The organism is Notoacmeibacter sp. MSK16QG-6, assembly GCF_024158145.1.
Taxonomy (GTDB): Bacteria; Pseudomonadota; Alphaproteobacteria; order Rhizobiales; family Rhizobiaceae; genus Notoacmeibacter.
Genome location: NZ_JAMYXM010000003.1, coordinates 220665 through 303729, shown reverse-complemented (window position 1 = coordinate 303729; position 83065 = coordinate 220665). Strand labels below are relative to the sequence as shown.

General features: G+C 59.8%; 72 protein-coding genes, 2 pseudogenes and 1 riboswitch (1 of these 75 running past the window's edge). Of the genes and pseudogenes, 48 read left to right on the top strand and 26 right to left on the bottom strand.

The annotated features are described in order from the left end of the window. Positions 1-289: 289 nt before the first annotated feature. From NIM86_RS12515 to NIM86_RS12495, 5 genes and pseudogenes are all read right to left on the bottom strand, one after another. Positions 290-1489 carry a hypothetical protein gene (locus tag NIM86_RS12515; RefSeq protein WP_253382613.1) on the bottom strand — a complete coding sequence of 400 codons (1200 nt, stop codon included), beginning with the start codon at positions 1487-1489 and terminating at the stop codon, positions 290-292. Continuing rightward, positions 1489-1977 (bottom strand): hypothetical protein, encoded by a 489-nt coding sequence (locus NIM86_RS12510; protein ID WP_253382611.1) that lies wholly within the window; start codon positions 1975-1977, stop codon positions 1489-1491. Before NIM86_RS12510 ends, NIM86_RS12515 begins: the two co-directional genes overlap by 1 nt. A gap of 400 nt (positions 1978-2377) precedes the next feature. Continuing rightward, a complete protein-coding gene (locus NIM86_RS17270) occupies positions 2378-2512 on the bottom strand; it encodes a hypothetical protein (protein ID WP_371872892.1) in 135 nt (44 codons plus the stop codon). A gap of 311 nt (positions 2513-2823) precedes the next feature. Continuing rightward, a pseudogene (locus NIM86_RS12500) lies at positions 2824-3036 on the bottom strand (transposase); the annotation flags it as partial. Positions 3037-3050: 14 nt separating this feature from the next. After that, a complete protein-coding gene (locus NIM86_RS12495; RefSeq protein WP_256478470.1) occupies positions 3051-4334 on the bottom strand; it encodes a TIR domain-containing protein in 1284 nt (427 codons plus the stop codon). Between the two features lie 956 nt (positions 4335-5290). Between NIM86_RS12495 and NIM86_RS12490 the strand changes: the two genes are divergently transcribed. From NIM86_RS12490 to NIM86_RS12460, 7 genes are all read left to right on the top strand, one after another. Beyond that, positions 5291-5611 carry a hypothetical protein gene (locus NIM86_RS12490; RefSeq protein WP_253382607.1) on the top strand — a complete coding sequence of 107 codons (321 nt, stop codon included), beginning with the start codon at positions 5291-5293 and terminating at the stop codon, positions 5609-5611. A gap of 233 nt (positions 5612-5844) precedes the next feature. Continuing rightward, positions 5845-6081 (top strand): hypothetical protein, encoded by a 237-nt coding sequence (locus NIM86_RS12485; protein ID WP_253382605.1) that lies wholly within the window; start codon positions 5845-5847, stop codon positions 6079-6081. A gap of 149 nt (positions 6082-6230) precedes the next feature. Next, positions 6231-6382: riboswitch (TPP riboswitch) on the top strand. A 93-nt stretch (positions 6383-6475) separates the two neighbouring features. Then, positions 6476-8320, top strand: a complete 1845-nt coding sequence (gene thiC / locus NIM86_RS12480) for a phosphomethylpyrimidine synthase ThiC (RefSeq protein ID WP_253382603.1) — start codon at positions 6476-6478, stop codon at positions 8318-8320. Continuing rightward, positions 8317-9321: a glycine oxidase ThiO gene (gene thiO, locus NIM86_RS12475; protein WP_253382601.1), complete on the top strand. Its 1005-nt coding sequence runs from the start codon at positions 8317-8319 to the stop codon at positions 9319-9321. Before thiC ends, thiO begins: the two co-directional genes overlap by 4 nt. Then, positions 9290-9487 (top strand): sulfur carrier protein ThiS, encoded by a 198-nt coding sequence (gene thiS, locus NIM86_RS12470; RefSeq protein ID WP_253382599.1) that lies wholly within the window; start codon positions 9290-9292, stop codon positions 9485-9487. Before thiO ends, thiS begins: the two co-directional genes overlap by 32 nt. Before the next feature lie 11 nt (positions 9488-9498). Then, positions 9499-10266: a thiazole synthase gene (locus tag NIM86_RS12465; protein WP_253382597.1), complete on the top strand. Its 768-nt coding sequence runs from the start codon at positions 9499-9501 to the stop codon at positions 10264-10266. Positions 10267-10277: 11 nt separating this feature from the next. Next, positions 10278-10883, top strand: coding sequence for a thiamine phosphate synthase (locus tag NIM86_RS12460; protein WP_253382648.1), 606 nt, complete (start codon positions 10278-10280; stop codon positions 10881-10883). A 245-nt stretch (positions 10884-11128) separates the two neighbouring features. Here the strand turns inward: NIM86_RS12460 and NIM86_RS12455 are convergent, their stop codons facing one another. Further along, complete coding sequence (locus tag NIM86_RS12455) at positions 11129-12034, bottom strand: LysR family transcriptional regulator (protein WP_253382595.1); 906 nt, start codon at positions 12032-12034, stop codon at positions 11129-11131. Positions 12035-12146: 112 nt separating this feature from the next. Here NIM86_RS12455 and NIM86_RS12450 point away from each other — a divergent pair, with 112 nt between their 5' ends. After that, the gene (locus NIM86_RS12450) at positions 12147-13649 is read left to right on the top strand and encodes a CoA-acylating methylmalonate-semialdehyde dehydrogenase (RefSeq protein WP_253382593.1); all 1503 of its coding nucleotides are present in this window, start codon (positions 12147-12149) and stop codon (positions 13647-13649) included. 183 nt (positions 13650-13832) lie between these two features. Next, a complete protein-coding gene (purU, locus tag NIM86_RS12445; protein WP_253382592.1) occupies positions 13833-14681 on the top strand; it encodes a formyltetrahydrofolate deformylase in 849 nt (282 codons plus the stop codon). Positions 14682-14766: 85 nt separating this feature from the next. On the opposite strand, the gene NIM86_RS12440 is transcribed toward purU, so the two are convergent. Then, positions 14767-17055: a methyl-accepting chemotaxis protein gene (locus tag NIM86_RS12440; protein WP_253382590.1), complete on the bottom strand. Its 2289-nt coding sequence runs from the start codon at positions 17053-17055 to the stop codon at positions 14767-14769. Between the two features lie 191 nt (positions 17056-17246). On the opposite strand from NIM86_RS12440, the gene NIM86_RS12435 reads away from it, so the two are divergent. Further along, positions 17247-18008: an SDR family NAD(P)-dependent oxidoreductase gene (locus NIM86_RS12435; RefSeq protein ID WP_253382587.1), complete on the top strand. Its 762-nt coding sequence runs from the start codon at positions 17247-17249 to the stop codon at positions 18006-18008. A gap of 18 nt (positions 18009-18026) precedes the next feature. Here NIM86_RS12435 and NIM86_RS12430 read toward each other — a convergent pair whose 3' ends face one another. Further along, on the bottom strand, positions 18027-18380 hold the full coding sequence (locus tag NIM86_RS12430) for a hypothetical protein (protein ID WP_253382585.1): 354 nt from the start codon (positions 18378-18380) through the stop codon (positions 18027-18029). A gap of 137 nt (positions 18381-18517) precedes the next feature. Between NIM86_RS12430 and NIM86_RS12425 the strand changes: the two genes are divergently transcribed. Further along, on the top strand, positions 18518-18763 hold the full coding sequence (locus NIM86_RS12425) for a DUF6455 family protein (RefSeq protein ID WP_253382583.1): 246 nt from the start codon (positions 18518-18520) through the stop codon (positions 18761-18763). Between the two features lie 130 nt (positions 18764-18893). On the opposite strand, the pseudogene metH reads toward NIM86_RS12425, so the two are convergent. After that, positions 18894-22600 (bottom strand): annotated as a pseudogene (metH, locus tag NIM86_RS12420) (methionine synthase). Positions 22601-22605: 5 nt separating this feature from the next. Beyond that, positions 22606-23547: a methylenetetrahydrofolate reductase [NAD(P)H] gene (gene metF, locus NIM86_RS12415; RefSeq protein ID WP_253382581.1), complete on the bottom strand. Its 942-nt coding sequence runs from the start codon at positions 23545-23547 to the stop codon at positions 22606-22608. A gap of 250 nt (positions 23548-23797) precedes the next feature. On the opposite strand from metF, the gene NIM86_RS12410 reads away from it, so the two are divergent. From NIM86_RS12410 to NIM86_RS12395, 4 genes are all read left to right on the top strand, one after another. Further along, positions 23798-25828: an EAL domain-containing protein gene (locus NIM86_RS12410; RefSeq protein WP_253382579.1), complete on the top strand. Its 2031-nt coding sequence runs from the start codon at positions 23798-23800 to the stop codon at positions 25826-25828. 135 nt (positions 25829-25963) lie between these two features. Continuing rightward, positions 25964-28618, top strand: coding sequence for an HWE histidine kinase domain-containing protein (locus tag NIM86_RS12405; protein WP_253382577.1), 2655 nt, complete (start codon positions 25964-25966; stop codon positions 28616-28618). 156 nt (positions 28619-28774) lie between these two features. Continuing rightward, positions 28775-29134, top strand: coding sequence for a response regulator (locus NIM86_RS12400; protein ID WP_253382575.1), 360 nt, complete (start codon positions 28775-28777; stop codon positions 29132-29134). A 76-nt stretch (positions 29135-29210) separates the two neighbouring features. Continuing rightward, positions 29211-29741 (top strand): superoxide dismutase family protein, encoded by a 531-nt coding sequence (locus tag NIM86_RS12395; RefSeq protein WP_253382573.1) that lies wholly within the window; start codon positions 29211-29213, stop codon positions 29739-29741. A gap of 55 nt (positions 29742-29796) precedes the next feature. Here the strand turns inward: NIM86_RS12395 and NIM86_RS12390 are convergent, their stop codons facing one another. Continuing rightward, entirely contained in the window at positions 29797-31320 is a 1524-nt protein-coding gene (locus NIM86_RS12390; RefSeq protein WP_253382571.1) for a cryptochrome/photolyase family protein, read from the bottom strand. A gap of 191 nt (positions 31321-31511) precedes the next feature. Here NIM86_RS12390 and NIM86_RS12385 point away from each other — a divergent pair, with 191 nt between their 5' ends. From NIM86_RS12385 to NIM86_RS12350, 8 genes are all read left to right on the top strand, one after another. After that, on the top strand, positions 31512-32444 hold the full coding sequence (locus NIM86_RS12385) for a branched-chain amino acid ABC transporter permease LivH (RefSeq protein ID WP_253382569.1): 933 nt from the start codon (positions 31512-31514) through the stop codon (positions 32442-32444). Continuing rightward, positions 32444-34105 carry a high-affinity branched-chain amino acid ABC transporter permease LivM gene (gene livM, locus NIM86_RS12380; protein ID WP_253382568.1) on the top strand — a complete coding sequence of 554 codons (1662 nt, stop codon included), beginning with the start codon at positions 32444-32446 and terminating at the stop codon, positions 34103-34105. The genes NIM86_RS12385 and livM overlap by 1 nt, the downstream gene beginning before the upstream one ends. 4 nt (positions 34106-34109) lie before the next feature. After that, positions 34110-35087, top strand: coding sequence for an ABC transporter ATP-binding protein (locus NIM86_RS12375; protein WP_253382566.1), 978 nt, complete (start codon positions 34110-34112; stop codon positions 35085-35087). Continuing rightward, entirely contained in the window at positions 35084-35812 is a 729-nt protein-coding gene (locus tag NIM86_RS12370; protein WP_253382564.1) for an ABC transporter ATP-binding protein, read from the top strand. The genes NIM86_RS12375 and NIM86_RS12370 overlap by 4 nt, the downstream gene beginning before the upstream one ends. Before the next feature lie 6 nt (positions 35813-35818). Continuing rightward, positions 35819-36163, top strand: coding sequence for a DUF6867 family protein (locus tag NIM86_RS12365; RefSeq protein ID WP_253382562.1), 345 nt, complete (start codon positions 35819-35821; stop codon positions 36161-36163). A gap of 134 nt (positions 36164-36297) precedes the next feature. Then, positions 36298-37524 carry a branched-chain amino acid ABC transporter substrate-binding protein gene (locus NIM86_RS12360; RefSeq protein ID WP_253382560.1) on the top strand — a complete coding sequence of 409 codons (1227 nt, stop codon included), beginning with the start codon at positions 36298-36300 and terminating at the stop codon, positions 37522-37524. A 216-nt stretch (positions 37525-37740) separates the two neighbouring features. Beyond that, on the top strand, positions 37741-41205 hold the full coding sequence (pyc, locus tag NIM86_RS12355) for a pyruvate carboxylase (protein ID WP_253382558.1): 3465 nt from the start codon (positions 37741-37743) through the stop codon (positions 41203-41205). A 36-nt stretch (positions 41206-41241) separates the two neighbouring features. After that, positions 41242-42423 (top strand): MFS transporter, encoded by a 1182-nt coding sequence (locus tag NIM86_RS12350; protein ID WP_253382555.1) that lies wholly within the window; start codon positions 41242-41244, stop codon positions 42421-42423. Positions 42424-42479: 56 nt separating this feature from the next. Here the strand turns inward: NIM86_RS12350 and NIM86_RS12345 are convergent, their stop codons facing one another. The 5 genes from NIM86_RS12345 to NIM86_RS12325 form a co-directional block, all read right to left on the bottom strand. Further along, positions 42480-42632 (bottom strand): DUF3309 family protein, encoded by a 153-nt coding sequence (locus NIM86_RS12345; RefSeq protein ID WP_094076486.1) that lies wholly within the window; start codon positions 42630-42632, stop codon positions 42480-42482. Between the two features lie 144 nt (positions 42633-42776). Continuing rightward, positions 42777-45050: a molybdopterin cofactor-binding domain-containing protein gene (locus NIM86_RS12340; protein WP_253382553.1), complete on the bottom strand. Its 2274-nt coding sequence runs from the start codon at positions 45048-45050 to the stop codon at positions 42777-42779. Continuing rightward, on the bottom strand, positions 45043-45543 hold the full coding sequence (locus tag NIM86_RS12335) for a (2Fe-2S)-binding protein (protein WP_256478469.1): 501 nt from the start codon (positions 45541-45543) through the stop codon (positions 45043-45045). The genes NIM86_RS12340 and NIM86_RS12335 overlap by 8 nt, the downstream gene beginning before the upstream one ends. Before the next feature lie 108 nt (positions 45544-45651). Further along, positions 45652-46785: a patatin-like phospholipase family protein gene (locus NIM86_RS12330; protein WP_253382551.1), complete on the bottom strand. Its 1134-nt coding sequence runs from the start codon at positions 46783-46785 to the stop codon at positions 45652-45654. A 189-nt stretch (positions 46786-46974) separates the two neighbouring features. Further along, positions 46975-47334 carry a hypothetical protein gene (locus NIM86_RS12325; RefSeq protein WP_253382549.1) on the bottom strand — a complete coding sequence of 120 codons (360 nt, stop codon included), beginning with the start codon at positions 47332-47334 and terminating at the stop codon, positions 46975-46977. Between the two features lie 189 nt (positions 47335-47523). On the opposite strand from NIM86_RS12325, the gene ispG reads away from it, so the two are divergent. Then, a complete protein-coding gene (gene ispG / locus NIM86_RS12320) occupies positions 47524-48774 on the top strand; it encodes a flavodoxin-dependent (E)-4-hydroxy-3-methylbut-2-enyl-diphosphate synthase (RefSeq protein ID WP_253382547.1) in 1251 nt (416 codons plus the stop codon). A gap of 4 nt (positions 48775-48778) precedes the next feature. Then, on the top strand, positions 48779-49621 hold the full coding sequence (locus NIM86_RS12315; protein ID WP_253382545.1) for a lytic transglycosylase domain-containing protein: 843 nt from the start codon (positions 48779-48781) through the stop codon (positions 49619-49621). A 21-nt stretch (positions 49622-49642) separates the two neighbouring features. On the opposite strand, the gene NIM86_RS12310 is transcribed toward NIM86_RS12315, so the two are convergent. Beyond that, entirely contained in the window at positions 49643-50566 is a 924-nt protein-coding gene (locus NIM86_RS12310) for a polyprenyl synthetase family protein (protein WP_253382644.1), read from the bottom strand. 169 nt (positions 50567-50735) lie between these two features. On the opposite strand from NIM86_RS12310, the gene mtgA reads away from it, so the two are divergent. Next, complete coding sequence (gene mtgA / locus NIM86_RS12305) at positions 50736-51560, top strand: monofunctional biosynthetic peptidoglycan transglycosylase (RefSeq protein WP_253382543.1); 825 nt, start codon at positions 50736-50738, stop codon at positions 51558-51560. A 157-nt stretch (positions 51561-51717) separates the two neighbouring features. Next, complete coding sequence (gene rpmF / locus NIM86_RS12300) at positions 51718-51897, top strand: 50S ribosomal protein L32 (protein WP_253382541.1); 180 nt, start codon at positions 51718-51720, stop codon at positions 51895-51897. An 81-nt stretch (positions 51898-51978) separates the two neighbouring features. On the opposite strand, the gene NIM86_RS12295 is transcribed toward rpmF, so the two are convergent. Then, positions 51979-53199, bottom strand: coding sequence for an AGE family epimerase/isomerase (locus tag NIM86_RS12295; protein WP_253382539.1), 1221 nt, complete (start codon positions 53197-53199; stop codon positions 51979-51981). Positions 53200-53268: 69 nt separating this feature from the next. Beyond that, positions 53269-53874, bottom strand: coding sequence for a polyhydroxyalkanoate synthesis repressor PhaR (phaR, locus tag NIM86_RS12290; RefSeq protein WP_253382537.1), 606 nt, complete (start codon positions 53872-53874; stop codon positions 53269-53271). Positions 53875-54154: 280 nt separating this feature from the next. On the opposite strand from phaR, the gene NIM86_RS12285 reads away from it, so the two are divergent. The 9 genes from NIM86_RS12285 to NIM86_RS12245 all read left to right on the top strand — a co-directional run bounded on the left by NIM86_RS12285 (position 54155) and on the right by NIM86_RS12245 (position 63822). Further along, positions 54155-55336 carry an acetyl-CoA C-acetyltransferase gene (locus NIM86_RS12285; protein ID WP_253382535.1) on the top strand — a complete coding sequence of 394 codons (1182 nt, stop codon included), beginning with the start codon at positions 54155-54157 and terminating at the stop codon, positions 55334-55336. 104 nt (positions 55337-55440) lie between these two features. After that, complete coding sequence (locus NIM86_RS12280; RefSeq protein WP_253382533.1) at positions 55441-56190, top strand: hypothetical protein; 750 nt, start codon at positions 55441-55443, stop codon at positions 56188-56190. 124 nt (positions 56191-56314) lie between these two features. Further along, on the top strand, positions 56315-57043 hold the full coding sequence (phbB, locus tag NIM86_RS12275) for an acetoacetyl-CoA reductase (protein ID WP_253382531.1): 729 nt from the start codon (positions 56315-56317) through the stop codon (positions 57041-57043). 518 nt (positions 57044-57561) lie between these two features. Continuing rightward, positions 57562-60909, top strand: coding sequence for a helicase-related protein (locus NIM86_RS12270; protein ID WP_253382529.1), 3348 nt, complete (start codon positions 57562-57564; stop codon positions 60907-60909). Continuing rightward, the gene (locus NIM86_RS12265) at positions 60899-61264 is read left to right on the top strand and encodes an RNA-binding S4 domain-containing protein (RefSeq protein ID WP_253382527.1); all 366 of its coding nucleotides are present in this window, start codon (positions 60899-60901) and stop codon (positions 61262-61264) included. The genes NIM86_RS12270 and NIM86_RS12265 overlap by 11 nt, the downstream gene beginning before the upstream one ends. A gap of 120 nt (positions 61265-61384) precedes the next feature. Continuing rightward, a complete protein-coding gene (gene fdxA, locus NIM86_RS12260; RefSeq protein WP_253382525.1) occupies positions 61385-61723 on the top strand; it encodes a ferredoxin FdxA in 339 nt (112 codons plus the stop codon). Positions 61724-61781: 58 nt separating this feature from the next. Beyond that, positions 61782-61994 (top strand): hypothetical protein, encoded by a 213-nt coding sequence (locus tag NIM86_RS12255; RefSeq protein ID WP_253382523.1) that lies wholly within the window; start codon positions 61782-61784, stop codon positions 61992-61994. An 80-nt stretch (positions 61995-62074) separates the two neighbouring features. Beyond that, a complete protein-coding gene (locus NIM86_RS12250) occupies positions 62075-62644 on the top strand; it encodes a CarD family transcriptional regulator (RefSeq protein WP_253382520.1) in 570 nt (189 codons plus the stop codon). Between the two features lie 290 nt (positions 62645-62934). After that, the gene (locus NIM86_RS12245; protein WP_371872888.1) at positions 62935-63822 is read left to right on the top strand and encodes an RNA polymerase factor sigma-32; all 888 of its coding nucleotides are present in this window, start codon (positions 62935-62937) and stop codon (positions 63820-63822) included. A 66-nt stretch (positions 63823-63888) separates the two neighbouring features. On the opposite strand, the gene NIM86_RS12240 is transcribed toward NIM86_RS12245, so the two are convergent. Continuing rightward, positions 63889-65307 carry a M48 family metalloprotease gene (locus NIM86_RS12240; protein ID WP_253382518.1) on the bottom strand — a complete coding sequence of 473 codons (1419 nt, stop codon included), beginning with the start codon at positions 65305-65307 and terminating at the stop codon, positions 63889-63891. A gap of 329 nt (positions 65308-65636) precedes the next feature. Here NIM86_RS12240 and NIM86_RS12235 point away from each other — a divergent pair, with 329 nt between their 5' ends. Both NIM86_RS12235 and NIM86_RS12230 read left to right on the top strand, forming a co-directional pair. Further along, complete coding sequence (locus NIM86_RS12235; protein WP_253382517.1) at positions 65637-66347, top strand: thiamine diphosphokinase; 711 nt, start codon at positions 65637-65639, stop codon at positions 66345-66347. Between the two features lie 3 nt (positions 66348-66350). Next, a complete protein-coding gene (locus tag NIM86_RS12230) occupies positions 66351-68168 on the top strand; it encodes an ABC-F family ATP-binding cassette domain-containing protein (RefSeq protein WP_253382515.1) in 1818 nt (605 codons plus the stop codon). Here the strand turns inward: NIM86_RS12230 and NIM86_RS12225 are convergent, their stop codons facing one another. Together NIM86_RS12225 and NIM86_RS12220 are read right to left on the bottom strand one after the other, a co-directional pair. Further along, positions 68169-68525 carry a cell division protein ZapA gene (locus NIM86_RS12225; RefSeq protein ID WP_253382513.1) on the bottom strand — a complete coding sequence of 119 codons (357 nt, stop codon included), beginning with the start codon at positions 68523-68525 and terminating at the stop codon, positions 68169-68171. It abuts the gene before it with no gap. 11 nt (positions 68526-68536) lie between these two features. Continuing rightward, positions 68537-68809: a DUF4164 domain-containing protein gene (locus tag NIM86_RS12220; protein ID WP_253382511.1), complete on the bottom strand. Its 273-nt coding sequence runs from the start codon at positions 68807-68809 to the stop codon at positions 68537-68539. A gap of 210 nt (positions 68810-69019) precedes the next feature. Between NIM86_RS12220 and NIM86_RS12215 the strand changes: the two genes are divergently transcribed. The 3 genes from NIM86_RS12215 to tkt all read left to right on the top strand — a co-directional run bounded on the left by NIM86_RS12215 (position 69020) and on the right by tkt (position 73030). Continuing rightward, positions 69020-69934: a hypothetical protein gene (locus NIM86_RS12215; protein WP_253382510.1), complete on the top strand. Its 915-nt coding sequence runs from the start codon at positions 69020-69022 to the stop codon at positions 69932-69934. Between the two features lie 3 nt (positions 69935-69937). Then, a complete protein-coding gene (locus NIM86_RS12210) occupies positions 69938-70876 on the top strand; it encodes a RimK family alpha-L-glutamate ligase (protein ID WP_253382508.1) in 939 nt (312 codons plus the stop codon). A gap of 153 nt (positions 70877-71029) precedes the next feature. Continuing rightward, a complete protein-coding gene (tkt, locus tag NIM86_RS12205; RefSeq protein WP_253382506.1) occupies positions 71030-73030 on the top strand; it encodes a transketolase in 2001 nt (666 codons plus the stop codon). A 4-nt stretch (positions 73031-73034) separates the two neighbouring features. Here tkt and NIM86_RS12200 read toward each other — a convergent pair whose 3' ends face one another. Next, positions 73035-73520 carry a hypothetical protein gene (locus tag NIM86_RS12200; protein WP_253382504.1) on the bottom strand — a complete coding sequence of 162 codons (486 nt, stop codon included), beginning with the start codon at positions 73518-73520 and terminating at the stop codon, positions 73035-73037. Positions 73521-73698: 178 nt separating this feature from the next. On the opposite strand from NIM86_RS12200, the gene gap reads away from it, so the two are divergent. The 5 genes from gap to NIM86_RS12175 all read left to right on the top strand — a co-directional run bounded on the left by gap (position 73699) and on the right by NIM86_RS12175 (position 78528). After that, complete coding sequence (gene gap, locus NIM86_RS12195) at positions 73699-74709, top strand: type I glyceraldehyde-3-phosphate dehydrogenase (protein ID WP_253382502.1); 1011 nt, start codon at positions 73699-73701, stop codon at positions 74707-74709. A 122-nt stretch (positions 74710-74831) separates the two neighbouring features. After that, entirely contained in the window at positions 74832-75461 is a 630-nt protein-coding gene (locus NIM86_RS12190) for a LysE family transporter (protein ID WP_253382500.1), read from the top strand. A 91-nt stretch (positions 75462-75552) separates the two neighbouring features. Further along, positions 75553-76749: a phosphoglycerate kinase gene (gene pgk, locus NIM86_RS12185; protein WP_253382498.1), complete on the top strand. Its 1197-nt coding sequence runs from the start codon at positions 75553-75555 to the stop codon at positions 76747-76749. Positions 76750-76758: 9 nt separating this feature from the next. Then, positions 76759-77565, top strand: coding sequence for a GDSL-type esterase/lipase family protein (locus NIM86_RS12180; protein ID WP_253382496.1), 807 nt, complete (start codon positions 76759-76761; stop codon positions 77563-77565). A 93-nt stretch (positions 77566-77658) separates the two neighbouring features. Next, positions 77659-78528 (top strand): SGNH/GDSL hydrolase family protein, encoded by an 870-nt coding sequence (locus NIM86_RS12175; RefSeq protein ID WP_253382494.1) that lies wholly within the window; start codon positions 77659-77661, stop codon positions 78526-78528. 9 nt (positions 78529-78537) lie between these two features. Here NIM86_RS12175 and NIM86_RS12170 read toward each other — a convergent pair whose 3' ends face one another. After that, positions 78538-78693, bottom strand: a complete 156-nt coding sequence (locus NIM86_RS12170; RefSeq protein ID WP_253382492.1) for a hypothetical protein — start codon at positions 78691-78693, stop codon at positions 78538-78540. A gap of 206 nt (positions 78694-78899) precedes the next feature. On the opposite strand from NIM86_RS12170, the gene NIM86_RS12165 reads away from it, so the two are divergent. Then, positions 78900-79523, top strand: coding sequence for a hypothetical protein (locus NIM86_RS12165; protein ID WP_253382490.1), 624 nt, complete (start codon positions 78900-78902; stop codon positions 79521-79523). A 159-nt stretch (positions 79524-79682) separates the two neighbouring features. Continuing rightward, entirely contained in the window at positions 79683-81611 is a 1929-nt protein-coding gene (locus NIM86_RS12160) for a propionyl-CoA synthetase (protein ID WP_253382488.1), read from the top strand. A 73-nt stretch (positions 81612-81684) separates the two neighbouring features. Here the strand turns inward: NIM86_RS12160 and NIM86_RS12155 are convergent, their stop codons facing one another. Further along, the gene (locus tag NIM86_RS12155) at positions 81685-82866 is read right to left on the bottom strand and encodes a DUF3618 domain-containing protein (RefSeq protein ID WP_253382486.1); all 1182 of its coding nucleotides are present in this window, start codon (positions 82864-82866) and stop codon (positions 81685-81687) included. Continuing rightward, positions 82863-83065, bottom strand: partial view of a phage holin family protein gene (locus NIM86_RS12150; protein WP_253382484.1) — the 3' end only. It continues 259 nt past the right edge of the window; only the last 203 of its 462 coding nucleotides appear in the window; the start codon falls outside the window, past its right edge; it ends in the stop codon at positions 82863-82865. Before NIM86_RS12150 ends, NIM86_RS12155 begins: the two co-directional genes overlap by 4 nt.

The following is an 83065-nucleotide window of genomic DNA, read 5'->3' as shown; positions in this document are numbered from 1 at the left end:
GAGGATGCCCTCGAATTGGCTGAGCACACCGAAATCTAGCCCTGTGCGGTTCCGTTAAGGCGGAGCCGCACTTTATCCAACTGCTGCTGTGTTTCGCGTTGAGGCAGTGCAGCTTCGCGCCCGCATTTTTGCCATTTCGGAACCTGCCGTGATCTCCCGAAAGCTGCCGGTCAGCCGATCCTTTGCAGCGTCTCGGCTGGCGTGGCAGTGCGGCGAGCGACGAACGCCCGGATTTCAGCGAAGCCTCAAACGAAGCGAGCGCAGGATAGCGTGCGTGTTAGAGAAGAAATTAGATGAAGGAATGGAAGACCGTCTCAAGCCACGGGCCGATTGTTCCGAGCGCCTGAACCAGTGACTCATAAAGCCCAGCAACAAGAACAGTCACGCCGCCGACTGCAGCTATCCCTATACCGGTCCCGAAGGATTTCGCCATTGCATCCACCGCCATATCGGCCTTCGGGCCAACGTATTTTGCGATGCGAACCAGGATTACGCTTGCTTTCGAAACAGCGACGACGTCCGGCTCCTCTTTCTCGAGTTCAACGAGTACAGCTTTGGCGGCTTCTCGGGTCTCGTCCAACTCCTCCTGCGTGAAACGTTCGTCCGGCGGCGGATTGTTGTCGCCTATGCCACCTCGAACCCTTTCTTCTGGGGGAAAGTGCGCTGCTAATTCGGCAAACGCCGATCGCATGTTGGAGCGAGCCTCACGCTCCCCTGACGTGCCGAACTGGGGAACCTCGCCTGCTTCTACCACTCTGACCGACCGCCGAAGATCAATCTCCAATTCATCGAGCGGTGAAAGGGGCTCGTAGTCTGAGCCCTCATCTCGTCGATCGGGGTGCGCCGAGGTTGGTGCCCAGTCGTAAATGCCGTCCGCTTGAATTTTCTCGACGGCAAGTTCGATAGCCTTATCAGATGCGAAGCCGCCGAACTCGGTGGCTAGCTCATCATCGGCGCTATATGGCCCACCGTGCACGTATAGATAGCCACCCTCACGGCCGTTGTATGGGGTCTCGTGCGCCGGATCCTCGTGATAGCCCAAGAACCAAAACGTCAGGTACGGCACCTGCCTGTCGGCTGGCAGGTTGGCGAGTTCGACAGCAGTAATGCCAAGGTCATCGTCTTCGGCATAATATCGTTGAATGCTGCCAAGTAGGTCGTCCGATGCCGGCGGAGGTGTGAGTTCGAAAGGCTCTTCCGCATCCTCTGCATCCAGGATCACAGCTATGTCGAAATCCTCAAGAAGCTCATGGCCGCCGAAGTTGTGTGTGATATGGTTTGTCACGCCGACCGGATATTCGGACAATTCCCATCGAAGGTCGCCGAGATCAGGGTGAGCGATTTCGGCCGTGTAGATCGTCTCCGGCCCCATTTGACGATCGCCGTCACCGCCGGATGCCTCCCACTCGAGTTCGTCACGCTCGATTTCGAATTCTTCGCCCGTATCCCGATGGCGAATACGAGCAACACCCGTGGTTTCGACGTGCATCAGCGACCACCTTTCGGTCGAGCAAATGTCTCGATGTCGGTGCTAGCGTCTTCCAGACGCCGTTTAGCAGCCGCAGTGGCTTCGGGTTCGAATTCGCTCTGATGGCGCAGGATGATCGCTGCGCCGGTCAACTCCGGCATGCCCCATTCGAGCAGTTGCTCGAACCCGGCCGTTGGTTTTGGGTCCGTCGCGAAATCGGCGAGCGTCTGATGAATACCGACCTGAGCGACTTCGTCCCGCGTACGATGCATCGGCGCCTTTTTATCCTGATCGAGGCGCCGGTGCTCTTCGAACGCGGCGACCATCGACCAGAAATCGTGCTCTAGCGTGCCAGGAGTCTCGGAGGGCACGATCTCGATTAGGACTCGGAAGGCGCAGTCGGCAACCTCATCGACGCCGTTCTTCTGCGCGTTTTCTCGGAACTTCCGAAGGCGATCGGCGTCATCGGTGGCCGCGATGGCAGAGAGTATTTTCGAACGGTCTGGCAAAACTGGCTCCGGCAACCCGACGTTGCGATCGGCAGGAGCCTAACGTGTTAGTGATCTAGTTCAAGCGCAGACATAACCGTCCATGCACTCAAATCAGGCAGATCACGATTTCCGCTCTATGACCTGCTGCCACTCAGGCGACTGCTTGGGAACAGCAAGAATAGGGTCATCAACCGACATTGCGGAGAACGAAATCCGCTCGGTCTTCGCCGCTGATCTTCGGCAAGATGCAGGTTTCATATCCAAGCTCGCCGTAAGCGCGATGGCCTTGATCAGATCATGCTGCCGATCCTCGTCAGTCACAAAGATCTCGGGCCAAGGAGGCGACAGGAAGACGGTTTCATCATAGCGGTCGTAGGAAGCTAGTCTAGGACATCCCGGTCGGGCATCCTATTGCATTTTAGAGCGCCATCGCCGCATCGACCAATCCGTGGTCGGAGAACACCAAGCCATTTCTGTCGGCCATGTGGCTCCGGTCTTCAGCCGCGAGGTCGATTGCTCGGTTGGCGAAGGCACAAAGGTTTACCCAGAGCAGGGCAAGACCGGCACTGCGTTGATCATCCTCTACGATCCGCCGGCCCGGCTCGGGCTACGGTGGCATATCCTCTATGGCTAAACTCGGCGAGAAGGGTCGAGTTTCCGCCTCCGGAACAACCGGAAAGCAAGGTGTACCGAAGGCTCATGGCAACTCTCGTCCGTTGTCTGGATAGAGGTAAAGTTAGGGAAGGCTGCAATGACCTAAAAGAGTGTCGGCAGCGGCCCAAATGCTTCGCGCCCCACACCGGTCGTTCGAAATAACTTGGCGCGATCTGTGAAGCTGCCATTTGTTGCGCAATGTTCGAAGGTCTATTGAGGGCTGATTACGTGAAAAAAGTCGGTCTGAGGCCGTAGCTTCGCGAGTTTTCTCAGGTTCTGGGCTATGGCGGCGAGCAGGAATTCGTCCTTGGCGCCATTGGGCTCTCGCAGGCGCAGACGCGTCAGGCCGAGAATGCGCTTCAGATGTGCGAAGAGCATCTCCACCTTCTTCCGCTTGTCTCGGGATACCTTGTAAGCCCTGGTTTTACTGTCAAAGATTAATCGCCGTAGAACAATGGAATCCCTTCAATGGCTCTTTTCAGAACGTTTGGCGGTATAGATAGAAAGTCTTGGGTCATTTCATCGAAATAATTGGCATTCTCGTAAAAATTCCAAGAGTTCTCCCGGTCTTGAAGAAATGAAAGCGTGTCAACAAGTTTCGTGTCTATGTTATGATCTCTCAAAAGACTAGCGACATCCGGGTTCTCATAAAAGTCCTTCATTTTGGTATTGAATAACTTCGGCGTATTTCCAAGCTTTCCTCTGTAGTGATGTAGATATCTCCAAACTGCAATAATGGGATCCATCTTGTCCAGCGCCTGAAAAATTCTATACACCTTAGATTGCGCATCGTCCAAAAGGTCCATGACAGCACGAAAGGCTTGGCGATGCTGTTCCGACAAAAATAGCCATACGAAATCATTCGCAATCCTCTCCAACTCATTCGGTGGAACGGTTTTGAATCTTTGTTCCGCGTAGACGCGAATGCTCACCCTCTTGCTTCGAGACAAGCTTGTATATGCCGGTATGTCGCCCAAGATAACTTCATTAATATCATGATACGCGATTAGCAGTAGGAGGTCTCGCCTATCTCCTGCAGAAAAATCAAGTTCCAAACAAGGTATGAAGCACTCCGATATATGCGCAAGAGAAATGACGTGGTCATATACGCTTCTCACTTTGACTTCCGGCCTGAATCCTTGAAGTCTAATTAATTTTCCAGATCTCTTTACACCCTTTAGGGTCTTTACGATGGGAATCCTACGAACCTGCGGGAGCTGAATTGCCTCCCCTTCAAGGTCCTCCAATATCTCCGCAACGTGAGATTTTATCCCTAAGGTGCTGTCGAAGCTCTTTTTGGGGCCATATCGTTCAGCCTTCAGCGATTGCAAGAAGTCCAGCGCCGATGCCAAACTCTTTCCGTATTCACTCTTTTTCGTAAAGTCTATATATTTTCTGTCCACGAGGAACTCAGGTATTTCACAGTCATCCAAAAGGACAGGCACCACCATAGTTTTGCCGCCGGACACCTGCTTAAAGAATTGAGATTGCCATTCCGTCGAGACCCACGTAGACCTCACGGCCGCCTCGCTGAGAAATAGGAATATTACATCCGCTCTCTTCAATCCATTTTGGATCTCCTCCGAAATTGATGCAGCATAAGGAATATTATCTTCGTCTATCCAAGTATCGAAACCGCCGCTTTTCAAATCAGAATTTATTCGTCGTACGAATTCTTTGTCCCTCGATGAATGGCTTAGAAAAATTGAGAGGCGTTGCATTCTGTATGGCTCAAGGTTCTATGACATTACGAGGTTAGGCTCGCCTGCTCAGAGAAATAAGTCAACGTTCTCAGTTGCAGAAAATTTGCGTCATAGCGCCTTGCGTGACGAGATTGCCAAGTGTTCAGGCACCGAAAGCATGACCTTCTTGGCCAACGTGTGGTGCTTCTCCAAAGGTGTCGCGTCCCCTTAGACGGGCCGCTTCCGGATCAGCTTGACGCTGTGCTCCATAATCTCGCCGCTGACATCCACTCGCTTCGTTTCCGCGAGGATCCTGCTCTCCTACGTTCCCCGAACGCCTCCGATTGTGTGATTTGATGACGGTATCCGTTCAAGGGTCGGTCGACGAAGGGGACTCACATTTCTCGCCACAAGGAAGTCGGAGAGCTTGAAGCGCACGTCTGAACGAAAAAAATCTTCAACCTCGAGCACTGCGCGAAAATGACTGCTTGGTCCGCGATGTGTAAGATCGAGGGCAGATAGATCATGCAGCCGCAGCGAAAGTCCGGTCTGGTGAAGCTGCATCGCAGCGCTTGACGTGGTCGGCAATGGCCGGTTTGGGCAGAAATCGATTACAAGCCCGATAAGCGCGATTGTCCGCTTGCCGGGCTCGTTTCCGAAAGCCGCCATTCAACTCCCGGCCCCTCATCAGCCCCTTCCCCCATTCGCTTCTTTCCCCTATAACCATCACGGGCCGGAAAATATTCCGGTCTGGGGCGTAGAAACCCCGCACTAGTGGGCCGGTATCGACCAGTTCGAACCGGTGCGATACCTTTCTCAGACAGCTATGGCCGGGGAGGCCTCGACGTATGTCCAGAGCTTCGGCTTAAAGGTCGGGGCGGCCGTGCTAGTGCGGTTTTCTAACTCCCCGGTCACCAGCTCGTCTGGTGACCGTTTCCAAAAATGATTTCATTGGCTTGTCTTTACTTGGACAAGCGTGAAACGGGGAGTTGCCGATGAGTGACTACAATTTCCGCGCCGATCTGCTCGATACGTTCCAGTCTGCGCCGGATTGGATCAAGGCGCTGATGCTAATCCTGCCGCTGGCCTTCGTGCTGGGCCTGATTGTGGTGCTGCTGCATCACCGCCGCGCCGCGCGCCGCCATGAGCGGCTCGATGCGATTGAGCGCGACGACCGCCATGCCGAACGCGAGCAGTTGCTGGAGGCCGCGCTGGCCGATCTGCGCTGGCGGGATGGACAGATTGCCGGGCGCGCGCCCCGCCCTTTGCGACAGGATGAGCGGTTCAATGAGACGCTGATGCTGGGCCGGAATTAGGGGGCCGGCGCTTTCCTTCGCCCCCGCGGGGCGAGGAATGCGCTGCGGAGCCGTCCCACCCCCTCAAGGGAGAAGTGGGCGGTTCCTGCTCCGCCGTGCCTGCCTATTCAGGCTCTCGCCACGCGTCGCCCCGTCCTGCGGGCACTCAATGGGGAGAGGGGCGTTTGCCCCCTGGAACCATTTCCTCCCCGCCCGGATTGCTCCTTCAAGCCAATCCAACAGGGAGATGATCCATGGCGCAGTGCGAACAATGCGGAAACGATTACAGCCGGGCCTTTCAGGTGACGATGGATGGCAAGACCCACACATTCGACAGTTTCGAATGCGCGATCACAGCCTTGGCCCCGACCTGCCCGCAATGCGATGCGCGGGTAATCGGTCATGGCGTGGAAAAGGGCGACACCGTCTATTGCTGCGCCCATTGCGCCGAGATGGACGGCGTGACGGGCCTGAACGACAGCGTCTCCTGACGTCGTTCGGAATTTTCTCGTCGCTCCCCCTCACCCAAGTCCGGCATCGGCCCGGCTGGGCGTCGCCGTGCCTGCCTATCCCTCTCCCCCATGGGGCGAGGAAGACGGAGCACCCCTTGCGCCATACCCGCAAGGCGCGTATCTCTAGGTCACGAAGCCAGGGGGGCTCCACCGGCGCGTTTCGCGCCAAGGAGCTGAGAGGCCGATAAGCGTAGTGTCTCGATGGCGGTGCGCGGCGCGGCGACCCTTCGAACCTGATCCGGGGTGAAAACCGGCGTAGGGAGCGCGAAGCGGACGGCCCAAAGCTACAAGACCGAAATCCGGCCCGCCATTCCGCCCTCCCGTTCAACGCCACCTCTCCGGATCGCGAATGTGCGAAACGAGGAGCGCGTCCATGAACGTCGTCAAGCCTGTCACCCCCGAAGTCACGCAAGGGTCGCTGCCCGCCTCCTGCAAGGTGTTCGCCCGGGGCGAGCACCACCCGCAGATCGCCGTGCCGATGCGCCAGATCGCCGTGCACCCGACGGCAGGCGAGCCGCCGGTGACGGTCTATGATTCCTCCGGCCCCTATACGGACCCCGAAGCGCTGATCGACATTCAGGCCGGGCTGCCGCGTCACCGCGAAGCATGGATCGAGGCGCGGGGCGATTGCGAGCGGGGCGAGGGGCGCGAAGTGAAGCCGGAGGATAACGGCTTTGCCAAGGGCGACAAGCTGACACCGGAGTTTCCTGTCCGCAACAAGCCTTTCAAGGCGAAAGGCAGCAAGGCCGTCACGCAGATGGCCTATGCGAAGGCCGGCATCATCACGCCTGAGATGGAATATGTCGCGATCCGCGAAAATCTCGGCCGCGAAGCCGCAAAGGCCAAGCTGGAGCGGGACGGCGAGGATTTCGGCGCGGCGATTCCGGATTTCGTGACGGCGGAGTTCGTGCGCGAAGAGATCGCGCGGGGGCGGGCGATCATCCCCTCCAACGTCAACCATCCGGAACTGGAGCCGATGATCATCGGCCGCAACTTCCTGACCAAGATCAACGCCAATATCGGCAATAGCGCCGTCACCTCCTCCATGGCGGAAGAGGTGGAGAAGATGGTGTGGGCGATCCGCTGGGGCGGTGACACGGTGATGGACCTGTCGACGGGCCGCAACATCCACAATATCCGCGAATGGATCATCAGGAATTCGCCGGTGCCGATCGGCACGGTGCCGCTCTATCAGGCGCTGGAGAAGGTGAACGGCATTGCCGAGGATCTGTCGTGGGAGGTGTTCCGCGATACGCTGATCGAACAGGCCGAGCAGGGCGTCGATTATTTCACCATCCATGCGGGCGTGCGCCTGCATTACGTGCCGCTGACGGCCAATCGCGTGACGGGCATCGTCTCGCGCGGCGGCTCGATCATGGCGAAGTGGTGCCTGCATCACCACAAGGAGAGCTTCCTCTACGAGCATTTCGACGATATCTGCGATATCTGCCGCGCCTATGACGTCTCCTTCTCGCTGGGCGACGGTCTGCGCCCCGGCTCCATCGCCGACGCTAACGATGCGGCGCAGTTCGCCGAACTGGAGACGCTGGGCGAGTTGACGAAGATCGCCTGGGCGAAGGACTGCCAGGTGATGATCGAAGGCCCCGGCCACGTGCCGATGCACAAGATCAAGGAGAACATGGACAAGCAGCTCGAAGTGTGTGGCGAGGCGCCGTTCTATACGCTCGGGCCGCTGACGACCGATATCGCGCCGGGCTACGACCACATCACCTCGGCGATCGGTGCGGCAATGATCGGCTGGTTCGGTACGGCGATGCTCTGCTACGTCACGCCGAAGGAACATCTCGGCCTGCCGGACCGCGATGACGTCAAGACCGGCGTCATCACCTACAAGATCGCGGCGCATGCGGCGGACCTCGCCAAGGGCCATCCGGCGGCGAAGATCCGCGACGATGCGCTTTCCCGCGCGCGGTTCGAGTTCCGCTGGGAGGACCAGTTCAATCTCGGCGTCGACCCCGATACCGCGCGGCAGTTCCACGACGAGACGCTGCCGAAGGAAGCGCATAAGGTCGCGCATTTCTGCTCCATGTGCGGGCCGAAATTCTGCTCCATGCGGATCAGCCACGACATCCGCGCCGAGGCGCAGAAGGAGGGCATGGAGAAGATGGCCGAGAAATACCGGCAGGGCGGCGATCTCTATATGACTCCCGACGAAGTGGCCGAACTGGATGAAAAATCGGAGACGCCTGCCGAATGACCGTCCTCGTCGCCGGGGCCGGTGTGGCCGGCCTCGTCACAGCGCTGACTTTGGCCGAAGCCGGCCATTCGGTTCGCATCGTCGACAAGGCGGCGGGTTTCGGCCCGTCCGCCTGCTCCTGGTATGCGGGCGGCATGCTCGCACCGTGGATCGAGGCGGCGACTCAGGACGCGGTGGTGAAGCGGCGCGGCGTGACCGCCATCGACTGGTGGGCGGAGCGCGTGCCGGTCACGCGCAACGGTTCACTGGTGGTCGCGCCCGGTCGTGACAGCAGCGAACTGGCTCGGTTCGCGCGGCGCGCCGAGGCGTTTGAATGGCTGGATGGCGAAGCCATCGCGGCGCTGGAGCCGGACCTTGCGGGCCGTTTCTCCAAAGCGCTGTTCTTCGCCGATGAAGCGCATCTCGATCCGCGTCAGGCGCTGGTCGCCTTGCAGGCCCGCCTGGCGGTGCGTGGGGTCACGGTTGAATACGGGGCCGATCTCGCTGCTGAGATGAAGCGCCACGGGGGCACGGTGATCGACTGCCGTGGCATGGCCGCGAAACCCGAGCTGCCGGCGCTGCGCGGCGTGCGCGGCGAAATGCTGATCGTGCGCTGCGCCGACATTTCGCTGTCGCGTCCGGTGCGGCTCATCCACCCGCGCTTCCCCTGCTATGTCGTGCCGCGCGGCGATGGACACTTCATGATCGGCGCAACGCAATATGAGAGCGAGCGGCGCGGGCCGGTCACGGTGCGTGGAACGGTCGATCTCCTCAACGCGCTCTACGCGCTGCATCCGGGTTTTGCCGAAGCGGAAGTGATCGAGACCGGCGCCGATCTGCGGCCGGCCTTTCCGGACAATCTGCCGCGCGTGGTCAGCGATGGCCGGGTGATCCACGCCAACGGTCTTTTCCGGCACGGTTTTCTGCTCTCGCCTGCGGTGGCAAGGGATGTGTGCGAGGTTATGGATGGGCGACAAGCGGAGTTCTCACATGTACCTGACCGTCAACGGCAAAGCGCTTGATGCGCATGCGGGCAATCTCGCCGCGCTGCTCGATGAGCTCGATTATGCCGACCGGCTGGTAGCGACGGCGCTGAACGGCGAGTTCGTGCCGAAGGACGAGCGGGACGCGGCCATGTTGAGCGAGGGCGACAAGGTCGAGATCCTCGCGCCTATGAAAGGCGGCTGAGAAATCGTGTCATGACTAGCTTCTATGGCTATGAGCCGAAATCGCGCCTGTTCCTGGGCACTGCGCAATATCCGTCACCGAAGGTGCTGGAGGACGCCGTACGCGCCGCCGAGGTCGATATCGTCACCGTCTCGCTGCGGCGCGAGGGCGCCGACGGGGCAGGGCAGGCCTTCTTCGACCTGATCAACCATCTTGGCGTCCGCGTCCTGCCGAACACGGCCGGCTGCCATGGCGTGAAGGAAGCGGTGACGACAGCGCAAATGGCGCGCGAAGTGTTCCGCACGCCATGGATCAAGCTGGAGGTGATCGGCGAGAACGACACGCTCTGTCCCGATGTGGTCGCTCTGGTGGAAGCGGCCCGCATCCTTATCGAAGACGGGTTCGAGGTGTTTCCCTATTGCACGGAAGATCTCGTCATCGCCGAGAAGCTGCTGGCGGCGGGCTGCAACGTGTTGATGCCCTGGGGTGCGCCAATCGGCACCGCGCGCGGGCTGAACAATGAATACGGCCTGCGGTCGCTACGTGGCCATTTTCCGGATGTGCCACTGGTTGTCGACGCTGGAATTGGCCTGCCGAGCCATGCGGCGCGGGCGATGGAACTCGGTTATGATGCGGTGCTGCTCAACAGCGCAGTGGCGGGCGCAGGCGATCCGTCCAAGATGGCAAAGGCCATGGCGCTTGCGGTGGAAGCCGGCTCGCTCGGACGGGAGGCAGACCCGCTCGATCCGCGCGACATGGCCGTGCCATCGACCCCGGTCTTCGGAAAGGCGATGCTGTGAGCAAAACGGAAATGCGAACCGCGCTCGATCCCTTCTATCTGATCGTCGACGATGCCGATTGGATCGAGCGGCTCGTGCCTGTCGGCGCGAAGCTGGTGCAGCTTCGATGCAAGGGAATGGGTGAAGACGAGCTTCGCGACAATATCCGCCGCGCGAAAGCCTGCTGCATCGCTCATGACTGCACGCTCGTTATCAATGACTACTGGCGTCTCGCCATTGAGGAGAAATGCGCCTGGGTCCATCTCGGCCAAGAGGACCTAGCGGAAGCGAACCTGCCAGAAATCCGGGCTGCTGGCCTTAAGCTCGGCATCTCGACCCACGACAAAGCGGAGCTGGCGGCGGCGCTTGCGGCCAAGCCGGATTATGTCGCGCTCGGACCGGTCTGGGAAACGAAACTGAAAAAGATGCCGTGGGACCCACAGGGTCTCGAACGCGTCAGGCGCTGGAAAGACCGGATCGGCGATTTGCCGCTTGTCGGTATTGGCGGCGTGACGGCAGAGCGCGTGCCGGAGCTCATGGCTGCCGGTGCCGATATCGCGGCGGTGGTGACAGACATCACCCGCCACGACGATCCCGAAGCGCGAATGCGAGACTGGATCAGTGCGACCCGCCCCTAAGGCTTTAAACGGTTCTATCGAAGCCTTTGTCGCTCGACATATGCATATCGATGAATTCGTTAGAAAATATCGTCAGACAGGAAATTTATCCTTGCGCGTACATGAAAATATGCTAATTTACCGGCGTCTGGATGACTGAGGAAGATACCGAGAAGGTCGCTTTCCGGATGGTTGTCACGGCCTTTCGGCGTCACTGCCCCGACGTCGAATATCCTGCGCCCGATGTTCTCTGCATCGGGCGCTTTTTAAAGCGCTTCCCCGCCAGTTTGCCGAACGAATTGCGCGGCCGCTGATTTGACCTCACCGAGAAGAAAGTCGGAAGCGGCGCGGATGCGCGCCAGCCCCCGCAGGCTTTCATGGTGGATGAGCCAGTAGTCACGGCGGGTGATGAGATCGGGAAGAATTCGGATCAGATCGCTTCGCCCTGCCGCCATGAAATCGTGAAGAACAGCGATTCCGGCTCCCGCGCAAACCGCTTCGAACTGCCCCATCGTGCTGGAGACCTCGACCGTGGAGCGCCAGCCCGGATGAAACTCCTGTGCGTAGGCAAGCATGGGAGAAAAGACCAGGTCGTCAACGAAACCGACCAAGCGATGATCGAGCAAATCGTTGCGATCCTTCGGCGTGCCGAAGCGGGCGAGGTAGTCGGGCGATGCATAGAGGCTCAACGTATAGTCTGTGAGTTTCTGTGCGATGAGCCGCCCCGATTGAGGACGGCCCAGAGTGACCGCGATATCGGCCTCGCGCTTCGATAGCGAGAATGTCTGCGACACCGGCACAAGCTGGATCTGCAGATTGGGATAGGCGGAGGCGAACCGATCGAGGCGTGGCGCAATGAACGCATGGCCGAAGCCGTCCGGCGCGCCGATACGAATGGTGCCGGAAGGGCTTTCGCCGCCTTCGGTCAATGCCGCCTGGGTTTGCAGAAATTCATTCTCGACCCTCTCCATGGCATCGGCAAGCATCCGGCCAGCTTCGGTCAGGGTGCAGCCCGTCGTTCGCCGGACCAGCAGCGAAATGCCCATCGTTTTTTCCAGCGCCGTCAGCCGGCGCGAGAGTGTCGCCTGATTCAGCCCGACCGTGCGAGCGGCATCCAACAGCGTGCCAGCGCGCGAGACGGCAAGAAGCAGGCGGCCATCATCCCAATCCATACCAGCATACCCTTATGTTATGCGTTAGTGCATAACGATTATCATCTTGCGTCGATTGTTATGCAATAAATTATATCGCATTTGTTCGCCAACACAGAGACAGGAGGATTTTATGAGCACCATTTCTCATTTTGTTGGCGGTAAAGCCGTATCCAGTACATCCGGGCGAAGCCAGCCCGTCTTCAACCCGGCCACTGGCGAGAGCGAGAAGACGGTTCTCCTTGCCAGTACAGACGAGGTAAACGCGGCGGTCGAGACGGCGAAAGCCGCTTTTCCGGGCTGGGCCGCGACGACGCCGCTGCGCCGCGCCCGCATTCTCGACAAGTTCAAGACGATCCTCTGGGACCGGCTGGATGATTTGGCCACGGCGATTTCCGCCGAACACGGAAAAACCTTCGACGACGCCAAGGGCGAGGTCATTCGCGGCCTGGAGGTGGTGGAATTCGCCGTCGGCATTCCGAGCCATCTGATCGGCGACTATTCCGCTCAGGTCGGTACCGGCGTCGATACGTTCGCGCTTCGCCATCCGCTCGGAGTGGTGGCTGGCATCACACCCTTCAACTTTCCGGCCATGGTGCCGATGTGGATGTTCCCGGTGGCGCTCGCCTGCGGCAACACCTTCATTCTGAAGCCCTCCGAACGCGATCCCTCGGCCTCCATGCTGATCGCCGAATGGCTGACCGAAGCGGGTCTTCCCGAAGGCGTCTTCAACGTCGTCCATGGCGACAAGGAAGCCGTAGATGCGTTGCTTCACAATCCGGACGTCAAGGCAATTTCCTTCGTCGGCTCGACGCCTATCGCCCAATATATCCATGCGACTGGCACGGCGAATGGCAAACGGGTTCAGGCGCTCGGCGGCGCAAAGAATCACATGATTATCATGCCGGACGCCGATCTCGACATGGCGACCAATGCTCTGATGGGCGCTGCCTTCGGTTCGGCCGGCGAGCGCTGCATGGCGATCTCCGTCGCGGTGCCGGTGACGGACGCCGTTGCCGATGCTCTGGTCGAAAAGCTGGTGCCGAAGATCGAGGCGCTGAAGATCGGCCCCTACAGCGATAGCGAAGCGGAGATGGGGCCGCTTGTTACCGAGCAGGCCAAGGAGCGAGTTCTCGGCTATATCGACAAGGGCGTCGAAGAAGGCGCCAAGCTGGTTGTCGACGGTCGCAGCTTCAAGCAGGACAAGCAGGGCTACGAGAACGGCTATTATGTCGGCGGGACGCTGTTCGACCATGTCACCCCGGATATGAGCGTTTATCGCGACGAGATTTTCGGGCCGGTACTCTCCATGGTGCGGCGCGATTCCTATCAGGACGCCGTCGATCTGATCCACGGCCATAACTACGCCAATGGCACCGCGATCTTCACCCGCGATGGCGATACGGCGCGGGCCTTCAGCCACGATGTCGAAGTCGGCATGGTCGGCGTCAATGTGCCGATCCCGGTGCCGATGGCGTTCCACTCCTTCGGCGGCTGGAAGGCGTCGATCTTCGGCGATCATGCGATGCATGGCATGGAGGGTGTCCGCTTCTATACGCGGATCAAGACAACCACGACGCGCTGGCCGAGCGGCATTCGCGACGACGCGCAATTCACCATGCCGACACTGGGCTGACGGCAGCTCTAGCGGACACGAAAGGGTCGGCGCAGCAGCTTGCGCCGGCCCTTTCGCTTGCCGGTCGTGACGGGTTTGTCGCTGGAAATGGCGGGTATCGACCATGGCATAGAGAGGTCTTCCCCGTTATAAGCGCCGAAATTTTCAGCAGGCTTTCCTGCCAATGCGATAGGTCAGACAGGTATGAACAGTTTTGTCGTCACGCTTTCCTGCGCCGATCAGGTTGGCATCGTCGCTGCGGTTACGACCGAACTGGCTGCCGCCGGCGCCAATATCGCGGAAAGCGGCCAGTTCTGGGACCGGCAAATCAACCGCTTCTATATGAGACTTGCGGTAATCGTGCCGGAACCGGTCGATCGCGACGCCATCGAACACGCATTGAAGCCGGTGACCGACCGGTTCGATATGCGAACGCGGGTCGTCGACAGCAGCCGCAAGCCGAAAATCGTTCTGATGGTCAGCAAGTTCGACCACGCCATGCTGCACCTTCTCTACCAGATCCGCGTCGGTTGGCTGAACGCCGAAGTGGTCGCCATAGTCTCCAACCATGAAGAGAGCCGCCGGACAGCGGATTACGAGAATATTCCCTTTCATCACTGGCCGGTGACGAAAGAGAACAAGGCCGAACAGGAAGAGAGGCTTCTCTCCCTGGTTAAGGACAGCGGCGCGGAACTGGTCGTTCTCGCCCGCTATATGCAGGTTCTGTCGGACAACCTCTCGAACCGGCTTTTCGGCCGGATCATCAATATTCACCATTCTTTTCTGCCCAGCTTCAAGGGCGCCAAGCCTTATCATCAAGCCCATGCGCGTGGTGTGAAGCTGATCGGCGCCACCGCGCACTACGTGACGCCGGATCTGGATGAAGGCCCGATTATCGAGCAGGAGACCGAAAGGGTGAATCACGCCATGACGGCAGACGATTTCGTTGCTGCTGGCCGTGATATCGAGAGCCGGGTGCTGGCGCGCGCGGTGAAAATGCATCTGGAAGGGCGCGTCATGTTGAATGAGGCCAAGACAATCGTTTTTGCCTGATCGGGAAATCCTTAAAGTCCATCAGACACAAGAAGGCCCGGCACGATGACCGGGCCTTCTTTATCGATGGTGTTTTCGGCGGCGGTCAGGCCGCGTTGGCGATCGCGGATTCGTCCTCGGCAGCCGAGACATCGAATTGCGACAATTGCCGGTTGAGCGAAGCCGCCTCGCTGGCAAGTACCTGACTGCCAGCGGTGGATTCTTCGGCGATTGCAGCGTTTTTCTGGGTCTCCTGATCCATCATCCGCATTGTGCCGCTCACCTTGGCCAAGCCGTCCGACTGGCTACGCATGGAGGTGGTTATGGCGGTGACATGCTCGCTGATGTCGGCGACTTCGCTGACGATGCGTTTCAGGGTCTCGCCGGTATCGCTGACAAGGACCGAGCCGGATTTCACCTTGTCGACCGAGCGGGTGATGAGACCGCGAATTTCGCCCGCCGCGTCGCCGCATCGCTGCGCCAGTTCGCGCACTTCCTGCGCGACGACGCCGAAGCCTTTACCGGCTTCCCCGGCGCGGGCGGCTTCCACGCCAGCGTTAAGGGCCAGAAGGTTGGTCTGGAAAGCGATCTCGTTGATGACGCTGACGATCTGGGTGATCTCGTCGGACGATTCTTCGATTTCCCGCATCGCGTTCATCGCACGATCGACGATTTCAGCCGATTCCGCCGCTTCCTTTTTGGCGTTTTCGACGATGGACTGAACCTGATCGGTTCGGCCGGCGACTTCCGAAGCATCGGAAGCGATTTGTGACAGCGTGTCGGACGACTGCTCAATCGACGCGGCCTGGTTTTCGGTGCGTTTGGCGAGATCGCCCGCCGCATTGCTGACTTCCGCAGACGACAGGCAGATTGAGTCGGCGCTGCGTGCAGCCTGATAGAGCGCGTCGGCCAGTTTCTCGGCAGCCTCGTTATAGTCCACCCGAAGCTGGTCGAATTCAGAAGCGAAGGGGTTTCTGATCCGATGGCTGATATTGCCGTCCGACATGCTCTTCAGGGCCGTGCCGAGCGTTTCCAGCGCATAGCGCCTTGCTTCATTGTCCTTCGCGCTCACGGCCTCGCGTTCGGCTCGCTCGCTTTCGGACTGGTTGCGCATCTGCTGCGTTTCGCCTTCGATGCGAAGCTTCTCAAGCGCCTGCTCACGGAAGACCTCCACTGCCGAGGCCATGGAGCCGACCTCGTTGCGCAGATCGTAATCGTAGGCGGCGTTCTGCAGGTCGCCATCCGCCAGCCGGCGCATATCGTCGGTAAGAACGTTGATGGGCTGCGTGATGGCGCGGGACAACATAATGCCAGCCAGACAAATGCCGATCAGCACGAGCAGGGTCAGACCCGCCATGGTGATCGCCATGTTGTTCACCCCGGCCATCGCGGCGCTTTGATCGTAGATGGAAAGAATATGAAACGGCTTACCATTGAACGTGATGTCGCTGGCGACCGCGAGTGCGGCGCCCAGGCCTTCGGCGTCGTCGAGCGTTCCGCTGAGCTGACCGCTCTCACCGATTTCCAGGCTGGAGAGATCCAGCGGCGCGGGACGGCTCCGCCCGTCGCTGCTTGCGATCACCTGGCCTTCGCTATCGACCAGCAGGAGTGCGCGGACGGCGGGATCGAGCTGTTGTTTCGCCAACATTGCCGAGATTTTATCAGCGGAGATACGGAATGCGACGACCGCCATGGGAGGGGCGACTTCGCCTTCGTCCAGTCCGAAGGTGGATTTGCGAGGCACCGCATGAGCCAGGATGAGCGACGGTCCTTCGACGGGGTAGGGTTCAAATCCGTTGCTCTGAAGGCTAGCGGCTTCGCCGGCCATGATCGAACTGAAGAGGCCGTTTAACGGGCCGAATTCGCTCGTCTCAAGGCTTTGCATGAATTCTTCGGACTTGGTGACCGAATAGACGATATTGCCCTTTTCATCGATCAGGTAGAGATCCGACAGGCCAAGATCCTTCCAGTAGCTGAAAAGCGAATTGTGGACCTCGGAATGCTTCCATTCATAGATGCTGACGTTGCGGTTGCGGCCGGCAAACTGCGCACGTTCCTCCGGCGTCTCGCCGGCGTTGCGGAACGTCTCGATGTTTTCGTCGCGCTTACGTTCGACATTGAAGCCGATGGACAGCTCGGACAGGCTATTGGGCACCATCGCGCCGCCCGACATATTCGCGACGGCCGCCTGAAGCCGCTCCTTATAGTCCTGGATGGAGCGAGCCTGATTCTCGGCCAGCATTGCAAGTTCGCGGTTCGTGGCGTGGCGCATCTCGCCAGAGGCCTGCAAATAGCCGCCCGTGCCAACGACGCTGCAGGCCAGAACGGCAAGCAGTGCAAAAAGAGCCGAAAGGCTCAGGCGCAGACTAAACCGCCCAATCAATCTCCCGAGCATTGGTATCTCCCATTAGACCACTCGTTCCATTGAATGCAGCAAGAGATTTAAATTTGATTTAAACCTTAGTAGTACTCGATCGATCGCGGTGGGGTGAGATCAGGAAGATGGGCTCCAGGGGTCCACAATGTTTCCCTTAAGCACCCCGGCTCTATGTCGAGACCGACGAGAGATTATGGGGAGGAAGTCTTATGGATATTTCAAATCAAGCCGCCCTGGTGACGGGTGGCGCGTCGGGACTCGGTCTGGCAACGGCCATACGGCTTGCAAAGGCGGGCGCGAAAGTCACGCTACTGGACATGAACGAGGAGGCGGGGGGATCACAGGCAAAGGAAATTGGCGGGCATTTCATCAAGGTCGACGTCGCCGATGACGGCGCGGTTCGCGAGGCCGTTACCGAAGCGGAAGACAGGCACGGCGTTGCCCGGGTTCTCATTAACTGCGCCGGGGTCGGCACACCCTCCAAGATGCTCGACCGTGAAGGCAAGGCGACGCCGCTCGACTTTTTCGCCAAGGTCGTCGGCATCAATCTGATCGGCACCTATAATGTCACCGCCAAGTTCGCCGAACGGTTGGCGGCGAGCGAGCCGCTTGGCGAGGAGCGGGGCGTCGTCGTCAATACCGCTTCTGTCGCCGCTTTCGACGGACAGATCGGCCAGCCGGCCTACGCGGCTTCGAAGGCTGGCGTCGCTGGAATGACATTGCCGCTCGCTCGTGAACTGGCCCGATATGGCATCCGTGTCATGGCAATCGCGCCGGGTATCTTTCGCACGCCAATGGTGGCGGGGCTGCCGCAGGAGGCGCAGGACAGCCTTGGCAAGCAGGTGCCTTTTCCGAGCCGTCTTGGCGAACCGGACGAATACGCCAAGCTGGTCGAGGCGATTATCGGCAATCCCATGCTGAACGGCGAAACGATCCGGCTGGATGGCGCCATTCGAATGGCGCCAAAATAGGATCGTGAGCCTTGCCGGTCAGAACAGCCCGCCATAGGCGAGCGCAAGGCTGATAGGCGAGAACGATCCGAAGAAAAGCAGGGTCATGGCGCAGGCTATCGTCCACAGTGCCATGGCGACGACCGGGGGCGCCCAGCCATCCGCGCGCTTGGCGCGCCATGTCAGCCAGGCGTTATAGCCGATCACACCAAGGCCGATTGCAAGCGCCAGCACGATAAAAATGAAGGGCGGCATGGCTGCAAGTGCGCCGCCCTTCGTGACAAGTCGGTAGATGAAAGCCAAAGCCGGTACGCCGAACAGGTTGACCAGAACGAACGTCTTGACGGTCTGGGCGATTGGGGGAGGTGGCGGTAATTCAATTCGGCCCTTCACGTTTTTCTCCCTATCCGGATTGCTTCAAGGACTGAGCGGCTGGATGAGTGAAGATGGCGTTTCGTTGATGCAGATCAATCGTTTGATGGCAAAGCCTGGCTACCTTGCCTTTGCGGCAACCGATCGGGAGAGGCGAAATGGGATTTTTCAAAAGGGCCGAAGAGCACGGCGACCTGCTTGGCGCGATGATGGGGCGCACAGGCGCGCTCGACGATGAGCGGGTCTTGCGTCTCGCCGATTCCGTCCTGCGCTCGGCGTGGTTTCGCTGTCAAGGTTGCCGCCGGGCAGACGAATGTGCCGATTTTCTTGCGAAGGCGGATGCCAGGGAGCCTGCGCCCGACTACTGCCAAAACAAGGCGCTGATGGATTCACTGGCGCGTTAAGCGTCGTCCTGACTTAGCGGTGTGCGCCTTATCGCCGGCGGAAGAGCCGCGCGGCGATGATGAAGGCAATAACAAAAATGGCGATCCAGATCAGCCAGCGCAGCATCGCAATCCTTCCTTTCCGCCCGTCCTAGCGATCGTAGTTGAGGATCGGGGCAAGCCAGCGCTCCATGTCTGCCAAATCCATCTTCTTGCGACGTGCGTAATCCTCGACCTGATCCTTTTCGATCTTGCCGACGCCGAAATAAACGCTGTCCGGATGGCTGAAGTAAAGGCCGGACACCGATGAGGCGGGATGCATGGCGAAGCTTTGCGTTAGCGTGACGCCAGCTTCTTCGGTGGCGTTTAGCAGTGAAAAAAGCGTCGCCTTTTCGGTGTGGTCGGGCTGGGACGGATAGCCCGGCGCCGGGCGGATGCCGCGATATTTTTCGCCGATCAACTCTTCGTTGGAGAGCGTTTCATCGGGTGCATAGCCCCAGAACTCCCGGCGGACGCGCTGATGCATGTGTTCGGCGAAGGCTTCCGCGAGACGGTCGCACAGCGCCTTGAAGAGGATATTGTTATAATCGTCATTGGCCGTGATGAACGCCTTGGAACGAACCTCCTCGCCAAGCCCGGCGGTGACGCAGAAGCCGCCGATCCAGTCTTCATCCGGCGAGACGAAGTCCGAGAGGCAGTAATTGGGACGCTTGTTGCCGCGTTTCTGGATCTGCTGGCGGAGGCCATGGAAGGTCGCGATCCGGTCTTGGCGGGCATCGTTCTCGAAAACCGCGATATCGTCCGCGCCATCTTTGCGGGCCGGCCAGAAGCCGATTACGGCGCGCGCCTCTACCCAATTTTCGGCAACCATCTGGTCGAGCATCTCGTTGGCGTCGCGGAAGAGGTCGCGCGCCGCCGGACCGTAATCGGCGCTGTCCAGAATGGCCGGATAGCGGCTTTTCATTTCCCAGGTCGCGAAGAAGGGCGTCCAGTCGATCGCTTCGCGCAGTGTCGCCAGATCGTAGTCGACAAAATTTCGGATGCCGGTAAAGGTCGGAGCAGGCGGCGTGTACGTTTCGAAATCGAGTTTTGCGGCGTTGTCGCGCGCTTCCTTGAGCGTCAGGCGCTCCTTCTTGCCTTGCGCGTCCAGATGGGCGGCGCGCGCTTTTGCATTTTCTTCGCGAACACGGGAAACGTAGCCGGCCTTCTGCTCGCCCAGCAACTGACCCACGACGCCAACGGCACGCGAAGCATCCGTCACATAGACAACGGCGTCATTGTCGTAGGCCGGTTCGATCTTTACGGCGGTATGGGTGGACGAGGTTGTCGCACCGCCGATCAGAAGTGGAATGCTCATCTGTCTGCGCTGCATTTCCTTGGCGACGTCCACCATCTCGTCGAGCGATGGCGTGATGAGGCCGGACAGGCCGATCATATCGACCTTGTTGTCATTGGCTTCTTGCAGAATCTTTTCGGCCGGCACCATGACGCCGAGATCGATCACGTCATAACCGTTACACTGCAGCACGACGCCGACAATATTCTTGCCGATGTCGTGGACATCACCCTTCACCGTCGCCATCAGCACTGTGCCGTTCGACTTGCCGGCCTGGCCGCTCTCTTCCTTCTCCGCTTCCAGATAGGGAAGCAGATGGGCGACGGCGGCTTTCATGACGCGGGCGCTCTTGACCACCTGCGGCAGGAACATCTTGCCGGCGCCGAACAGATCGCCCACGACATTCATGCCGTCCATCAGCGGTCCTTCGATGACATGAAGCGGGCGTTCGGCCTTCTGGCGCGCTTCTTCGGTGTCGTCGACGATGTAGTCGGTGATGCCGTGGACGAGCGCATGTTCCAGGCGCTTCTCGACCGGCTGTTCGCGCCATTTCGTATCCTGTTGGCGGGCTTTCGCACCGCCTTCGCCGCGATATTTGTCGGCGATGGCGAGGAGGCGGTCGGTCGCATCGTCGCGGCGGTTGAGGATCACGTCTTCGACGGCCTCGCGCAGCTCTTCGGGTATGTCGTCATAGATTGTCAGCTGGCCGGCATTGACGATGGCCATATCCAGACCCGCCGGAATGGCGTGATAGAGGAAGACCGAATGCATCGCCTCGCGGACCGGTTCGTTGCCGCGGAAGGAGAAGGAGACGTTGGACAGCCCGCCTGATATGCGGGCGTGCGGCAGATTGGCCTTGATGCGCCGGCATGCTTCGAAGAAGGCGACGGCATAGTCGTTGTGCTCTTCGATGCCGGTGGCGACGGCGAAGATGTTCGGATCGAAGATGATGTCTTCCGGAGGAAAGTCGATTTTCTCGACCAGAAGATTGTAGGCGCGTTCGCAGATCGCGAATTTGTGCTCGGCGGTTTCGGCCTGGCCCTCTTCGTCGAACGCCATGATGACGGTCGCCGCGCCATAGGCTTTCAGCTTACGCGCCTGTTCGAGGAACTGGGCTTCGCCTTCCTTCAGGCTGATCGAATTGACGACCGCCTTGCCCTGCACGCATTTCAGCCCGGCTTCGATCACCTCCCATTTGGAGCTGTCGATCATGACCGGCACGCGAGCGATGTCCGGTTCGCCCGCCATGCGCTGCAGGAAAGTGGTCATGGCTTCGACGCCATCGATCAGGCCGTCATCCATATTGACGTCGATGATCTGCGCGCCGTTCTCGACCTGCTGGCGGGCAACGGAGAGCGCGTCTTCGAACCGGCCGTCGACGATCAGTTTCTTGAACTTCGCCGAGCCGGCGACATTGGTGCGCTCGCCGATATTGACGAATTGGCTGGAGGCGGCCTGACTCATGCGTTCACCGCGATCTGGAAGGGTTCGAGACCGGACAGACGAAGCGTCGGCGTAATTTGGGGCGGCATATGCGGCTTCGTTGCCTCGACGGCCTTCGCAATGGCGCGGATGTGATCGGGCGTGGTGCCGCAGCAGCCGCCGAGAATATTGACGTAGCCTTCTTCGGCCCAGGGCTTGAGCTGCGCCTGCATCTCGTCCGGTGTCTGATCGTATTCGCCGAAGGCATTGGGCAGGCCGGCATTCGGGAAGGCGAGGATGCGGCAATCAGCGGCCTTCGAGATTGCGACGATATGCGGGCGCATCTCGTCCGCGCCGAGCGCACAGTTCAGCCCGATTGCGAAAGGCTTGGCGTGCTTGACCGATAGCCAGAAGGCTTCGGGCGTCTGGCCGGAGAGGGTGCGACCGGAACGGTCGGTGATCGTGCCGGAAATCAGAATGGGCTTCTCCTCGCCATGCGCGTCGAACGCCTCCTGCGCGGCAAGAATGGCGGCCTTGGCGTTGAGCGTATCGAAGATCGTCTCGATCAGCAGCGCGTCGACATTGTCGAACATCGCGTCGATCTGGCCGCGATAGGTCTCCTTGACCTCATCGAAGGTCACATCGCGAAAGCCGGGGTCCTCAACCTTCGGCGAGATCGACAGCGTTTTGTTGAGCGGGCCGATGGAGCCGAGCACGGCGCGCGGCTTGTCAGGTGTTTTGCGCGTCCACTCATCGGCGCATTGACGGGCGACCTTCGCGGCGGCGGCGGCGATCTCGCCGGCATGATCCTGCAACCCGTAATCGGCCTGGCTGATCGCGGTTGCATTGAAGCTGTTGGTTTCGATCAGATCGGCGCCCGCTTCCAGATAAGCATCGTGAACCTTGGCAACGGCCTCGGGTTTGGTGAGCGACAAAAGGTCATTGTCACCCTTCAGCGGAAGCGCCCAATCGGCAAATCGGTCGCCACGAAAATCCTCTTCCTCCAGGCTCTGTCGCTGAAGCATGGTGCCCATGGCGCCGTCGAGAATAAGGATGTGGCTCTTGGCTCGCTCGGTAATGGCGTTCCAGCGTTCGGACATGGCAATCAATCCCTTTGGCGAATGCGGGCATGGGCTTCGCCGAGAGCGCGGCTGACCGCAATTGCGATATCAGCACGGTTCAGCGTGTAAAGGTGAAAATCGCGGACGCCGCCATCGTAAAGTTCGGCGCACAAATCGGTCGCTACGGAAGCTGTCAGCATCTGCCGTGTCAGAAGGTCGTCTTCCAGCCCTTCGAACAGACGTCCGTACCAGCCGGGCACATCGACGCCGACAGCGCCCGCCATACGCGAGAGACCGGCAATGTTGGGTTGCAACATCACGCCCGGCACGATGCCGATATCGATTCCAGCATCGGCGACGCGATCACGAAAACGGAAGAAAGTGTCCGCCTCGAAAAAGAACTGTGTGATCGCTTTCGTCGCACCGGCATCGGCTTTGCGGCGCAGGACATCCAGTTCGGTCTGCCAGTCAGCACTTTCGGGGTGGCGCTCAGGATAAGCCGAGCAGAAGATTTCGAAATCGTGCCGCTTCCTGAGACCGGCGATCAGATCGGGCGCGTAGGAATAGCCTTCCGGATGCGGCTCGTAGCGGCCGCCGAAGCCAGAGGGCGAGTCGCCGCGCAGTGCGACGATGGAGCGGATGCCGGCGTCCCAAAGGCGATCGGCGACGTCATCGATGTCGTTGCAGCTTGCCCCGACACAGGTCAGATGTGCGGCTGGCGTCAGCGACGTTTCACGCACCATGCGCGCCACGGTCCCCAATGTGCGCTCCTGCGTCGATCCGCCAGCGCCATAAGTTACCGAAACATATGAGGGCTGAAGCATCTCAAGACGCTTGACCGCATACCAGAGGTCCGCTTCCGCCTTTTCTGTCTTGGGCGGGAAAAACTCGTACGACACTTTCACGTGCGCTTCGTTGGCGCCATCGAGCCGAATAGCGGCGGGCTGTCTGTCGACATCCCGAAGGGGTAGTTGCGGGCTCGCCATTCCTGTCTCCGTTGGATTTTGCTTCCGGCGCTGTCACGCACGGTCTCGCCGCGAAAGACGCCAAAATAAAGCGCCAATATGGGCTGAGAAAAAGACATAAACAATTCTTTATGTCTTTTGTCAATGAGGCACCGCTGAACTGCGAAAGGCATCGCCTGACACTGCGTAAGGCGCAATTCGATACAAATTAAGCAGGCGTCAAGGGTTTGGAAGGCAAATTGACGTCCGTTGCCATGGGAAACACGGGTCAATGCCGGCCAAGCAAAGCTATCGTATTCTTCTCGCCGACGCCGAGCGCGACCGAATGCTTGTAGTGCGCGAAGCTCTGGGCGAACTGAACCGGACCTCGCTGGCCGTGAAGACCTGCCACAGCGCCGGCGCGATGATAGGTCTGCTCAAAACCGGCAATTTCGATCTCATTTTGGCCGCGGCCGATCTACCGGGCTGCTCCGGCGCTGAGCTTCTGCGATGGATGAAAGTTCAGGTCAAGCAAGTGCCCGTCGTTCTGATCGCTCCAGAATGGCTGGCTGCAGAAGAAGCGGAATATAGTGGCGCTGCGGACTTGCTGCATCATGGGGAACTGACGGCTCCCATTCTGGATCGCGCTATCCGCTATGCCGTTTATGGCCATGACCGGCAGGCCATGACCATGTCGGTTCTTGAAAATACCGAAGCAGCGATTGCCGTCATCGACAGCGACAATCGCGTCAAAATGGCCAATTCAGCCTTCTGGAGCGCAGCCGCGCAATCGGCGGCCAGTGCCGGCCGCTTTCAGTCCGACGTTCTGCTTGCAAAGGTTCTGCGAAACGAGACCGGCCAGATTCACGTGGGCGAACGGGTTTTCGAAAGCCGGATCGTCGACCTGCCGCACGATTTCCGCTCCATTGTCCTGGTCGATGTCACGCGGCACGCCATGGCGCTTGAGGAGCGGCGCGATACGGAAAGGCGTATCACTTACCTGGCGACGCACGATCCCCTGACGGGACTGCCAAACCGCCTTGGGTTCAGTGGCGAGATCAACAAGCGTATCCGCTCGGCCAAGCTTGAGGAACGCGAGTTCTATCTTATCACTTTCGATCTGAAGCGTTTCAAGGAAATCAACGACGTTTTCGGTCATGCGACCGGAGACGGGTTGCTGAAATGCGTGGCCAAACGGATGCGCGAATGTTTGCGAGAGAACGAATATCTGGCGCGTCTCGGCGGCGACGAATTCGTAGTCTTGCAACCGAAAACCACAGACGACGACGACAAGCTGCCATCCTCCGTCCGACGGGTGCTGAACGCCTGCGACCAGAGCTTCAGCGTCAAGAAAAAGCTTATCAACGTATCGCTCAGCGCCGGTATCTCGATCTATCCGTCTCATGGAAAGACGGCCGAAGAGCTTCAGGCCAATGCGGGATGCGCGATCAGTCGCATCAAACAGAACCCGCTGGAGCGGGTCTGCACCTTCGACGAAAATATGGATAGGGCACTCCGTAAGCGCCGGACGCTCGCCGCCGACCTGCAGAAAGCCCTCGAAGAGAAGGCCATCGAGGTCCACTTCCAGCCGAAAGCCGAAGTGGCCGATTGCCGTTTGACAGGATTTGAAGCGCTGGCGCGTTGGACGCATCCGGAACTCGGTCCGATTTCGCCCGTCGAGTTCATCTCCATCGCCGAAGAATACGGTATGATTATCGAACTGGGCCGGTGCCTGATGGAGAAGGCGTGTTCCATTGCGTGCGACTGGCCGGACAATCTTCATCTGGCCATCAATGTCTCGCCTGTTCAGATCATCCATACCGATCTGGTCGAGACGGTTCGTGAAACGCTGCTGACGACCGGCTTCAATGCCAAGCGGCTGGAGATCGAAATCACCGAATCGCTGCTGATCGGCGATACGGAACGCACGCTGGACGTTCTGCGTAAATTGCGAGCCATGGACATTTCGATTGCCATGGACGATTTCGGTACGGGTTATTCCTCGCTTTCGGCCCTCATGGCGTTCCCGTTCGATACGCTGAAGATCGACCGGACTTTCATCGAGAAGATCACCCACAATCCGCAAGCCTATGAAATCGTCCGATCGGTTATCGGCTTGGGACGGATGATGGACTTCAAGGTCGTCGCCGAGGGCGTCGATATGCAAAGCCACATCGACTTCCTACGCGAACATGGCTGTTCCGAGATGCAGGGCTTTCTCCTCGGCAAGCCCATGCCTGCCGATCAGGCTGCCAGGCTGATCGAAGCCGGCCCGGTGCTCGAATACGAAGCTCTGCCGGACCGGGAGGCCCGCGCGGCGTAAAGTGTAAAAACTCGCCGCGCCGTATTGACCGGGGTCGGCAATACACAATTTGAAAAAAGCCATGGAATCGAGAGCCACTATCCGTTGTATTCCGGCTGAAGCTTGTCCATGTTTGCCTCTGATTTGGCGGGACTCATGGAAAACCGATTGATCGGCAACATTCTTGGTGATGTGCACCAGCGCCGGCTCGGTGTGCTGCCGGCCAACGCTTTCGCATTCCTGTTTTTCTTTATGGCGTCCGGGGGTGTTCTTTACCTGTCCGACCGCACCGATACGTTCGCCCCGGTCTGGCCTGCCGCAGGAGCGGCGCTGGCCATGATTTCGCTGTTCGGCCACCGCGTCGTTCCGGGTATCTTTCTTGCGAGTTTTACGGCGCTTCATCTCTTCGCCGGCAATCTGGATTTTGGCGAGGCTCTGGTCATTGCTTCCGTCGATGTAGCGGGGCCGGCATTGGGCGTGGCGGCGGCCCGGCTGATCGGTGTGCGCGATCCCTTCGAGCGGGTTTCAACCCTGATGCTCTTTCTGGTGGTCGCCGGCATACCGAGTGCCTTCGCCACCGTCGGGACCTCGCTGATCGTCGAGACAATGAACGGCCATCTGCCAGCGGACAGGTGGCACGATCTGGGGCTGGTCCTTCTGCTCGGTCAACTCGTCGGCATCGTCACCATCTGGCCGCTACTGGAAAGCTGGTGGCGGTATGGCGTACCGCCGCGCCCCGCCTTGCTCGTCCTGATCGTGGCTCTCATCGTGGGGTTTACGAGCACGCTGCTGCTGACCAACAGCATCTATTTCCGGTTCATCCATATCGCGCCGCTCATCATCTGGGCTTCGCTCGCCTACGATGTGCGCGGCGCATCGCTCGCCGTCGCGCTGGTCGGACTACTCTACAGCGTCAATCTGATCTGGCAGGCCGAGACGGTGATGGGCGTGGACATGGTTCAGGGCCGCACTGCGTTTCTGCAACAGCAACTTCTCATTATCGGCGCAATCGCTCTGGTTGTCGGGGTTATCGATTATTCCCGGCAAAAGAAGCAGCAGGACCGGCTTTCCCTTGCCGCCGACGCTGCCGGGCTCGGCTTTTTCGAAGCCAATCTGAAGACGGGCGTGATGCTTGTCGATAAGCGCATCCGCCAGATACTCGACCTGCCGGATTCGAAAGAGCCAATTCGGATCGTCACTTTTCTCAATCAGTTGCATCCGGACGATGCGGATGCGCTTCGCTCGACGCTTCTTCATGACGACCGGAGCCATGCTACGACTTTCACCGTCGAGCCACGCATCGACGATGCCGCATCGGCGCTGCCACGCTGGGTCTCGATCAATGGGCGGATCACCCATGAACGCCGCAGCATGAGCCCGACGCGGATCATGGCGCGCGGTTCGGTGCGCGACATTACCGAGCGCAAACGCGTCGAGCGGCGCGTCAGGCAGCACGAGCGTCTGCTGCGCGGTATTCTGGACAGTCTTGCCGCGTGGGTGGCGGTGGTCGGACCGGACGGCACAGTCGTGGAAACCAATGAGGGCGATTTCGCCAGTCTCGACCGTTCCATGAGAGGGCTTCTTGGTACGAAGATCTGGAACGAGAGCTGGTGGAATGGCAGTGCCGACGCCGCCTCGATCGTGCGCGAGGCCGTCCAGGCCGCGACACGCGATGGCGAGACCTCCCGCTTCGACATTTGTATGAGCGGCCCCGATGGCAACACCGCATCAGAAACCTTCTGGGTCGACCTGCAGATCGCACCACTCCAGGGCGCTCCGATCACTGGTTCTGTCGTGCTGTCCGGTATCGACATCACGTCACGGCGCTCCGCCGAGAAGCTGTCCCGCAGCCTTGGCGATATCATCAACGCGACGCCAGACTATGTGGCGTTTGGAGCGCCCGACGGTTCTGTCAGGTTCCTTAATTCCGGTGGCCGCCGCCTTCTTTCCGAAGGTGGGGACATGAGCGATGCATACGATCCGGTGCCGCCCGAAGCACCGAACCTTTTCACCAACCTGAGCGACGACCAGCGTGACAAGCTGTTCACCGACGGTTTCTGGATGGGCGAGAACACGCTGGAACTGCCGGATGAGCGCCGGATACCCGTCAGTCAGGTGTTGATCGTCCATAAGGATGACGGGGTCGTGACGTCGCTCTCGACGATCATGCGCGACATGACGGAACAACAGCGGAGCGTGGAACGGCAATCGCTTCTCATGCGCGAACTTTCACACCGGGTAAAAAACACGCTCGCCGTCATTCAAGGCATGGCGCGGCAGACGCTTCGCACGGCAGACAGCCCTCAGAAATTTGCCGACAGTTTCCTGGGGCGCATCGCCAGCCTTTCGGCGAGCCACGCCCTGTTGACCGAGCGTGACTGGTCGGCGCCCAGCCTGCGCGAAGTCATCCACTCGCAGTTGAAACCCCTTCTGGGCGCGGATCGGACGGTCGAAATCGCTGGCCCCAAGGTCCTGTTGCCTGCGGAAACGGCCACGCAGTTCGGGCTCGTGATCCACGAACTCGGAACCAATGCCATCAAGCACGGAGCGCTCGCTTCCGACGACGGCACCCTTTCCATATCGTGGACGATGGGGAGCGAAAGAAAGCTGCATTTTGTCTGGAAGGAGCGGCATTCGTCGGCGCGATCCTACGATGATAGCGAGACCACCGGGTTCGGTACGCGCCTGCTTCAAATGACGGCGATCGAACTGGAGCGGCGTTTCGAGATCGATGGTTTGCGGGTGACGTTCGATCTGGAACTGCCGGCCGCCCCCACCCAGACCGCCGACCGCGAGACGCCAACGGCCTGACGATGGGCAGGCGTCCGGCCTAGCAACCAAACCCCGTCCCCGTGTTGCTTCAAAACGGGTCAGCTTTACCCTTCAATAACGATAAATATGCTCTTTTGGCGTGAGGGAGAAACTAAAGCGGTTATCGAACATTGTTCTTCCTGAAAGGGCAATAAAATGATGACAGTTTTATTCAAGAGCATCCTGATAGTCGAAGACGAGATGCTAATCGCCATGGACGCGGAAGATAGCTTGGAAACGGCCGGCCATGGTGTAGCTAAGATCGCACGGACGGTCAGCGAGGCGATGCGTGCTCTTCAGGATAATCAGGTCGATGCTGCCCTGCTAGACTTTAATCTGCCCGATGGCACCTCAGCGCCAATTGCGCGGTGGCTTCAGGAGCATGGCGTCCCCTTCGCAATCGTGACGTCCCAAAGCCCCAATCAGCTTTCGGGTGAAGGTCTGCCTCACTCGCGCATTTATCAGAAGCCGTCCGATTACGCGGCTATCGCGCAGGAACTCGCGGAAGCGGCCTGATCGCGGACTTTCACTGGAACGGCACACGCAGTGCAACGTTGGTCTCCCACAATTGATTTGTGAGGAGACCTTTTTCATGCGCAATGTCATTACAGCCGTTTTCGCTGGCGCGCTTACCACGGTTGCCGGCGTGGCCTCGGCCCAGGACGATGGGACGGTGAAGACCGCCACTGCGACGCTCATGGGTGCAGAGGGCGCCGAACATGGATCGGTCACGATGGAGCAGACACCCAATGGTGTGCTGCTGACGCTCGACCTGAAAGACGTTCCCGCCGGGGTCCACGGTTTTCACATTCATGAGACCGGCAAGTGCGAGCCGGATTTCAAGGCTGCCGGCGGCCACTTCGCCGAAGGCAAAGAGCATGGCATGATGGTCGAAGGTGGACCGCATCCGGGCGACATGCCGAACATCCACGTCAGTGACAGTGGCGCCCTGCAGCAGGAAATACTCAATACCGCTGTCAGCCTGAACGAGGGAGACGACGGTTTCCTGATGGACGAAGACGGTTCGGCCATCATGATCCATTCGGGCGCGGACGATTACAAAAGCCAGCCGAGCGGCGATGCAGGCGACCGTATCGCCTGCGGCGTCATCGAGATGGAATAAAAGCTCAATACCTAGACGGATTATCGGGGGCGGCGCAGCAGCGCTGCCCTTTCGTTTAGAGCGCGTCCAGAAATTGCTTGGAATCCGCGCGGATTGTGTCGACCTTCTCATCTTTGAAACGATCGAGGGTCTTGTACATCATGCCGACACGCGGATTGTCCTTCAGCCGCTCGCGGTTGCGGTCCAGAAAGTCCCAGTAAAGATAGTTGAAGGGGCAGGCGTCCGGCCCATGCTTGCGTTTCACAGCGTAGTCGCAGTGGACGCAATAGTCGCTCATCTTGTTGATATAACTTCCGGAGGCGGCGTAGGGCTTGGATGCGAACAATCCGCCGTCAGCGAAGAGGATCATCCCCACGACATTGGGCATTTCGACCCACTCATAGGCGTCGTGATAGACGATCAGATACCATTCCTGCACTTTTTTTGGATCGAGCCCCGCCAGAAGGCAGAAATTTCCTATGACCATCAGCCGCTGGATATGATGGGCGTAGGCGTTATCCCAAGTCTCTAAAATAGACTGCTTCATGCAGTTCATTTTCGCATCGCGTGTCCAGAAGAAATCGGGCAGGGCGCGCTGCGCCATCAGTTTGTTCGACTGCCCGTAATCCGGCATCTGGCTCCAATAGACGCCGCGGATGAATTCGCGCCATCCAATGATCTGACGGATAAATCCTTCTGCCGCGTTGATCGGCACTGTGCCCGCCCTCCAGGCGTCTTCAGCTTTTTCCACGACTTCCGCCGGTGACAGCAGGCCGCAATTGATGAGTGCGGAAAGATGCGAATGAAAGATCAGGGGTCGCCCCTGCTTCATCGCATCCTGATAACGCCCGAAGCAGGGCAGGGCTTCCTCGACGAACCAATTGAGATAATGCGTCGCCTGACGGCGCGTGACCGGATAGGCGAAATTCTCGAGCGTGCCGAAATGGTCGGCGAAACGCTCTTCGACCAGGTCGATCACCTTCTGCGTCATCTCGTCGACGGTCCAGTCGGGGCGATCTGGAATTTCGACCTGACCGTCGAGCGGCTCGCGATTGTCCTTATCGTAGTTCCATTGTCCACCTGCCGGTTCGCCGTCTTCGATCATGATGGCGAGTTTCTCGCGCATCATGCGGTAGAAATATTCCATCCGGAGCGTCTTGGCGCCCTCGGCCCAATCGCGGAACTCCGCATGGGTGCAGAGAAATCGATCGTCGGTGCGGATCTCGACGTCGAAGTCGAACATTTCCTCCCATTCATCCATCATCTTCCGAACGCGCCATTCGCCGGCCTCGGTCACGACGATACGATCCGGTCCGATTGCGTTGACGGCATCGATCAGCGCCTCGGTGAAGCTCTCTGGGCTGTCCGCCTCGTCGATGCATTGGTAGCGGACCTTGTAGCCCTTATCCGTCAGATCGGCTGCAAAATGACGCATTGCCGAGAAAAGGAAAGCGATCTTCTTTTTGTGATGCTTCACATAGGTGGCTTCGTCCTGCACCTCGGCCATCAGTATGACATCGCTTTGCGGATCGGCGTCACGCAGCGTGGCAATGTCGTCGGATAGCTGGTCACCGAGAATGAAGCGAAGTGTGCCGGCCATGATTCACCTTTCCCGTGCAAGTGGCATGGCAGCTAGCGCGTCGAAGGCCGGTGACGAATCCGCCCGAGCCTAAAGTTTAAGCGGGGATTGAAGCTGTGGGAAAAATAGGCGCGAGGGGGTTGGCGCGCCCCAAATTCTAAGATTATTGTCACCCAAACAGGCCTCTGGCCCATGGGGATACCGAACTCTCAATGGAATATTTCATACAGCAGCTCATCAACGGGCTGACGCTTGGCTCTATCTACGGGCTCATCGCCATCGGATATACGATGGTCTACGGCATCATCGGCATGATCAACTTCGCCCATGGCGATATTTTCACCGTCGGCGCTTATGTCGCGCTTGCCGTTATTCTGCTCCTCGGCATTACCGGCGCTACGGGCGCGACGATGCTGATCCTGGCCCTTCTGCTGGTTCTTGTCATATCGATGATATTCACCGCCGTGTGGGGATGGACCGTCGAGCGGGTGGCCTATCGGCCGCTGCGCGGCTCGTTCCGCCTCGCGCCGCTGATTACCGCCATCGGTATGAGCATCGTCTTGCAGAACTTCATTCAGGTAACGCAGGGCGCCCGCGTGAAGCCGATCCAGCCGATTATTTCCGGCGGTATTCCGCTGTTCGACAGCCGCGCCGATGGCGGTATCATCGTGCAATTGTCCTGGATGCAGCTTCTCATCATTGTCTCGACCTTCGTTTTGATGGTCGGGTTCACGCTGCTCATCACCAAAACGGCCCTTGGCCGCTCGCAGCGGGCCTGCGAGCAGGACCAGAAAATGGCCGCGCTTCTCGGGGTCGATGTCGACAAGACGATCAGCCTGACCTTCGTCATGGGCGCGGCGCTTGCCGCCGTGGCCGGTCTGATGTTCCTGCTGCTCTACGGCGTGCTCGATTTCTACATCGGGTTCCTGGCGGGCATCAAAGCGTTCACGGCAGCCGTTCTCGGCGGGATTGGCTCGCTGCCGGGCGCCATGCTTGGGGGCATCGTTCTCGGCCTTATCGAAGTCTTCTGGAGCGCCTATTTCTCTGTCGAATATAAAGATGTGGCTGCGTTCTCGATCCTTGCAATCGTGCTGATCTTCATGCCGAGCGGTCTTCTTGGCAAGCCGGAAGTGGAGAAAGTCTGATGGCGGGCGAAACCGAAAGCGGCACCGGCCAGGAACAGCCAGTCGCAACGACCCAGCCCGAAGGCGCGCAGATCAAGAGCGAAGAGCGCGCCGACGCGCCGAACCTCGTCGTCGATACCGGCCCAAGCGGCCTTTCGGAGCGGCTGAAGCAGGCAGCGGTTGCCACCTTCGTCACCGCTGTTCTGGGCTTTTTCTTTTTGCCGATCCGTACCAGCATCGCGCCGGGCGGACTCGACATCACCTGGCGCTGGAGCCTCTATGCGCTGGCGCTGATCTTTGCCTTTTTCGGCAAGCTTCTTGTCGACGCCTATCTGTTGTCTCCTGCGGGGCCGCGCGTTCGCGCAATGGTGTCGGGGCTCTTTATCCTCGGCTTTGCCGTTCTTTATGCCTGGCATCCGCTTGGCGACATTCTGTTTGGCACGGGCCAGTTCGAAGAACTCCTCGGCTCGGTTCTGATCGGAGTTGTCTTCGGCGCCATCCTCCTCGGCCTCGTCCTTCTGATTTCGCGCGCGACCGGCAAGATCGGAACGCCCGCGACAGGCGTGGCGGCTCAGAAAAAGGCAGATAGGATCACATCCTTCGGCACCTGGAGCCTGCGCATTCTTTTCGTGGTGGCGCTGCTGCTGCCATGGATCGTCATGTTTCTCTTTCCCAATCGCGACCGCCAGCTGATCGACATCTCCATTCTGATTCTGACCTATGTGATGCTGGGATGGGGCCTGAATATTGTCGTCGGTCTCGCTGGCCTGCTCGATCTCGGCTATGTCGCGTTCTATGCGGTGGGCGCTTACGCGTACGCACTGCTGGCGCAGTATCTCGGCTTCGGTTTCTGGATGGCGCTACCGCTGGCCGGCCTGTTCGCCGCGCTGTGGGGGCTTGTTCTCGGTTTTCCGGTTCTGCGTCTGCGTGGCGATTATCTGGCAATCGTCACGCTCGCCTTCGGTGAGATCATCCGCGTCGTGCTGCTCAACTGGTCCGACTTCACGGGTGGGCCGGACGGGATTGGGCGCATTCCGAAGCCGACCCTTTTCGGAATCGAGTTCAACCGGGGCGAAGGCGGTTTCGCCGATATTTTCGGGCTCGACTACGACACGATCCACCGGTTCATATTCTTCTACTACATCATCTTCGTATTGGCGCTGATTACCCATTTTGCGACCATGCGCCTTCGTCGCCTGCCGGTCGGGCGTGCCTGGGAGGCCCTTCGCGAAGACGAAATTGCCTGCCGCTCGCTCGGCATCAATACGACGCTGGTCAAGTTATCGGCCTTCTCGATTGGAGCGATGTTCGGCGGGTTCGCCGGGTCGTTCTTCGCCACCCGGCAGGGATTTATCAGCCCGGAAAGCTTCACCTTCATCGAAAGCGCGATCATTCTCGCGATCGTGGTTCTCGGCGGCCTGGGCAGCCAGATCGGAGTGGTCTTCGCGTCCATCGTGATGATCGGCGGCATCGAATTGCTGCGCAATATCGGTTTCATGTCGGTGGTCTTCGGAGAGAATTTCGACCCCACACAGTTCCGAATGCTGATTTTCGGCCTCGCCATGGTTCTGATCATGGTCTGGAAGCCGCGCGGCCTCATCTCGGCCCGCCAGCCAAGCGCCGTCTACAAGGAACGCAAGAGCATCGGAGCCGACGTGGTCGCTCAGGGCGAGGGGCACTAATCCAATGAATGTGACCACAACATCCCGCCATGGCTGGGAAAACGATCCGTTGTTGACGGTCGAGAACCTGACCATGCGTTTCGGAGGCCTCGTCGCAGTCGACAATCTGTCTTTCACTGTCGGGCGCGGCGACATCACTGCGCTGATCGGCCCGAACGGCGCGGGAAAGACAACCGTCTTTAACTGCGTTACCGGCTTCTACAAGCCAACCGAAGGGCGCATCGTTATGCGTCACGGCCCTGGCCGGCGCGACGAAGCGGTGGAGGAACTGACCGATTCCGCAGCTCGCTATGCCCGACAGGACGATGGCGCGGTTTTCCTGCTGGAGCGCATGCCGGATTTCACCATCAGTCGGACTGCCAAGGTGGCGCGGACCTTTCAGAACATCCGCCTTTTTGGCGGCATGACCTGTCTGGAGAATCTGCTCGTTGCCCAGCACAACCCATTGATGCGGGCGTCCGGCTTCTCGATCGCCGGACTTCTCAATCTTCCGTCCTACCGGTCGGCGGCGAAGAACGCCAAGGACCGGGCCATCTACTGGCTCGAACAGTGCAGGCTCATTCACCGTGCAGACGATCCCGCGGCCGATCTGCCCTATGGCGATCAGAGGCGGTTGGAAATTGCGCGCGCGATGTGTTCGGAGCCGCATCTTCTGTGCCTCGACGAACCCGCCGCAGGCCTCAATCCCCGTGAATCCGCCGAATTGAACGATCTTCTGCAATTCATTCGGGCGGAGACCGGAACGTCCATCCTTCTGATCGAACACGATATGGGCGTCGTGATGAAGATTTCCGATCATGTCGTCGTCCTCGATTACGGGCGCAAGATCGCCGATGAAACGGCGGAAGCCGTTCGCAACGACCCCAAGGTGATCGCCGCCTATCTCGGCGTCGACGATGAATCGGAGATCGAGGACGAAGAAATCCGGGCCGACCTGCATCGCGGCGAGCAACAGGCCGGAACCGAGGGAGGCGAAGCATGAGCGCGCACCCCATGCTGAAGGTCGAGGGCCTTCATGCCGCTTACGGGAAGATCGTCGCGCTTCGCGGTGTGGATGTCGAGGTCGCCAAAGGCGAGATCGTCACGCTCATCGGCGCGAACGGCGCCGGCAAGTCGACATTGATGATGAGCATTTGCGGCACGCCTCGCGCCAAGGCCGGTCAAATCCTTTTCGACGGTGAGGACATCACCACGACGCCGACACATCTCATCATGCGCAAGGGGATCGCTCAGTCGCCAGAGGGGCGCCGTATTTTCGCCCGCATGACGGTGATGGAAAACCTGCAGATGGGCGCGAGCCTCGTCGACGAGCAGCATTTCGAAGACGATCTGAGCAAGGTTTTCGATCTCTTCCCGCGCCTGAAGGAGCGCTCCGGCCAGCGTGGCGGGACGCTATCGGGCGGTGAGCAGCAGATGCTGGCCATAGGCCGCGCGCTGATGAGCCGGCCGAAATTGCTCATGCTGGACGAGCCATCGCTCGGCCTTGCTCCGTTGATCGTCAAGCAGATCTTCGAAGCAGTGCGCGAGTTGAACCGCAATGAGGGATTGACCGTCTTCTTCGTGGAGCAGAACGCGTTTCATGCGCTGAAACTGGCACATCGGGGCTATGTTCTCGTCAATGGCGAGATCACCATGACGGGCACTGGCGCGGAACTGCTGAAACGCGAAGACGTTCGCGCGGCCTATCTCGAAGGCGGCGGGCATTAGGAGATTATGATGAACCCGATCTGGGAAGTGGGCTTCGGAGATTTTTTCCTGGTCACGGTCGTTCTTGGGGGCGGGGCCGCGTTTTTGACCGGGCGCGCCGCGGCTGCGGACTGGCGCGGCGCGCGGGAGCTGGGCCTTTACGTCCTGCTGCTTGGATGCGCAGTGCGTTTTCTGCACTTCGCCCTGTTCGAGGGCACGCTCCTGCAGCCCTATTATTATCTGGTCGACGTCATCGTCCTGGCCGCGTTCGCCTGGCTCGGTCGCCAACTGACCCGCGCCCGGCAGATGAGCCAGCAATACAGCTTCGCCTTTGAAAAGAGTTCGCCGCTGACCTGGAAGCGAAAGTCTTGAAATTCCAGCACGGTGCCCACTTTTCAACGACAGTGTGATGCGCTTTGATGCCCGTCACAGGGACTAGGGAGGCAGCCGGTACACACCCTCCGTGCTGCATACCCGATAAAAACAGGGTGGAATTTGGAGCGAACATGAAGAAACTACTTCTTGCCGGCGTGGCCCTCGGTGTTATGGGTGCGGCGCCTGCTTCCGCTGAAATTCTCGTCGCTGTCGCGGGTCCGATCACGGGCCAGTACGCTTCCTTCGGTGCCCAGATGCAGGCCGGCGCAGAACAGGCCGTTGCCGACATCAACGAAGCCGGTGGCGTCAATGGTGAAATGCTCAAGCTGGTCGTCGGCGATGATGCCTGCGACCCGAAACAGGCCGTCGCGGTCGCTCAGGATTTCGCCTCGCAGGGCGTGGCATTCGTGGCCGGCCATTTCTGCTCCGGCTCTTCGATCCCCGCTTCGTCGGTCTACGCCGATGAAGGCATTATCGAGATCACGCCGGCTTCGACCAACCCGGCCTTTACGGATGATCGTCCCGGTCCGGGTATCTATCGCGTCTGCGGACGTGACGACCAGCAGGGCGAAACGGCTGGCGGTTATCTGGCCAAGAACTTTGCCGACGCCAAGATCGCGATCATCAACGACAAGACCGCCTACGGCAAAGGCCTTGCCGACCAGACGCAGGCTGCCATGGAAGCGGCCGGCAAGGAAGCCGCACTCGTGGAATCCTACACTGCCGGTGAAAAAGATTATTCGGCGCTGATCTCCAAGCTGAAAGACGAGGGCGTTTCCGTCCTTTATGTCGGCGGCTATCACACCGAAGCCGGCCTGATGGCTCGTCAGGCCAAGGAGCAGGGCATGGACCTGCAGATCGTCTCTGGTGACGCACTTGTCACCGACGAATATTGGGCGATCACCGGCGATGCCGGCGAAGGCACGCTGATGACGTTCTCGCCCGATCCGCGCAACAATGAAGGCGCTGGCGAGATCGTCAAGAAACTCGAAGATGCCGGTAAGCCGACCGAGGGCTATGTGCTCTACACCTACGCGGCGATGCAGGCATTCAAGCAGGCTGCCGAAACGGCCGGCTCGACGGAGTTCGACGCCATGGTTACGGCGCTCGACGATGGCGAGTTCGATACGGTTCTCGGTCAGCTGAGCTTCGACGACAAGGGCGACGTCTCGCTTCCGGGCTACGTCTTCTATGAGTGGAGCGACGGCAAGTACACGCAGATGGATTCTGCGATGGCCGATACCGGCTCCATGGAAAAAGAAGAAGGCGCCATGGAAGAGAAGGATGCATCGATGGAAAAGACCGACGATGCGGCCAATGACAATATGGAAGCCGGCGAGGAAAAGCAGGCTCAGTAACCAACTGAACAAGCCCTCGGAAGATATCCGCGGGCCTGATAGAGCGGGTCCGGCTGTTGCCGGGCCCGTTTTTGCATAGCAGCCCGCTCACGATGCGCTTGAGTGCCCCAGCGGCATCATGTAGTTCATCTTGCGTTGCAGCAATTCTTCTGCGCCTGCCTTCTAACTCCGGCGCTGGTCTTCGCCAGCGCCTTCTCGTTCCAAGGACCCGCCAACGTGAAGATTAAGAAGCTCCTCGTCGCCAATCGCTCGGAAATTGCCATCCGCGTGTTTCGTGCAGCCAATGAACTGGGCATTGAAACGGTCGCCATATGGGCCGAGGAGGACAAATACGCGCTGCACCGGTTCAAGGCCGACGAGAGCTATCAGATCGGCCGCGGGCCGCATTTGGAGAAGGATCTCGGGCCGATCGAAAGTTATCTTTCGATCGAGGAGGTGATCCGCGTTGCCAAGATGGCCGAAGTGGACGCCATTCATCCTGGCTATGGTCTTCTGTCGGAAAGCCCGGAATTCGCCGACGCATGCGCCGAAGCCGGCATCACCTTCATTGGCCCGAAACCGGACACGATGCGCCGGCTCGGCAATAAGGTCGCGGCGCGCAATCTCGCCGTCGAGGTTGGCGTGCCGGTGGTGCCCGCGACGGAACCGCTCCCCGACGACATGGACGAAGTCGCCAGAATGGCCGAGGAGATCGGCTATCCGGTCATGCTCAAGGCGAGTTGGGGCGGCGGGGGACGCGGCATGCGCGCGATCCGCAGCGCCGACGATCTCTCCCGCGAGGTGACAGAAGCCAAACGCGAGGCGCGTGCCGCCTTCGGCAAGGATGAAGTCTATCTGGAAAAGCTGGTGGAGCGCGCCCGCCATGTGGAAGTACAGGTGCTGGGCGACACACATGGCAATCAGGTGCATCTGTTCGAGCGCGATTGCTCGATCCAGCGGCGCAACCAGAAGGTGGTGGAACGCGCGCCAGCGCCGTATCTCGACATGGGGCAGCGCGAAGAACTCTCGTCCCATGCCCTGAAGATCGCCGAGGCGACGGACTATGTCGGCGCAGGAACCGTCGAATTTCTCATGGATGCCGATACGGGCGCTTTCTATTTCATCGAGGTCAATCCGCGCATTCAGGTCGAGCACACCGTGACCGAAGAGGTGACGGGCATCGACATCGTCAAGGCGCAGATCCGCATCCTCGAGGGCGAGGCCATTGGCACGCCTGAAAGCAAGGTGCCCTCGCAGGCGGATATCAAGCTCAACGGCCATGCGCTGCAATGCCGCATCACGACCGAGGATCCGGAGCAGAATTTCATCCCGGATTATGGTCGCATCACCGCCTATCGCGGCGCTACGGGATTCGGCATCCGCCTCGATGGCGGCACGGCCTATTCCGGCGCGGTGATCACGCGCTTCTACGATCCGCTTCTGGAAAAAATCACCGCCTGGGCGCCGACCCCGGAGGAAGCGATTGCCCGCATGGACCGCGCTCTGCGTGAGTTCCGTATCCGTGGTGTGGCGACCAACCTGACCTTCCTCGAGGCGATCATCACCCATCCGAAGTTTCAGGACAACAGTTACACCACCAAGTTCATCGACAACACACCTGAACTGTTCTCGTCCGTAAAGCGGCAGGACAGGGCAACCAAGCTGCTGCGCTATGTGGCCGATGCGACGGTGAACGGCCATCCAGAAACACGCGACCGGCCCATGCCGCCAGCGGACGCGCCTGCGCCAGTCGCGCCGTTTGCCGGTGGAGATATTCCCGATGGCGCCCGGCAGATCTTCGAAGCCAAGGGCGCGGAGGGCTTTGCCAAATGGATGCGTGAGCAGACGGGCGTACTGGTGACCGACACGACCATGCGCGATGCCCATCAGAGCCTGCTCGCCACCCGCATGCGCTCGCACGACATCACGACCATCGCCGGGACCTATGCCCGCGCACTGCCGCAGCTTCTATCGCTGGAATGCTGGGGCGGCGCGACCTTCGACGTTTCCATGCGGTTCCTAACGGAGGACCCGTGGGACCGGCTGAGCGCGATCCGCGAAGCGGCGCCGAACCTGCTGACGCAGATGTTGCTGCGCGGCGCAAACGGGGTCGGTTACACCAACTATCCAGACAATGTGGTCCGCTATTTCGTGAAGCAGGCTGCTGAGGGAGGCGTCGATATTTTCCGTGTGTTCGATTGCCTGAACTGGGTGGAGAATATGCGGATCGCGATGGATGCCGTCGGCGAAAGCGGCAAGATCATCGAGGCGGCGCTGTGCTATACCGGCGATATTCGCGATCCCGACCGTGCCAAATACGACTTGAAATATTACGTCGATCTGGCCCGGGACCTGGAGGCAGCCGGCGCGCATATCCTTGCCGTCAAGGACATGGCGGGGCTGTTGAAACCGGCTGCGGCGACGGCGCTGTTCAAGGCGCTTCGTGAAACGACCGACCTTCCGATCCATTTCCATACGCACGATACGAGCGGGATCGCAGCTGCGTCGATCCTTGCTGCGGTAGATGCCGGCGTCGACGCGGTCGATGCGGCGATGGACGCGTTCTCCGGCAATACCAGCCAGCCCTGTCTCGGCTCCATCGTCGAAGCGCTATCCGGTACCGAACGCGATACCGGCCTCGATCCGGCCTGGATTCGCAAGATCAGCTTCTATTGGGAAGCTGTCCGCGCGCAATACGCCGCCTTCGAAAACATCTCCCAAAGCCCGGCCTCGGAGGTTTATCTGCATGAGATGCCAGGCGGTCAGTTCACCAATCTGAAGGAGCAGGCCCGCAGCATCGGCCTTGAGAGCCGCTGGCACGAGGTCGCGCAGGCCTACCATGACGTCAACATGATGTTTGGCGACATCGTAAAGGTGACACCGTCCTCGAAGGTCGTCGGCGATATGGCGTTGATGATGGTCAGCCAGGATCTGACCATCGCCGATGTGAAGGATCCGAAACGCGATATCGCGTTTCCCGACAGTGTGGTCTCCATGATGCGCGGCGATCTCGGACAGCCGCCCAGTGGCTGGCCGGAGGACATCCAGAAAAAGGTTCTGAAGGGCGAAGAAGCCTACACAGTGCGTCCAGGTTCTCGCCTGCCGGACGCCGATCTGGGCGAAGAACGCAAGACGATAGAGGAAAAGCTCGGCCATTCCATCGACGACCGCCGCTTTGCCTCCTACCTGATGTACCCGAAGGTCTTCACCGATTTCATGACGGTTCGTGAAGAATACGGTCCGGTCGATGCGCTGGCGACGCCGATCTATTTTTACGGCCTGCCGGTGGAAGAAGAGACCTATATTACAATCGAGCAGGGCAAGACGCTGACCGTTCGCACGCTCGCTATCGGCGAAACGGATGAGAAGGGTGAAAAGACCGTCTTCTTCGAACTCAACGGTCAGCCACGCCGTGTGAAGGTGCCGGACCGTGTCCATGGCGGCGACGCCGTGAAGGCGCGAGCGAAAGCCGAAATCGGCAATGCCGCTCATATCGGCGCGCCGATGCCCGGCGTGATCTCCTCCGTTGCGGTGAAGGCCGGCCAGGAGGTGAAGGCCGGCGACGTTCTGGTTTCCATCGAAGCCATGAAAATGGAAACCGCGCTTCATGCGGAAGCCGATGGCGTGGTCGCAGAGGTTCTCGTTACGCCCGGCGATCAGATCGACGCCAAAGACCTTCTGGTGCGGATGGAGGCGGCCTGAGCCGTCTCGTCTATCCAGGCGGGAAAGCGAGGACGAGTGAGCATCGCCGGCGGGAGTGCTGCGCTAGAAGGCCGTTGGCCGCGCGCGCGGGTTGCGGTCGGCTGCGCCTTTCTGCAATCGGGTCTGATTGTCGGTTGCTGGGCGCCCAAGATTCCGGAATTCGCCGAACGGATGGGTGTCGGAGAGCGCGGGCTCGGCCTCTTCATCTTTTGCTTCGGTATCGGATCGCTGGCAACGATGCCCTTGGCGGGACGCTGGGTCGTTCGGAGCGGCCCGCGCATTCCGATGCTGATCGGTCTGTGGCTGAGCCTGCTCATCCTGCCGGCGTTGACGCTTGCGTCCGGTCCGCTGGCAGGCGGGATCGCCATTTTTCTGTCCGGCGCAGCAATCGGTCTGGTCGAAGTCGGCATGAACAGCGCCGCGACAGAAACCGAACGCCATATGGGCCGACCCATTATGAGCGCCTGTCACGGGTTCTGGTCGCTTGGCGGTTTTGTAGGAGCCGCTAGCGGCGGCTGGCTGATCGCTCATTACGGCCTGTGGCCGCAGACGATCATCTCGACATTTGTCGCATTGGTGTTGACCGTGATTGCCTCGCTTTGGCGATCATCAAGCCCTGTCGATCCGGGACACGGCACAGAACAGGATAGAAAGGCCGGCTGGCCCTTAACGCCGCTCCCCTATCTCATCGCTGGCCTTGCGCTGATCGCTTATGTGGCGGAAGGCGCGCTTCTGGACTGGAGCGCCCTCTTCCTTCGTGAAGAACGGTCGATACCCGTTGCTCTATCCGGCTATGCTTTCGGGTTCTTCTCGGCAGCCATGGCGCTGATGCGTTTCGTCGGCGATCCGCTGCGGCAGCGGTTCAGTCTCTGGTGGCTGCTTGGCGGAGGTGCGCTGGTCGCCGGCGGCGGGATTTTCCTTTTCGGCACGGCGACATCGCTGCCGCTCATTCTCTGCGGCGCGGTTCTGGTCGGCATCGGTCTCAGCAATATGGTGCCGGTTCTGTTCGTGCTGTCGTCCTCGGTGCCGGGAGTGCCTGCGGCGACCGGCATCGCCATCACCTCGACAATCGGCTTTTCAGGGGTTCTTCTGGCGCCGTCGGTCATAGGCCTGATCGCATCATGGACAACTCTGTCCGCGGTTATGGCAGGACTTTCAATTCTTCTGCTGGTTTTTCTGGCGGTTCTGCCACTCGTCAAAAGCAGGCTTCAGGCATAAAAAAACGCCCGGCGGGACAAGCCGGGCGTTTTCTGGAGATCAGTCTATCGGTTCGATCAGATATATCCGACGAGAACCAGGATAATCACGATGATGAGGATCACACCGAGAATGCCGATCGGGCCATTGCCGAAGCGTCCGCGGGCCGGAATGGCGCCGAGCAGAAGCAAGACCAGAATGACAAGAAGAATAATACCAAGTGTGCTCATCTGAAAACTCCTCAATTATTTTACTGGAAATGCGGCAGACCGAAATTTGTTCCACATTCACAGCAACCTATCGTCAGTCGCAAGGCGGAACTCGACACGTAGTTAACGTGGTGCGCCGACATGCAGCATCCGATGCGGAGCATCTTAAACGAAGGCGACCGTCCTGTTCAGCGGTAAAGTCCGTATCCGTTCGCCGGTCAGCGCGGCAACAGCGTTGGCAAGAGCTGGCGCGGCAGGCGGCACGCCGGGTTCGCCAATCCCGCCCATGAAGGTCTGTTTGCGGCTCAACGCAATCTCGATCGACGGGCACTGGTGAAAGCGCATCATCGGATAAGTATCGAAATTGCCCTGCTCGACGCCGCCATCTTTCAGGTTGATCTCCTGCATCATCGCCGCCGACAGGCCAAAGACGATACCGCCCGATAGCTGCGCCCGGACGATTGCGGGGTCGAGCACAAGGCCACAATCGGCTACGCACCAGACCTTATCGATGGCAATCCTGTCTTCATCATCGCGCGATACTTCGACGATCTGAGCAACCGAGGTGTTGAAGGAAAAGCAGAAGGCGAGCCCCTGAGCGCTATTCGTACGCACTTTGCCGCCCTGCCATCCCGCCATTTCGCCGACCTGTCGCAACACCGCCTTGGCCGGCTCGAACCCGTCGAGCAGGGAGAGACGCAGGTCGAGTGGATCACGCTCCGCCGCATGGGCAATCTCGTCGAGAAAGCACTCCATGAAAAATGCATTGTTGGAGTTGCCGACAGACCGCCAGAAGCCGGAGGGCAAAGGAAGGTCGACCTCGGGTGTGGAAACGCGGAAATTCTTCAGATTGTAGGGCTGGTTCGCAGCGCCTTCGCTCATCGTCGCATCCTGCCCGAAAGCGGAAATTCCGATGCGCGCCGTCAATGATCCCATGATAGAGGGAGAGGCGAGTTTCATATCAATAGCCGCTATCGCGCCTTCATCGTCCAGCCGGGCGCGGCATTTCGCGCGGGCAGGCGGTCGATAAAGGTCGTGGCGGGTATCCTCCTCGCGGCACCACGTCACCTTGATTGGAACGCCGTCTGTTCGTTCGGCCAACTTCGCCGCGTAGAGCGCGAAATCGAATTCGGCCCGGCGGCCGAAGCCGCCTCCCAGCATCATTGTGTGAATACGGCAATTCTCTTCTTCAATGCCAAGCGCCTCGGCGCATTGACTGCGGATCAGCGTCGGCCCCTGATTGCCGCACCAGATATCAAGAACGCCGTCTTTCAGGCGGGCTGTCGCGTTCATTGGCTCCATCGTCGCATGTGCGAGCGGCGGCACATCGTAATCCGCCACGACGATATTTTCGTCCGGGCCTTCGGAGAGGATGGCCTCGACGTCACCTTCATCGCGATGAAGATCGGCATCACCCGTGTCGAAGGCGGTCTGAAAGGCGGCGTCCATCTCGCCTTTGCCGAAGCCCTCGTCCGTTTCCCATTCGACGGCGAGAGCTTTACGCGCCTTGAAAGCGGTCCAGGTGCTGTCCGCTATGATGCCGAAGCCTTCACCGTATACGCTCGATAGCGGGACGACCGCGCGGACACCGGGGATCGCCAGTGCGGCATTCCGGTCCGCCTTGCGGGGCTTGATGCCCGGAAGCGGTCCGATGGCGACCGTGCCGTGCAGCATGTCCTCCAGTGTCATGTCGATACCGAAAATCGGCGCGCCCTTTACTTTGGCGGGCACGTCGACACGCTGTTGGCTCTGTCCGAGAATCGTCCATTCTGAAGGACCGCGCGGTTCGGCATCGGTGATCGGATCGCGCAAGGCGGCTGCGGAAGCCAGTTCCGCATAAGTGACCGAGCGCGGACCGGACGGGTCGACAACCGATCCGTTGCGCGTCTGCAGCGTGGCGCGGTCGACACTCCAGACCGCCGCCGCCGTCGCTTTCAACGTTTCGCGGGCGCAGGCCCCCGCGATGCGCATCCTATCGAATGCATCGCGGGTCGATGTGGAGCCGCCAGTCAACTGCAGTCCCATCATCCTGCCGACGATATTTGCGAACTGCCGGAAGCCGTCGGCCATCATGCCTTCGTCCCACGGTTCGACCGGCATGGCAGATGTGATCATGGCGGCGTTGTAATAAGTGCTGGAGGCGGGACCGTGAATAACCGCGATGTCGGACAGGCTGACGTCGAGTTCTTCTGCGACCAGGGCCGCCAGCGTCGTCGTGACGCCCTGGCCCATCTCGGCCCGTGGAACGACGATGGTGACGGTCCCGTCCTCGGCGATCAGGACAAAAGGATTGAGCGCCGTATCGCCGCTATCGGGATTGTTTCGAAAAGGGTCTTCCAGAGGCTGGTTCGCCTTCCAGGCCACGAAGGCGACGCCAGCGCCAATCGCGGCGGTGCCGACCAGCAGTGTCCGGCGCGTGATGGTGCCGACCTTACCCACGGTCTGGCACCCTTCCAGCGGCTCCTGCCGCCGTCGCTCCGCCGTCCTGGCCGGATGCGCGCAAAACCGCGGCGCGGATGGCGGGATACGTGCCGCAGCGGCAGTAATTTCCGGTCATCGCCCGCGCGATCTCGTCTTCGGTCGGTTCCGGGATTTCCTGAAGAAGGGCAACGGCGCTCATAATCTGACCGGCCTGGCAATAGCCGCATTGCGGCACCTGTTCATCGATCCAGGCCTGCTGTACCGGATGCGGCTTGCCGTTGATGGCGAGACCTTCGATGGTGGTGATTTGAGAACCCGCCACGGATTGGACAGGCGTCACGCATGAGCGCCTGGCTCCGCCGTCGACAATGACCGTGCACGCGCCGCACTGGGCGACGCCGCAGCCGAACTTGGTTCCAGTCAGACCCAGAACGTCACGTAGCGCCCAAAGCAAGAGCATTTCCGGATCGACGTCCAGTTGGACTGTCCTTCCGTTAACCGTCAATTCCAACCCGTACTCCTCCACGCCAAGGGCTGTTCCTGAAGGCCCATATGCAAAACGTAGAATATAGGCAATCGATTCAATTGTCGCGAGTAAAGGTGGAGATAAGAAGGGCGTTCAGCGGGCAACAAGGTCGCGAATGCGGCCCATCAACATGGTTTTGACCTGCTGGTGGCGGTACGGCTGGGACAGCCGGCCATCATCGGTAAGGCCCGGCAGATTGAAAGTTTCTTCCTTGCCGACGCGGTCGATGCATCCCGTCATCCAGTCATCGGCGGCGGCCCGGCCGAGATCGCGCATGTGGATCAGGAACTCCCATTCGGCCGAGACTTTGGAACTGGCGCCCAATTCATCGAGATGGCTGTCGCCGTCGATCCTGTGGAAGCGCTGGAGCTTGACCGCCGATGGATCGAGTTTTCCTTCCGCAATCAGGCTACGGAACATGGCGATATCACGCAGCTCACGTAAGAGCGTGGCGTTGAAGGTGATCTCGTCGACGCGGCTTTGAATGGCCCGTGCGGTTTTCGGCACGCCCTGTCGGACGATCGGATTGATCTGAACCAGAAGCAGGTCGGGATGATCGTTAGCGTCGCGAAGCGGAAAGAGAGCCGGATTGCCGCCATAACCGCCGTCCCAATAATGCTGCCCATTGATTTCCACTGCCGGAAAAAGCGTAGGCAGGCATGTCGAAGCGGCAATCACGTTGGAATCGAGTTCTTCGTTGATGAAAAGCCGAAGTTGCCCCGTTTCAACATTTGTTGCGGCGATAAACAGCTCAATGGCGCATTTGCGGTGGATCAGATCGAAGTCGATCTCCGCATCGACGACTTCTTTAAGGGGGTTGTGGTTGAACGGGTTCGCCATGGTCGGGGAGACGGTCCGCGACAGCGCTTCCAGCCAATTGAATCCGACTGTGTTTTCGACCGACCAATTGCCCCAGGCTCGATCCCAAGGGTTACGCTGAATTGGCGAGAAGCGACCCTTCAGGCCTACCCGCCGCCACACATCATGCAATTTCTGGCGCGCGCCATCCCGCCCGCTCTCAGCCCAGCCATGCGCCAGGGCGACAGCGTTGAAAGCACCGGCCGACGTGCCCGATATTGCAGGGAACACCAAGCGCCCATCCTCAAGCAGACGGTCGAGAACGCCCCAGCTGAATGCGCCGTGGCTGCCGCCGCCCTGTAAAGCGAGATTGACGGGCAGTCCGTCCTCAGGGGTTATCGTGTGCTTGCAAAATGCGCTTTGATCCATGTGTCATCGGTCCTTGTCGACACGGTCTGTTGCGTCATGGCGGCCCTGCCAACCTCCTCTCAGCCAGCGCGCTGTCCTGACGCGTAGATGGGGTCGGCTTTGTTCTTCGCAACTGCAGCATTTTATCGTAGCAAGAAAAAGGCCGCCGGGGACGGCGGCCAATTCAATTATTATTAACCTTAATTTACCTCAGCTTTCCGGCGGAGGTGGGGTCGGGGTGCCCGGGTAGTCGCGCTCTTCTATCTTGCTCGAATTGTTCAGGAAGAATGTTGCGGCCAGCCCGACCAGAGCCACACCCACAAGGGCGGCGGCTGCCGTCGTGCCCGGATTGTCGCTCGCCCGACGCCAGCCCCGCTGGTAAAAACTCTGCGGAGGGCTGAAGTAATCACGAATCGCGTGGAAGACGTCCTCGCTAGTGTGTCGTGTGGAGGAAAGGGCGCGGCTCGATTTGCGCGATGCATCGCGGCGCAGTGAGGTAATTTCGCTGCGTAGAGCGTCGAGTTGCTCGGAAAGATCGTCGCGCCAGTCGTTCTCACGAAAGAAGCTCATGAAAATATCCTTTGGTCCTTCGATATTGGTCCTGCTTTTCAACGGGGTGGAGGGAAACGGGTTCCATCCTTTCGGCTCTTCTGTCACCGCCTTGACGTCTTTGTGTGCTTGACGCAAGCGCCCGGGTAACCGACCTAGGGCTTTGAACTGTTCGACACCGCCGAGACCGCGACGATTAAGAGGTTTGTCATGACCGCCATTCTGCGAGAACCGCTTTCCCGTCGTCAGTCGGTCGGGGTCGATGTCGGCGGCGTCATCGTCGGCGGCGACGCGCCCGTGGTGGTGCAGTCGATGACCAACACCGATACAGCGGATGTCGATGGCACGGTGGCGCAGGTCGCCGCGCTGAGCCGCGCCGGCTCCGAAATCGTCCGCATTACGGTCGACCGAGACGAGGCGGCGGCGGCGGTTCCGAAGATCCGTGAGCGATTGGAGCGGCTCGGCCTTCATGTGCCGCTGGTCGGCGATTTTCATTATATCGGGCACAAGCTGCTGGCCGATCACCCCGCCTGCGCCGAAGCGCTGGCCAAGTACCGGATCAACCCCGGCAATGTTGGTTTTCGAGACAAACGCGACCGGCAATTTGCCGAGATCGTAGAGATCGCCATCCAGCATGATAAGCCAGTGCGGATCGGCGTTAATTGGGGCTCGCTCGATCAGGAACTGCTGACCCGGCTCATGGACGAAAACCAGGCGAAAGGCTCACCGCTCTCGGCGCGTCAGGTGACGCGCGAGGCGATTGTCCAGAGCGCGCTACTCTCTGCCGAACTGGCCGAAAAGATCGGCCTTGGGCGCGACAAGATCATTCTGTCGGCCAAGGTCAGCCAGGTACAGGATCTGATCTCTGTCTATGCCATGCTGGCAGAGCGGAGCGACCATGCGCTGCATCTTGGGCTTACGGAAGCGGGCATGGGCACGAAGGGCGTGGTTGCTTCATCCGCTGCGATGGGCATTCTTTTGCAGCAGGGTATCGGCGATACGATCCGTATCTCGCTGACGCCGGAGCCCGGCGGGGACCGCACCCGCGAAGTGCAGGTCGCGCAGGAACTGCTTCAGACGATGGGGTTTCGTCAATTCCTGCCGGTGGTGGCGGCCTGTCCCGGTTGTGGCCGAACGACATCGACCGTTTTTCAGGAACTTGCCCAGCGAATAGAGAGCGATCTGCGCGAGCAGATGCCGATATGGCGCGACAAATATCCCGGCGTGGAGGAACTGAAAGTGGCGGTGATGGGCTGTATCGTCAACGGGCCGGGCGAGAGCAAGCATGCCGATATCGGTATTTCCCTGCCCGGCACCGGCGAAAGCCCGGCTGCGCCGGTCTATGTCGAGGGACGCAAGGCAGCCACGTTGCGCGGCAACAATATCGCCGAGGACTTCCGGGCGATGCTCGCCGATTACATCGAAGGGCGTTTCGGACAAAGCGCCGACGCGGCGGAGTAGGGTAATGCGGGGCCGGCTGATCGGCCTGTTCGCCTGTCTCTTCGTCCTCGCTCTTTCTCTCTCGGCCGGGTCCGCAGAGACTGATCGCGGAGAACATGTCCGGCGCGTTTGTCAGCTCATCAAGCGCGAGGCGGAGAAGAACGGTCTTCCCGCAGCGTTCTTTGCCCGTCTTGTGTGGACGGAAAGCCGGTTCGACCCCGGTGCGGTCTCGCCGGTCGGTGCAGAAGGTATCGCCCAGTTCATGCCGGGGACGGCCAAATTGCGCGGTCTTGCCGATTCTTTCGAGATGGAAGCGGCGCTCGCCGCATCGGCGGCCTATCTCGCTGAAATGCGGGAACGCTACGGTAATCTCGGGCGTGCCGCCATCGGTTACAATGCTGGTGAAGAGCGGCTGCGCCAATGGATCGGCGGCAATCCGTGGCTGCCGCTGGAAACTGAAAACTACGTCCTGAAGGTGCTGCAGGAGCCGCCAGAACGCTTTGCGGATGCGATATATTCAAGCCGAATTTCGCCGCTCGACGCAAAGTTGTCGTTTCTCGAAGGATGCAAGCGATTGCCGGTTATTCGCACGCGCGCACCGGCCATTGCGAGGCCGACCAAACCCTGGCTCGTGCAACTTGCGGGCAGCTTTCGGCGAGGGGCGGTGGAACGTCAACTGGAGCAGCTTCGTCGGCGCCATGCGATGCTCGCCGAGCACGATCGAATCATCACCCGCTTGAGACGACCCGGCGCCAGAGCGCGGATCTATGCCGCCGGGATCGGAGCGGATAGCCGTGAAGAGGCCAATCGTTTGTGTGCCGCGTTTCGACGCGAGGGCGGAAGTTGTGTCGTGCAGCGCATAAGATGACTGAAAGCCGGGCGAAGACGCTTACCGGTCCCGGAAGGCGATGTAGCGAGCCGTGTGCACGAGGACATCGGCTTTCGAACCGAAGGGTCGCAGAAGTTCCGTCGCCTCGGCCACAAGGTCTTGCAGACGCTCCCGTGTCCAGTCCACACCGCGCAGGGAGGGCAATGTTGCCTTGTTCGCGGTGGCATCCTTTCCGGTCGCCTTGCCGATGGTCTCAGGGTCGGACATGATATCCAACAAATCGTCGGCAAGCTGGAAGGACAGGCCGATGATTTCGCCGAACCGGCGCAGACGCGCTTGATCCTTTTCCGGTGCGCCCGCAGCGATTGCGCCGGCTTCACAGGCAAAACGCAGAAGAGCCCCGGTCTTCATGCTCTGAAGCGTCTCGATCTCGGCCATGGCCAAAGGACGGTCCGCTTTCTCGGCTTCCAGATCGAGCATCTGCCCGCCGACCATGCCACCAATGCCTGCCGCACGGGACAGCCCGCCGATTATCGCCAGCTTTCGGTCCGGCTGCAATCGGCTCTCCGGTCCCGTCACAATATCGAAAGCCAGTGTCAGAAGCGCATCGCCCGCCAGAATGGCCGTCGCTTCATCGAAGGCACGATGGACGGTGGGTTGTCCTCTGCGAAGATCGTCGTCGTCCATCGCCGGCAGATCGTCGTGAACCAGGGAATAGCAATGAATGCATTCCAGGGCTGCGCCGACCCGCAAAACGGCCTCGCCGTCGACGTCGAAGAGCGCGGCGCTTTGCTCAACGAGAAAGGGACGCAGTCTCTTGCCGCCGCCCAGAAGCCCATGCGCCATCGCTGCGCGAAGCCGTTCCGGACGGGCGATTTCGTCGGGCAAAGCTTGAGGGGACAGGAGTTTGTCCAGCAAGCGCTCCAGACGCACAGCGTGATCGGCGAGGGCGGCAGGCGGTGTTGCGGTGGAGCGCGGTTCCATCATGGCGGCTGACCTGCCCTGTCCTCACCGCCGGGTCAAGCGTGACCTGCCATTGTGCCTGTTGCCGTTGCGTCCGACGATCTCGCTCAGTATGGCATGGAGAACTGAGGATTTGCCTCGACGTGGACGATCGGGATGCAGTCGTGTGCCAAAGCGTGATGACCCCAACATGGCTGAGAGCCATAAGGCTGACGACAGGTCCTTTCCCGATGCGGTCAGCGGTGAGGATCGTGTCTTGAGCCGTTCATCGAAATCAAAACCAGCAGGCGGCAGCCGTAAAGCAAAATCGGCGTCGGGTCGCCGCCCTAAGCGCGGCCGACGTTGGTTCATCAGAATCTTCTTCGCGTTGATTGCAATCGCACTTGTGCCCGTCGGTTTGACGGCGCTGGCGCTGGTGCCCCAGGTCCATCCTGTGTCGACGCTGATGATTGCCGATCTTCTCAGATTGAAGGGTTATGAGCGAGAATGGGTCTCGCTGGACGAGATGGCGCCGGTGCTGCCGCGTAGCGTGATGATGAGCGAGGACGGCCAGTTCTGCCGCCATTACGGCGTCGATCTCGGCGAATTGAAAGTTGTCGTGGAAGATGCGCTCGATGGTGAAAAGACGCGCGGCGCATCGACCATTCCGATGCAACTGGTGAAGAACCTTTTTCTCTGGCCGTCGCGATCCTTTGTGCGCAAGGGCATTGAAATTCCCTATGCCGTCTCGATGAACGCGATACTGCCGAAACGGCGCATCATGGAGATTTATCTCAACGTCGTTGAACTGGGTGACGGCATTTATGGAGTGGAAGCCGCCTCGCAGCATTATTTCGGGCGATCGGCAGCCAAGCTATCGGCGGAACAGGCCGCAAGGCTGGCGGCGACCTTACCGAACCCCGCTGAGCGCAATCCCGAAGCCGGCGGGCCGGGTACGCGCAAGCTGGCGCGATTGATCCAGCGGCGGGCCGCGAAGAGCGGGGCCTATACCAAATGCCTCGAATTGAGTAACTAGAAGCGTGACAGGCATTCTCAGGCGCAATTTTTCGCCGAAGGTGCTGGTCATGTCGACTTGGACGGTGTATAGGCCCGCCAATTCTCAAAACCATCGCCGCTGTTGATGGTCCTTTCGTGAGGGCCGGCAAGCGCGTTGAGCCAAATGGAGACGCACAATGGCAGTGCCGAAAAGGAAAGTCACGCGCGCCAAGCGTGGCATGCGCCGCAGCAGCGATGCGCTGAAGCAGCCGACCTATATCGAGGATTCCAATTCAGGTGAATTGCGCCGCCCGCATCACATCGACCTGAAAAGCGGTATGTATCGCGGTCGGCAGGTTCTTCAGCCGAAGGACTGAAATCGCCGTCCCCAAGGGCGTCCAGCGATTTTGCAATAGCGAGCCGGCTTCCTTCTGGACGCCGGCTTTTCTGCGTCGCTGCTAGCCAAGCGCGCGCCGGACGGCGGAGGCATAGGTCGGCGCAAGCGGCAGACGCGCGGCGAGCAGGGCCTGATAGGCATGGTAGAGGTCGGGTTTGCCCCGATAGATCGACTCGGACGGTCGGTTTTGACCGTCGACCTCGTTCCACCAACTGCCGAATGTCTCATCGACGAATAGGTCGCGGATTGTCGACCAGAAGCGATTGCGCCACTCGGCAAAACGGGTCTCGCCGGTGATGCGACTCAGAAATTCGGCAGCGACAGCGGCCTCTGCGATGACCCAGTGCGGCCGGTTCTCGACACTGACCTCGCCATCCCAACCGACCGTATAGACGATGCCGGGCGGCTCATCCTTCCAACCGTCGCGTAGCACAGCCTCGAAGAGACCTTCCGCATCCCTTCGATGGGATGCCGGCGTTCCATTGCCGTGTTCTGCCAGCGCCATATCGAGTCTTAGAAGAAGATGCGCCCATTCGGCGTAGTGGCCCGGAGTGGTGCCGAAGGGTCGAAGATCGTCAAAGGGCCGGTCGGCATTGAAGTCCTTCAGGACATTCCAGTTTCGGTCGAAATGCTCGATAACAGCGTAGCCGTTCGGCCGGGCATGACTTCCTACAATAGTTTCGACGATTAATCGGCCGCGATGCAGCCATATCGGGTCTCCCGTCGCGTCATGCAGGGCGAGAAACGCTTCGAGCATGTGCATATTGGCGTTGGCGCCGCGATAATCCATCTCGTCGGTCCAGTCGGCGGCGAAGCGTTCACGGACCGCGCCTTCCTCTTCCGACCAGAAGCGCATCTCGATCAGTTGGACGACGTCTTTGAGAATATCGCTCGCGTCATGACCGAAGGAGGTGGCGGTGCTGGCAGCCAGCGCGACGAATGCGTGCAGATAGGCTTCTTTGCGACGGTCTTCTCCAGCATCGTCCTTGTACCACCCGCCATGTCTGGAATCGCGCAGTCCTTCGCGAAGCGCGCGCAGTCCGTGATCGACGAGGTCGGCGCCATCGCAATCGCCAAGCGCCGTCGCCAGCGCGTAGCAGTGGATTTTCCGGCAGGTCAGTACACCATTGATGGGCGCGTTGGCGGGCAGTCGGCCTGCCGTGTCCAGCAGGCCAAAGCCTCCGCCGGGTATGGCGGCGGCCTTGGAAAAAGCCAGCAATCGCCGGCTCTCTTCGCGCAGCCATTGCCGATCCGGCGGTGCGGAGGCGACTGGCGGCATCATGATGACAGAAGCGCCGGACTCATCTCATAGACTGGTCGATTTGCGACATTGCGAGCTGTAATGCGCCGGTCAACTGCTGCCCAGCTTGTCCAGCTTTTCCTGCATCGCGGCGATCTGGCGCTTCATCTCGTTGAGATCGTTGCCAGAACGCGTTTCGCGATCGTCGTCCTTGTCGCCAATGGCGTCCGCGCCCGCGGCTGGCCCTGCCGCAAACGGGTTGAACATGGCCATCGCCTTGGTGAACATTTCCATGTTCCGCCGGGCCTGCTCTTCCATCGCTTTCTGGCCGACGCTCATCATCTGAACCGGGTCGCCCATCGCGCTGGTGAATTCTTCGCGGAGCTGCTCCTGGCGGCTCTGGAACGCTTTCATCGACTGTTCGAGATAGGACGGGACGAACATCTGCATCTGATCGCCGTAATAAGCGATGAGCTGGCGCAGGAAGGGGATGGGGAGCATGGCGTTGCCGGTCTGGTTTTCCAGCTCGAAAATGATCTGCGTCAGCACCGAATGAGTGATGTCGGCGCCGCTTTTGGCGTCCTGCACGACAAAATCCTCGTCCCGCTTGACCATGTTGGACAGGTCCTCGAGCGTGACGTAGGTGCTCGTTCCGGTGTTATAGAGCCGGCGGTTAGCGTATTTCTTTATGACGATCGTGCCGCCCTTATCTGCCATTCGATATCTCCCTGCCTGACGGGTCGAACATGCGGCTTTGCTGCATCAGTTCGCATTGTGCTTCGACAATAGGCATGGGAATTGTGCGATGCCAAGCCGTATTGTGCAGATGCGTAGAAGAATCGTGACCCTTGTCAAAGCGCCATGCGAAAGCAATTCTTTGGATGAGGACTGGTGCAGGCGCACCCCAAGGGAGGTTGTCGGGCCCGGACTGGCCTTCGCCGAGGGTCTCATATAGGCCGTTCAATAGATATGTCTTTGCAAGGAAGGTTAATTACCGATGAGCCAATCCATCGTCATCGCCAGCGCAGCGCGCACCCCGGTGGGGTCGTTTAACGGCGCCTTCGCCAATGTTCCGGCCCACGAGCTTGGCGCTGCCGCCATCAAAGCCGCGCTCGAACGCGCGGGCGTCGATGCCAAGGAAGTCGATGAGGTCATTCTGGGTCAGATTCTGACTGCGGCGCAGGGCCAGAATCCCGCTCGCCAGGCTGCGATGGCCGCCGGCTGTCCGCAGGAAACGACCGCCTGGGGGCTCAATCAGCTTTGCGGTTCGGGCCTTCGCACCATCGCCATCGGCATGCAGCAGATCGCCATGGGCGATGCATCCATCATCGTGGCGGGCGGCCAGGAGAGTATGAGCATGGCTCCACACGCGGCGCATCTGCGCGGCGGCGTGAAGATGGGCGATCTGAAAATGCAGGACACCATGCTGAAAGACGGCCTGATGGATGCATTCTACGGCTATCATATGGGCAACACGGCCGAGAACGTCGCGGAGAAATGGCAGCTTTCGCGCGATACGCAGGACGAGTTCGCCGTTGCCTCGCAGAACAAGGCGGAAGCGGCTCAGAAGGCCGGCAAGTTCAAGGACGAGATCACCCCCTTCACGGTGAAGGGCCGCAAGGGCGATACGGTGGTCGAGGAAGATGAGTATATCAAGCACGGCGTCACCAAGGAGGGCGTCGGCAAGCTGCGTCCGGCCTTCAACAAGGAAGGGTCCGTTACGGCTGCCAATGCGTCCGGCATCAATGATGGCGCAGCCGCGGTGGTGCTGATGAGCGAGGAAGAAGCCTCCAAGCGCGGTATTACACCGATGGCGCGGATCGTCTCATGGGCAACGGCCGGTGTCGATCCGCAGATCATGGGCACAGGCCCGATTCCCGCGTCGAGAAAGGCGCTGGAAAAGGCGGGTTGGAAGGTCGACGATCTGGATATCGTGGAGGCCAATGAGGCCTTCGCCGCTCAGGCCTGCGCCGTGAACAAGGATATGGGCTGGAGTCCCGACATCGTGAACGTCAATGGCGGTGCGATCGCCATCGGCCACCCGGTCGGCGCATCGGGCGCGCGCATCTTCAACACGCTTCTCTTCGAGATGAAGCGCGGCGGTGCAAAAAAAGGTCTCGCCACGCTTTGCATCGGTGGGGGCATGGGCGTCGCCATGTGCGTCGAAAACATGAACTGATCCACCTTTCGGCAAGCCCGTCTATCCAATCTTGGGATGGTCGGGCTTGTCGCGTCGATCAACTGTCCGTGTCGCTTGGCAAGATGGCCGGAAAGGCTAGACCGTTGCGCTTCTTCATCTGGATCGCGAGCGTTCTTCTCGTATTGGTCGGCATTACGGAGATTGTTTATTCCACGACATTGCCGGAAATGGCGCCAGGGCTCTCTACGAGCGATCTGAAAGCTCTTGCCAGGGAGGCCCCGCCGAGGTCCGGTCCAGAACGAAAGGTCTTTTTCGAAAGTTGGTATGAGCGGCGGGAGGCTATGGAAGGCGGTCGATACGAACGCTTGGATGCGGGCCTATTCGATTTGACGCTGGGGTTGCTTCTTGTTGTGGCCGTATCCTTTGGTCCCGCCTTCGCACGGACGAAACGAGCCGCCAGGCTTGGCAGGGAAATCGTTCTTATTATAGCGATTTCAATAAGCCTCGTTGGATACACTATGGCTAACGCCATTCTCGAATCGCAACGCAGTCGACTAAATGGATCTGCCGATACACTCATTTTTCCAATTATTGGGGCGATATCGGTCGGCTGGTTTATTTTTGTATCGCTTAGCATCGTCACTTTGATATTCCATTTGACCAACCGCGGTCGAAAACCGGTCTATTTCCCTATCGCAGAAACGAATTGGTGGCGCGCTTTGGTGGGCTTTGTCTTTGCGTTGCCAATAATTAGCTACGTTGTCGTCGAGCAATTCACATTCCGATTATCCTCCGCCAGTTGGCTCATTCTTGTCGCCAGTTTTGGAATTGTGGCGCTGGTTCTCTCCTTCGCCCAAACAATCATGACGGTCCCAGTGCGAGCACAGTCCTGATTCAACCGTGCTGCACTGCGGCAAAAACTAAGTTGAATTAAGGACTTGCGTTGAAGTCCCCCTGTCCTACAAAAATAGGGAAGAGGTGACGGCGAAACGTCGCCCAGCCAATCGGGAGGACTTTATGGGACGAGTAGCAATCGTGACGGGTGGCAGCCGCGGCATCGGCGCGGCGATCTCAAAGGCGCTGAAAGAGGCTGGCCATACAGTCGCCGCCACCTATGCTGGCAATGACGAGAAGGCGGCCGCTTTTACTGACGAGACCGGAATCAAGACCTTCAAATGGGATGTCGGATCGTTCGATGCCTGCAAGGACGGGATCGCCAAGGTGGAGGATGAACTTGGCGGGCCGGTCGAAATTCTCGTCAACAATGCGGGTATTACTCGCGATGCCCCCTTTCACAAGATGAGCCCGGAGCACTGGAACGACGTCATAGGCACGAATCTGACCGGCCTTTTCAATATGACGCGCAATGTCTGGGACGGCATGCGTGAGCGCGGCTTTGGACGGATCGTCAGCATTTCGTCGATCAACGGTCAGAAAGGGCAGTTCGCCCAGGCTAATTACGCCGCGGCAAAAGCCGGCGATATTGGGTTTACCAAGGCCCTCGCCCAGGAAGGCGCTCGCAAGAACGTTACCGTCAATGTTGTCTGTCCCGGCTACATCAATACCGATATGATGAGTACGATTCCCGACAAGGTGATGAACGAAGTGATCCTGCCGCAGATCCCGGTCGGGCGGCTTGGCGAACCTGAGGAAATCGCGCGTTGCGTCGTTTTCCTGTCCTCTGACGAAGCGGCCTTCATTACCGGTTCGACCATTTCCGCCAATGGCGGACAGTACATGGCCTGATTGTTGAACTCCCAGTGATTTATTGGCGCGTCCGGCGACGGGCGCGCCATTTTTGTGACGAAAGCCGAATGTCGGCCCGTGGCAGAAAAAATTTGTTGTTAAGCAATCGTTAGGATTTTTGACCCGCCGATTCGGCGAATCAGTGTGTTCCGATTCGGCCCCGCTTCGTTCCAGCGCTGTTCTATTTACAAAGAAAAACATAATCTTAGCTTTGGAAGTCGTTAGGGCTTCCTTCGAAATCGTTTATCGTCCTCATCCTCCACGCCGCTCTGTTAACCCTTCGAGCAATTTGGAACACAAATCGCGTTCCGATCAGTCAGCATCTAGCTGCTGAGGCGGTCTCGAACGCACGATCTAGCGGTGAACAAACTGGCAATCCGACGATTCCCGCGATTCGGGCACGGTCCGTTCCTTTCCCGTTCCAACCCTTAACGTGCCAGCGTCCGTTTCTATGTATGAGTCGAGATGGAGAAGGGGCAACGGGCGCATATCGGGCTCGTATGCAATCGAAAGAGGCAATGCGGATCACGCAGAAAAAGCAAAAGCCGAACTCGCCCTTCTCCGGCGCGGGCGTCACGGCGATTCTCGGACCGACCAACACAGGCAAGACCCATCTGGCCATCGATCGCCTTGTCTCCCACCCGTCGGGCATGATCGGTCTGCCGCTGCGGCTTCTGGCGAGAGAAGTCTATGGCCGCGTCTGCGAACGGGTCGGCACCGCCAATGTGGCGCTGATCACGGGTGAGGAGAAGATCGCTCCGCCCGGCGCTCGATACAGCGTTTGCACGGTGGAGGCCCTGCCGCGCCAGACGGATGTTTCGTTTGTCGCAATCGATGAAGTGCAACTCGCCGGCGATCTGGAACGCGGTCATGTCTTCGCCGACCGCATCCTTCACTTGCGGGGCCGGGACGAAACGCTTCTACTTGGCGCGGCGACCATGTCGGGCATTCTGTCCCGCCTTCTGCCGGGGCTGACGATCAACACGCGGCCACGCCTTTCCCAGCTCTACTATGCCGGTTCCAAGAAGATCACACGCCTGCCGCGGCGGACGGCCATCGTCGCCTTTTCCGCCGATCAGGTCTATTCGGTCGCCGAACTGATCCGCCGCCAGCGCGGCGGCGCGGCTGTCGTCCTCGGCGCGCTGTCGCCTCGCACCAGAAACGCCCAGGTCGCGCTCTACCAGAACGGCGATGTCGACTATCTGGTGGCGACCGATGCGATCGGCATGGGGCTCAATCTCGATGTCGATCATGTGGCCTTCGCGCAGAGCTGGAAATTCGATGGTTTTCAGCACCGCGCACTCAATCCGGCGGAACTGGCGCAGATCGCCGGTCGTGCGGGGCGCTACCAGAATGACGGCACCTTCGGCGTTACAGGGTTGCAAGACGCCTTCGATGAAGAGATCGTTCAGCGCATCGAGCGCCATGAGTTTGCGCCGGTCAGAACAATGCAGTGGCGCAGCCGCACTTTCGATTTCTCCTCGATCAAGGGGTTGATGGCTTCGCTTGACATTTCGCCATCGGTCGATGGGCTGACCCGCGCGCTTCCGGCGACCGATGCGCAGGCGCTTGCCTTTCTGGCGAAAGACGAAGAGGTGCGAGGGCTGGCGCAGGGCCGCAACCGTGTATCGCTCCTATGGGATTGTTGCGCGCTGCCCGATTATCGGCGTATCGCGCCGGCACAGCATGCCGACATTATCGGCCAGCTTTTTAACGATCTGGCCAGGAACGGTCATGTCGACGAAGATTACATGGCTGGACAGGTGCGCAGGGCGGACCGGACCGATGGCGATATCGACACGCTTTCGGCGCGGATCGCGCAGATTAGGACCTGGACCTATGTTTCGCATAGAATGGGCTGGCTTCGCGACCCGGTTCACTGGCAGAATGAAACTCGGCGTATCGAGGATCGGTTAAGCGATGCGCTGCATGAGCGGTTGACGAAACGCTTCGTTGATCGCAGGACAAGTGTTCTGATGAGGCGGCTGAGAGAGAATGCCATGCTGGAAGCGGAAATTGGTTCTGCCGGGGAGGTAACGGTAGAGGGCCACACGATCGGAACCCTGAACGGGTTTCGGTTCTCGGCCGACCGTACGGCGGAGGGCGAGGAGGCCAAGGCTATCCGCAGTGCGGCGGAAAAAGCGCTTGCCGACGAGTTCGAGAAGCGGGCCGAACATTTCTCGACCGCGCCCAATAACGATCTGGCCATCGGCTCCGATGGTGTTCTGCGATGGGTCGGCGACCCGGTGGCATCGCTTACATCGGGCGAGGACGTGCTGACGCCGCGGATTGTGCTTCTGGCGGATGAGCAGTTGACCGGGCCGATGCGCGACAAAGTGCAGACGCGCGCCGAGCGTTATTTACGTCATCTCGTCGACGTTCAGTTAAAGCCTCTGCTCGACCTGAAGGCCGGGGAAGGGCTGGACGGCATGGCCAAGGGACTGGCCTATCAGCTTTTCGAGGCGCTCGGCGTAATCGACCGCCGTAAGATCGCCAACGAGGTTCGCGGCCTCGATCAGGACGCGCGGGCGGGTCTTCGCAAGCTCGGCGTGCGCTTCGGGGCCTATCATATTTTTGTGCCGGCGCTTCTGAAGCCGGCGCCGGCGGGCCTTTTAACAACGCTTTGGCAGGTGGCGAACGATGCGCGTGGCGAGCCGGGTGAGGGCGATGTCGTCGCCGCGCTGATGCAGGGGCGTACCTCCTTTCCACTCGATCCGTCATGGCGTGAAGAGTTTTACCGTCTCGGCGGGTTTCGCGTGCTGGGCCAGCGTGCGGTGCGTGTCGACATTCTGGAACGGCTTGCCGATCTCATCCGACCGGCCCTGTCATGGAAGCCTGCCGACGGATCGCCACCAGACGGCGCGGTTGAGGGCCGGGCCTTCTTCGTCACACCTGCCATGATGAGCATTCTCGGTGCGACCTCTGACGATATGGAGGAAATCCTAAAGGGGCTCGGCTATCGCGGGGAAACCAAGCGCGAGGCCGATGTCATGGCCGAAAGGATCAAGTCCGCCGGCGATGTTGTGGTGCCTTCCCCGGAGGTTGCCAATGAGGCCCCTAAGCCTGATCCCGCCGCCGAAGCCAAGGCCTGGATGGCGAAAGCGACGTCGCCTTCCGTCGCCGACACGGACAATGCGCGTGAAGAAGAAGCGAAGCACGCGGGCGAGGTGAACGAGACATTGTCACACGCCCACGCCGCAGCGCAGGTCAATCTCGCTCATCGCAAGAAGCAGCAGAAGAAACCGCACGATCCGCACGCCGTGCTCGGTCAGATCATGGGCGATGTTCCGGGATCGGGCCTCGCCGAAGCGGATCGTCACGCTGAAAAGAAGCCGATCTCGCCAGCCGCCGTCGCGGATATGGAAGGCGATAGGGCGCAGCGGGATGAAGAGGAGCATGTCGGCGAATTGAACGAGACGCTCTGTAGCGCTCATGCCGCCGCGCATATGTCGAAACACGCAAAGCCGGTTGCGCAGAAAAGCGATCCGCATGCGGTGATGGCAGCAACGCATGGTCCGGGCGTCACGGCGGGCATCACCAGCGATGAGTTGGGTGAGAAGGCAGTATCCGCACCGTCCGAGACGCCAGATGCGGAAGCCGAGGAAAAGACGATCACCATCTGGCGGCAAGGCCGAACCGAACGTGGCCCGCGCGGTGGCGGAAAGAATGCGCGCAATGGCGGCGGCGGGCGGGGCGGTCCCAAACGCAAGGGGCAGCCCAATGGACGACCTGCCGGTAAGGAGCAACATGCGTCGAAGAAAGGCGGGGGCAGCGAGCCGAAACGCTACGAATCGCGTCCGCAAAAGGTCGATCCCGATTCCCCGTTCGCCAAGCTTCAGTCACTGAAGGACAAGTTTGGGGACTGAACGATCCGGACTGCGGACCGGCAGAGATTCGCTCCTCAATGAGCGGAGCGCCGGTCAGGAACAGCGACTGGATCGCTGGCTGTTTTTCGCACGTATCAGCAAAAGCCGTACCTTGGCGCAAAAGCTCTGCCAGGCCGGTCATGTCCGGGTCAATCGCAATAAGGCGCAGAGTGGGGCGAAGACGGTCCGTCCGGGCGACGTTCTGACCGTCTCGTTGCCATCGCGTGTCACGGTGTTGAAAATCGTCGCAATCGGCGATCGGCGCGGGCCGGCGAGTGAAGCGCGGACGCTTTATGAGGACGTTCTTGCGGCATCGCCGCCGTCCGATAGCGATTTGGAGCCACCGGCGAAATAATGTTTCGCTTCTCAACCGTTTCGCAGAGACATCTGTGTCTTGAAAGGGCGCACGGGACATTATAGGTCCGGGCCGAGCCTGCCGAGGCTTGCCCGCCGCGTATCCCGAAAGTGGAATGTAATGACCTATCTCGTCACGGATAACTGCATCAAATGCAAATATACCGATTGTGTGGAAGTGTGCCCGGTGGACTGCTTCTACGAGGGCGAGAACATGCTGGTCATTCACCCGGATGAATGCATCGACTGCGGTGTGTGCGAGCCGGAATGCCCAGCCGACGCGATCAAGCCCGATACCGAGCCTGGCCTGGACAAATGGCTCGAGATCAACACCGAATATGCGGAAAAGTGGCCGAATATCACGGTGAAGAAAGACCCGCCTGCCGATGCGGAAAAATTCGACGGCGAAGGTGGCAAACTCGATAAGTATTTCTCGCCGGAACCCGGCGAGGGGGATTGATTGCCAGGCGATAATCCTTTTTCGGGAACTGGACAGCGGTGCGCCGGCAGCGTAAACCATGTCCGAAGATTCCGATATCTTGCGGTATTCGCGCACGCAGCATTTGTTTGCTTTGCGGCGCTTTTTGTGTTACGTTTTTGATGCATGCCGCAACATCAAGCAGTTTTCAGGCGCCTTCTTTGACCATTTGCTGAGTTTCGCAGTCCTGACCGTGCTCGCCGATAAAGCACTGTACGGTCGGGATAATCGCTTCGCTGCGGAAACCGGTTAAAGATATGTTAATCGTCAGGCTGATGTCGGTTTGCGACTTCGAGTCCCCGCGCCGCGGGGCGAATAGGGAGTTTGCCGAGTATGGCCAGTAAAAAACCAGCACAGCGTCAGGGTTACAAGACGGGACAGTTCATTGTTTATCCCGCGCATGGTGTAGGGCAGATCACCGCGATCGAGGAACAGGAAGTGGCCGGCATCAAGCTGGAATTGTTCGTGATCGATTTTCAGAAAGACAAGATGCGGCTGAAAGTACCGGTCGCGAAAGCGGAAGCGGTCGGAATGCGCCGTCTGTCCGAGGGCGACTATGTCGAGCGCGCCCTGAAGGTCGTTCAGGGCAAGGCGCGCGTCAAGCGGACCATGTGGTCGCGCCGCGCTCAGGAATACGATGCGAAGATCAATTCGGGCGACCTGATTTCGATTGCCGAAGTGGTTCGCGATCTTTACCGCGCTGAAAACCAGCCTGAGCAGTCCTATTCGGAACGCCAGCTTTACGAAGCTGCGTTGGATCGTATGGCCCGCGAAATCGCTGCCGTGAACAAGATGAGCGAAACCGAGGCGGTTCATCTCATCGAGCAAAATCTGGCCAAGGGACCGAAGCGCGGCGCCAAGGCCAATGACAGCGAAGCCGATTCCAAGGAAGAAGCTGCCTGAGTCGATAGCGATCAGTATCGCAATTGTATGGAAAACCCGGCCTGGGCCGGGTTTTTTATTGCCCTGTCATAAATACGATTTGGCAAGACCTTGACCGCCGCTGCAACTTCAACGCCTTCTTGTCAAGTCTAAAAACCTAAGAAATTCCGTGGGTTCCGGTCTAAAAAAATTTCGTTAGCCCGGAACTTTTGCCTGCCGAACGGCATTTGGTCTCGTGAGGCTGGATGTGGCGGCGTGAATTCTCCTCTTCGTCTGGTTCGTGAGGCGGCCTTGCCTCAAGGCCGTATTTGATGACGAAAGGGATTGCCATGCGTACCGATAGCGGCCGCTCCTCCATGATCCGGGCAGCAATGAAAGCGCCCTATCTCGAACGGGAGGAAGAACACGAGCTCGCGGTACGATGGAAGGATGACCAGGATCAGGTTGCCCTGCACAAGATCACGACGGCCCATATGCGCCTCGTAATCTCCATGGCATCCAAGTTTCGGAATTTCGGACTTCCCATGAGCGATCTCATCCAAGAGGGCCATGTCGGGCTTCTGGAAGCGGCAGCCCGGTTCGAGCCGGAGCGCGAAGTTCGCTTCTCGACCTACGCCACATGGTGGATCCGCGCTTCTATACAGGATTACATCCTGCGCAACTGGTCCATCGTTCGAGGTGGAACCTCTTCGGCACAGAAATCACTGTTCTTCAATCTTCGCCGCCTCCGCGCCAAATTGAGCCAGGGCGGCGAAATGCTTTCTTCCGCCGTGATGTACAAGGAAATCTCCTCGGCTCTCGGTGTTTCCGAATCCGACGTCGCCCTTATGGATAGCCGGCTCTCGGGTCCGGATTCTTCTCTCAACGCGCCGATGGTCGCCGATAGCGACGGCAGCGCTGATCGTCAGGACTTTCTCGTCAGCGACGATCCTCTTCCCGACGAGGTGGTCGGAACCAGTATTGACGAGAGCCGCCGCACCGACTGGCTCCGCACTGCTCTATCGGTTCTGAACGAACGCGAATTGCGGATCATCAATGAGCGCCGCCTCTGCGACGATGGCGCGACGCTCGAAGCGCTCGGCGATAAGCTCGGCATTTCCAAGGAGCGTGTTCGCCAGATCGAAAGTCGCGCCATGGAAAAGCTGCGCGGCGCGCTTATGAAAGATCATCCCGAAATCGTCGATCACGCCACGGCCTGATCGATCTTCGGATTCGCCTGGCTTCGCCAGTGGCACAGTTTGCCCGGCCGTAGAGGCCGGGTTTTTTTATTCGACAACCAGTTTGAATTTCTGCCCGGCTTTGATTGCATCCCTGGCATCGAGTCCGTTCAGTACGAGAAAGAGTTGTTCCTTGCGCTCGATCGGCGCCATCTGAGCGGCAAGGCTTTTCACGGTATCGCCAGACCCGGCGGTGACGATCTTGATTCGTAAGGGCTTCAGCCCGGCGCGCTCCGATTTAGACAGAACGCGGAATGACCGCGCCGTCTCTTCGGCCAGCGATGGAAGTTCTTCCGTGCCAAGAGGCGCAGCGGTGAGCAGGCGATAGACATTGTCGCCGACCCGATAGACCGAGATGGCAAACTGCCAGCCATCGGCCGCGGCCTTGGCGCGCGCATAGGGCAAACCGTTGACGCTACCGGCCTCGACTGAATTGGGGTCTAGACCGCCGATCCAGCCGCTTGCCAGATAATCGGTCAGGGGGATACTGCGCGCCACGCGCACACCGTCGAACCGGATGGCCATATCGTTCGGTCCGGCCGCCGTCACCGCCTCTGCCGAATTGTCGATCACAAAGTCCTTTGGAACCCGGAAGCCGATGCCGACCCGAGGATGCAGGAAGTCGCGCCCGCGAATAAAGCCTTCGGCGGCTGTGTCGCCATAAACCATGCCATCGATGCCGGCGAGATAGGCGTCGCGTGCGCGGGTGCCGACACCAGGTCCGCCCTGTTGCCGGGCCAGACGCTGGGCGATCTCCATGCGGCGTTCGCTGGTCGGGTGGCTTGCCAGAAAATCCAGCTCCGGCTTTGCACCGGTGACCGAACGGAAGCGCGTATAGGCGCTGAGCGCTCTTAAGAACCGAACGGCTGCGTAGGGGTCGAAACCTGCGGCTGCGGTGGCGCGGATGCCGATTGCGTCGGCCGCCAGTTCCTGACCGCGTGAGAACTGCGCCAGCCGTAACTGGCCCCTGATTGCAGCAGCGCGGGCGGCGTTGGAGCTGCCGAGCAGGTCTTCGGCCACTTTTGTCGCAACTGTTTCCGCACGCTCCATCTTCTGCCGTTCGATACCGTGATTGGCCGTCACATGCGCCATCTCATGGGCGATGACCGTCGCCAGCTCCGCCGAATCGCTGGCAAGGGCCAGCAGTCCCCGTGTGATGTAGAGATATCCGCCGGGTAGCGCGAAGGCGTTGATCGAGGGCGAATCCAGAACCGCAATATTGTAGATCTGCGTGTTGTTGTCGCCAGCGGTGGTCAATTCGCCGACGATCCGGGCAACGGTACGCTCAAGTTTCGGGTCGTTATACTCGCCGCCATAGGAGGCAACGATCTTCGGATGCTGTTCGGCGGCAAGGCGCCGCAATCGATCGTTCCCGGCGACGTTGTCGACCGTAACGGGCTTGGAGGACGGGCCCAGGATGGCTTCGCCGCGTGTCTGGCTGGACGTGTCGACGATACTGTCCGTCACTGCGGCGCAACCTGACAGGGCGAACCCGGCTAAAGCAGCAAAACCCAGCGAGCGGAGGCGAGTTATCCCGCTCTTGCGGGGTGTGGTGAAATTCGGGCGGCGTATCAAGAGTGGAATACCTGGTCTGATCCCGATCGTTTGCATGATCCCTGCCCTTGGCCGGCTGCGAAAGCAAGGCCGGCTGCGTGTTGGCGTAATTCAGGATTATGGCTCCTTCCGGGCGACGGCATGACGCCGCCCGCCACATGACTATGGCTGGCGAAAGATGAAGGAAATGGTTAGAGCGGGCCGCTGGAATTCAGGTCGATGACGGATAAGAAGGACACACCATGACCCGCTACGCGCTATTTCTGGGGGGTGACATGGACGCGACGCCCCGTCTGATGAGCCAGATCGCGGGCCTGTCCGTCATTGCCGCCGATAGCGGAATGGCGCACGCCGAAAGGCTTGGCGTTACGCCCGAACTGTGGGTCGGCGATTTCGACAGCGTGTCGCCCGGCGATATCGAGCGGTTCGGCGAGGTCGAAATACAACGTCACCCAGTCGACAAGGACATGACCGACGGCGATCTGGCCTTTCGCGAAGCGATTCGGCGCGGCGCACGCTCCCTTCTGGTGGTAGGCGCGTTCGGCGGGCCGCGTCTCGACCATGCCATGCAGATCACTATGGCCGCCATCGGACTTCATGAAGCCGGGATCGATACGGTGCTGACCGATGGTCGGCAGGAAGGATATCCCCTTCGCATCGGCGAAGAGAACCGTTTCGAGTTTTCGGAGGGCACGCTCTTTTCGATCCTCGTCTTTTCCGATCTGAAGGATCTATCGGTGAGTGGTGCGCGCTGGCCGCTGGCCGAAGAAACGATTCCGTTTGGCTCATCTCGAACACTCTCAAATGTCGCGGAAGGGCCGCTTACGATCACGCTGTCTGCCGGGCGTGGACTGCTGCTGGTGACGCAGGATGTATTCGAGCCAGCCATGACGGACCGTGCGGTAGCCGGAATGATCGCCGATGCCGTGGAATCCGATGAGGACGCGGACTGATCGATGGCGCCACCTCTTCTGACGCTCGACGATATTTTCCTGACGTTCGGCGGTGCGCCGCTGTTCGAGGGCGCTTCGCTTTCCATCGGTCAGGGCGAAAAGATCGCGCTCATCGGCCGGAATGGATCGGGCAAATCCACACTCCTTAAAATCGCTGCCGGTCAGACGGAGCCGATGGACGGCGAGATTTTTCGCCAGCCCGGCGCGACGCTGCGCTATCTGCCGCAGGTCCCGGATTTCGAGGGATTTGAAACAGTTGAAGCTTATGTTGAGGCCGGGCTCGGCCCGGCAGACGATCATTGGCGGGTTCTCTATCTCATCGAACATCTCGGTCTGAAGCCCTCAGCGGCCCCCACCACACTTTCCGGTGGCGAGGCGCGCCGCGCGGCGCTGGCGCGATTGATGGCGCCGGAGCCGGATATTCTGCTGCTGGACGAGCCGACCAACCATCTCGATCTGGCGACGATCGAATGGCTGGAAGAAGAGTTGGCGCGCAGCCGCTCGGCCCTCGTCACCATCAGCCATGACCGGCGCTTTCTGGAAAATGTGACCGATAAAGTGATCTGGCTCGACCGCGGCAAGACCCGTCGGCTCGAAGAGGGCTTTGCCAAATTCGAAGACTGGCGCGACAAGCTGCTGGAAGAAGAGGAACTCGCCCATCACAAGCTCGGTCGCAAGATCGAGCGCGAGCAACACTGGATCGTCCATGGCGTATCGGGTCGGCGCAAGCGTAATATGCGTCGTGTCGACGAACTGGCCGAACTGCGCCGCCAATATCGCGAGCGGCGCGGCCCGCAGGGCAATGCCACGATTGTTGCCAGCGAGGCCGACGCGAGCGGCAAGCTCATTATCGAGGCAAAGGGGCTCGCGAAGAGTTATGGCGGGCGGCCAATCGTCCGTGATTTTTCGATCCGCGTTCTGCGCGGCGACCGGATTGGCCTTGTCGGACCGAATGGCGCCGGCAAGACGACGCTTCTGAAATTGCTGATTGGCGACCTCGCCGCCGATGAGGGAACGCTACGACACGGCACCAATCTGGAGGTCGCGACGCTGGATCAGCGCCGCGCCGCGCTCGATCCCGATATGGGTCTTGCCGACTGGCTGACCGGCGGGAGAGGGGACCAACTCGTTATCAACGATCAGCCGCGACACGTCATCTCCTATATGAAGGACTTTCTGTTTTCGCCCGAGCAGGCGCGGACGCCTATTCGCGAATTATCGGGCGGCGAGAAGGCCCGGCTGCTTCTGGCGCGAACGCTGGCGCAGCCGGCCAATCTGCTGGTGCTCGACGAGCCGACCAACGATCTCGATATGGAAACGCTGGATCTGCTGCAGGAACTGGTGGCGAACTTTGCAGGTACGGTCATACTGGTCAGCCATGACCGCGACTTTCTCGACCGCACGGTGACAAGCACGCTGGTGCCGGAAGGCGACGGGCGCTGGACCAATTATGCGGGCGGCTATTCGGACATGCTGGCGCAGCGCGGCAGCCGGCCCTTCAGGGCGATTGGCGAGGCCGCCGAAAGCAAATCCGTTTCCCGCCCGGTTCCGACTCCTCCGAAATCCGAGACGAAAAAGAAAGCCGCCAAGCTCTCCTACAAACAGCAATTCCGCTTGGAAAAGCTGCCCGGCGAGATGGAAGCGCTGAACGCCGAGATCGAAAAGGGCGAAGCGAAACTGGCCGAGCCTGACTTCTTCAGCCGCGACCCGCAGGGCTTCAATGCGCTCGCAAAGGAGATCGAAGCCGCGAAGGGCAAGCTCACCGCTGCCGAGGAGGAATGGCTGGAGCTGGAAATGCTGAAGGAGGAACTGGAGGGTTAGTCAGCCATCCAGCTTTTTGGCGATCGTCTGCACGCGTTCGGCCAGCTTCGTAATGTCGCCGGCAATGACGCCGCCCGCTTCTCGCGCCTTCTTTTCGGCGCTGTCGCGCTGGTCCTTCAAGGTTTCGATCTCGGCTTCCAGCTTGTCGAGCCGGGCTTTGGTGTCGGACAGTTCGTCCATAACCATGATGCCGGCCATGACCGACAGACGGTGATCGCCGATCTCGCCAAAACTGCCCTTCAGATGCCGGATATAACCGTCGAGCTGTTCTGCGAGGCCCAGAAGGTGTTTTTCCTGTCCCTCATCGCAGGCCATGCGATAGGTCTTTTCATCGATGGTGACGGAGACTTGCGCCATTCATTCCTGTCCTAGCGGTCGACAACGGCGCGGATCGTCTCCATGGCGGCGACGAGACGGTTGGAGACTTCTCGATTGGCGTCCGCCAGCCGTTCGGCCCGGCCTTCGCTTTCGTCCAAAAGGCTGGCGAGGCGGGAGCGGTCTGTGTTCAGTCGCTGCACTTCCTCCTGAGCGCCGACGAAATCCTGCTCATGTTCAAGCCGGGCATCGACCGCGTTTTCCAGCGTGCCGATGGCCTCGGCCAGATGCTTGATCGCCTGGCGAAAATCGCTCTCCTGCGTCATTATGTCCCACCGAACGAACAAGACTGCCCACGAATCAACGGGGCTTTTCCGCCTATTAGAAAGCGCAGCTTATGGGCCGCTTTAAGGACGGGTCAACGCGCCACGCCACGCCATCCACCGGTGATCGCAGCATTGCCGGCGCTGCCGGCCATTGACCGACCGGTCCATTCGGTTAGTTTGACTGCCGGGGGTGACGCTAGGGGAGTTTTCATGGCCAAGGCTCGAATCTACAAAGTCGTCGACGTCGCTATCTCGACGCCTTCCGAAAAGACCGACCACACGATCATTCAGGCATCCGGGTTTCCCGCGACCTCCGGCTGGCGCGATATCAAATTACGGCCGCTCGAAGATGAATTGAGTGCGGACAGCATTCTCGATCTGGAGTTTGTCGGCACGCCGCCAGACGATCCGGCATTACAGGTGATCCCGCAATTTCCTGTTTCTGCGACCTTTCAGTGGGATGGTGCGGACGGCAAGCTCGTCGGTGTGCGGATTGTTTCGCGCAGCAACGAGCTTACGCGCCTAATGCGCCCCCTCCAGCGCTCAGCACGGATGTCGGTCATGCCACAGCCCGGCGGCGCCGGCGATGCTGATACGCTTCCGCCGATCACGTTCGAGGAAGGCGAGGAAGCACCGACCCTCGGCGAAGACTACCCAACCGACCCCAAAGAAGACCTTCCGACGCTGGACGAGGGCGAGGAGCCGCCCACATTTGGAGAAGATCAGCCGACCTTTCGCGAGGAAGGGCCGAGCTACGGCATCGAGGAAATTCCCACAGCCTCTGAAGACGGCCCGACCTTTTTCGAGGATCCGCCGACATTCGGTGAGGAAGCGCCGACATTCAGGGAGCAGGACCCCACCCAATGGGAAAACCTGCCGACGATTTTTCCGGGTGAAACCGACAAGCACTGGATCACCGACAACCCGCCGGGACCGCTGCCGCCCACCACGACATATTGGGAAACGCATCCCCAGCCGCCCTATCCCTGGCCTGGGCCCTTCAATCCGGGGCCGTTCGAGCCGACCAATCCGCAGAATGCGAAGGGCCGATGGGTTTACCGGAACGGCCGCTGGTACTGGGTCGCGACGGCCCAAAAGGGAAAAACGCCGTTTGGCAGACGCTAAGCCTTGGAAGACCGTAATTTGCTTCTGATTGCCGGCGGCCGCAACGATGTCAGCCTGATCCGCCTCTACGAAGAGGCCAGATCGGCTGGCGTCGACGTTGCCTATCTGGATTACACCCAGCCTGGCATAGGCGTCACATACGACCCCTCAACGGCGCGTCTGGTCGTAGACGGTCGGACGGTCAATGCGTCGGCCGTCTTTTTCCGCATGGAATATTTCCAGCATGGCCGCTCCCGCAGCCGGGAGTTTCTGGAGATGTCTCACGCTTTCTATTCGGTGGTGGAAGGCTGGACCATCGCCAACCCGCATATCCGAAGCTTTGCCAAGGGTCAGACCCGTCTCTGCGCGCTTAACAAGCCGCTCGGCCTGACATTGGCCAAGAAACACGGCCTGACGATTCCAAGGACCGTCATTTCCAATGAGGCGGAGGCTTTGAGTTCTTTGCTTCAGCCCGATGCGGGTATCGCAAAGCCCGTCAACGGCGGCGACTATGTCCTCAAGGGCGAGAAGGCCGCCTCCGCGACATCGTGGCGGAAGGGCAAAGCGCCTCAGCCGGCCATCGTTCAACAGCGTCTGGTCTATCCGGAATACCGCATCTATGTAATCGGCGAGCAATCCTGCACATTCGAGGTCCGATCGACCGATCTGGACTACCGTCAGCGGCCGAATTACACCTTACGGCACGTACCCGACGGCCCGCCGGACCCGACGATCATTCCCAAATTGCGACGCGTTGCAGATGAATTCGGTCTGGCCTTTTCCGCATCCGACCTGAAGACCAATCCACAGACCGGGCAGATCGAGTTCCTGGAGATCAACAGCATGCCGATGTTCGCCGCTTACGACAAAGCATCCGGCGGCGCATTGAACAGGGCGATTCTCAGCGAATTGAAGGTTCTGCGCAAAGCGGCAGTCGACGAAACAGACCTTGCGAATAGATGACCTTTATCGCCACGATCACGCGGCCTGAACGGCCGACAGCAGGGTTTTATTGACTCCCGGTAGTCACCTGTTATGTGGAGCACCCTTCAATAACGGCCTTTCCCGAGTGGCAAGATTGTTACCAGTTGCCGCTCCCAAATATGGAAGTTGAACATGACCCAGTCGGAAAAACACGAACGGATGGCCAATGCGATCCGCTTCCTTTCCATGGATGCGGTAGAACAGGCCAATTCCGGCCATCCCGGTTTACCGATGGGCGCGGCGGACATTGCGACCGTCCTGTTTTCACGCTTTCTGAAACACGATCCGAAAAACCCGGACTGGCCCGACCGAGACCGTTTCGTATTGTCCGCTGGCCATGGCTCGATGCTGCTTTATTCGCTGCTCTACCTGACCGGTTACGAAGATATCACGCTGGACGAGATCAAGAACTTTCGCCAGTTCGGCAGCAAGACCGCCGGCCATCCGGAATACGGCCACGCCGCCGGGATCGAGACTACCACCGGCCCGCTCGGGCAGGGCATCACCAACGCGGTCGGCATGGCGCTGGCCGAACGGCTTCTGAATGCCCGCTATGGCGACGAACTGGTCGACCATTACACCTATACGATTGCCGGCGATGGCTGCCTGATGGAAGGCATCAGCCAGGAAGCAATCGCCTTTGCCGGTCATCTTCAGCTCAACAAGCTGATCGTTTTCTGGGACAATAACGGCATCACCATCGATGGATCGGTCGATCTGTCCGATTCCACCGATCAGCGGGCGCGGTTCGAAGCATCCGGCTGGGCGACGCTGGAAGTGGACGGACACGATGCCGAAGCCATCGCCGAAGCCATCGAAAAAGCGCGCGGAAACGACAAGCCGACCATGATTGCCTGCAAGACCGAAATCGGTCGCGGCGCGCCGACCAAGGTCGGCACGAATAAGGTCCATGGCAGCCCGCTCGGCGCGGATGAGATCACCGCGACGCGCAAGGCGTTGGACTGGCCGCATGAGAGCTTCGATATACCGAGCGAAATTCTCGACGATTGGCGGCTCGCGGGCCTTCGTTCCACCAAGGCGAGAACGGCCTGGGAAGACCGGCTGCAGAATGCCGATCCGGAGTTGAAGGCTGCTTTCGAAAGGGCCATGCGAGGCGATCTGCCCGGCGCGCTGGAGACGGCGATTGCCGACTATAAAAAGACGCTGACGCAGGACAAACCGAAGGTCGCGACACGCAAGGCTTCCGAGATGGCGCTGGAAGTCATCAACGGTGCTGTGCCGGAGACCATCGGTGGATCCGCCGATCTGACCGGCTCGAACAATACCAAGACCAGCCAGACAAAGCCGGTTTCGGCGGAGGACTTCTCCGGCCGCTATATCTACTACGGCATTCGCGAACACGGCATGGCCGCCGCCATGAATGGCATCGCCCTTCATGGCGGCCTCATTCCCTATGGCGCGACCTTCATGGTCTTTACCGATTATTGCCGCCCGGCGATGCGCCTGTCGTCCCTGATGGGCCTGCGCGTCATTTATGTCATGACCCACGATTCCATCGGTCTCGGCGAGGACGGTCCGACCCATCAGCCAGTCGAACATCTGGCGGCCCTGAGGGCCATTCCGAACCACTACATCTTCCGTCCGGCGGATGCCTGCGAAACGATGGAATGCTGGCAACTGGCATTGGAAAGCCGCGATACCCCTTCGACGCTGGCCTTGACGCGGCAGGGTCTGCCGACCGTGCGTCACGAATTCGAAGAAGAGAATATGTGCCGCTACGGCGCTTATGAGCTGGAAACCGCTTCCGCCCAGCCGGATGTGACCATCTTCGCCACGGGCTCCGAAGTGGAGCTGGCGCTGGAAGCTCGGGAAACTCTTGAAGCCAAGGGCCACCCGACGCGTGTCGTTTCCGTGCCCTGCTTCGAACTTTTCGAGCAACAGAGTGAAGCCTATAAGGCCGCCATTCGTGGCAATTCGAAGGTCCGCGTCGGTGTCGAAGCGGCGCTTCGACAAGGCTGGGATCTGTTTCTCGACCGCGACGATCCGTTCGTCGGTATGAAGGGGTTCGGCGCCTCGGCTCCGGCCGATGAATTGTTCGAGCATTTCGGTATCACGGCAGAAGCGATTGTCAGTGCGGCCGAAAAACGTCTGGCGGCGCTAGATCGCGGGTAGAGGGCTATTCGATTGATGGCGGTAGAGTGAGATAGGGGGAGAGTTCTGTTCGAAGTCTCTCTTTATCGAGCTCATCTGCAAACCATTTCAGCTTTTCGGTGACTTCAATTTGCCGCTGTTGTCGGCTCGGATCATCTCGGCCGGTGTTTTCGAGTTCACGCCGTGCCTGATCATACTCAAAGGCTCTGTTCATAATTTCTTTCACATGTTTCTGCGCTTTTCCCGGTAGAATATATCGGTGATTTTTGGGTTGATGATAGAGTTTTGCCGCTATATCGAATCCCGGTTGGTCCTTCGTCGCGATTTCAGCGATGCATTTTTCGACCGCTATCAGAAATTCTAATCTTCTGTCATGTAGCGCTAGAATATAATTCGCATTTGCAATTTTTTGAGCATTTGAATTTTGCTTCCACTGGACGCACACTGCCACGATGGCGAAAACCGCGATCACAATAGTAGCGAACGCATTTATGATCTCTAGATAGCTCATTTTCGCCTCATCCTTCTACCTTGACCGCTAGGTTAGCGGAGAAGGTTTGTCTCTGCGATAATGCGCGGGGTGGATTCTTCCTCGCGGCAGGATTATGAGCGGGGCGAACCGAATTCAGGGGCGCGCGCTGCTATATATACGGCGGCTCGCGGCCCGCCTTCCGCAGGAGAAATCGCTTATGACGCTTCGTATCGCCATCAATGGCTTCGGCCGCATCGGCCGCAATGTGGTTCGCGCCATTTATGAGAGCGGCCGCACCGATGTGGATATAGTGGCCATCAACGATCTCGGCCCGGTCGAGACCAATGCCCATCTGATGCGGTTCGACAGCGTGCATGGCGCGTTTCCGAAGGCGGTCGAGGTCGATGGCGACACGATCAAGATCGAAGGCGGCGACAGCTTCAAGGTGCTTTCCGAGCGCGACCCGAAGGCGCTCCCTTGGGGCGAGTTGGACATCGATGTGGTGATGGAATGCACGGGCATCTTCACCGCCAAGGAGAAGGCGTCCATGCATCTGGATGCCGGCGCCAAGCGCGTGCTGGTCTCCGCACCGGCCTCGGGCGCCGACAAGACCATCGTCTACGGCGTCAACCACGACACGCTGACCAAGGACGATCTGGTCGTCTCCAACGCGTCCTGCACGACCAACTGCCTGTCGCCGGTCGCCAAGGTGCTGAACGATGTCATCGGCATCGAAAAGGGCATGATGACGACGATCCACTCCTATACGGGCGACCAGCCGACGCTGGACACGATGCACAAGGATCTCTACCGCGCCCGCGCCGCGGCGATGAGCATGATCCCGACCTCGACCGGCGCGGCCAAGGCGGTCGGCCTGGTTCTGCCGGAACTGAACGGCAAGCTCGACGGCTTTGCCATGCGGGTGCCGACGCCGAATGTCTCGGTGGTGGACCTGAAGTTCATCGCCGGCAAATCGACCAGCGTCGATGAGATCAACGATGCGATCCGCAATGCGGCCAATGGCGATCTGAAGGGCGTTCTGTCGTTCACCGATGCGCCGAATGTCTCCATCGACTTCAACCACAATCCGCATTCGTCGATCTTCCATATGGACCAGACCAAGGTGATGGACGGTACGTTCTGCTCGATCCTTTCCTGGTACGACAATGAATGGGGCTTCTCCAACCGCATGGCCGATACAGCCGTCGCAATGGGCAAGCTGATCTGAGACAATAGTCAGCAAAACGTCATTCCGGGGCTCGTCCCCGGAATCCAGCCTGTCGGGGGAAAAGTTTCTGGATACCGGGAACAAGTCCCGGTATGACGATGCCCCGATCAGCGAGAATCATCATGACCGGCATCCTTACTGTTTTTCTTCTAACGCTGCTGGCGGCCATATTGCCGGGGCCGGATTTCGCGGTCGTCTCACGCAATGCGCTGATGAGCGGGCGTCGCGCCGGTATCATGACGGCAGCAGGGATCGGGCTGGCGCTTCTCATTCATGCCGGCTACGCCATTGCAGGCGTGGGCGTCGCCGTCAGCCAGTCGATCGTCCTTTTCAATGTTCTGAAATGGATCGGCGCGGCATATCTGGTCTTTCTCGGCCTTTCCATGATCCGTAACGCAAGCGTGGCCCGCGGAACATTGGTCGACGCGGATGCCGGACTTGAGCCAATGGCGCCATGGAAGGCGCTGCGATGGGGCTTTCTGACCAATGTCACAAATGTAAAGGCGACCTTCTTTACCCTTTCCATCTATACGCAGGTGGCAACGCCGGAAACGCCGCTGGGGCTGCAATTGGCTTTCGGTGCGACGACAGCAATCACGGCGTTCCTCTGGTTCACCGTCGTCTCCCTCTTTTTCGCTCGCCCTTCGGTGCGCCGTGCCTTCCTGGCGCTTCGCGTTTGGATGGAGCGGGTGTTCGGCGTCGTTATCGCCGGCTTTGGCGTGACGCTCGCCTTTGCCCGCCAGCCGGGTTGAGGCGACAGGCTGTTCGCCCGCTCCCTCATCTGGACGTTGCCGCTGCGGCCCTTTATGCGAAAGCCGGAAACGAACCAGAGGTGTTGCCAAAATGAGCTTCAAGACGCTTGACGACCTGACCGAACTGGCTGGCAAACGCGCGCTTGTGCGCGTCGATATTAATGTGCCGATGCAGGATGGACGGGTGACCGACGCTACACGCATCGAACGCGTCGCGCCGACCATTGAGGAGTTGTCCGGCAAGGGCGCCAAGGTGATCCTGCTCGCCCATTTCGGTCGTCCCAAGGGAAAGGTCGTTGCCGAAATGAGCCTCAAGCCGGTCGCCGCCGCCGTAGAGGAGGTGCTCGACCATCGTGTGCATTTCGCGACGCTCGACGAAGCCGAAGCCGCTATCTCGAAAATGGCCGACGGCGATGTGCTGCTCCTGGAAAATACTCGATTCGAGCCTGGCGAAGAAAAGAACGATTCGGACCTCGCCAGCCGCTATGCGAGCCTAGGCGATCTCTACGTCAATGACGCATTCTCGGCTGCCCACCGCGCCCACGCCTCAACCGAAGGTCTGGCGCACAAATTGCCTGCCTATGCCGGGCGAACGATGCAGACCGAGCTGGAAGCGCTGCAGAAAGGGCTTGGCGATCCGAAACGCCCGGTTGTCGCGATCGTTGGTGGCGCGAAGGTCTCCACCAAAATCGACCTGCTGACGAATCTTGTGAAGAAGGTGGACGCAGTCGTCGTCGGCGGCGGCATGGCGAATACCTTTCTGGCGGCCAACGGCACCGATGTTCAGGCGTCTCTGTGCGAAGCCGAACTTGGGCAGACCGCCCGCGAGATCGAGGCGGAAGCCGAGAAGGCCGGCTGCTCTGTCGTTCTACCGGTCGATGCTGTGGTCGCTGGCGAATTCAAGGCGGGTGCGCCGAGTGACACCGTCGCGGTCGACGCCGTGCCGGAAGGTCAGATGATTCTCGATGCCGGGCCGCAAAGCGTCGAGAAAGTAAAAAGCTGGATCGAACAGGCCAACACGCTGATCTGGAACGGCCCGCTTGGCGCGTTCGAAATAGAGCCCTTCGATGCGGCGACGGTCGCGGCAGCCCGCTATGCGGCCGAGAGAACCCGGGCCGGTGAATTGATTTCGGTCGCCGGTGGCGGCGATACCGTGGCGGCCCTCAATCATGCTGGCGTTGCGGGCGATTTCACTTATGTTTCGACAGCCGGCGGCGCTTTTCTGGAATGGATGGAAGGCAAGACCCTGCCGGGTGTCAAAGCTCTGGAAGATGGCGGGAAAGGCTGAGAAAATCGCGTGCTGAAACGAGGTGAGCCGTTCTCCGGGTCGATTAGCGAGGACGGTATAGAACCGTCCGCCGCTATAGAGCATGGGCGGTATGGGCGTTTCACCGGGCCACTCTCACTGCTCGGCCTGCCGATCTATGTTTGGCAGGGTGTCGGTATGCGCCGTCGCAGCTTGCGTCTGTCGCCGCCACCAGGGCCGATCGAGGGCCGTATCGACGGCGCGGCGCAGGAGATAAGGCTTCTCGTCATCGGCGACAGTTCGGTGCAAGCCGTCGGCGTGAACCGGCAGGAAGAGGGGCTGGCCAACTGCATCGCCCGGTCTTTATCGGCGATGTCCGGCCGGGCCATCCGCTGGCGGGCTGCCGGCTTCAACTCGGCGACTGTGCCTCAATTGACCTCCCATGTTCTTCCGCATCTTGAGCCGCGCGACTTCACCCATATCGTCGTGTCGGCGGGCATCAACGATGCGAAGAATTGGCATAGCGCACGGCGCTTCAATCGTGATTTCGGCCATCTGATCTACGGGCTTCGAGCCCGGTTTCCCGGAGCGATACTGTTCTGGAATCCGATTTTCAACCTGCGTCTGGTGCCAGGCCTGCCACGACAACTTGCAACAGTGCTCGATATGCGTGCCGAACTTCTGAGCCGCCGCGCCCGACAGCTCTGCCGGGAACGAGGCATGATTGCCCTGCCGGAGATGACCGCTGCCGAGGCCAAGGGCTTTGCCCGCGACGGATTTCACGCCGGCTCCATGGGCTATGCGGCGCTCGGCGCTCATCTGGCCGATCACATGCTTGGAAACAGCGGAGACGAATAGTGATCGTGCTGCCCAAGGCTGGGCTGTTTATTTTTGCTGCCGCACCTTTATCTTGAGAAGAGCCGCAATGAGGCCATACGGGTTCGAAGTCGAATGCGTCGCCATCGACGACATTATCAATACCGAATTATCAGTGAAGCGGGACTGCTGCCGTCGGTAGAGCCGGTCAGCCGGCATTCGCGCCTTGCCTGGCTGCTCTCCGATCTGGCCGTTCCAATCTATCTTCTTCAAGGACTCTGGACCCGTATCCGAACACCGCGCCTTGCGCCGCCACCCGGGCGAACCGGTGGTCGACTGACCGGCCGCGGAGCCGAAATCTCGCTTTTGGTGATCGGCGATAGCACGGTTCATGGCGTCGGGACGGAGCGGCAGGACGATACGCTCACGCCATCCATCGCACGGCGCTTGCAGGAAATGACCAGCCGTCCGATTCGCTGGCGAGCATATGGTTTCAATGGTTCTATCGTTCGAGAAGTCACAGAATGCGTTGTGCCCAACCTGCCGCATGGCGGCTGGTCGCATATCATCCTGTCAGTCGGCCACAACGACGCGAAGAATTTTCATACGCGCCGCCGGTTTGTGCGTGACCTGACCCGCCTGATTTTCGCCGTGAAAGCGCGCTTCCCCGATGCAAAGCTCTACTGGGGATCGCTACTGGATTTCCGCAAGATGCCCAATCTGCCGGAACCGCTCGCCACGATCATCGATCTACGCGCCGATACGCTTTCCCGCGTTGGGTGGAGTGTCTGCCGCGAACAGGGCGTTACCGTGCTGCCGGCGATCGATCTGGTTCTGCCGGATCATTTCTCTCGCGATGGATTTCACGCCGGTCCCGTCGGCTACAATGTCTGGGCGCGGCATATCGCCGAACATATTGCACGTTCGGAGTTTGCGCCGCCATCGCAACATCACGCCAATGGTTCGGGTACGGACGCTTCGCTGGACCCTGCGTCTTTAACGTAACCGATGCCGCTATGGGCGGATCATGACGGTAAGCGCGATGATCGCCAGAGCGACAAGCGCCAGTTTCCAGAAATCACGCCGCCGCTTCAGGCCGGGCAGGCCAAGCGGGTATATGATCTGTACGACCATGATCAGAATGATGAGGAGGGAGAAGGCTTTCGACACGAGCGCCTTTTGCGAATCCGTTGGAGGATAGTCAGCCTTCTGACATGAATGATCTTGAAAGAAAAGAAGAAATAGTCGTTCGTTAAAATTGGCTTATTTCGCCATATTAACTTACGGTTAGCCTTCATATTCGAGTCTATCTTAGGAATCGCATCCTTTGAGCCCTTTTTCGATTGTTGTGAGTAGCAACCGAAAAGGAGATTGCCATGAATATTCTTAAAGTCTCACTGCTTGCATCCGCTTTCGCTCTTGCGCCCATGACCCCATCCTTCGCCCAGGTCAGCGCCGATGCGGACGTTGGCGGCGTTTCTGCCGATGCGAGCGTCGGTGGTGGCGGAGCCAGCGCTGATGCAAGCTCCGGCGCTGCCGGCGGTACGAGCGCGTCGGCCGATGCCAGCCTTGGCGGCAGTGGCGGGACCAGCGCCAGTGTCGATGCCGGAAGCGGCGTTGCGGGTGGCACGACGGCCGATGCTGACGTCAATCTCGGCGGGACCAACGGTACGACCGCCAACGTCAATGTCGGTAGCGGAGCGCTGGGCGGCACAAATGCCGATGCAGACGTCAATCTTGGAGGATCGGGCACTGCTGCGTCGGTCGACATCAATAGCGGCGATACCAATGCAAGCGTCAATGCTGGCGTAACGCCTGGTTCGCTTATTCCGGGCAACGAGGCTGCCAGTTCCGTCATTACCGGCGTCGATGGCACGATAACGAGTGCGACGGGCCTGTCCGATGACGACCTCCAGAAACTTTGCGAGAAGGTCGCGGAAAATCGCGGCGCCTATTCGAGCGAGATTATCGCCGTCTGTGTTCAGCGAGACAGCCAGTAACGATCACTTTCGTCTAAAGAAGTGCTTGCAACGGCCCCTCCATTGGCGGGGCCGTTCGGCGTTTGATCTGTCCCAGATCATATACGTCCATAGTCAAATGGTTCATTGTCGCGCAGTTTGGCAAAGAACCGGTGGCAGGCTTTATGTCGGGAGGACACGATGAGCGACTATGAAACCGCCTATGCGCAGTGGAAGGCGGATCCGCAAGCCTATTGGGCCGAGCAGGCCGAGGCGATCGACTGGATAAAGCCGGCGGAAAAGATTTTCGACAGCGAAGCGGGCGTTTACGGGCGCTGGTTTACCGGAGCCGAGTGCAACACCTGCGCCAATGCGGTCGACCGTCATGTCGAGGCCGGCAATGGCGACCGGGTCGCCATTATCTACGACAGCCCGATCACGGGGCAGAAGAGCAAGATCACCTATTCAGAGCTTCTGAACCAGATCAACGCCATGGCCGCGGTCCTTTCCGACCACGGCGTCAGCAAGGGCGACCGTGTCGTTCTCTACATGCCGATGATCCCGCAAACAGCCGTGGCGATGCTCGCATGCGCGCGTCTCGGCGCTATTCACTCGGTGGTTTTCGGCGGATTTGCCGCGAAAGAACTGACGACACGCATCGACGATGCCAAGCCGAAGATGGTGATTGCGGCCTCCTGCGGGCTGGAGCCATCGCGGATCGTCGAATATAAGCCCCTGCTGGACAAAGCCATCGAGATGGCCGCGTTACCGCCCGAAAAGTGCATCATCTTCCAGCGGCCGCAGGCGGAGGCCTCCATGGTCGAAGGTCGAGATGTCGACTGGATGGACGCCGTTTCCGCTGCCGAAGGACGTACGGTTGAGCCGACCCCGGTGGCGGCGACCGATCCGCTCTACGTTCTCTACACGTCCGGCACGACCGGCCAGCCGAAAGGCGTCGTTCGCGACAATGGCGGCCATATGGTCGCGCTTGAGTGGACGATGAAGAACTTCTACGGAATCGATCCGGGTGACGTTCTCTTCACCGCATCCGATTTCGGCTGGGTGGTCGGTCATTCCTACATCGTCTATGGCCCGCTGCTGCGTGGGGCGACGTCCATCATTTTCGAAGGCAAGCCGGTCGGCACGCCCGATCCAGGCGTCTTCTGGCGCATCGTCGAGGAGTATGGGGTCAAGGCCATTTTCACCGCGCCCACCGCTTTCCGCGCCATTCGGCAGCAGGATCCCGAAGGCGCGTTCATTGACAAATACGACCTCTCATCCTTCGAGACCCTGTTTCTTGCCGGCGAGAGGGCCGATCCCGAGACGATCAAATGGGCGGAGCGGCAACTGAAAGTGCCGGTTATCGACCATTGGTGGCAGACGGAAACGGGCTGGGTCATGTGCGGCAACCCTGCCGGTCTTGGCCTCCTTCCCGTCAAATACGGCTCGCCCACCAAGCCGATGCCGGGCTACGATATCCAGATCCTCGACGATGAGGGCGCGCCCGTTACCGAGCCGGATACGCTGGGCAATGTCGTGGTCAAATTACCGCTTCCGCCGGGCGCCCTGCCGACGCTCTGGAACGCCGATCAGCGGTTCCGCGACGCCTATCTCACCGAGTATCCCGGCTATTACAAAACAGCGGATGCCGGCAAAATCGACGAGGATGGCTATCTGTTCATTATGTCGCGAACGGACGATATCATCAATGTTGCCGGGCACCGCCTTTCGACCGGTGCGATGGAAGAGGTTCTTGCAGAACATCCCGATGTCGCCGAAGCGGCTGTCATCGGCATCGCCGATCCGATGAAGGGGCAGGTGCCGCTCGGCTTTGTGGTCCTATCCAATGGCGTGGATCGTCCTGAATCCGAACTGGAAAGAGAAGTCGTCGCGATGGTGCGCGACCGAATCGGCGCGGTCGCTGCCTTCCGCCAACTCGTCTGCGTCAAGCGGTTGCCGAAGACGCGCTCCGGCAAGATCCTTCGGGCCACCATGCAGAAGATCGCCGACAGGGAAGAAGCGCCAGTGCCCGCCACCATCGACGATCCGGCCATTTTGGACGAGGTTTCGGCGGTATTGGACCGACGCGGCTTGCTGACCCGTCCTCTGGATGAAGGCAACCAGGGCTAAGCGAGACCGGCAGAATGAAAAAAGGGCGCGTCGAAAACGCGCCCCTTAATCTCTCTAACCATCATCTATTCGATCAGGTCTTTTTCGCAGCCTCGTCCTTAGCGGTTTTCGCTGCGGTCCGAGCCACATCTGCCGCCTTGTCGGCGAATGTCTCACCTTCGCCTTTCGGCTTGAGACCCTTCTCTTCCGCTTTCTCCGACGCAGCGGCGTAGGTTTTCTCCGCGACGTCCTGAGCATCGGCTACAGCTTCGCGGCCTCGCTGATAGGCTTGATCGCGCAGATCGTCACGCGTCTGGCCCATCCACTCATCTTCACGGCGCGTCGGCGGCAATGCAGCGCCGATAGCCGCCCCGACGGCAACGGCAATGGCACCGAAGACGAGAGGTTCATCGCGAAATGCGCTGATCAGTTCCGACTGCACGCTACGATAGCCCCGCGCCGCCGAACGGCCAGCCTGCGAAGCGCCACGGCCGATCGCCCGACCACCATCGGCAAAGGCCTGACCGGTGCTCGACGCTGCATCGCTGGCAGCCTGCCCGGTCGCCGAAGCGCCAGACGCAATGCCGGATGCCGCACTGGATGCCGCCCCGCCAATCGCCGAGCCTGCCGAGCGAGCACCTTCGCCAACGGAAGAGGCTGCGCCGGATATTGCGGAGCCTGTTTTGGAGGCGCCGCTCGATATGGCTGAACCAGTCTTCGACGCCGCGCTACCGACCGCCGAGCCTGTGCTGGATGCCGCACCGGACACAGATGACCCGGCGCTTGCAGCCTTGTCTTTCAGCGAAGAGCCGGTCGAACCGCCTGCGCTGCCACTGACATAGGTTGCGCCGCCCGTTCGCGGATCGGCATCCGACGGTGAGCGATACGGATCGTGATATTCGCCGCTGTCGGGAAACCGGTCCGGGTCGAGATGGCGTCCACCGACCGCGCGAAACCGGCCATATTCGTCCACGTCATGATCGCTGTGGTCCGGTCCGTATCGGTCATAGAGGTCGCGGCCGGTGGAGCGTACGCCGCTGCCAAAGGCAAGCCAGGCCACGCCGGCTCCGATCAGACCGAGTGCGAGAGGATTGTCCCGCACCTGCTGACCGAAATTGCGTCCGGCATCGGCAACCTGGCCTTCTTTAAAGAAGCCAAGCGCCTCATCCATCATCTGGCCGGGGCTCATACGATCCTTCAGCGCGTCGATGGTGCTATCGATATTGGAACGATGACGTTCCGCTTCCGCCTCGAGGCGGTCGGTCTTGTCGCTCATCGTGTTTGCTCCTTAACGAGTTTCGCATCGCGCGAGACCTGATCAGCAGTCCGCTCCGGTACGAGATTTTTTGCTTGCAGATTGGTGCGTCCACGATTGAGGAGGACGACACCGATCACGGCAAAGAGAACGCCGACGATCAATGCAGCCCAAGCGGCCCAGCCGCTGCCAGCGGCGGCTTCTGCCGACGTTGCCGCTT

Coding starts and splice junctions, on each gene's coding strand:
- NIM86_RS12190 (WP_253382500.1), top strand. CDS start 74,832: ATGACCGGCATCCTTACTGTTTTTCTTCTAACGCTGCTGGCGGCCATA.
- NIM86_RS12395 (WP_253382573.1), top strand. CDS start 29,211: ATGCGCAATGTCATTACAGCCGTTTTCGCTGGCGCGCTTACCACGGTT.
- NIM86_RS12400 (WP_253382575.1), top strand. CDS start 28,775: ATGATGACAGTTTTATTCAAGAGCATCCTGATAGTCGAAGACGAGATG.
- NIM86_RS12410 (WP_253382579.1), top strand. CDS start 23,798: ATGCCGGCCAAGCAAAGCTATCGTATTCTTCTCGCCGACGCCGAGCGC.
- NIM86_RS12345 (WP_094076486.1), bottom strand. CDS start 42,632: ATGAGCACACTTGGTATTATTCTTCTTGTCATTCTGGTCTTGCTTCTG.
- NIM86_RS12465 (WP_253382597.1), top strand. CDS start 9,499: ATGACTAGCTTCTATGGCTATGAGCCGAAATCGCGCCTGTTCCTGGGC.
- NIM86_RS12405 (WP_253382577.1), top strand. CDS start 25,964: ATGGAAAACCGATTGATCGGCAACATTCTTGGTGATGTGCACCAGCGC.
- NIM86_RS12425 (WP_253382583.1), top strand. CDS start 18,518: ATGGGATTTTTCAAAAGGGCCGAAGAGCACGGCGACCTGCTTGGCGCG.
- NIM86_RS12200 (WP_253382504.1), bottom strand. CDS start 73,520: ATGAGCTATCTAGAGATCATAAATGCGTTCGCTACTATTGTGATCGCG.
- NIM86_RS12165 (WP_253382490.1), top strand. CDS start 78,900: ATGAATATTCTTAAAGTCTCACTGCTTGCATCCGCTTTCGCTCTTGCG.
- NIM86_RS12255 (WP_253382523.1), top strand. CDS start 61,782: ATGTCCGAAGATTCCGATATCTTGCGGTATTCGCGCACGCAGCATTTG.
- NIM86_RS12365 (WP_253382562.1), top strand. CDS start 35,819: ATGATGAACCCGATCTGGGAAGTGGGCTTCGGAGATTTTTTCCTGGTC.
- phbB (WP_253382531.1), top strand. CDS start 56,315: ATGGGACGAGTAGCAATCGTGACGGGTGGCAGCCGCGGCATCGGCGCG.
- NIM86_RS12460 (WP_253382648.1), top strand. CDS start 10,278: ATGCGAACCGCGCTCGATCCCTTCTATCTGATCGTCGACGATGCCGAT.
- thiO (WP_253382601.1), top strand. CDS start 8,317: ATGACCGTCCTCGTCGCCGGGGCCGGTGTGGCCGGCCTCGTCACAGCG.
- NIM86_RS12450 (WP_253382593.1), top strand. CDS start 12,147: ATGAGCACCATTTCTCATTTTGTTGGCGGTAAAGCCGTATCCAGTACA.
- NIM86_RS12230 (WP_253382515.1), top strand. CDS start 66,351: ATGGCGCCACCTCTTCTGACGCTCGACGATATTTTCCTGACGTTCGGC.
- NIM86_RS12250 (WP_253382520.1), top strand. CDS start 62,075: ATGGCCAGTAAAAAACCAGCACAGCGTCAGGGTTACAAGACGGGACAG.
- NIM86_RS12390 (WP_253382571.1), bottom strand. CDS start 31,320: ATGGCCGGCACACTTCGCTTCATTCTCGGTGACCAGCTATCCGACGAC.
- NIM86_RS12315 (WP_253382545.1), top strand. CDS start 48,779: ATGCGGGGCCGGCTGATCGGCCTGTTCGCCTGTCTCTTCGTCCTCGCT.
- NIM86_RS12220 (WP_253382511.1), bottom strand. CDS start 68,809: ATGACGCAGGAGAGCGATTTTCGCCAGGCGATCAAGCATCTGGCCGAG.
- NIM86_RS12310 (WP_253382644.1), bottom strand. CDS start 50,566: ATGGAACCGCGCTCCACCGCAACACCGCCTGCCGCCCTCGCCGATCAC.
- metF (WP_253382581.1), bottom strand. CDS start 23,547: ATGGCGAGCCCGCAACTACCCCTTCGGGATGTCGACAGACAGCCCGCC.
- NIM86_RS12515 (WP_253382613.1), bottom strand. CDS start 1,489: ATGCACGTCGAAACCACGGGTGTTGCTCGTATTCGCCATCGGGATACG.
- NIM86_RS12485 (WP_253382605.1), top strand. CDS start 5,845: ATGGCGCAGTGCGAACAATGCGGAAACGATTACAGCCGGGCCTTTCAG.
- thiS (WP_253382599.1), top strand. CDS start 9,290: ATGTACCTGACCGTCAACGGCAAAGCGCTTGATGCGCATGCGGGCAAT.
- NIM86_RS12270 (WP_253382529.1), top strand. CDS start 57,562: ATGCGGATCACGCAGAAAAAGCAAAAGCCGAACTCGCCCTTCTCCGGC.
- NIM86_RS12325 (WP_253382549.1), bottom strand. CDS start 47,334: ATGAGCTTCTTTCGTGAGAACGACTGGCGCGACGATCTTTCCGAGCAA.
- NIM86_RS12455 (WP_253382595.1), bottom strand. CDS start 12,034: ATGGATTGGGATGATGGCCGCCTGCTTCTTGCCGTCTCGCGCGCTGGC.
- pgk (WP_253382498.1), top strand. CDS start 75,553: ATGAGCTTCAAGACGCTTGACGACCTGACCGAACTGGCTGGCAAACGC.
- NIM86_RS12160 (WP_253382488.1), top strand. CDS start 79,683: ATGAGCGACTATGAAACCGCCTATGCGCAGTGGAAGGCGGATCCGCAA.
- tkt (WP_253382506.1), top strand. CDS start 71,030: ATGACCCAGTCGGAAAAACACGAACGGATGGCCAATGCGATCCGCTTC.
- phaR (WP_253382537.1), bottom strand. CDS start 53,874: ATGGCAGATAAGGGCGGCACGATCGTCATAAAGAAATACGCTAACCGC.
- NIM86_RS12495 (WP_256478470.1), bottom strand. CDS start 4,334: ATGCAACGCCTCTCAATTTTTCTAAGCCATTCATCGAGGGACAAAGAA.
- NIM86_RS12490 (WP_253382607.1), top strand. CDS start 5,291: ATGAGTGACTACAATTTCCGCGCCGATCTGCTCGATACGTTCCAGTCT.
- NIM86_RS12245 (WP_371872888.1), top strand. CDS start 62,935: ATGACGAAAGGGATTGCCATGCGTACCGATAGCGGCCGCTCCTCCATG.
- NIM86_RS12235 (WP_253382517.1), top strand. CDS start 65,637: ATGACCCGCTACGCGCTATTTCTGGGGGGTGACATGGACGCGACGCCC.
- NIM86_RS12330 (WP_253382551.1), bottom strand. CDS start 46,785: ATGGATCAAAGCGCATTTTGCAAGCACACGATAACCCCTGAGGACGGA.
- NIM86_RS12435 (WP_253382587.1), top strand. CDS start 17,247: ATGGATATTTCAAATCAAGCCGCCCTGGTGACGGGTGGCGCGTCGGGA.
- rpmF (WP_253382541.1), top strand. CDS start 51,718: ATGGCAGTGCCGAAAAGGAAAGTCACGCGCGCCAAGCGTGGCATGCGC.
- fdxA (WP_253382525.1), top strand. CDS start 61,385: ATGACCTATCTCGTCACGGATAACTGCATCAAATGCAAATATACCGAT.
- NIM86_RS12285 (WP_253382535.1), top strand. CDS start 54,155: ATGAGCCAATCCATCGTCATCGCCAGCGCAGCGCGCACCCCGGTGGGG.
- NIM86_RS12360 (WP_253382560.1), top strand. CDS start 36,298: ATGAAGAAACTACTTCTTGCCGGCGTGGCCCTCGGTGTTATGGGTGCG.
- NIM86_RS12175 (WP_253382494.1), top strand. CDS start 77,659: ATGCGTCGCCATCGACGACATTATCAATACCGAATTATCAGTGAAGCG.
- livM (WP_253382568.1), top strand. CDS start 32,444: ATGGCGGGCGAAACCGAAAGCGGCACCGGCCAGGAACAGCCAGTCGCA.
- NIM86_RS12215 (WP_253382510.1), top strand. CDS start 69,020: ATGGCCAAGGCTCGAATCTACAAAGTCGTCGACGTCGCTATCTCGACG.
- ispG (WP_253382547.1), top strand. CDS start 47,524: ATGACCGCCATTCTGCGAGAACCGCTTTCCCGTCGTCAGTCGGTCGGG.
- NIM86_RS12370 (WP_253382564.1), top strand. CDS start 35,084: ATGAGCGCGCACCCCATGCTGAAGGTCGAGGGCCTTCATGCCGCTTAC.
- NIM86_RS12295 (WP_253382539.1), bottom strand. CDS start 53,199: ATGATGCCGCCAGTCGCCTCCGCACCGCCGGATCGGCAATGGCTGCGC.
- gap (WP_253382502.1), top strand. CDS start 73,699: ATGACGCTTCGTATCGCCATCAATGGCTTCGGCCGCATCGGCCGCAAT.
- purU (WP_253382592.1), top strand. CDS start 13,833: ATGAACAGTTTTGTCGTCACGCTTTCCTGCGCCGATCAGGTTGGCATC.
- NIM86_RS12375 (WP_253382566.1), top strand. CDS start 34,110: ATGAATGTGACCACAACATCCCGCCATGGCTGGGAAAACGATCCGTTG.
- NIM86_RS12440 (WP_253382590.1), bottom strand. CDS start 17,055: ATGCTCGGGAGATTGATTGGGCGGTTTAGTCTGCGCCTGAGCCTTTCG.
- thiC (WP_253382603.1), top strand. CDS start 6,476: ATGAACGTCGTCAAGCCTGTCACCCCCGAAGTCACGCAAGGGTCGCTG.
- mtgA (WP_253382543.1), top strand. CDS start 50,736: ATGGCTGAGAGCCATAAGGCTGACGACAGGTCCTTTCCCGATGCGGTC.
- NIM86_RS12225 (WP_253382513.1), bottom strand. CDS start 68,525: ATGGCGCAAGTCTCCGTCACCATCGATGAAAAGACCTATCGCATGGCC.
- NIM86_RS12155 (WP_253382486.1), bottom strand. CDS start 82,866: ATGAGCGACAAGACCGACCGCCTCGAGGCGGAAGCGGAACGTCATCGT.
- NIM86_RS12385 (WP_253382569.1), top strand. CDS start 31,512: ATGGAATATTTCATACAGCAGCTCATCAACGGGCTGACGCTTGGCTCT.